General features: G+C 67.0%; 103 protein-coding genes, 1 tRNA gene and 2 pseudogenes (1 of these 106 cut by a window edge). 50 read left to right on the top strand and 56 right to left on the bottom strand.

All coding sequences use genetic code 11. The features are described 5' to 3' along the window. The first annotated feature begins 32 nt into the window (after positions 1–32). A complete protein-coding gene (locus JI745_RS17060) occupies positions 33–506 on the top strand; it encodes an acyl-CoA thioesterase (protein ID WP_201809587.1) in 474 nt (157 codons plus the stop codon). Between the two features lie 127 nt (positions 507–633). Beyond that, a complete protein-coding gene (locus tag JI745_RS17055) occupies positions 634–2205 on the top strand; it encodes a methyl-accepting chemotaxis protein (protein WP_201809584.1) in 1572 nt (523 codons plus the stop codon). A 40-nt stretch (positions 2206–2245) separates the two neighbouring features. On the opposite strand, the gene JI745_RS17050 is transcribed toward JI745_RS17055, so the two are convergent. From JI745_RS17050 to JI745_RS17030, 5 genes are all read right to left on the bottom strand, one after another. Beyond that, positions 2246–3232: a tripartite tricarboxylate transporter substrate binding protein gene (locus JI745_RS17050; RefSeq protein WP_201809581.1), complete on the bottom strand. Its 987-nt coding sequence runs from the start codon at positions 3230–3232 to the stop codon at positions 2246–2248. Between the two features lie 80 nt (positions 3233–3312). Continuing rightward, a complete protein-coding gene (locus JI745_RS17045; protein ID WP_236675025.1) occupies positions 3313–4323 on the bottom strand; it encodes a porin in 1011 nt (336 codons plus the stop codon). Between the two features lie 125 nt (positions 4324–4448). Further along, positions 4449–5864, bottom strand: coding sequence for a sensor histidine kinase (locus JI745_RS17040; protein ID WP_201809578.1), 1416 nt, complete (start codon positions 5862–5864; stop codon positions 4449–4451). Then, the gene (locus JI745_RS17035; protein WP_201809576.1) at positions 5857–6522 is read right to left on the bottom strand and encodes a response regulator; all 666 of its coding nucleotides are present in this window, start codon (positions 6520–6522) and stop codon (positions 5857–5859) included. Before JI745_RS17035 ends, JI745_RS17040 begins: the two co-directional genes overlap by 8 nt. Positions 6523–6524: 2 nt before the next feature. Next, complete coding sequence (locus tag JI745_RS17030) at positions 6525–7514, bottom strand: tripartite tricarboxylate transporter substrate binding protein (RefSeq protein WP_201809575.1); 990 nt, start codon at positions 7512–7514, stop codon at positions 6525–6527. A 188-nt stretch (positions 7515–7702) separates the two neighbouring features. Between JI745_RS17030 and JI745_RS17025 the strand changes: the two genes are divergently transcribed. Beyond that, the gene (locus JI745_RS17025; RefSeq protein ID WP_201809573.1) at positions 7703–8491 is read left to right on the top strand and encodes a sensor histidine kinase KdpD; all 789 of its coding nucleotides are present in this window, start codon (positions 7703–7705) and stop codon (positions 8489–8491) included. On the opposite strand, the gene JI745_RS17020 is transcribed toward JI745_RS17025, so the two are convergent. Next, a complete protein-coding gene (locus JI745_RS17020; RefSeq protein ID WP_201809571.1) occupies positions 8488–9522 on the bottom strand; it encodes an isocitrate/isopropylmalate dehydrogenase family protein in 1035 nt (344 codons plus the stop codon). The two genes, JI745_RS17025 and JI745_RS17020, sit on opposite strands and share 4 nt — an antisense overlap. Before the next feature lie 209 nt (positions 9523–9731). On the opposite strand from JI745_RS17020, the gene JI745_RS17015 reads away from it, so the two are divergent. Beyond that, on the top strand, positions 9732–10544 hold the full coding sequence (locus JI745_RS17015) for a hypothetical protein (RefSeq protein ID WP_201809561.1): 813 nt from the start codon (positions 9732–9734) through the stop codon (positions 10542–10544). Here JI745_RS17015 and JI745_RS17010 read toward each other — a convergent pair. The 11 genes and pseudogenes from JI745_RS17010 to JI745_RS16960 form a co-directional block, all read right to left on the bottom strand. Then, on the bottom strand, positions 10541–11965 hold the full coding sequence (locus tag JI745_RS17010; RefSeq protein ID WP_201809559.1) for a hypothetical protein: 1425 nt from the start codon (positions 11963–11965) through the stop codon (positions 10541–10543). The two genes, JI745_RS17015 and JI745_RS17010, sit on opposite strands and share 4 nt — an antisense overlap. Positions 11966–12093: 128 nt before the next feature. Next, the gene (locus JI745_RS17005) at positions 12094–12981 is read right to left on the bottom strand and encodes a LysR family transcriptional regulator (protein WP_201809557.1); all 888 of its coding nucleotides are present in this window, start codon (positions 12979–12981) and stop codon (positions 12094–12096) included. Between the two features lie 2 nt (positions 12982–12983). After that, positions 12984–13775, bottom strand: coding sequence for a pirin family protein (locus tag JI745_RS17000; protein ID WP_201809555.1), 792 nt, complete (start codon positions 13773–13775; stop codon positions 12984–12986). Positions 13776–14263: 488 nt separating this feature from the next. Beyond that, positions 14264–14671, bottom strand: a pseudogene (locus JI745_RS26915) (DMT family transporter); the annotation flags it as partial. A 12-nt stretch (positions 14672–14683) separates the two neighbouring features. Then, a complete protein-coding gene (locus JI745_RS16990) occupies positions 14684–15763 on the bottom strand; it encodes an alkene reductase (RefSeq protein ID WP_201809541.1) in 1080 nt (359 codons plus the stop codon). 751 nt (positions 15764–16514) lie between these two features. After that, positions 16515–16949: a DNA-binding transcriptional regulator gene (locus tag JI745_RS16985; RefSeq protein ID WP_201809537.1), complete on the bottom strand. Its 435-nt coding sequence runs from the start codon at positions 16947–16949 to the stop codon at positions 16515–16517. Between the two features lie 18 nt (positions 16950–16967). Beyond that, the gene (locus JI745_RS16980) at positions 16968–17207 is read right to left on the bottom strand and encodes a hypothetical protein (protein WP_201809536.1); all 240 of its coding nucleotides are present in this window, start codon (positions 17205–17207) and stop codon (positions 16968–16970) included. A gap of 105 nt (positions 17208–17312) precedes the next feature. After that, positions 17313–18302, bottom strand: a complete 990-nt coding sequence (locus JI745_RS16975) for an AAA family ATPase (RefSeq protein WP_201809533.1) — start codon at positions 18300–18302, stop codon at positions 17313–17315. A 424-nt stretch (positions 18303–18726) separates the two neighbouring features. After that, positions 18727–20772 carry a P-loop ATPase, Sll1717 family gene (locus JI745_RS16970; protein ID WP_201809531.1) on the bottom strand — a complete coding sequence of 682 codons (2046 nt, stop codon included), beginning with the start codon at positions 20770–20772 and terminating at the stop codon, positions 18727–18729. A 219-nt stretch (positions 20773–20991) separates the two neighbouring features. After that, positions 20992–21435: a hypothetical protein gene (locus tag JI745_RS16965; RefSeq protein WP_201809529.1), complete on the bottom strand. Its 444-nt coding sequence runs from the start codon at positions 21433–21435 to the stop codon at positions 20992–20994. 490 nt (positions 21436–21925) lie between these two features. After that, positions 21926–22786 (bottom strand): hypothetical protein, encoded by an 861-nt coding sequence (locus JI745_RS16960; RefSeq protein ID WP_201809528.1) that lies wholly within the window; start codon positions 22784–22786, stop codon positions 21926–21928. Between the two features lie 168 nt (positions 22787–22954). Between JI745_RS16960 and JI745_RS16955 the strand changes: the two genes are divergently transcribed. After that, a complete protein-coding gene (locus tag JI745_RS16955; RefSeq protein ID WP_201809524.1) occupies positions 22955–23203 on the top strand; it encodes a helix-turn-helix transcriptional regulator in 249 nt (82 codons plus the stop codon). A 61-nt stretch (positions 23204–23264) separates the two neighbouring features. On the opposite strand, the gene JI745_RS16950 is transcribed toward JI745_RS16955, so the two are convergent. The 5 genes and pseudogenes from JI745_RS16950 to JI745_RS16930 form a co-directional block, all read right to left on the bottom strand. Beyond that, positions 23265–23573, bottom strand: a complete 309-nt coding sequence (locus JI745_RS16950) for an exodeoxyribonuclease VII large subunit (RefSeq protein ID WP_236675023.1) — start codon at positions 23571–23573, stop codon at positions 23265–23267. A 210-nt stretch (positions 23574–23783) separates the two neighbouring features. Continuing rightward, a complete protein-coding gene (locus JI745_RS16945; protein WP_201809518.1) occupies positions 23784–24941 on the bottom strand; it encodes a hypothetical protein in 1158 nt (385 codons plus the stop codon). Between the two features lie 90 nt (positions 24942–25031). Continuing rightward, positions 25032–28256: a hypothetical protein gene (locus tag JI745_RS16940; protein ID WP_201809515.1), complete on the bottom strand. Its 3225-nt coding sequence runs from the start codon at positions 28254–28256 to the stop codon at positions 25032–25034. Beyond that, the gene (locus JI745_RS16935) at positions 28253–28798 is read right to left on the bottom strand and encodes a hypothetical protein (protein WP_201809512.1); all 546 of its coding nucleotides are present in this window, start codon (positions 28796–28798) and stop codon (positions 28253–28255) included. The genes JI745_RS16940 and JI745_RS16935 overlap by 4 nt, the downstream gene beginning before the upstream one ends. Positions 28799–29131: 333 nt before the next feature. After that, positions 29132–30028, bottom strand: a pseudogene (locus JI745_RS16930) (YifB family Mg chelatase-like AAA ATPase); the annotation flags it as partial. A 266-nt stretch (positions 30029–30294) separates the two neighbouring features. Between JI745_RS16930 and JI745_RS16925 the strand changes: the two are divergent. The 8 genes from JI745_RS16925 (at position 30295) to JI745_RS16890 (ending at position 40494) form a co-directional block, all read left to right on the top strand. Then, the gene (locus JI745_RS16925) at positions 30295–31059 is read left to right on the top strand and encodes a TorF family putative porin (protein ID WP_201809508.1); all 765 of its coding nucleotides are present in this window, start codon (positions 30295–30297) and stop codon (positions 31057–31059) included. 26 nt (positions 31060–31085) lie between these two features. Further along, the gene (glnK, locus tag JI745_RS16920; RefSeq protein ID WP_201809505.1) at positions 31086–31424 is read left to right on the top strand and encodes a P-II family nitrogen regulator; all 339 of its coding nucleotides are present in this window, start codon (positions 31086–31088) and stop codon (positions 31422–31424) included. 29 nt (positions 31425–31453) lie between these two features. Then, positions 31454–32953, top strand: coding sequence for an ammonium transporter (locus tag JI745_RS16915; RefSeq protein WP_201809488.1), 1500 nt, complete (start codon positions 31454–31456; stop codon positions 32951–32953). 159 nt (positions 32954–33112) lie between these two features. After that, positions 33113–34408 (top strand): glutamate--cysteine ligase, encoded by a 1296-nt coding sequence (gshA, locus tag JI745_RS16910; protein ID WP_201809486.1) that lies wholly within the window; start codon positions 33113–33115, stop codon positions 34406–34408. A 121-nt stretch (positions 34409–34529) separates the two neighbouring features. Further along, positions 34530–36404 carry a potassium transporter Kup gene (locus tag JI745_RS16905; protein WP_201809484.1) on the top strand — a complete coding sequence of 625 codons (1875 nt, stop codon included), beginning with the start codon at positions 34530–34532 and terminating at the stop codon, positions 36402–36404. Positions 36405–36425: 21 nt separating this feature from the next. After that, on the top strand, positions 36426–37610 hold the full coding sequence (locus JI745_RS16900) for a benzoate/H(+) symporter BenE family transporter (protein WP_201809482.1): 1185 nt from the start codon (positions 36426–36428) through the stop codon (positions 37608–37610). Positions 37611–37620: 10 nt separating this feature from the next. Beyond that, a complete protein-coding gene (gene gshB, locus JI745_RS16895; protein ID WP_201809471.1) occupies positions 37621–38565 on the top strand; it encodes a glutathione synthase in 945 nt (314 codons plus the stop codon). A gap of 51 nt (positions 38566–38616) precedes the next feature. Beyond that, positions 38617–40494 carry an ATP-binding cassette domain-containing protein gene (locus JI745_RS16890; RefSeq protein ID WP_201809451.1) on the top strand — a complete coding sequence of 626 codons (1878 nt, stop codon included), beginning with the start codon at positions 38617–38619 and terminating at the stop codon, positions 40492–40494. Between the two features lie 3 nt (positions 40495–40497). Here JI745_RS16890 and JI745_RS16885 read toward each other — a convergent pair whose 3' ends face one another. Both JI745_RS16885 and JI745_RS16880 read right to left on the bottom strand, forming a co-directional pair. Next, positions 40498–41259, bottom strand: a complete 762-nt coding sequence (locus JI745_RS16885; protein WP_236675022.1) for a hypothetical protein — start codon at positions 41257–41259, stop codon at positions 40498–40500. A gap of 40 nt (positions 41260–41299) precedes the next feature. Then, complete coding sequence (locus JI745_RS16880; protein WP_201809439.1) at positions 41300–42745, bottom strand: PLP-dependent aminotransferase family protein; 1446 nt, start codon at positions 42743–42745, stop codon at positions 41300–41302. Positions 42746–42844: 99 nt separating this feature from the next. Here JI745_RS16880 and JI745_RS16875 point away from each other — a divergent pair, with 99 nt between their 5' ends. The 3 genes from JI745_RS16875 to JI745_RS16865 are packed head-to-tail and all read left to right on the top strand — an operon-like array spanning position 42845 to position 45766. Next, the gene (locus JI745_RS16875; protein ID WP_201809437.1) at positions 42845–43738 is read left to right on the top strand and encodes a DMT family transporter; all 894 of its coding nucleotides are present in this window, start codon (positions 42845–42847) and stop codon (positions 43736–43738) included. 13 nt (positions 43739–43751) lie between these two features. Further along, positions 43752–44933 carry a PLP-dependent aminotransferase family protein gene (locus tag JI745_RS16870; protein WP_201809435.1) on the top strand — a complete coding sequence of 394 codons (1182 nt, stop codon included), beginning with the start codon at positions 43752–43754 and terminating at the stop codon, positions 44931–44933. Then, positions 44930–45766 carry a PhzF family phenazine biosynthesis protein gene (locus JI745_RS16865; RefSeq protein WP_201809433.1) on the top strand — a complete coding sequence of 279 codons (837 nt, stop codon included), beginning with the start codon at positions 44930–44932 and terminating at the stop codon, positions 45764–45766. The genes JI745_RS16870 and JI745_RS16865 overlap by 4 nt, the downstream gene beginning before the upstream one ends. Positions 45767–45773: 7 nt before the next feature. Here JI745_RS16865 and JI745_RS16860 read toward each other — a convergent pair whose 3' ends face one another. From JI745_RS16860 to JI745_RS16850, 3 genes are all read right to left on the bottom strand, one after another. Next, positions 45774–47024, bottom strand: coding sequence for a Wzz/FepE/Etk N-terminal domain-containing protein (locus JI745_RS16860; protein WP_201809431.1), 1251 nt, complete (start codon positions 47022–47024; stop codon positions 45774–45776). 4 nt (positions 47025–47028) lie between these two features. Further along, entirely contained in the window at positions 47029–49341 is a 2313-nt protein-coding gene (locus tag JI745_RS16855) for an SLBB domain-containing protein (RefSeq protein ID WP_236675021.1), read from the bottom strand. 359 nt (positions 49342–49700) lie between these two features. Continuing rightward, complete coding sequence (locus JI745_RS16850; RefSeq protein ID WP_201809427.1) at positions 49701–50156, bottom strand: cytochrome c; 456 nt, start codon at positions 50154–50156, stop codon at positions 49701–49703. Between the two features lie 181 nt (positions 50157–50337). Between JI745_RS16850 and JI745_RS16845 the strand changes: the two genes are divergently transcribed. The 13 genes from JI745_RS16845 (at position 50338) to JI745_RS16785 (ending at position 60587) form a co-directional block, all read left to right on the top strand. Next, positions 50338–51018 carry a cytochrome b/b6 domain-containing protein gene (locus tag JI745_RS16845; RefSeq protein WP_201809424.1) on the top strand — a complete coding sequence of 227 codons (681 nt, stop codon included), beginning with the start codon at positions 50338–50340 and terminating at the stop codon, positions 51016–51018. A gap of 9 nt (positions 51019–51027) precedes the next feature. Then, positions 51028–51549, top strand: a complete 522-nt coding sequence (locus JI745_RS16840; RefSeq protein WP_201809422.1) for a GNAT family N-acetyltransferase — start codon at positions 51028–51030, stop codon at positions 51547–51549. Between the two features lie 6 nt (positions 51550–51555). Continuing rightward, positions 51556–52416 carry an aldose 1-epimerase gene (locus JI745_RS16835; RefSeq protein WP_201809420.1) on the top strand — a complete coding sequence of 287 codons (861 nt, stop codon included), beginning with the start codon at positions 51556–51558 and terminating at the stop codon, positions 52414–52416. Further along, positions 52413–53321, top strand: coding sequence for an SMP-30/gluconolactonase/LRE family protein (locus JI745_RS16830; protein WP_201809418.1), 909 nt, complete (start codon positions 52413–52415; stop codon positions 53319–53321). The genes JI745_RS16835 and JI745_RS16830 overlap by 4 nt, the downstream gene beginning before the upstream one ends. A gap of 109 nt (positions 53322–53430) precedes the next feature. Beyond that, complete coding sequence (locus tag JI745_RS16825) at positions 53431–53889, top strand: ATP synthase subunit I (RefSeq protein ID WP_201809416.1); 459 nt, start codon at positions 53431–53433, stop codon at positions 53887–53889. Between the two features lie 23 nt (positions 53890–53912). After that, positions 53913–54755: a F0F1 ATP synthase subunit A gene (gene atpB, locus JI745_RS16820; protein ID WP_201809415.1), complete on the top strand. Its 843-nt coding sequence runs from the start codon at positions 53913–53915 to the stop codon at positions 54753–54755. Positions 54756–54820: 65 nt separating this feature from the next. Next, positions 54821–55084 carry a F0F1 ATP synthase subunit C gene (gene atpE, locus JI745_RS16815; RefSeq protein ID WP_047487532.1) on the top strand — a complete coding sequence of 88 codons (264 nt, stop codon included), beginning with the start codon at positions 54821–54823 and terminating at the stop codon, positions 55082–55084. Positions 55085–55153: 69 nt separating this feature from the next. Further along, on the top strand, positions 55154–55624 hold the full coding sequence (locus JI745_RS16810; protein ID WP_201809412.1) for a F0F1 ATP synthase subunit B: 471 nt from the start codon (positions 55154–55156) through the stop codon (positions 55622–55624). 2 nt (positions 55625–55626) lie between these two features. Next, the gene (locus JI745_RS16805) at positions 55627–56160 is read left to right on the top strand and encodes a F0F1 ATP synthase subunit delta (RefSeq protein ID WP_201809409.1); all 534 of its coding nucleotides are present in this window, start codon (positions 55627–55629) and stop codon (positions 56158–56160) included. A 77-nt stretch (positions 56161–56237) separates the two neighbouring features. Next, complete coding sequence (gene atpA, locus JI745_RS16800; RefSeq protein WP_201809406.1) at positions 56238–57791, top strand: F0F1 ATP synthase subunit alpha; 1554 nt, start codon at positions 56238–56240, stop codon at positions 57789–57791. Between the two features lie 17 nt (positions 57792–57808). Continuing rightward, positions 57809–58678, top strand: a complete 870-nt coding sequence (gene atpG / locus JI745_RS16795; protein ID WP_201809403.1) for a F0F1 ATP synthase subunit gamma — start codon at positions 57809–57811, stop codon at positions 58676–58678. Between the two features lie 36 nt (positions 58679–58714). Next, the gene (gene atpD, locus JI745_RS16790; RefSeq protein ID WP_201809399.1) at positions 58715–60127 is read left to right on the top strand and encodes a F0F1 ATP synthase subunit beta; all 1413 of its coding nucleotides are present in this window, start codon (positions 58715–58717) and stop codon (positions 60125–60127) included. A 43-nt stretch (positions 60128–60170) separates the two neighbouring features. Beyond that, the gene (locus JI745_RS16785) at positions 60171–60587 is read left to right on the top strand and encodes a F0F1 ATP synthase subunit epsilon (protein ID WP_201809397.1); all 417 of its coding nucleotides are present in this window, start codon (positions 60171–60173) and stop codon (positions 60585–60587) included. A gap of 83 nt (positions 60588–60670) precedes the next feature. Here JI745_RS16785 and JI745_RS16780 read toward each other — a convergent pair whose 3' ends face one another. After that, complete coding sequence (locus tag JI745_RS16780; RefSeq protein ID WP_201809394.1) at positions 60671–61273, bottom strand: Crp/Fnr family transcriptional regulator; 603 nt, start codon at positions 61271–61273, stop codon at positions 60671–60673. 62 nt (positions 61274–61335) lie between these two features. On the opposite strand from JI745_RS16780, the gene JI745_RS16775 reads away from it, so the two are divergent. Further along, a complete protein-coding gene (locus JI745_RS16775; protein ID WP_201809392.1) occupies positions 61336–62193 on the top strand; it encodes a sterol desaturase family protein in 858 nt (285 codons plus the stop codon). 14 nt (positions 62194–62207) lie between these two features. Here JI745_RS16775 and JI745_RS16770 read toward each other — a convergent pair whose 3' ends face one another. Genes JI745_RS16770 through JI745_RS16755 form a run of 4 tightly spaced genes read right to left on the bottom strand, consistent with a single transcriptional unit; the run spans position 62208 to position 64854 of the window. After that, positions 62208–62786 (bottom strand): DUF3617 domain-containing protein, encoded by a 579-nt coding sequence (locus JI745_RS16770; RefSeq protein ID WP_201809390.1) that lies wholly within the window; start codon positions 62784–62786, stop codon positions 62208–62210. 35 nt (positions 62787–62821) lie between these two features. Further along, complete coding sequence (locus JI745_RS16765) at positions 62822–63328, bottom strand: TPM domain-containing protein (protein WP_201809388.1); 507 nt, start codon at positions 63326–63328, stop codon at positions 62822–62824. Between the two features lies 1 nt (position 63329). Further along, positions 63330–64223 (bottom strand): YgcG family protein, encoded by an 894-nt coding sequence (locus tag JI745_RS16760; RefSeq protein WP_201812607.1) that lies wholly within the window; start codon positions 64221–64223, stop codon positions 63330–63332. A 13-nt stretch (positions 64224–64236) separates the two neighbouring features. Continuing rightward, positions 64237–64854 carry a LemA family protein gene (locus JI745_RS16755; RefSeq protein WP_201809379.1) on the bottom strand — a complete coding sequence of 206 codons (618 nt, stop codon included), beginning with the start codon at positions 64852–64854 and terminating at the stop codon, positions 64237–64239. A gap of 93 nt (positions 64855–64947) precedes the next feature. On the opposite strand from JI745_RS16755, the gene JI745_RS16750 reads away from it, so the two are divergent. Then, entirely contained in the window at positions 64948–65694 is a 747-nt protein-coding gene (locus JI745_RS16750) for a hypothetical protein (RefSeq protein ID WP_201809376.1), read from the top strand. Positions 65695–65700: 6 nt separating this feature from the next. On the opposite strand, the gene JI745_RS16745 is transcribed toward JI745_RS16750, so the two are convergent. From JI745_RS16745 to JI745_RS16730, 4 genes are read right to left on the bottom strand one after another with little or no spacing between them, the layout of a single operon-like run. Continuing rightward, entirely contained in the window at positions 65701–67008 is a 1308-nt protein-coding gene (locus JI745_RS16745; protein WP_201809373.1) for a biosynthetic peptidoglycan transglycosylase, read from the bottom strand. Further along, positions 67005–67532, bottom strand: coding sequence for a hypothetical protein (locus JI745_RS16740; RefSeq protein ID WP_201809370.1), 528 nt, complete (start codon positions 67530–67532; stop codon positions 67005–67007). Before JI745_RS16740 ends, JI745_RS16745 begins: the two co-directional genes overlap by 4 nt. Continuing rightward, positions 67519–68361, bottom strand: coding sequence for an exosortase Q (gene xrtQ / locus JI745_RS16735; RefSeq protein ID WP_201809367.1), 843 nt, complete (start codon positions 68359–68361; stop codon positions 67519–67521). The genes JI745_RS16740 and xrtQ overlap by 14 nt, the downstream gene beginning before the upstream one ends. Positions 68362–68364: 3 nt before the next feature. Then, the gene (locus JI745_RS16730; RefSeq protein ID WP_201809364.1) at positions 68365–70428 is read right to left on the bottom strand and encodes a VIT and VWA domain-containing protein; all 2064 of its coding nucleotides are present in this window, start codon (positions 70426–70428) and stop codon (positions 68365–68367) included. Between the two features lie 164 nt (positions 70429–70592). Here JI745_RS16730 and JI745_RS16725 point away from each other — a divergent pair, with 164 nt between their 5' ends. Then, positions 70593–70826: a DUF1161 domain-containing protein gene (locus tag JI745_RS16725; RefSeq protein ID WP_201809361.1), complete on the top strand. Its 234-nt coding sequence runs from the start codon at positions 70593–70595 to the stop codon at positions 70824–70826. A 3-nt stretch (positions 70827–70829) separates the two neighbouring features. On the opposite strand, the gene creC is transcribed toward JI745_RS16725, so the two are convergent. The 3 genes from creC to cysK are packed head-to-tail and all read right to left on the bottom strand — an operon-like array spanning position 70830 to position 73884. After that, entirely contained in the window at positions 70830–72269 is a 1440-nt protein-coding gene (gene creC, locus JI745_RS16720) for a two-component system sensor histidine kinase CreC (protein WP_201809358.1), read from the bottom strand. Continuing rightward, positions 72266–72967: a two-component system response regulator CreB gene (gene creB, locus JI745_RS16715; protein ID WP_201809355.1), complete on the bottom strand. Its 702-nt coding sequence runs from the start codon at positions 72965–72967 to the stop codon at positions 72266–72268. The genes creC and creB overlap by 4 nt, the downstream gene beginning before the upstream one ends. Further along, positions 72964–73884 carry a cysteine synthase A gene (gene cysK, locus JI745_RS16710; protein WP_201809352.1) on the bottom strand — a complete coding sequence of 307 codons (921 nt, stop codon included), beginning with the start codon at positions 73882–73884 and terminating at the stop codon, positions 72964–72966. The genes creB and cysK overlap by 4 nt, the downstream gene beginning before the upstream one ends. A 56-nt stretch (positions 73885–73940) precedes the next feature. Here cysK and hemE point away from each other — a divergent pair, with 56 nt between their 5' ends. Then, the gene (hemE, locus tag JI745_RS16705) at positions 73941–75023 is read left to right on the top strand and encodes a uroporphyrinogen decarboxylase (protein ID WP_201809350.1); all 1083 of its coding nucleotides are present in this window, start codon (positions 73941–73943) and stop codon (positions 75021–75023) included. 377 nt (positions 75024–75400) lie between these two features. Further along, positions 75401–77467 (top strand): primosomal protein N', encoded by a 2067-nt coding sequence (locus JI745_RS16700; protein ID WP_201809348.1) that lies wholly within the window; start codon positions 75401–75403, stop codon positions 77465–77467. Here JI745_RS16700 and JI745_RS16695 read toward each other — a convergent pair. Further along, positions 77441–78619, bottom strand: a complete 1179-nt coding sequence (locus JI745_RS16695; protein ID WP_201809346.1) for an NAD(P)/FAD-dependent oxidoreductase — start codon at positions 78617–78619, stop codon at positions 77441–77443. The two genes, JI745_RS16700 and JI745_RS16695, sit on opposite strands and share 27 nt — an antisense overlap. Before the next feature lie 37 nt (positions 78620–78656). Further along, positions 78657–79043 (bottom strand): DUF488 domain-containing protein, encoded by a 387-nt coding sequence (locus JI745_RS16690; protein WP_201809343.1) that lies wholly within the window; start codon positions 79041–79043, stop codon positions 78657–78659. Positions 79044–79338: 295 nt separating this feature from the next. Between JI745_RS16690 and sppA the strand changes: the two genes are divergently transcribed. Further along, entirely contained in the window at positions 79339–81186 is a 1848-nt protein-coding gene (gene sppA / locus JI745_RS16685; protein WP_201809340.1) for a signal peptide peptidase SppA, read from the top strand. A gap of 130 nt (positions 81187–81316) precedes the next feature. On the opposite strand, the gene JI745_RS16680 is transcribed toward sppA, so the two are convergent. Beyond that, positions 81317–82306, bottom strand: a complete 990-nt coding sequence (locus tag JI745_RS16680) for an AEC family transporter (protein ID WP_201809337.1) — start codon at positions 82304–82306, stop codon at positions 81317–81319. Positions 82307–82363: 57 nt separating this feature from the next. After that, the gene (locus JI745_RS16675) at positions 82364–83128 is read right to left on the bottom strand and encodes an SDR family NAD(P)-dependent oxidoreductase (RefSeq protein WP_201809334.1); all 765 of its coding nucleotides are present in this window, start codon (positions 83126–83128) and stop codon (positions 82364–82366) included. Positions 83129–83223: 95 nt separating this feature from the next. Between JI745_RS16675 and JI745_RS16670 the strand changes: the two genes are divergently transcribed. Further along, positions 83224–84129, top strand: a complete 906-nt coding sequence (locus JI745_RS16670) for a LysR family transcriptional regulator (protein ID WP_201809331.1) — start codon at positions 83224–83226, stop codon at positions 84127–84129. 205 nt (positions 84130–84334) lie between these two features. Here JI745_RS16670 and JI745_RS16665 read toward each other — a convergent pair whose 3' ends face one another. Continuing rightward, positions 84335–85846 (bottom strand): alkaline phosphatase, encoded by a 1512-nt coding sequence (locus tag JI745_RS16665; RefSeq protein ID WP_201809328.1) that lies wholly within the window; start codon positions 85844–85846, stop codon positions 84335–84337. 79 nt (positions 85847–85925) lie between these two features. Between JI745_RS16665 and JI745_RS16660 the strand changes: the two genes are divergently transcribed. From JI745_RS16660 to JI745_RS16650, 3 genes are all read left to right on the top strand, one after another. Next, positions 85926–87959, top strand: coding sequence for an ATP-dependent helicase (locus JI745_RS16660; protein WP_201809326.1), 2034 nt, complete (start codon positions 85926–85928; stop codon positions 87957–87959). A 73-nt stretch (positions 87960–88032) separates the two neighbouring features. Then, the gene (locus JI745_RS16655) at positions 88033–88437 is read left to right on the top strand and encodes a GFA family protein (RefSeq protein WP_201809324.1); all 405 of its coding nucleotides are present in this window, start codon (positions 88033–88035) and stop codon (positions 88435–88437) included. 56 nt (positions 88438–88493) lie between these two features. Beyond that, positions 88494–89147 carry a lysoplasmalogenase gene (locus tag JI745_RS16650; protein WP_201809322.1) on the top strand — a complete coding sequence of 218 codons (654 nt, stop codon included), beginning with the start codon at positions 88494–88496 and terminating at the stop codon, positions 89145–89147. Here JI745_RS16650 and JI745_RS16645 read toward each other — a convergent pair whose 3' ends face one another. From JI745_RS16645 to ybaL, 6 genes are all read right to left on the bottom strand, one after another. Continuing rightward, positions 89148–90701 (bottom strand): methyl-accepting chemotaxis protein, encoded by a 1554-nt coding sequence (locus JI745_RS16645; RefSeq protein ID WP_201809320.1) that lies wholly within the window; start codon positions 90699–90701, stop codon positions 89148–89150. Positions 90702–90862: 161 nt separating this feature from the next. Further along, entirely contained in the window at positions 90863–91504 is a 642-nt protein-coding gene (locus tag JI745_RS16640; protein WP_201809318.1) for a response regulator, read from the bottom strand. Positions 91505–91506: 2 nt separating this feature from the next. Next, complete coding sequence (locus JI745_RS16635) at positions 91507–94755, bottom strand: response regulator (RefSeq protein WP_201809316.1); 3249 nt, start codon at positions 94753–94755, stop codon at positions 91507–91509. Between the two features lie 137 nt (positions 94756–94892). After that, positions 94893–96356 carry a DUF1501 domain-containing protein gene (locus JI745_RS16630; RefSeq protein WP_236675019.1) on the bottom strand — a complete coding sequence of 488 codons (1464 nt, stop codon included), beginning with the start codon at positions 96354–96356 and terminating at the stop codon, positions 94893–94895. A gap of 14 nt (positions 96357–96370) precedes the next feature. Beyond that, positions 96371–98182, bottom strand: coding sequence for a DUF1800 family protein (locus JI745_RS16625; RefSeq protein WP_201809313.1), 1812 nt, complete (start codon positions 98180–98182; stop codon positions 96371–96373). A gap of 149 nt (positions 98183–98331) precedes the next feature. After that, a complete protein-coding gene (gene ybaL / locus JI745_RS16620) occupies positions 98332–100038 on the bottom strand; it encodes a YbaL family putative K(+) efflux transporter (RefSeq protein ID WP_201809305.1) in 1707 nt (568 codons plus the stop codon). Between the two features lie 141 nt (positions 100039–100179). Between ybaL and JI745_RS16615 the strand changes: the two genes are divergently transcribed. Next, positions 100180–100686 carry a pyridoxamine 5'-phosphate oxidase family protein gene (locus tag JI745_RS16615; RefSeq protein ID WP_201809301.1) on the top strand — a complete coding sequence of 169 codons (507 nt, stop codon included), beginning with the start codon at positions 100180–100182 and terminating at the stop codon, positions 100684–100686. 13 nt (positions 100687–100699) lie between these two features. Next, complete coding sequence (locus JI745_RS16610) at positions 100700–101176, top strand: response regulator transcription factor (protein WP_201809298.1); 477 nt, start codon at positions 100700–100702, stop codon at positions 101174–101176. A gap of 42 nt (positions 101177–101218) precedes the next feature. Here JI745_RS16610 and JI745_RS16605 read toward each other — a convergent pair. From JI745_RS16605 to JI745_RS16580, 6 genes are all read right to left on the bottom strand, one after another. Beyond that, positions 101219–101294: transfer RNA gene (locus JI745_RS16605), tRNA-Phe, on the bottom strand. 37 nt (positions 101295–101331) lie between these two features. Next, entirely contained in the window at positions 101332–102045 is a 714-nt protein-coding gene (locus JI745_RS16600; protein WP_201809295.1) for a response regulator, read from the bottom strand. Positions 102046–102051: 6 nt separating this feature from the next. Continuing rightward, positions 102052–104343 (bottom strand): ATP-binding protein, encoded by a 2292-nt coding sequence (locus tag JI745_RS16595; protein WP_201809292.1) that lies wholly within the window; start codon positions 104341–104343, stop codon positions 102052–102054. Positions 104344–104362: 19 nt separating this feature from the next. Beyond that, complete coding sequence (locus JI745_RS16590) at positions 104363–104947, bottom strand: DUF4390 domain-containing protein (protein WP_201809278.1); 585 nt, start codon at positions 104945–104947, stop codon at positions 104363–104365. A 36-nt stretch (positions 104948–104983) separates the two neighbouring features. After that, positions 104984–106300: a 16S rRNA (cytosine(967)-C(5))-methyltransferase RsmB gene (gene rsmB / locus JI745_RS16585; protein ID WP_201809277.1), complete on the bottom strand. Its 1317-nt coding sequence runs from the start codon at positions 106298–106300 to the stop codon at positions 104984–104986. 31 nt (positions 106301–106331) lie between these two features. Further along, complete coding sequence (locus JI745_RS16580; protein WP_201809268.1) at positions 106332–107750, bottom strand: FAD-binding oxidoreductase; 1419 nt, start codon at positions 107748–107750, stop codon at positions 106332–106334. A gap of 112 nt (positions 107751–107862) precedes the next feature. Here JI745_RS16580 and JI745_RS16575 point away from each other — a divergent pair, with 112 nt between their 5' ends. The 9 genes from JI745_RS16575 to JI745_RS16535 form a co-directional block, all read left to right on the top strand. Then, on the top strand, positions 107863–108597 hold the full coding sequence (locus JI745_RS16575) for an RDD family protein (protein WP_310738664.1): 735 nt from the start codon (positions 107863–107865) through the stop codon (positions 108595–108597). After that, entirely contained in the window at positions 108594–109652 is a 1059-nt protein-coding gene (locus JI745_RS16570) for a stage II sporulation protein M (protein ID WP_201809257.1), read from the top strand. Before JI745_RS16575 ends, JI745_RS16570 begins: the two co-directional genes overlap by 4 nt. Then, on the top strand, positions 109642–110379 hold the full coding sequence (locus tag JI745_RS16565) for a hypothetical protein (RefSeq protein WP_201809254.1): 738 nt from the start codon (positions 109642–109644) through the stop codon (positions 110377–110379). Before JI745_RS16570 ends, JI745_RS16565 begins: the two co-directional genes overlap by 11 nt. Further along, a complete protein-coding gene (locus JI745_RS16560; RefSeq protein ID WP_201809251.1) occupies positions 110369–111115 on the top strand; it encodes a DUF4129 domain-containing protein in 747 nt (248 codons plus the stop codon). Before JI745_RS16565 ends, JI745_RS16560 begins: the two co-directional genes overlap by 11 nt. After that, complete coding sequence (locus JI745_RS16555) at positions 111112–112404, top strand: DUF4350 domain-containing protein (RefSeq protein WP_201809248.1); 1293 nt, start codon at positions 111112–111114, stop codon at positions 112402–112404. Before JI745_RS16560 ends, JI745_RS16555 begins: the two co-directional genes overlap by 4 nt. A 9-nt stretch (positions 112405–112413) precedes the next feature. Beyond that, positions 112414–113406 (top strand): MoxR family ATPase, encoded by a 993-nt coding sequence (locus tag JI745_RS16550; RefSeq protein ID WP_201809245.1) that lies wholly within the window; start codon positions 112414–112416, stop codon positions 113404–113406. A 4-nt stretch (positions 113407–113410) separates the two neighbouring features. Beyond that, positions 113411–114772, top strand: a complete 1362-nt coding sequence (locus JI745_RS16545; protein ID WP_201809242.1) for a DUF58 domain-containing protein — start codon at positions 113411–113413, stop codon at positions 114770–114772. A gap of 71 nt (positions 114773–114843) precedes the next feature. Beyond that, the gene (locus tag JI745_RS16540) at positions 114844–115197 is read left to right on the top strand and encodes a hypothetical protein (protein ID WP_201809239.1); all 354 of its coding nucleotides are present in this window, start codon (positions 114844–114846) and stop codon (positions 115195–115197) included. A 7-nt stretch (positions 115198–115204) separates the two neighbouring features. Then, positions 115205–115343, top strand: the 5' end (the start) of a protein-coding gene (locus JI745_RS16535) for a cob(I)yrinic acid a,c-diamide adenosyltransferase (RefSeq protein ID WP_201809236.1). Its footprint extends 437 nt past the window's final position; only the first 139 of its 576 coding nucleotides appear in the window; its start codon is at positions 115205–115207; the stop codon falls past the right edge of the window.

The following is a 115343-nucleotide window of genomic DNA, read 5'->3' as shown; positions in this document are numbered from 1 at the left end:
GGTGCATCCATCAACTCTTTCCTGAGCCCACCGTGAACGGTCCATCCCATCAACTGTCCATGACGGTGCTGATGACGCCAGACACCGCGAACTTCGCAGGCAACGTCCACGGGGGCACCATCCTCAAACTGCTGGACCAGGTGGCCTACGCCTGCGCCAGCCGCTATGCTGGAAGCTACGTGGTCACGCTGAGCGTCGACCAGGTGATGTTCCGGCATCCCATACAGGTCGGGCAGTTGGTCACATTCCTCGCCAGCATCAACTACACAGGCACCTCGTCCATGGAAGTCGGCATCAAGGTGCTGGCCGAGACCATCCGCACCCGCGAAGTGAAGCACGTGAACAGCTGCTTCTTCACGATGGTGGCGGTTGACGACGACCGGCGTCCACTCCAGGTTCGCCCGCTGCAACCGTCCAACCCAGACGAGGCACGCCGCCAGGCTGCCGCCGTCGCCCGCCGCGACATGAGGCGGTTCCTCGAGCAGAGCACCGGCCAGCAGTCCTGATCGAGTACTCCTCCGCGGCCCGGCCGCTTGTGGCGCCTTCCATCTCCAAACGGAATTGAAGGGGTTTGTTCATACGTCGATGACCACTCCTAACGCGGTTGCAGTTGCCGCGCCATGAGGAACGACGATGAAAGCTCTCTGGATCCAACGTTTCACGATCAAGGCACGGATGACGGTGCTGATCATGGTTGTGATGATCATGCTGGCGCTGGTGGGCGGCGCAGGCGTCTTCGGTATGTTCAAGCTGAGGGACCTGAGCCAGGAGTACCTTGACCGCTCTGTCGCTGCCTCCGAGGACGTGTTCGAGTTGCGCAACAACATGACGAGCCTGCGCCGACTCGAGAAGGACATGATCATCAACTACGAGAAGGCGGCCAACGTGGCCAAGGACAAGGCCGCCTGGCTCAAGCACCGTGACCTGCTTCTCAAAGATCTGGATGCAATGAAGAAGAGGGCCAGCGGTGAACGTGCCAAGGCCTTTGACGAGATCCAGGTGCACATGTCGGCCTACTCCGCGGCCTTGCTGCCGGTGATCGGTCAGCTGGAAGCTTCAGCCTACGACAGCCCATCGATCGTCGTGCGCGTCATGCGGCAGGCGCACGATGCCGCGGACGCGGCAGAAGCCAAGGTGGCAATGGTGGCGGCGCTGCAGAAGACGGACGCGAAGGCCGGCAAGGGCGAGATGAACGATGCGATGCAGCTGGCCCTGATGTCCTTCGCCGTCGCCGTCGGACTTGCGGTCGCCATCGTGGTTCCGCTCACCCTGATCAACATGCGCAGCATCTGCGTTCCGATGGGAAACGCTCGCTCCTTCGCCAACCGCATCGCCGCGGGCGACCTCTCTGGGTCCATTGACGTTGTTGGCCAGGATGAAACCGCCGCCATGATGCGCGCCTTGTCCAACATGCAGGACAGCCTGCGCACCATCGTGAGCCAGGTTCGCCTGGCGGTGAGCGACATCACGCATGCCAGCGCCGAGATCGCGCACGGCAACCAGGACTTGAGCGTGCGAACCGAACAGGCCGCGGCCAACCTCCAGTCTGCCGCCAGCACCATCGTGCAGTTGAGCGAGGCCGTGCGCACGAGCGCTGAGTCGGCCCATCACGCCAACGTGCACGTTGCGGAGACTGCCAATGTGGCCGCTCGCAGCGGTGAGATGGTGTCCAACGTCGTTGCCACCATGGGCGAGATCAACTCGTCTTCAATGAAGGTTCGCGACATCATCGGCGTGATCGATGGCATTGCCTTCCAGACCAACATCCTTGCCCTGAACGCTGCGGTGGAGGCGGCCCGCGCCGGTGACAAAGGTCGCGGGTTCGCGGTCGTCGCCGACGAGGTCCGAACGCTTGCACAACGTTCAGCCAAAGCGGCCGACGAGATCAAGGCCTTGATCGGCACTTCGGTCGACCGAGTCATGGCCGGCAGCACGCTCGTGGACAAGGCTGGGGGCACGATGAAGGATGTGCTGGCCTCCGTCGAAAGCACCACCCGCCTGATCGCCGACATCAGCAAGTCGTCTCATGAGCAAGCCGGAAGCGTCGAACAGGTGAGTGGCTCCATCAACAAGCTGGAGCAGGCGACACAGCAGAACGCGGCATTGGTGGAGCAATCTGCTGCCGCTGCAGAAAGCCTGAAGCAACAAGCCCGGCGGCTCTCAGAGCTGGTGGAAACATTCCAGCTGGACGAGGCGACAGCGTGACGATTCCGTCGGATCGTCACGCTGCCCGTCTAGCGATCGATCAGTCGGGCTTGATCTTGGCGCGGGTGATCACTGCTTTCCAGCGCTGCTGCTCGACTGCGATGAACTTCTCGAACTCGGCAGCAGTGCCGCCTACCGAGAGCGCAGCATCGGCAGCGAACTTCTCGAGCAGGCCTGGATCCTTGAGCGACTTCATCGTCGCCGCCATCAGCTTCGCGTCGTGGGCAGGGTTCAGCTTGGCGGGTGCCATGAGCCCATACCACTGGGTCATCTCAAAGCCAGAGAGTCCCTGTTCTGCAACCGTCGGCACGTCGGGCAGCTGCGGAATGCGCTGAGCAGTGCCGGTCGCGATGCAACGAACCTTGCCCGTCTTGATGAACTGGAGGATGGCAGGCGCACCGATGGCAGCTGCATCGACGCGCCCTGCCAGCAAGTCGGTCAGTTGCGGACCGGTGCCGCGGTACGGCACGTGAACGATGAAGGTGTTGGACGCCGATTTCAGGTACTCGAACGCGAGATGGCCGGCGCTGCCGTTGCCGGCGGAGCTGTAGTTGAGCTGTCCGGGCTTCTGCTTCGCCAGGGCAAGGAACTCTTTCAGGTTCTTGACCGGCAGGTCGGGCTTGACGACGTAGAGGCTGGGGACCTTCGCCAGCAAGGAGATCGGCCTGAAATCACGGCTGACGTCGTAGGGCAGCTTGTCGAAGATGTACGGGTTCACGGCCAGCGTGCCGATGTGCCCCAGGATGAGCGTGTGCTGGTCGTCGGCGTTGGCCACTTCGGCCATCGCGATGTTTCCGCCGCCACCCGGCTTGTTGTCCACGAAGACCGACCCGCCAAGGTTCTTGCCGAGCTCCACTGCTGTCGCTCTGGCGATGATCTCCGAGCTGCCGCCCGGAGCGAATGGAACCACCAGGCGGATGGGCTTCGAGGGCCAGGCTTGAGCGCGTGAGATCAGCGGAGTGATGCCAGCTGCGGTCAAGGCACCTGCGGCCACTGCTTGTCGACGACTGAGAGAGAACGTGGGCATTGCGGTACCTCCAGAAATGCAAGGTTCGCACCAGTGACTGGCACGATGAAAAAGGCTGCGCGTGTGGGCAGCCCGGGATCTCAGAATGAGTGACGGATACCCGCTTCGATGGCGGTGGACGGACGACCGGCAGGTTGCGTCGGGCCGCCGTACGAGAACGTTGCGCCGCCCTCGTTCTTGATGCGGCCGGCCTGTCCGTACAGCGCCGTGCGCTTGGACAGGTTATGCACGTAGCCGAGGGCCATCAGGGTGCCGTCGTTGCCGGAGTTCTTGCGATCGGCGTCCATGTAGACCGCACGGATCTCGCCGGACCCCACCGGCGCGGTCACGCCGAGGAGCCAGGTCACCTGTTCGGTCGTGGTCTGCTTGCTGGTCGAGTACAGCGCCATGAGCTTCAGGAAGCCGAAGTTGTACGAGGTACCGGCGTTGAACGACTTGAACTTGTCGCCGGCCGCGTTGTTCGTCACCTCGGACGCGGCGACAGCTGCATCGAACGGACCGGTGGCAAAGCCAACTCGGGCACCGACGTACTTGCCCGTGGCCGCGCCTTCAGCTGCGGCAACCATCGCTTGGCCGTACACGCCGCCCAGGTCTCGTGGGAGGAAGTAGCCGATGGAGTTGTTGGAACGCACGATCGTCGGCGCCGTGGAAGAGCTGCCGCCGAAGCCGTAGAACAGAAGCCCTGAAGCGCCGACTCCGTTGGTGCCGAAGGGGCTGAAGGCACTCAGGTTCCAGAAGGTGGGGACGTAGTCGCGGCCAAGACGTAGCTCACCGACGCTCTTGTGCATCAGGCTCACCGTCGAGCGACGCTGGAAGTTGTAGCCGGAAGGATTGCCGGTGTCCGGCACGAGTGCACCTTCCAGGTGGAAGCCAGCGCTCAGGCCTCCGCCGAGGTCCTCGATGCCGCGGAACCCGAGGCGGCTGGACGACAGGCCGTCGACGCTTTGCAACTTGCGCGACTCACTGCCGTTCTTGATTTGCGAGACGCCGGCATCGACGATGCCAAAGAGCGTCACAGTGGACTGGGCGAATGCGTTGCCAGCGAAGCCGGCGAGTGTGGCTGCTGCTGCAGCAAGGGTTTGAATCTTCAAGGCAAGGTCTCCTCGTTGGTGGAAATGCCCAGAGATTCTTTGTTTCACCACCTGTCAATCGCCTGTCGCCGAAAGGGTTTCATCTCGTTCATGGGTGGCTGCGCAACAACAACTTGCCAAAAGAGTCATACATGTGGACTGACCGGCAGCTCCACTCGTACACGCAAACCCTTGCCGGTGCTCGCGTCGAGCAGTTCGAGTCGCCCGTTGTGACGCGAGACGATTTCCTGAACGATGGCTAGCCCCAGCCCTGAACCTGCCACTGTCTGCCCTGCAACCCGGTAGAAGCGCTTGCACACGTGCTCACGTTCGTGCGGCGGAATGCCGGGTCCGTTGTCTTCCACCTCCAGCACCGCGCGACCTGGCGGCTCGAGTAATGCGCGAATCGTGACGCGGGAGCCGGGCCCTGCGTACTTGATCGCGTTGTCAACTAGATTGATCAGCAACTCCTGCAGCAACACTGCGTCGCCATAGATCCAAACCGGTTTGTCGGACGTCTCGTCGAGCCCGATGTCGACTTCGGATTCCATGGCCCGAGGGACGGCCTCCAGGCCCACATGGCGTGCCATCGCGAGTAGATCGATGCTCGCCACGCTCGCACCCGTGTCAAGACCGTGCTCTGCACGCGTGAGCGACAGCAACTGATTCGCGAGCCGCGCGGCCGACTGGGTGGTGTCATCGATCGCGGCCAGCACGTCACCCAGCGCGCCAGGATCCTTCTCTCGCTTCGCCACGCCAATCTGCGTCTTCAGAACCGCGATAGGCGTGCGCAACTGATGCGCAGCGTTCGCGATGAAGCTTTTGCGAAGCTCGACCATCTTCGACAGTCGCACCACATACCGATTCAGAGCCGCGACGAATGCTCGCGTCTCGGACGGCACCGCAGCTTCGTCCAGCGGTGTCAGGTCCTGTACGTCGCGTCGCTCGAGATCGACGCGCACGCGCTCGAGCGGACGCAAGCCGCGCCCCACTGCGAACAGAATGACCAAGACCGAAAGGGCCAGCAGTAGACCTTGCTGGACCAGCGTCTCGATGAGCAGTCGATGTGTCAATGCCGAGCGTGATTCGAGCGTCTCCGCCACTTGGATGAGCGCGACCCCGGTGATCGCGTCACCACTCACCGGCTGATGCAGCGCGGCCACTCGCACGGGACGCCCGCGGTACTCGGCGTCGTAGAAGTGAACGAGTGCGGGATAGGCCTTCGACAGTGGGACGTTGGGAGGCAGGCTGGGGAAGTCATCAAACCCGGCGACGTGCTCGCGCTTCAGACCGGTCACGCGGAAGTAGAAGTCCCCGCCCAGATCGTTGTCGCTCATGTCGAGCGCGGCATAGGGCAGCTCCAGGCTCAGTTTCTTTTCATCGAGCTGGATACGCTCTGCAATCGTTCGCGCGGACACGAGCAAGGATCTGTCGTAGGCGGTGTTGGCGACCGTGATCCCGCCGAAGTAAGTCCAGAACGCATTCAGTGGCAGAAGCACCACGGTGGGAACCAGCAGCCACAGGAGAAGGGTCCCTCGCAGCGAGTTCTGGCCCTTAGGCATGCTGCCTTTCGAGCATGTACCCCAACCCCCGAAGCGTGTTGATCTGCAATCCGCAGTTCTCCAGGCGTTTGCGCAGCCGGTACACCACCACTTCTACGGCGTCCGCGTTGGTTTCACCGGCGAAGACCGCCTCAAGCAAGAACTCCTTGCTCACGGCACGTCCTTCGCGTTCAAAGAGAACGCGCAGGAGGGCATGCTCGCGTTTGGAGAGCAGCACTGGCTCGCCGTCCAGGTAGAAGGCGTTCTGCTTGTAGTCCAGCAGCAGCCGTCCAACGCGTCGCTCTTCGGGCCGAAGATCCTTCGGTCGTCTCAACAGGGCCTGCACGCGTGCCTCGAACTCGTTGACATCGAACGGCTTGGGCAGGTAGTCGTCTGCACCGGCTTTCAGCCCTCGAACACGGTCGGAGACGTCCGCCAGCGCTGTCAGCACGAGCACCGGTGTCGTGTCGCCGCGAGCGCGCATGCCCGACAGCAGATCGAGGCCAGGACGCAGTGGAAGGTTCAGATCAAGTACGACCAGGTCGAAGCCGCCTTGGCGCAACTTATTCTCGCCGTCTTCACCATCCAGCGCGAAGGTGATGTCGTGGCCCGATTGTTTGAGCGCGCGGCCGAGCCAGAGCGACAGCTCCGGATGGTCTTCGATGAGGAGGAGATTCATCGTCAGGGAGAGCCAAGCCCGAAATCGCTGGCAAGCTTCTTCAGGCGCTGCGCGTCCTTCTTGACGTACGTTGTCAGCGCTTCACCTCGCAGATTGAAGGGGGTCATCCCAAGGTCATCGCGCGCCTTGACGAAGCTTTCCGAACGGGAGATCCGCTCGAAGATGCGAGTCAGCCGTTCCACATCGGCAGGAGGCACGTCTGGTCCGGCATAGACCCCTCGGACAGTCGTCCATTCCTCGATGCTGACCCCCAATTCACGTGGTGTTGGAACATTGCTCAGAACGCCTGGCAGTCGAGCAGCCGCCAGGACGGTCAACAGTCGCACCTCACCGCTCTTCACAAAGGGGGCGATTTCCGAGGCGTCGCCGGCGTAGACGTGGATGTGGCCGCTGATCAGCGCCGTCAGCGACTCCCCGCCGCCTTCAAAGGCGACATAGCGCATCGCCTTGTGAGGAACCCCTGCAGCGCGCGCCACCAAAGCCGACTTCATCCAGTCCTGGCTTCCCAGACGCCCGCCGCCGCCGAAGATCACGCTGGAGGGCTTAGCCTTCAGGTGTGCCAGCAAGGACGGAAGGTCGGCGTACGGTGCATCGGCCCGCACCGCCACGGCGCCGTGGTCCGCCCCGACGGTTGCAATCCAGCGAACGTCGTTGACGGTGCCCTTGCCGAACCGGCCCAGCACGATGTTGAGCACGGAACCAGTCGAAAAGGCCACGAGCGTGTTGGGCTCGGCCCGCCGCTGGGAGGTGACGGTATGCCAGGCGACCGCTCCGATGCCCCCAGGCATGTGTCGGATACGGAAGTGGCGGTTCAGTGACGGGTCGTCGGCGAAGGCCGTGCGCAGGAGTTTGCAGGTCCGGTCGAATCCGCCACCGGGCTGAGCGCCGGCGATGCACTCGAATTCCGGCGAGGGTGTTGCGCACGCCGCGCTGGCCAGAACGACGCTCGCCGCTGCAAACACGCGTCGCAGTGAGATGGCGAACAGTTGCATCGGGCCGTCCGGTAGTTTCGTTGCACCAACATAAGCGTTGAGCCTGTCGAAGTGCTGTCAGCTTCTAGGGAAATGCAATCGACTTTCGACAGCGCATCGAAAGGCGGACTGCCAAAGATTGCTCTACTCGGCGGCGTTGTCAACAGTACTAACCAAGCAGTTGTCGCTCGCTGTGAGGAGTAATTGCCATGGTGAACCAAGGAACTACAACTGCCCCGGTGACGCACAGTCTGGGCGCGCTGCGCCGGCTGTCTCACGAGATCAGGACGCCCCTCAATGCCGTGATGGGCTTTGCGCAGCTGCTTCGCTCGCCAGATGGCACATCGCATGAGGTGCGTGAGCGATACCTGAACCAGCTCTACCTCGCCGCACGCCATCTGTGCGGTGTGGTCGAGTCCGTCGAGTTGCTCAGCGGCGTGGCCTTCGATGCGCCGTGTCTGGAACCGACCAACATCCGTGACGTCGTCAACGAAGCGCATGACATTCTCGTCCCGCTGCTCTACAACTCTGGAACCACGCTGCACTTCGGCGTCTGCGAGGACGGATGTCGGGTTGAGGCGGACCGCCTTTGGCTACGCCAGATCTTGCTCAACCTGATTACCAATGCCATCAAGTACGGCAAGGGTCGTGTGACATTGTCCTGGTCAGTCGACGCAGGGGCTGATGGCGACAGGTGGGTGCGCCTCAGCGTCAATGACGTTGGCGCGGGGCTCGAAAGCAGTCAGGTCGCACGTCTCTTCGAGCCCTTCAATCGACTGGGCGCTGCCGCCACCGCCGTCGAAGGCACAGGCATCGGCCTCGTGATCACCCGAGAGCTCGCCAAAGGTATGGGGGGCAGCATCGAGGTGAGCAGTGTCGTGGGCTCTGGCAGCTCGTTCACGGTCCTGCTGCGGGCGATGCCCATTCACAGCAGCTGGGACGAAGATGCGTCCAATCGCAGCGCCACGATGCCGGGCGGCTTTGGACTAGGAGACTAGACGCGCAAGGAGACAGCCCGCGCGAATTCGGCCGTGGAGGCCCTCCCACCGAGATCTCGTGTGCGCACCTTGTCGACGTTCAGCGTGTCGTTGATCGCCAAGCGCAGCCGCAGCGCGAGATCCGGAAGGCCGACGTGCTCCAGCATCATCGCGGCGGCGAGCATGAGCGCCACTGGGTTGGCTCGGCCCTGACCGGCGATGTCTGGTGCGGTGCCGTGCACCGCCTCGAAGATGGCGGCCTTCTTGCCAAGGTTAGCCCCCGGCGCCATGCCAAGCCCTCCTACGAGTCCCGCGACAAGATCGGACAGCACATCGCCGAAGAGATTGGTCGTGACGACGACGTCGAATTGCCAGGGGTTCAGGACCAGCTTCATCGCGCATGCGTCGACGATCAACGTCTCGAGTTCGACCTGCCCTTTGTATTTCCTTTCGTGCAGTTCGCTTCCGGTCTCCAGGAACAGGCCGGTGAGCGCTTTGAGGATGTTGGCCTTGTGGACGATCGTGACCTTCTTTCGTCCATTGGCGACGGCATAGTCAAAGGCATATTCCAAAACGCGCCGGCATCCATGGCGGGTGTTGATCCCGGTTGCCATCGCCACTGCGTGGGGATCGTCGTCAATTGCGACATAGTGCTCATGGCCGATGTAGAGACCTTCGAGGTTCTCGCGCACCACCACCAGGTCCACGTCGTCATAACGGCCGCCCAGAACAATCGTGCGAGCAGGTCTCACGTTCGCGAACAGCTCGAACTCTTCTCGCAACCGTACGTTCGACGAACGGAAGCCGCCGCCTGAAGGCGTTTCCAGCGGACCCTTCAGCGCCAGTTGAGTCCGACGGATGCTTTCCAGCGCGGGCGGAGGCAGCGGATCTCCATGGTCGCGAACGCCGGCCAATCCTGCGGTCTGGTGGTCCCATTCGAAAGGTGCGCGCAGTGCCTCCAGAACGAACAATGTGGCATCGACGATCTCGGGGCCAACACCGTCACCTGGAATCAAGGTTGCCGGGATAAGGGCGCATCTCTGCTGTGACATAGGTGAACTGGACGTGTGCAAGTGAACACGCCCTCAGGCGTTCGATGCGGAAAAGAGAAGATCGACCGACTCGATCGCGGCGAGGGCGTCGCGTTGGCGAACAGTACGCCGCCAAGGCTTTCAAGTGGCTTTCGGTCCCGGCGTGGCAGGGGTCACTTTGATAACCGCTAGTCGACAGGGATACAGTCCAGCAAAAGGGGGATGGAACCATGTCGCTGAAGAACGCCTACGAGCAAGTCGTCGAGCAACAGGTCCAGGCGAACACAGTTGCGGCAACGACGCGACTGAGGCGCTTGGCCGCGTGGAATCATCTTGCCGATCTTGCTGTGCGGCACTTCAACCAGGCGGAGAAGGCCGCGGCGGCCGGCAAATGGTTCGACAACCTGTACGTCCTGCGAAACAACGATCTAAGAATCGTTCAGATGCACATGGGCACGCATCCGGTGAAGCGAGAGTCGGACGGATCGCTGACAGCCGAACATGGCGCAACAGTAGCAATATCGCAGAACCACATGGGCAGCGTCATCATCCTGCTGTACCCGTACGAGTCATCCCTCCAGCGCAGAAATGTCCCGCACTTGGTTTGGGAGCTGACCGACGAGCCGATGACCATCAAGGCGTCGACGGTCGTGGACCTGGTTCGCGACTTCATGACTTACGCACGCGTATCAAGCGCGTTGTTGGCACCGTCCGAATCTGACAGGAAGAGGATCGAGGTGCTCGAGCGCAGAAGTCTCGTCCTACAGGGAAAGCTGCCGGCCTTCTACCTCGGCAGTCGTGCTCGGATCGCGCTGGGCTTTGGCAGCTTCTTCCTGCTTTGCATCTTCGCCAATTGGCTTCGACAAGCGTGTACAGACACTACTCCAAGCCAAGTGCATGAACCTTTGGCCGGCCTCATTGCGCTAGTCACCGGCTGGCTGGCGGCCTTCCTTAAGGAGGAGTCGGACGCCAGATGGCAGCTCGAAGTGACTGAGCGCATGGACCATGCCCTCGCGGATGCTGGGAAAGCCCGCAGCGCCTAGCCGCCCTTCGTGGTGGTCACCTGAATCGCAGTCGAGTCGGAGACCGTGTGCTCGACACTGGCCCTTTTCAACTGCCCATCGAAATTGATCTCTGGCCAGCGAGGTTGTGAGTGCGCAAACATGGGCCCGCGGTAGTCCAAGTGCGCGAAGATCAGACGATAGAAGAGTTCCAGACAACCGTGCAGCTCGTCGAGATAGGTTTGGAGTTCCCCTTCGGAGAGCCCCAATTCGTCGGCATGCGCCGACTTGTTGCGCAGTCGGCTCCATAACGCCGCATGCTGGTCAGAGATGATGCTGCGGTCTCTCAATGCGTACAGGGCCGTCTTGGCTGCCGGCCCCTTCGCGCTTTGCAGGGATGCCATGGCCCGACTCTTCGCCCGCTCCCCAACGCTCAACGCCCGAAGGACCGGTATCGCTTCTTCCACCTCCTTGATGAAGGCTGCCTCCGGCTTTCCAAGCTCGGAGAAGTATGTCTTAAGGAGGCCTTCGATCGAGGTCGTCAGCACCAGGGCGTGGTTCTCAACGCCGGACGATGACGCCGTCAACACGCGATGCCAGAAGCCGAACAGCGCTGAATAGGGCAACGGATTCGCAGCCATGTAGCGGTCGAGGAAGTGCTGTATCGAACTGGCGCCATCGGCACGCTTGGTCGGGATCGGCGCGATCAGGGACAGAGTTCCGTGCTCCTTGTCGGACGAATCTGAATGGACGCGCTGAACATGGCTCTCGGGTTTGATGATCTTCACGACCTTCGGACGCAGACGCTTTCCGAGACAGATGCTGAGCCCTTCGAGTATTCGTTCAATGTCGTTCTCAGCCGATTCGGCTTCTGCCAGGTCGATTCGAACTTCCGTGTGGCCTTCTCTCTTGAACAAGCTACAGCGCCTCCCGGCGACCGTCAGTTCACATACGGAGCGGCTCGTCGTGCCATCGTGTGTCTCGAGCGCGTTCCAGGGTATGGCAAAGTCACCACGCACGATCACCAGGGCCCTGGGCGCGGCCCCGACGGGTCCGATGCCGTACGACAAATCGCTTTCGATCGACCGAAGCTTGGCCTGGACCACCCTGCCGCTGGCAGGAAGGCTGACGTCGCCGGTGACCCAGATCTTCGACGAGGTCCACACCGTCCCGTGCATGTCCGTGCCTGTGAAGTCGAAGTAGTGCTCGTCGCCGATCAATCGGCCCGCCTCGTGCCCAGGCCCAAATGCGGACTCGATCTCGCGTTTGAACTCGTCGGCGTCTTGGAACCGGTGGTACAGCTTCAGCATGAGGACGCCGTCATCGCCGACCACCAGACCGGCGGGTCCTGTGTAGACGACTGGAGCTATCGCCGCCTTCTGGGTCAACTTGGCCTCCAGAAACTCAAGGCTGAAGTCGTTTGCCAAGATGCGTTCGTTGTCTTTGGACACTAGCATGGTCATCGCGTTCGAGCTCCCGCTTCACAGTGCGTCCACTGGATTCTCCAATCTGTTCACGCACGTGGCGATGCCTTGACGAACGAAACGAAGCCGGCTGTGCCAGAGAATATTGCGCAAGGTCCTGCGTGGGATCAGATCGCCATTCGTACTTTCATGAAATCCACGAACGCACGGACGCGCTGCGGCAGGAAGTCCCGGGTCGCGTAGACGGCATGCAACTGACGCGGCTCGAGCCGCCAGTCCGCGAGAGCGGAGACGAGTCGGCCTTCGCGCAAGTCGGCTTCAGCCAGAGGCCGCGGCACGACACCCACCCCGCGGCCGACTCGAAGGGCGTCGAGCAGCAGCAAGGAGTTGTCGCTGCGCATCGAGCCGGCGACCTCCACCTCCTGAACGTCGCCTTCGCGCTCGAACCGCCATCGCGTGGCGTCAGTGCCTAGCAGGTAGGCGAGGCAGTCGTGGGCCGACAGGTCCTGTGGTTCCGACGGCATGCCCTTGCGAGCCCAGTAAGCGGGTGACGCACACAGCACCCGCTCAAAATGCATGAGCGGCACGGCCACCAAGGTCGAGTCCTCAAGCACGGCGCGGCCGCGCAGCGCGACATCGACACCTTCGCGCACCAGATCGGCCGGCCGATCGTTGAGGCGCACTTCGAGCTCGACGGCAGGGTAACGTTCCTGGAAGGCATGGAAGTGAGGCGCGAGGACACCGAGCGTCATCGACACAGGCGCGCTGATCACCAGGCGGCCGCTGGGGCCACGGTCCGACGCTCGCAACTCCTCGAGCACGCGATCCGTCTCAGCCACCATGGCCACGCAGTGTTCATAGAAGCGGCGCCCGGCCTCGGTAAGCGTCATGCTCCGCGTGGTGCGCGACAACAGTCGGCAGCCGGTCCATGTCTCGAGTGACTGCACGACCTTCGTCATGGCCGACGGTGAGGTGTCGAGCAGTCTGGCGGCGGCCGCGAAGCTTCCAGCCTCGACCACCCGGCAGTAGCTTCGCATTGCGTCAAGTTGATCCATGCCTACCCTCCCTGTTGGCCGGATTTTGCGGCCGACGCGGGGCGTGTGGCGAGCACATCGGCCAGCGCAGCATCGAAGGCGATCAGCCGCCCGGGCGCGTTGCCTTCGACGAGCAGCCGTGCGTCGAGCGCATCGTCGAGCAGCACGAGTGCGTCGCCCGGCAAGAGGGAAATGGTCTCGCTGGCCGGGCCGAGTTCTGCGCGCCAGGTGCCGTCGATGACGTGCAGATAGTGCGCTCGGCCGGGACTCGCGCTGCGCAGCAGCTCATCGCCGATGTCCGCGTCACCGAGAGCCACTTCGACGTCCGCCGCCACGATGACCGGCGCTGCCGAGACGGCGGCAAGTCTCGTCCAGCCGCGTGATCGCGCAGGCAGGCGCACATGCGCCACCTCGGGTGCCAGGCCACTCTCGCGCGGCGCGATCCAGACTTGCAGGTGCCGATCGACCGTGTCGTGCAGCGGGTTGTGCTGGCTGTGTCGGATGCCGCGTCCGGCGTGCATGAACTGAAGCTCGCCCGGTCTCACGATCGCACGACCTCCGCGGTCATCCCGGTGCTCGACGGCGCCCTCGAGCGGCAGCATCAGGATCTCGAGGTCGCGGTGCGGGTGCATATTGAAGCCGGTACGTGGCTGTACTTGGTCTTCGTTGAGGGCGATCAGCGGACCGAAGCGCGGCCAGTCGGCATCGCGCCACTCACCGAACGAGAAGCTGAAACGCGCGTCGAGCCAATGGAGAGCCAGATGCCCGCGCTCAGCGGCGCGGCGAACTTGCCAGCTTCGACGTGCCGCGCTCACCGTGCCGCTCCAGCAGAGGCCGGACGCCCCTGCGCGCTCACCAAGAGCTTGAGCGAAAGCACGATCAGCGCGAGCGCTGGCAGCGTCGTCCAGTGCAGCACCTCGCTGAAGACGAGCACGCCCGCCAGAACTCCGGTCAGCATCGACACGTAGCCCATGAAGCTGAAGGTCACCGGTTCCGCCCGGCGCTGCAATGCAAAGTAAAGCAGGTAGCCCGTGACGAGAACCACCGCCTGGCCCGCCAGCACGCCGAAGGCCTCGACCGTCCAGGGGATCTCCAGCGCCCCGGTCGCAGCTCCGTAAAGCGTGAGCAGCGCGGCCGAGCCCAGCAAGGTGGCCGCCGAGAGCCATTCGCCGCCTGCGTCGCGAGGAAGGTGCAACGATCGGTAGACATTGGCACCGCCCATCGAGGCAGGAATGGCGATTACCGCGAGCAGGGGCAGCCAGCCGCCGCCGCCGTGCGCCCCACGGCCGACCACGAGCAGCAGCGCACCGGCGAGCCCCGTCGCCACCGCCATCAGACGGATCGCGGTCAGCGTCTGCAAGCGAAGAGCCAGCGCGAAGGCCAGCGTGAACACAGGCGGCAGTGTGAACGCGAGCGCTGCGAAGCCGGCGCCGGTCTCGCGGGTGAGCCAGTAGAGCGCTGTCATGGGTGCGGCATGCCCGAAGAGTCCGGCCACGATGCCGAAGCGCGCGAGCTGCCGCATACGCGGTGGCCGACCCTGCCGCCCAGCGCCCAGAGCCGTGAGCACGAGCCCTGCGATCCAGGTGGGCCAGGTGGCGAAGGGGAGCGGCTGCACGTCGTGCAACGCGGCAAGCTTGGCAAGCGGGATGCCCAACCCGAGCGCCACACCGGTGGCGACGAGCAGTGGCAGCACATTGCGTGCGGATGCCATGGCACGTCCTCCTCAGGCCAGGGCCAACGCGTCGGCGTTGGCCCAAACCGGGTAGTCCACATATCCCTGCGGGCCGGGGCTGTAGAAGGTGTCGCGGTCGGCGCTTGCGAGCGGTGCGCCGGCGAGCAAACGCAGCGGCAGATCAGGGTTGGCGATGAAGGCCTGACCGAAGACCGCCGCATCGGCGCGGCCGGCCTGCACGTGCTCCAAGGCGCTATCCCCGGTCTGGCCACCCCCGAGGAAGTAGGCGCCCTTGAACAGCGGCCTCAGCAGCGAATGCCAGTCGACTGGCCCTGTCGACACGACCTCGACGAAAGCGATGTCACGCTTTGCCACCTCTCGCATCAGCGTGGTGTAGGTGTGTTCGGGCGTGTCGTCCGCGATGTCGTTGAAGGGCAGCTCGGGTGTGAGCTTCAGGCCCACCCGTCCAGCATCGGCGATGGCCACCATCGCGTCGAGCACCTCGAGAAGGAAGCGCGATCGGGCCAGCGCGTCGCCGCCGTATTCGTCGAGCCGGTGGTTGGTGCGGCTGCTCAGGAACTGCATGGGCAGGTAGCCAGAGCCGGCGTGCAGCTCGACGGCATCGAAACCGGCCTCCAGCGCACGCTCCGTGGCGGCCGCGAAGGCGTTCACGATGCGCTTGATCTCGGCGCGTTCCAGTGCACGCGGCGTGATGTGCGGGCGCGGCCCGACGTCGGTGTACGAGCTGCCGTGAGGCCGCACTGCCGAAGGAGCGACAGGCGTCGAGCCGTGCGGCAGGAAGAGTGGGTCGCTGATACGGCCCACGTGCATGAGCTGCGCCGCGATGCGCCCGCCTGCAGCATGCACGGCACGCGTCACGCGGGCCCAAGAGGCGGCCTGCTCGTCGTTCGCGAGGCCGGGCGTGCGCACGTAGCCTTTGCCCATCGCCTCGGGGAAAAGGCCCTCGGTGAGGATGAGCCCGGCCGATGCTCGCTGGGCGTAGTAGTCGGCTGTCATCGAAGGCACGGTGCCGTCATCCAGTGCACGCGACCGCGTCATGGGGGCCATCACGACGCGGTTTGGCAACGAAAGCGCGCCGGCCTGCAAGGGGGTGAAGAGAAGGTCTCGCATGAGTGCTCCTGTGGTGGGGTGGAGTCACTCTAGGAAAGCGGGTCATTCTCAGAAAGCCGTCCGCTGGAAGATGACTGTTGCCGGCGCGGAACGAATCGGATGGCGTTGGGGCATGCCACCGCTACATCAAACGGGGCGAGCCGGCCCCCGTGCCCAAGGGAGAAGAAATCTCCTTCTACGAAGTTGTGAAGATTGCCTGCAGCTTGTCCGTAGCATCTCTGAGGTGTTCGAACGAACTTCCTGCAGTGGGCTGATCGCGCTTGCCAGTGCGGATTTCTCCGAGCTGCACGAATCGATCCGATCCTCAAGTACCGCGGAGCCAGGGAGCCTCATCGAGAGCTGATCCAGAGAATCGGGGCCAACGACTGCTTGTCGCAGACAAGCTGCCTACGCTTTGGGGCTCGTTCACAAGGGACGCGGTAAACGCGGATGTCGCAAAGCGCGCAGGCATCCCAACACCTACAGGACTCATGAGTCTGTAGCCAGAACGAACGACTAAGGTTTAGCCATCAGCTGCCAACGATCGTTGGCCTGCAACGTACGCACGTAGTCTCGAAGGGAGAGGCCCCACAGCGTGCGTTTATCCGATGCGAAGTGGTCGTGCTCAAGGCCGGTTAGGTATTCAGTGAAATCCAGTACCCGTTCCATGCGGAAGGAAGAGAACATTCCACCCTTCGACGCAGCGTTGTAGCTTTCGTCGATGCGCTTTGCTGAGGTGATCTTGACCTGACACCACAGAAGCGGTGCACCTCTATGCGCCCTTGAGTTCAGCAAGCCGCCGATCTGCCTCCCGTTTGCCGATGGTGCGGACCCGGGCAATCCTGGCCAGCGCGCTAGTTCGAGGTTTGACCTTGCCGTCCTCCCATTTGTAGACGGAGAGCATGGACGCACCAATCAGCAAACCATAGTCTTTCGCAGAAAGCTTCAGCTTCTTGCGATGCGCCTTCATCCCCGCCGTACTGAAGCGGACCTGGGTTTCGTCGCGAGCCCCCTCGGCGGCTGGAGGCTTTGCCCCCTTCGATGCGCGCTTGAGCTGATTCTGCAGAGAGCGCACTTCTTTCTTCAGTGCCCCGATCTCCGATCGGTGCCCCGCCAGCCCCTTTTTGAGCGACTGGATTTCTGCACGGACTTCTTTGCGCGCGAGTCGGATGATCTCGCTCTTGAGGAGGGATGCGATGTTGGTCATCCCTGATTCTGTCGCAGCCTAGTGTGCCGAAGTGTCTTTCACCAACTTGGCACCTGTAATCGCAGCAGCCAAGGATTCCATGGCAGCTGCCTTGACGAAGACTGCCAGCAGCTCTGGCTTCTCCAGCACTGCACCGGGGCCGAATTCTTCGTCGAAGTGCTCTATGGCAGCCGCAAAGTGCTTCTTCACGTTGTCATGCGCCAACGCCAGTCTGTACTGGTCGTCGAGTGAGATCTCTTGAACATCAACCCCTGTCATTGATTCCTCCCTTGTTGTTGAGAGCGATCATGGAGGAGAAGATGTCGCGTCGACAACCCTCCAGAGCGTGAGCCCCCAATGGAGGGAGTGCAAGCTCGAAATGTCCTACCGGTCGACGCGCAGCACTGCCCTGCGCTGCTGCAGGAGGCTGCAAACCGCGTCGACCGCGACGGTGTCCTGGTCGCGCATCACGGCTTCCTTGATCGCGTCGCTGACCGCCCTGGCGACCTCCGCATGGCTGAGCCCGGTGGCCACCTCGGCGAGCTCAGCAAGCGCCTTGGGCGACTTGAGGTAGTTGGCCAGGCGCATGCGAAGCAAGGCCTTGACCTCGTCCGCCGACGGCACGTGGTACTGCACCACATCGTCGAAGCGCCGGAAGAGCGCCTCATCGAGGATGTCGGGGTGGTTGGTGGCGGCGACGATCACGCTGCTGGACTCGTCCTGCTCGATCATCAGCAGGAAGCTGTTCAAGATGCGGCGGATCTCGCCCACGTCATTGGCCATGCCGCGCTGGCTGCCGATGGCATCGAACTCGTCGAACAGGTACACGCCGCGCGTCGAAGCGACAGCGTCGAAGACCTGGCGCAGCTTGGCCGCGGTCTCACCCATGAACTTGGTGATCAGCGAGTCCAGGCGGACCACGAATAACGGGATGCCCAGCTCGCCGGCAAGCGCGGCCGCCGTCATCGTCTTCCCCGTGCCGGACGGGCCGACCAGTAGCAGCTTGCGGCGGGGCTGCAGGCCGTGGCTGCGCAGCTTGCTCAAGTGCCGCTGTTCCTTGAGGACCTGCTGCAGGCTCTCGAGCACCGGTGGCGCCAGCACCATGTCCGACAGCCGCCGCGAAGGGTATGTGACGCTTAGAAGGGAGGCGAGCTCGCCCTTGGGCCGGGTGATGGGGATCGCCGCGCCTTCGAGCGGCGCACCGTGCCGGCGCGACTTGGCGGCATCGATTAGCTCGCGCAGCTCTTCGGCGAGCTTGCCGTGCCCCTGCTTGGCCTCATGCGCGGCCATCTGCATGGCGACGGAATAGAAATGGCGATCGTCGCCCTCTGCGTGGGAGCGCAGCAGTGCTTTAAGTTGGGCGCCAGTCACCATCTTGGCCATTTTGAACTCACTCCCCTTTCACCGTACTTGATCAAAACACCCCAAACGTCAACCGGCTGAATTTGACCTACAACCAAAGCGACCTGAGACGCATCTTCGATGCGTCGGACAACTTCGAGGGAGTCCGTCGTTAAGTTGGCTCCTTTGGCCTTCGTCGAAAGCGTCGCAGGGGCTGCTCGTGGCCGCCTTGATGACAGGCCCGTCTGCGAAATCACTAGAGCGGCAACCTCATGGCGGCACATTAAATTGACGACGCGACGCTGCTCGTACGTTTGGCGACTTTTTGGCGAGATTAAAGATCAAGTGCTATTGGCGGCTTGCACTGGGGACAGTCCACTTCAGACTGGTAGCGGACCTAACTGTTGCCCATGACATTGGTTAACAGAGGCAGGCATTCCAACGGATTTGCAATGAGCTAAGAAATCGCTCTGACGAAGAAGTCATATCGATCTTGGATGTGCGCCTCACGAAATACACCATTAATCGCCTGCCGAAGGAACACTTCTAAATCTCGCTGAGTCAGCAGAACGATCTGCCCGGCCTGGTTCTTGTTCGCAACGTTCGCGATGTGCCGCAGATAACTTTCCTTTATTTCTCCGCCCCTGAAGACAATGAGTCCGAAGCGTCCAAATGAGTTGCTGAAGTAGTACTGGACTTGATGGAAGTCGTCCGCTGCCAGATCCTCGTAGTTCTTGCACTCCCACACTACTTGCGTCGCGCCATGCTTATTGCGAACGACCTCCCAGAATCCACCAGTAGCTCGATTTGACGCCACCCAATCTCTGATAGTCGTGTTGTCAGACGTGCGGGCCTTGGCTTGAACGTTAGTGAGGGATCGATAGAAGCAAAGTTTGATGATGTCACCCACGAGATCTTCAAACTTTGCGGCTCCCTCATGGCCTAGAGGTGTCGTGCGAAGGTCGGCTAGTGCTTGTTCGAGCGCGGCCTTATAGGCATCAAAGGCATAGTTTTCCGGCAAGTCCTCAAGCAGGCCCTCGTTTCTAAGCTGGGTGGCCTCCGTGAGGCGCTGCATCAAAATCGGGCGCGTATTTAGCGCAGCGCGGTAGGTCGGATGAATCACGATCTCAGAAATCGAATCAATCGCGAGCTTTGCGTTGGCGTCTTTTCCAGGTTCCTTGTACTGAACACGCCCCTTGTTCTGGAGCCCAAAGAAACCAATCCCGAACAGGAGCTCGACAAACCTAAAAGGCACCGTGTAGTCGAAGAACCATGAGCCGCAGTACTTTGAGATTTTTTCGTTGACTAGTAGCTTACCGATGAAGTCCTCGATCGCAAGAATCGAAAACTCGCTCCCAAGGCCATAGAAGTGCTCGAGGATGACGCTGATGTTTGGGTAGTTCTCCGAGAACTCGTCACCCAGGTCCTTGAGGCGGCTCGTGCTGTAGCGTCGTCCGGCGTCCTCCAGATCGGCTTTGGTCACTTTGACATTGCCGTTTGCAAGAGCAGAACTGATAGCGTAAGTTGTCAGCATCAGGACATCTCTCGGGCGCCTCTGACAAAGCTCCATTACAAGCCCTGCACTCGAACGTCCGTCGACCTCATCGAAGAAACAGTTCCATGCCTCTCCGCCGAGCTTCGGCTTTGTGTTGAAGGGTCTAACCAGGCGTCGCTCTACGAGTTCCTGCAGCTTTCTTTCTGTCCATTCGAGGAAGATCACCGACGTTTCAAGACGAGAGAATTCGTTGTCCATCGCACGAATGCGGTCATAAATGTTCTCTCTAATGAATATGTACGGCCGGATGCACGGAGTAGAAGCGCGTAGGCGAACCGCCGCGTGCATCAAAGCCATCAGGCAAATGAGTGCTGAAGGGGAGCCATCCCATGACTCATCAAGCCTGTCGATAAGAATGGTGAACCGGAACTGGCCGTCAACGGCAAGCGCATTCACTTCATCAACAAGTTCCTTGCTGCGATTAATCTGTCGAAGCCAGAGCTTGTCCTGATTGAGCGCGTATGCATCAAAGATTTCCTTGGTGAGATTGATGATGCGGTGATCAAACTCACAGTCTTCGATGAGGTTGCGCTCCTTAGCTATCGTCGCCGGCGCGTTCTTGAACTGAAAGAGCTTTGCATACCCCCAAGCGCGGACCACCTCGTCCAGGAGCGCCCGCTCCATTGTGTGCATTAAAGATTTGAACGGTCTTTGACGGGTATCGTGAAACTCCTCGCACTCCAGCGGAAGTACAAGCAGGTCGAATATGTGCGGCGTAATCGAAATCGATCGTTTGAGCTTCCGCTGAATCTCATAAACGATTGCGGTCTTGCCGGCGCCTCGACGTCCGACAAAGAAGCAGTAGTTGCCGTCCTCCGCCAGAGCGGCTAAGGCCGAAGGGGTCGACACAAATAACTGTGGGTCGTGACGGATGAGATCGTATTCTGCGAATGCTTGACCCAATTGCACGCGTTCAAGCGCATTCTTTGGCAGAGAAATCGCTGACATGTGCGTCCTCCCTCTTCTATTGACGTAGGCAATCTTCCGCAATGCACCTTTTTTGTCCATAAGAGGCAGCCCTCGCTTTGCTCGAGGCGACAGCAGTATCTTGGCCAGATGGCACGTTAGGACTCAGCGGAGCGCCAGGCAGGCGTCATGGCCGCTTTCGCTGCTGAGCAGACACTGAACAAAGGCTTCTCGCGCACCGTTTGCCCTGCTGGAGGGCCCTTAACAAGCTTGGCAGTGGTTACGCTCACGCTCCAAGGCGGCCAAGGCGGCGTCGAGTCGCCTTGCGAAGGGGAGAGAGAGCAGCCACTCTCCGACGCTGTCCAGCTCGAAACTCTCGTGCGGCCGCCCCGCCAGAAGCTCGCGCACACTGAGACGTCCTAGGTCTGGGTCTCGTCGGGTGAAGAAGTAGTGCACCTGCACCAGATCCGGATCGAACGCAGCCCTCGTTCGTTGAATCAAGCTGGGATAGACCTCTGGGGCGAGCTGATAAAAGGGATAGAGACGCTCACTGCCACGGCGCTCCCGGAAAAAGGAGAAGAGCTCACCTGCTTGCTCTCTGCGCTGCACTTCTGCAGTGCTGACGCCCAAGTAAGCGGCCATCTCTTCAAGCGTGAGCTGCTCCGACGCGAGCAGGTCGACGGCCACACCTTCACCGCCGGTCACAGTCAGCCCCTCGCGTTCGGTTCAACCACGTCTCGAAAGAGAAAGGCTGCACCTGATCGAAACGCTCAACGGCAGCAGGTTTCTCTACAGCAGCACGCCGGAGCACCTCTTCATCTAACGCGCCACTGTCGAGGACAGCGACTACCCCCTCAGGTCGTAGTCGGGCCAAGTTCACGACCGCGGACAGATTCTTGAGCCAAGCAAAGCGCATGTCGACTCCTCACTTTTAGCGAATGGCCCGAAAACTCTCTCGCGTCATTCGGCCAACCGTCTTGGTTCCATCGGCCGATACGCGCGATCCTCGTCACGTCGCTGCGTTATAGCCAGTAGGCGACCACGTTTGTGTTCGGTTTTCGACCGAACACCGCCTCTCGGGAGATGCCAGGTTCGCGAATCGCGTTACCGATCCTCTGGATCAGTTCGCGGGCAATTTGATCTACGCCATGGCGTCGCTTCATGTGCACCTCGCAACTCTACTTCGGTGGCCGGCTCACCGATCCGGCTGAACCAGCTGCTCCAGCTGAAACCACAGCGTTTCGGTCTTGGGGTCAGGGTTCAGGATGCTTGGCGCGGCCCTGAACTGAACCTGTGCCAATCCGGGCTTCACATCGATGACCAAGCCAATTGCAGACACGGATCGGAATTGAGGATGCAGGACGCGGACGCGGTCACCCGGCTTGAGTCGCGCCCTGAAAGCCGGGAGCTCTGCTCTTCGCTGTTCGGCTGCGGCTCGCTCCCTTTCCGCCAGCGCTTCTCTTGAGGCTTGCCGCTCCCGTTCGCGCTGAGCGGCCTCCTCCGCATATCGCTTCTCAGCGGCCGCGGCCGCTTCGGCACGCCGGCGCTTGCTCTCCTCGTCCTGTGGCGGATTGAGTGTTTCACCTGCCACAAACGAAGTTCGCAAGGTGAGTTGGATGCGATCGCGGTTCTGGATGTCCTGGTAGAACCGGTGATCGTTGTAGTTGATCCTGGCAATCCAGAGATAGAGCTCGCCTTTCGTACACCGGATTTCAGTGGTGACCGTGCGAACGAACTCTGGCCGGTGATCCCGCATCACGGACGGCCCCGCAAAACGCACAGCGTTCCGCACCGGAAATAAGTTGCCCTGCTGTTGGCGGCACTTCTCGTAGATCGGTTCGAGCTGGCGCTCGATGACAGGAAAGCCGAACAACTCGTTCTCGCTTTCGGGGCCAAGCCAGGTGATTCGCAAGTCACTGTTCTTGGCAACGCCGGCGACCACCTCTTCCGGAGTTCGTGAAGCGACGTTCGCGCATCCCATGAGCACAGCGACTACGAGGCCGACGAGCGCACTCAGGAGAGCTCGACGAGGCGAGCTCTCTCTCATCTTCACCATGTCTGCTCCCTTGCATGAGGCTGCCCGACCCTTGTGCCTTGTTTGGCGGTCCAAAAGACCATCAAAGTCGTCGCAACTTGCCTTTCAGTGTCTTAAAGATACTCAAAGTTAGCAAGACGTACAGCAAAGGCTGTAGCAAAACACAGACATCGGCTTGATCCTTCCCGCATGGGAAAGGCAACGAAGGAGCTGTCCGCGCGAGAGGTCTTTGCGAGAAACCTACGCCGGGCGCGGCGCTTGAAGGACCTGTCCCAGGAGCAGCTAGGGCTCGAGGCGGGCCTAAGTCGAGCCTATGTGAGCAGCATTGAGCTCGGCGAGCGCAACGTCTCCGTCGACAACATGGGGCTCTTGGCCAACGCGCTCAACGTACCCCTTCGAGATCTCGTCGATCCGGACAAATTCAGAGGCCTGGACTGATCCCCCAGGCGAGGTAACGCCGGGGTCCGCGGCGTTTGACTGAGGCGCGCAGCTTTCCGTTTCAATGGCAAATCCCGGAAATACGCCGGAAGGAACACACGGACCGGGCCAGAGCAATGACTTCGGCAGCCTCGCTGCGCTCGGAAAGCTCCAGGTAGTAATGGCCGCGGCTTACCGAGGCGCGCACCACTTCGCCTGACACCCATTCGCTTTCGGCGAATGTCCGCGCGATGCGCGTGGCAACGCCGTTCAGCAGGCGTGACAAAGGTACTCCTTTGCCGGTCTCGCCAATCTCTTTAGGCGACGTCGTTGCGGGCAGTGCATCGGCAAACCACGCTGCAAACGGTTCAAATGGTTTGCCCTCGGGCACGTACCAGTTGGACGCGGCCGGATCCCCGCGCGCCCCAGGGCTTTGACCTGGTTCTTTTCCTTGAAGTTGGTGGTGAGATAAATACGTTCGCCAGCGCCGCAACGTACCGGGGCTCGCGGCTAAGGCCGAGACTTCGTCTGCGCCCTTGGGCGACAGCAGTGTTCTGTCACTTCGACAAAGCAGACACAACACCAATCCACGGCATGTCGCCTAGTAGGCACCTTTCCCGCTGTACTTCTCGTGGGGCTGGTCAAGTCTGTAGACCGGATCCAGCGCTTGCATCGCCTTCTTCCAATTCGACTGACCAGTCGGGCGCTTCGCCGCCGCACAGGAGACTACTTCGGCGCCGACCGAAACCGGGTGTAGCGCGGCCTTGTCTTTTGGCGCATCGCTCATGTCCGGCGGCCTAGCGTCGGCTGTCGGATGCAGCAGGACCTTGTTATGCAGCTTGTAGTCCAGAAACTGTTGGACCAGCCCTGGGTTGGTCACAGGCGCGGGAGCCTTCGGCCGACCCCGACGCTTCACATGTGAATCGGAGAACGCATCCTGCATTGTGTGAAGGGTAGACCCGAGCGCGAGCTGCTGAACGTATCGTGCGTCCGCGTTGTAGATCCCCGTGAAGAAAAAATCGACTGTCCAGTCCTTGGAACCGACATATCCAGGAAAAACCGTCCTGAACTGCTCCTGAGCCTCCTTTGAATCGAGGTAGCCTGGGACTTCTGAGAATCGCGCGGTGCTCGGAATGACACCTTCCGCCACCTTGAACGCGAATTCAAGCCAGACCAGGATTCTCAGTCGGGTCGTCACCGTCCTTTCGCCTGACATGCTGGCCTTCTGACCGGATGAAGCCATCGAGTGCATGAAGGCAAAGTAGTGCAGGTGGGATGAGTAGGCCAGGTTGTTGCCCCAGCTCGACCGGCCTACGACGATCCACTGGGGCATGATGAAGTAGGTGTCTCCACGAGCGAGCATGTGGCACGGATCGTCGGGCCAGCGGGAGCCGGTTTTTACGGGATCTTCATCTGCGAAAGCCGCCTTGCGAATGTCATTGTTTAAACAGCGGCAGAACCTTGAGCCTTTGGTGTACCGGCAGCAAGCCAAGATGGTTCGCTGCGGCTTTTCCGGCTTCTTCCAGAAGGCTTCGATGCTCTTGTCATCTGCCGAACAGCTGGTCGAATGCTCCTTAGCGCGCTGAATCGACAGCGCGGTCATGGTTTCATGGACAGGATCCCCAAAGCTGGCCTGTGCATAGGCGTTGCCCTGTTCCTCGTTATCGAACGAGCAACTCGATGGCCGCGAGCTCGTTGGCGGCACCGTCGCATCAACCTTGAACGCAAGTGCCGAGTGCTGAAGTAGCAGGGCGATCATGAAGCCGACAACCGTTGCACATGTCTTCACTGTACGCATCGCCTCCCCCCGTGGACCCGACACACCGTGCGCTTGAGTAGCAGGCGCACCTCACTGCTGCGATTGCTGCCCCAGAACCTTGGTCGCAGTTTCCAGCTCTTCGACTGCCCTGAGACGTCTTTCGACCCATTGTTTGACGGCGGTTGTGATCACAGCATCAACATCGCTGGCAGCCTTTTCGCGCAGCGCAGTGGCATCGCGCAGCGACGTCTCCTTCGCAGCGACGCTCGCTCTCGCTATGACCAAGTTGGCTTGCTCCACGCCGAGGCGCTGCACGTGCTCCTGGTGACCGAGGACGGCTTGCTCGGCGTCTTTGCGTAGACCGTCGATCTTCTCGGCCGACTCTTCAGCCGCAATCGCCCTTTTGACGGCTTCCGCACTCGAGATCACCTTGGCTGCGCTCGACTCCTGTGCAGTTTGTGCGTCCTGAACCTTCGGAAGCAACGCCTGAACCTTCTGCTGTTCCTGCTTCAGTTCCTGCTCTTGCGCGACGACCAACGCAATGTCCTGGAGCACGGCACCCCGCAGTGCCTTGCGGTACTGCTCAAGGCACCTCAGAGCATCGATCAGAACATCGGACTGCGCTTTGTCAGCTGGAGCGGTTTGTGTTGCGTCAACGACCTTCGTCCAAGCCTTCTCCTGCGCTGTCATCACCGCGATGAGCGCCTCTGGCGTACGAGGAGCCAGCGTCGCCGTCCACCTCTCAATGATCGACTGCTTGTAGTGACCCACCTTCAGCGCTGAAGACAGGTCTTGCAAGTGTTCCTTGGTGCGTTTGCTGTAACGGGTCTGATAGGAACCGAGTGCACCGCTTCGGACCGTGATGCCGGCGCCCCCTTCGTTCTTGACCGTTTTATCAAGTTCGGCTTGCCAAGTGGTCCGTTGTGTCGCTGTCGCGTCCTTGTCGTTGTCCAGCTTGTTGCGAAGTTCATCGGCACGCAGGAGATTAGTGTTCATCCGCCCGCCCATGTTGTACAGCGCGAGGTTCTTCGCTGCATTGATCATTGCGCTGGGATCGGCCCCCATTCCTTTTACGTACCAGTTGCCGATGTCGTCTTTGGCGACGACGTAGTTAGTCAGGCCACCAGCATTCAGACGCACACGATTGATGTTCTGCCAAAAGACCTTGTCCAGGTCTTCTCTTGTCTTCGAGAGCGGCTTTTCCCTGTTCGAGCGGATCAGCGACTGAATGGTGTCGTTCAGCATGTTCGACCACTGTACGGAGGGGTTCTCCTGTGCAAACGTAGCTGCCAAGGAAGAGCGCAGATACGCGCTGCTCGGCCGCACGTACACCATGTCTGATCGTTGCTTTCGCGCTTGGACGAGAGCCTCAGCGTAGTTCCTTGCATCTGGATTCGACTCACCTCCAGAGGCGACTGCATCCAAGTAGCTGTACCGGAGATACGCAATGTAGTTTTCGAGCACATCTAGCGCGTCAGCCGGCGGTCCACCAGCACCGGTGAACGTTGTATTGGGCGGAAGCGCCACCACTACGCTCAAGGCAGCGTCGAGTTCTGGTAGCCGCCTGCCCGCTGACTTTTCCGCCTCCTGTTTCCTCTTAAGCGCAACGACGAACTCTTCTCTCACGATCTTCGGATCCGGCTCGCCGCGCTTGGCGACCGCCTTGATCACCTCTTCGCGAAGCGATTTCAGCAACGTCCTCAGTTCCGCAAATGCGACCGACGTCAACCGCTCGACCTGGACATCTCCTTGCGCTCTGGATGCACCGACCGCGGTCTTGGCAATGGCTTGGAGCTGGTCGTAGCTTGCTGCGACGTCCTCGCTACGCGCCTCGGCGACCATTCGCAGCTTCTTCCAAGCCTCATCCCGGGCGACATCAGCTGGGTCGTCGAGCGCTGGCAGTGCAGTGACACCTCGTTGAAGAGAGGCGGCCAGCACATAGTCGAGCTTGGCGGCCAGCACGGCAGCATCGAGGTCCGCGTCAACCTTGAGGCGGTCCGCAGCCCATTTGTCGATCGCAGCACGCGCCTGTGCAACGGTTGACTTGCCCGAAGGTGTCCCTCGACGCACTAAGGCATGGAATGCCTCAAGCTCCCTTGGTTGGCAGTTCAAGAGCGAGGCAAGCTTGGTGACGGCATCTCGATCGGCAGCGGGGGATGGCGCGAGTACAAGCCGGGTCAAGAGGGCGTCGATCATCGCGCGGCGTCGAATCGCCAGACCTTCATCGAGAGACTTGCGCTGATTGGCATCGAGCTTCGGTGCGGACAAGGTCGTCGCCGACCCAAGTTGGCTGAGTGGCTGCAACCAGGACTCGGTCATCCGGCGAAGATCGTCGACCATCAACTCGACGGTGGGCCTGCGCACCATCATGGCCGCCTCGTGCTCAGCAGCCCGAAGCTTCAGTTGATTCGCTCGGTGCCGGTCCTCCCGCCGGAGTTCGTCCGCCTGAACCATGATGGTGTTGCTCACAGTTTCAAGCAGCGTCTTGAGACGCTCAGCCTCTGGAGTGCTCTCGCTCTCTTCAGGATCCGAGAGCACCCACTGGTTGTTGGTAAAGAACTGAACACGACCGGCAAAGTCAACCAGCAGAAGTTCGAGTGCCACTCGGGGCTCGATGGATCGCCTTTCTTCGTCCTGATCCCGGCTCCAGAACCGTCTTAGAGAGTTGCTGAGCAACAAGGAGGTGCTCGGGTCCAACTTTGGTGCTGAGGCCGGATTCACCGCCGCCACCGATGCTGCCTTCGCAAGACTCTCGATCCCCTCACGCGGTCGGCCGCCGAAACCAGCAGCTTGTGAATCTGCCGGAAGCAGACAGTCTCCTTCTTCGACTGAGAGAGCTACCGTCGAAGGAGCAACAGGAGCAATTGTTGCGGGAGGGGATCCCGTTGTTGTGGCAGAGGCCCCTGCGGCAGGAGCGGAGGCGCCCACGGCTGGGAGAGCTGGTGCCGCGGGTCGACAGATGTCCAGGTAGAACGTCAGGATCCCATTGAGATGCCGTGCGCGACGAAGTCTTGCGTCGGTGTGCTTGACCCCTTGCATGCTGGCGATCGCGCTCCATGCCGATGCAGGGATGTACTTGGCGCGGTCGAGGTACGTCTGGGTCCAAGACTTTTGATCGGTGAGATCATCGAGCAGTCTATTTCGGTACTCGATGATCAGAGGCTTTGCGCCGAGCGCCATAGAGGCGAGCTGTTGCGCCTGTGTTGATTGCAGGTTCGCCAGCGGGCCCTTGTACACGTCGACATCGACCTGCAGGCCAGCGCACCCCCAAAGAGCGCAGGCCGCTCCAAGAGCAAGAGCTTTTGTGATCCTCATGGCTCGCTCTCCCTCACCAAAGCACGCAGGCGAAGCTTCTCGTCTCCGAGGGACGCGAGCAGGTCAACTATCCCTTTGTCAAAGCCAACCGTTGATTCGCCGGCACGCACCTTGGCGACGGTTCCCAGCGCACTGCTGAAAGCTTGGTCGACAGTTTCTGGGCTGCTGCCCATCACGATCACCAGACGGTGATTGCGGGGAGCCTCCCGAAAGCCTTCAGGGCCAAACATGACCAAACCGCGGCCGTTTGCGATACCCGTGACGCCTCCACCGTCATTCTTGACGTCGAGGCGCCCATCCTTCGGATTGATTTCAATCGCGCCGGTCAGTGCGTCCACCACTTCCGCGGGCACCCAGCTTGACGCAAACCGAACATTGCTCAATAGGCTGGACTGCCCGCGTACGCGGATTCTGTATACGGCTGGTGGAACCTGGCCCTGTGGATCAAAGCTACCAAGGTAATAGGTCTGCTCGAGGTCGGCGTTGGGCGTCATCGATGCGGCCACCAGGCCGACCGCCCCTGCGACTTGGTTGCGTTGCATCACTGTGAGAGCGCCGCAGCCAGTCAGCCCGCTGGATACCAGTGCAGCTATAACGGCGCAAAACGATTGTCTTGCTCGCCCAGCTGGGACATAAGGCATTGCGTCCTCCCTAGCGCTGTTTTAGGTATACCGCGCACATAACGAGGTATAGCAGCGCTACCGCAGCTGAGCTTCGTTCAAGTTAGGGATGAAGCGCTGGTCTCACGTGGAGACGCGGAGCTGTCAGGTGCCAGCCACTTAGCTTCCAGGGATCCAATGCGGACCATTTCTAGACGTTCGGCAGCGCATATTCCGAACTAGTGCCAATCATTCTGAAATAAATAGGTTTCAATCAATCTCGCCCGGCCGAGGCGGCGACCCACCACCGACCAGCGCCGCCGCCGTGGCCGAGTGGTGCGGGCTCTGGAATCGACGGACCCGCCACCGCTCGGGTGAGAACCCGTGGTACAGGCTCAGCACTGCGGCCGACTCCAGCGCCTCGTCCTGTGTGAGGGGCGGCAGCAGGCCAGCGAAGCGCTGGGCCAGCATCGACTTGCCCGTGCCGGGCGGCCCCATCATCAGCAGGCTATGGCCGCCGGCCGCGGCCACTTCGAGCGCACGCTTGGCGCCGGACTGCCCCTTGACGTCGCGCAGGTCGGGCACCGCCGCACCCACGGGCACCGCGTTCGCCTGCGCCCGCTTCAGCTCGGCGCGTTCAGAAGGCTCGCCGGGGCGCAGCGCCTGTACCACCTCGAGCAGGTGCGCCGCGCCATAGATCGGCAGGCCCTCCACCAGTGCCGCCTCCTGCGCGCTGCCTTGTGGCAACACCAGCGCGCGGGCCGCCGCCCCGACGCTGCGCTTGAGCGCGAGCCCCATCGCCAGCGCGCCCCGCACCGGGCGCAACTCGCCCGACAAGGACAACTCGCCCGCGAACTCGTAGCGCCCCAGCAGCGCCGCATCGACCTGGCCGCTGGCGGCCAGGATGCCGAGCGCAATGGGAAGGTCGAAGCGGCCAGTTTCCTTCGGCAGGTCGGCGGGGGCTAGATTGACGGTGATGCGCTTGTTGAACGGAAACTCGAGTCCGCTGTTCTGCAGCGCGGCGCGCACCCGCTCCCGCGCCTCCTTCACTTCGGTGTCCGCGAGGCCCACCAAGGTGAAGCTCGGCAGCCCGTTGGCCAGATGGACCTCGACCGTGACCTCGGGCGCCGCCAGTCCGTCGAGCGCGCGGCTGTGAATCACCGCCAGTGACATGCATTTCTCCCTGCGTGGCGGCTGCGCCGCCTTGTTTTGATGCGGACGCATTGTCCGCAGGCACCAAGCGCCGGCCATCCCGCAAAGGTCGGATCTGCACCGCCATCGTGCCAAACCGACCCGCAGAACCGCTTTTGGCACCGAACTGGAGCGAAACAGAGAGGGCCAATCCGCTTTTGGGGCGAGACGCCCCAAAACGACCATGGCACAAAAGCTGCAAACCGTGGCTCCGCCCCCAAACCCACTCTGAACGCGGAGAACACTACATGCTCAAAAAGTCGTTGCTGGTTCTGGCCACCCTGGGCTCGGCTCTGCCTGCCGTTTCCTTTGCCCAAGACGCCAGCCCGCTCAGCTTCAACCTCGGCGCGGTCACCGACTACCGCTACCGCGGCATCTCCCAGACGCGTTTCGAGCCGGCCCTGCAGTTCGGCGCCGACCTGGCGCTGCCCGCCGGCTTCTACATCGGCACCTGGGGCTCGACCATCAAGTGGATCCGCGACTCGGGCGGTGACTCCACCGTCGAGATCGACGTCTACGCCGGCTGGAAGAAGGAAGTGGTGTCGGGCCTGACGCTCGACGTCGGCGTGCTGCAGTACATCTACCCGGACGCCGAGACCCCGGCCTGGAGCAGCGTCTACGACGATCCCAACACCACCGAGGTGTATGGCGCCGTCACCTACGGCCCGGCCACGCTGAAGTACTCGCACTCGACGAGCAACCTCTTCGGCAACCGCGACAGCAAGGGCAGCGGCTACCTCGACCTCAGCGCCACCTTCAGCCTGCCCGAGGGCTTCAGCCTGACCCCGCACGTCGGCTACCAGAAGGTCAAGGGCTACACCAGCACGCTCTCGTACACCGACTACTCGCTGACGCTCAGCAAGGACATCTCGGGCACCGTGGTGAGCCTCTCCTTCGTCGGCACCAACACCAAGACCGTCCCGGCCAACATCAACGGCCATGCCTACTACGACCCGAGTGGCGCCAACCTCGGCAAGGACGGCGTGTTCTTCGGCATCAAGCGAACCTTCTAACCCACCCGTAACCACTGGAGAGAACCATGAAGATGGTGACTGCCATCGTCAAGCCCTTCAAGCTTGACGAAGTGCGTGAAGCCCTCAGCGCCATCGGCGTGCAAGGCATCACGGTGACCGAAGTCAAGGGCTTCGGCCGTCAGAAAGGCCACACCGAGCTGTACCGCGGCGCGGAGTACGTGGTGGACTTTCTGCCCAAGGTGAAGATCGAGGCGGCCGTCGACGACGCGCTGATCGACCGCGTGATCGAAGCCATCGAGAACGCTGCACGCACCGGCAAGATCGGCGACGGGAAGATCTTTGTCTCGCCGCTGGAGCAAGTGGTGCGCATCCGCACCGGCGAGACGGGCAAGGACGCCCTCTGACGCACAAGACGAACGAGAGACAACCCACCATGAAGAAACTCATTGCAACCCTCGCCCTGGGCCTCGCGGTCCTGGGCTTCAGCGGGGCCGTGATGGCCCAGGCGGCTTCGGCCCCTGAGGCGGCTGCCTCGGCGGCAGCCGTCGCTGCACCTGCTGCGGCTTCGGCCGCCGAAGCCGCTTCGGCACCCGCCGCGGCGGCCCCCGTCGCCAACAAGGGCGACGTGGCCTGGATGATCGTCGCCACCCTGCTCGTCATCATGATGACGGTGCCCGGCCTCGCGCTGTTCTACGGCGGCCTGGTGCGCAGCAAGAACATGCTGTCGGTGCTGATGCAGGTGCTCGTCACCTTCTCGCTGATCGTCGTGCTGTGGTGCATCTACGGCTACAGCCTGGCGTTCACCGAAGGCAACGCGTACATCGGCGGCTTCGACCGGCTGTTCATGAAGGGGCTGTTCGACTCGAGCGCCGGCACCTTCGCGATGGCGGCCACCTTCAGCAAGGGCGTCTACATCCCCGAGCTGCTGTTCGCGGCCTTCCAGGCCACCTTCGCCGGCATCACCTGCTGCCTGATCATCGGCGCCTTCGCCGAGCGCATCAAGTTCAGCGCCGTGCTGCTGTTCATGGTGCTCTGGTTCACCTTCAGCTACGCACCGATCGCCCACATGGTCTGGTTCTGGATGGGCCCGGACGCCTACGCCAGCAAGGAAGTGGCTGACGCGATGACCGCCAAGGCCGGCCTGATCTGGCAGTGGGGCGCGCTCGACTTCGCCGGCGGCACCGTGGTGCACATCAACGCCGCCGTCGCCGGTCTGGTGGGTGCCTTCATGATCGGCAAGCGCGTGGGCTACGGCAAGGAAGCCTTCACCCCGCACTCGCTGACGCTGACCATGGTCGGTGCCTCGCTGCTGTGGGTGGGCTGGTTCGGCTTCAACGCCGGCTCCGCGCTCGAAGCAGGCAACAGCGCCGTGCTGGCCTTCATGAACACCTTCTCGGCCACGGCCGCGGCGGTGCTCGCCTGGTCGATCGGTGAAGCGCTGATGCGCGGCAAGGCCTCGATGCTGGGTGCCGCTTCCGGCGCCGTGGCTGGCCTGGTGGCCATCACCCCGGCTGCCGGCAACGTCGGCCTGATGGGCGCGATCGTGATCGGCTTCGTCGCCGGCTTCGCCTGCCTGTGGGGCGTCAACGGCCTGAAGAAGCTGCTCGGCGCGGATGACTCGCTCGACGTGTTCGGCGTGCACGGTGTCGGCGGCATCGTCGGCGCCATCCTGACCGGCGTGTTCAACACGCAGGCCCTGGGTGGCCCCGGCCTGGTCGGCGACTGGGTCACGGCCTCGGTCATCTCCAACCCGATCGGCACCCAGGTCTGGATCCAGCTGAAGGCTGTGCTCCTGACCATCGTGTGGTCGGGCGTGGTCTCGGTGATCGCCTTCAAGATCGTCGACCTGGTGATCGGTCTGCGCGTGCCGGAAGAAGAGGAACGCGAAGGCCTGGACATCACGTCGCACGGCGAAACCGCATACCACCAGTAAGCAGGCACTTGCTGCCAACTGAAAGGCCACCGCATGGTGGCCTTTTTTCATGGTGCGCCGTTTGCTCGTGCTTCCGGTGCGGTGCTTGTGGACGCCGCATCGCACCCCATCTGCCTAGAATTCCAAGCACTCCACCCTGTCTTTCTTCGGGCCCCTGCCATGGTTCCTCACCTCATCACCGCACTCACCGGCCCGATCAACGAACTCGAGCAGCGCATCCTCGAATCGCTGCCGGCCATCGAGCGCTGGTTCCGGCTGGAGTGGATGGAGCACACGCCGCCCTTCTACACCTCGGTCGACGTGCGCAATGCGGGCTTCAAGCTCGCGCCGGTCGACACCAACCTCTTCCCCGGCGGCTTCAACAACCTCACGCAGGAAATGCTGCCGCTGGCCGTGCAGGCCGCGATGGCCGCCATCGAGAAGATCTGCCCCGAGGCGAAGAACCTGCTGCTGATCCCCGAGCGTCACACGCGCAACACCTTCTATCTCTCGAACGTCGCGCGCCTGAAGCAGATCTTTCACCAGGCCGGACTCAACGTGCGCCTGGGCACGCTCGACGAGACCATCAAGTCGCCCACCCAGCTCGACCTGCCCGACGGCAGCTCGCTGATGCTCGAGCCCTTGATCCGCACCCGCGGCCGCCTGGGGCTGAAGGACTTCGACCCCTGCACCATCCTGCTCAACAACGACCTGTCGGCCGGCATCCCGAAGGTGCTGGAAGGCCTGCACGAGCAGTACCTGCTGCCGCCGCTGCACGCCGGCTGGGCAGTGCGCCGCAAGACCAACCACTTCCAGGCCTATGAAGAGGTGGCCAAGAAGTTCGCCAAGCTGCTGGGCATGGACCCGTGGCTCATCAACCCGATGTTCGCCAAGTGCGGCGAGGTCAATTTCACCGACGGCACCGGCCAGGACTGCCTGATGAGCAATGCCGAGGCGCTGCTCGGCAAGGTGCGCCGCAAGTACAAGGAATACGGCATCCAGGAGAAGCCCTTCATCATCGTGAAGGCCGACGCCGGCACCTACGGCATGGGCATCATGACCGTGCGGGACCCCAAGGACCTGATCGACCTCAACCGCAAGACGCGCAACAAGATGAGCGTCATCAAGGACGGCCAGGAGGTGAGCGAGGTCATCCTGCAGGAAGGCGTGCCCACCTACGAGCGTGTGCACGATGCCGTGGCCGAGCCGGTGGTCTACATGATCGACCGCTACGTGGTCGGCGGCTTCTACCGCGTGAACGCCGAGCGCGGCATCGACGAGAACCTCAACTCCCCAGGGGCGAGCTTCGTGCCGCTGGCCTTTGCCGAGTCGAACCAGCTGCCCAAGCCCGGCGTCAAGCCCGGAGCGAGCGCCCCGAACCGCTTCTACATGTATGGCGTGATCGCCCGGCTGGCCATGCTCGCGGCCTCGTACGAACTCGAGGCCACCGACCCGGACGCGGAAGTCTACGAGTAAGTTGCTGCATTGCAACATCGTTCACGCCGGGCGAAACCGGCCGGCGTGACGGCCCCGGGCCGCGGAGCACAATATGCCCCCTTCGTGACTCCACCACGCCCAGCCCGCGGCCTGGTCGAACGTGAACCCTCAGCGCCCTACCTCCGGCCTCGCCGCCCTCACGCTCGCCGCCATCGGTGTCGTCTACGGCGACATCGGCACCAGCCCGCTCTACGCGATCAAGGAAGTGTTCGCCCATGGGCGGGTGCCTCTGACACCGGACAACATCTACGGCGTGTTGTCGATGATGTTCTGGACGATCACCGTCGTGGTGTCGCTCAAGTACGTGGGCCTCATCCTGCGGGCCGACAACAACGGCGAAGGCGGCCTGATCGCGATGCTCGCGCTGGCCTCGCGGGCGGTGCACGGCCGGCGGCGCCTGCACCGGGTGCTGATGATCATCGGCATCTTCGGCACCTCGGTCTTCTTTGGCGACGGGGTCATCACCCCGGCCATCACCGTGCTCAGCGCGATGGAGGGCCTGGAAGTCGCGGCCCCGGGCCTGCACAGCTTCATCGTGCCGGCATCGCTCGCGGTGCTGACGGTGCTGTTCTTCGTGCAACGCCATGGCACCGGCCTCATGGGCAAGCTCTTCGGCCCGGTGATGGTGACCTGGTTCCTCGTCCTGGGACTGATGGGCCTGCCGCACATCGTCGCCAATCCGACGATCCTCACCGCGCTCAGCCCGACCTTCGCCCTGAGCTTCGCGCTCAACCACCCGGGCGTCACCTTCGTCGCGCTCGGCGCGGTGGTGCTCTGCGTGACCGGCGTCGAAGCGCTGTATGCCGACATGGGCCACTTCGGGAAGAAGCCCATCCGCCTGGCATGGTTCGGCCTGGCGATGCCCACGCTGCTGCTGAACTATTTCGGCCAGGGCGCGATGCTCCTCGCCCAACCGCAGAACGTGAAGAACCCGTTCTACGAAATGGCGCCCACCTGGGCGGTGTACCCATTGATCGGGCTGGCCACCTGCGCCGCGGTGATCGCCTCGCAGGCCCTCATCACCGCCGCCTTCTCCATCACCAAGCAGGCCATCCAGCTCGGCTACCTGCCCCGCCTGCGCGTGCTGCACACCTCGGTGAAGGAAACGGGCCAGGTCTACGTGCCCTTCATCAACTGGAGCCTGTACGTCGCCATCGTGCTGGCGGTGGTGATGTTCGGCAGCAGCAGCCGGCTCGCCGGAGCCTACGGCATCGCCGTCACCATCGACATGCTCATCACCACGCTGATGACCTTCTTCGTCATCCGCTACGCCTGGAACTACCCCTGGGCGGTGTGCGTCGCCGCGACCGGGTTCTTCTTCCTGGTCGACCTGCTGCTCTTTGCAGCCACCTCCCGCAAGCTGCTCGATGGCGGCTGGTTCCCGGTGGTCATCGGCGCCGCGATGTTCACCCTGATGACGACCTGGAAGCAGGGCCGTGCGCTGATGCGTGAGCGCCTGCGTGACGACGCGATCGACCTCAAGAGCTTCCTCGAGGCCGTGTTCGTGAGCCCGCCGACGCGGGTGGCCGGCACGGCCGTGTTCCTGGTGCCGGAAGCCGGCGTGACGCCGAACGCACTGCTGCACAACCTGAAGCACAACAAGGTGCTGCACGAGACCAACCTCTTCGTGACGGTGACGCACCACGAGATCCCGTGGATCGGCTTTGACAAGCGTTGCGAGATCATGCCGCTGGGCCGAGACTGCTGGCAGGTCACGCTCAACTTCGGCTTCAAGAACGACCCCGACGTGCCGGAGGCGCTGGCCTTGCTGCGCCACCGCGGCGTGCAGCTGGACGACATGGAGACCTCGTACTTCCTGTCGCGCGACATCGTGATCCCGACCTTCGGCCAGGGCATGACGATGTGGCGCGAGAAGCTCTTCGCGAGCATGCACCACAACGCGAGTGGTGCCTCTGAATACCTGAGCCTGCCCACCAACCGAGTCGTCGAGCTCGGCTCGAAGGTGGAAATCTAGCGTCGCGGCTATCCTGCCGCGATGCGCTCCCTGCTTCGCGACAGCTCCGTCTCCACGCTCGCCGCCGGCTTCATCGCCGTGCTCGTCGGCTACACCAGCTCGGTGGCCATCGTCTTCCAGGCGGCACGCTCGCTGGGGGCCGATGCCGCGCAGATCAGCTCCTGGATGTGGGCGCTCGGCATCGGCATGGGCCTGTGCACCCTGGTGCCGGCGCTGTGGCTTCGAAAGCCCGTGCTGGTGGCCTGGTCGACACCGGGTGCCGCGGTGCTTGCGACGGCGGGTGCGGCGGGTGGCTTCACGATGCCCGAGGCGATCGGCGCCTTCATGGTGTCGGCGGCCCTGATCGTTCTCTTCGGCGCAACGGGCTGGTTCGAGAAGCTGATGGACCGCATTCCGATGCCGATCGCCAACGCGCTGCTGGCCGGCGTGCTGGCCCGCTTCGGGCTCGATGCGTTCATCGCCGCAAAGTCGATGTTCGGCCTCGTGATGGCGATGCTGCTGGCCTACCTCATCGGCCGACGGGCATGGCCGCGCTATGCGGTGCCGGTCGTGCTGGCGGTCGGCACGCTGTGGGCCGCGATGCACGGGCTGCTGCATCCGGAAGGCATCCACGTCGGGTTGACCATGCCGGTGTTCACTGCGCCAGTCTTCCACTGGCAGGCCATGGTGAGCCTCGCCTTGCCGCTCTTCGTCGTGACCATGGCCTCGCAGAACCTGCCGGGCGTGGCGGCCATCCGCGCGGCCGGCTACTCGATGCGGATCTCGCGACTCATCACGATGACCGGTGCGGCGACGCTCGTGCTCGCGCCCTTCGGTGCCTTTGCGATCAACCTCGCGGCCATCACGGCCGCCATCTGCATGGGCCGCGAAGCGCATGAAGACCCGGACCGCCGTTATGCGGCTGCCGCGACCGCCGGTGTGCTGTACATCCTCGTGGGCTTGTTCGGCGCCGCCGTGGCGGGTGTGCTGCTCGCGTTTCCGAAGGAGCTGGTGGCTGCGATCGCCGGGCTCGCGCTGCTGGGCAGCATCGGCGGCGGCCTGGCCGGCGCGATGAAGGACGACACGCACCGCGAAGCCGCGCTCATCACCTTCCTCGTCACCTTGAGCGGCCTCTCGCTGTGGGGCATCGGCTCCGCCTTCTGGGGCGTGGTCGCCGGCGCGCTCGCGCTTTTTGTGCAACAGTGGCGGCCCCGATCCACTGCCTGAGATTCACCCCATGAAGCTGTTGTTCGTGGCCGACCCGCTGGAGAGCTTCAAGACCTACAAGGACTCGACCTTCGCGATGATGCGCGAAGCCGCCTCGCGCGGCCACGAGCTCTGGGCCTGCGAAGCGAAAGACCTGGTGTGGCAACGGGGCGGCAAGGTCAGCGCACAGGCCCGCCGCTTCACGCTGACGGGCGAGGTCGATGCGTGGTTCAACCCCGACGCGCGTACCGGCATCACGCTCGCCGACATGGGCGCGGTGCTGATGCGCAGCGACCCGCCGTTCGATAGCGAATACTTCTATGCCACGCACCTGCTCGAACAGGCCGAACGCGAAGGCGCCAAGGTGTTCAACAAGCCTGCCGCGCTGCGCAACCACCCCGAGAAGCTCGCGATCCTCGAGTTCCCGCAGTTCATCGGCCCGACGCTCGTCACGCGCCACGCCGCCGAGATCCGTGCCTTTCACGCCGCGCACCAGGACATCATCCTGAAGCCGCTCGACGGCATGGGCGGCATGGGCATCTTCCGCGTGGGCCCCGATGGCCTGAACCTCGGCAGCATCATCGAGACGCTCAACAAGCACGGTGCGCAGACGGTGATGGTGCAGCGCTACCTGCCCGAAATCGTGCAGGGCGACAAGCGCATCCTCATCATCGACGGCGAGCCGATCCCGCATGCGCTGGCACGCATCCCGCAGGGCAGCGAAATCCGCGGCAACATGGCCGTGGGTGGCAAGGGCGTGGCGCAGCCACTCTCGGCGCGCGACCGCGAGATCGCCACCACCATCGGCCGCATCCTCGCGGCGCGGGGGTTGCTGCTCGTGGGGCTCGACGTGATCGGCGACTGCGTCACCGAGATCAACGTGACCAGCCCCACCGGCTTCCAGGAAGTGACGCAGCAGACCGGCTTCGACGTCGCCAGGACGTTCATCGATGCGCTGGAGCGCCACATCGACTGACAGGCCGGGCCTTTCGGGCGGGGCGACAATGCGGGTTTTGCTCCGCATGCCATGGCCGTCCTCTCCCTTTCCAACGCCGACCTCGCCTATGGCCACGTGGCCCTGCTCGACAAGGCCGCGTTCTCGCTCGAAGCCGGCGAGCGCCTCGGCCTGATCGGCCGCAACGGCGCGGGCAAGTCCTCGCTGCTCAAGATCATCGCGGGGCTGGAGAAGCCCGACGACGGCCTGCTCCAGATGACGCAGGGCCTGCGCATCTGCTACGTGCCGCAGGAGCCGGTGTTCGACGCGCAGGCGAGCGTGTTCGACACGGTCAGCGTTGGCGTGGCCGAAGCGAAGGCCGTGCGCCAGCAGTACGAGGAACACGCCGAAGGCGTGGACCTCGACGCGCTGCAGACGCGCATCGAAGCGCTCGACGCGTGGAACTGGGAGCAGCGTGTCGACACCACGCTCGCGCAGCTGCACCTCGACGGCACGCGGGTCGTCGGCGAACTCTCGGGGGGCATGAAGAAACGCGTGGCGCTCGCGCAGGCGCTCGTGGCCGTGCCCGACGTGCTGCTGCTCGACGAGCCCACCAACCACCTCGACCTCGACTCCATCGCCTGGCTGGAAGAGCTGCTCACCGGCTTCAAGGGCAGCGTGATGCTGATCACCCACGACCGCGCGTTCCTCGACAACGTCTCCACGCGCATCCTCGAGCTCGACCGGGGTGTCATCCGCAGCTACCCCGGCAACTTCAGCGCCTACGAGCGCACGAAGGAAGAGCAGCTCACGGCCGAGGCGCTCGCCAATGCACGCGCCGACAAGCTGCTGGCGCAGGAAGAGGTGTGGATCCGCAAGGGCGTGGAAGCGCGCCGCACGCGCAGCGTGGCGCGCATCGAGCGTCTGAAGGTGCTGCGCGACCAGCGCCAGAAGCGCCGCGATTCGCTGGGCCAGGTGAAGCTGGAGATCGACTCCGGCGTGCCGAGCGGCAAGATCGTGGCGGAGCTGAAGGACGTGTCGGTGCGCTTCGGCGAGAAGGTGATCGTCAAGGACTTCAGCGCGACGATCCTGCGCGGCGACAAGGTCGGCCTCATCGGCCCCAATGGCGCCGGCAAGACCACGCTGCTCAAGCTCATCCTCGGCGAGCTGAAGCCCGACAGCGGCCACGTGCGCCAGGGCTCGCGCATCGAGGTCGCCTACTTCGACCAGATGCGCAGCACGCTCAAGCTCGACGCGACGCTCGCCGACACCATCAGCCCCGGCAGCGAGTGGGTCGAGGTGAACGGCCAGCGCAAGCACGTGATGAGCTACCTCACCGATTTCCTCTTCTCGCCCGAGCGCGCGAACTCGCCGGTGCGCACGCTCTCGGGCGGCGAGCGCAACCGCCTGCTCCTGGCACGCCTCTTCGCGCTGCCGGCCAACGTGCTGGTGCTCGACGAGCCCACCAACGACCTCGACATCGACACGCTGGAGCTGCTCGAAGAGCTGCTGCAAAGCTACAACGGCACCGTCTTCCTGGTGAGCCACGACCGGCGTTTCCTCGACAACGTGGTGACCAGCACCATCGCCTGGGAAGGCGACGAGTCGCCGGGCCTGTGGCGCGAGTACGAGGGCGGCTACGAAGACTGGAAGACGCAGCAGGGCCGCGCCCGCAGCTTGCGTGACGACAAGCCGGCAAAGCCCGCAGCGCCCGTCGCTGCCACGCCAGCACCTGCACCGGCGCCGAAGAAGGCCAAGCTCAGCTACAAGGAACAGCGCGAGCTCGACGGCCTGCCTGCTCGCATCGAGGCGCTCGAAGTCGAGCAGAAGATGCTCGGCGAGCAGCTGAGCGGCACCGCCATCTACAGCGGCGACCCGCAGGTGCTCGCGCAGACCCAGGCCCGCTTCGCGCAGATAGAAACAGAACTGATGGAAGCCCTCGAGCGCTGGGAAGCGCTCGGCTCGCGATAGGCCTCAGCGGCCGAGGGCGCCGAAGAAGGATTCACCGAAGCCTGTGGGGCGCGTGCGGCTGACGATCAGGCCCGACTGCAGGTAGAGCGCGTTCAGCAGCCGCGAGGCGCGCTCGCTGTCGAAGCCAGGCCAGTCGGCCATCTCGCGCAGGGTGTAGCGGTCGCCCTGCAGCTTCTGGATGGCAGCAGGCAACGCGCCCGCGACACGAAGCCCCGACAGATCGACACCCGGCGCCACTCGGTAGGCGACCTGGCCGGCGATCTCGGGCAGCAAGGCACCCCGCGCACCGCGCAGCGCCAGCTCCCACAGGAGCGGGCGCAGCGGGTGGTAGTGCTGCCCTTCGCCGACGAGCGAGGCCTCGGCATCGCCGGGTGCGCGCAGCACGGCGGGCTCGACGTGCAGCACGCGCAGCTCGGTGGGCCGCTGGAGCAGCAGCGCATCGATCGAGACCGGGCAATGCACCAGCCGGTCGACCGCGAAGACGGTGAGCGGCACCACCGACTCGCCCATCTGCAGGTGCACCACCACATGCTGCGCATGGCGCACGCAGGCGGCCAGCACCTCCAGCACCTCGGAGGCCTGGCCCGAGTGCTCGAAGCGCATCAGGTCGGCCAGCAGCGATTGGCTGAGGCTGGGCTGGCCCGGCGTCAGCTCGGTGACGACACGCGCGCGCGGGCCACCCGGCGCGTGCAGGTAGCGCAGGAAGTCGCTCGCCCGCATCAACTCGGGCTCGCCAAAAGGAATGGTCGGTTCGAACAGGCTCATGAACAGTACGAATGTAGGCGACGGCCCTGCACGGAGGCAATCATGGCGGGCCGCGCAGCGCATCGCGTGTGCGCTCGAGCGCCTGCCAGAAACGGGCGTCCTGGGTGGTCGCGAAGTTGATGCGCATCAGGGTGGTCGGGCGAGGGGTGGCGTGGAAAAGGGACCCAGGCGCCAGCAGCCATCCCTGGTCGACCATCGCGTGCGACAGACGCTCAGTGTCCACCCCCACGTCGACCCAGCCGAAAAGACCCCTCGGCGGGCTGGCAAACCGGCAGCTGGCCGATTCCGCCAGCCGCACCGAGCGGGCACGGGCGGCGTCGAGCCGCTGTGCCACACGCTCGGCATGCCGGCGCAGCAGGCCTTGCTCGAGGCAATGGGCGAGCGCCTGCTCGGTGACCCCGGGGCTCGTGAGGCTGGTGAGCAGCTTGGTGTCGACCAGCCGGTCGACGAGGGCTGGCGGAGCGGCAAGAAAGCCCACGCGCCAGTTGGGGACGAGGATCTTGGAGAAGCCGGAGATGTAGACCGTGCGCTCCAGGCCGTCGAGCGCCGACAGGCGCGGCAGGTGGGGGGGCGCGAGGTGGGCGTAGGTGTCGTCCTCCACGATGTGCAGATCGTGGGCCTGGGCGAGCCGCAGCAGGCGGTGGGCGGTGCCGAGGGAGAGCGACGCGCCGGTCGGGTTGTGCAGCACCGAGACGGTGATGTACAGGCGTGGCCGTTCCTGCGGGGGCTGGGCCTCGATCAGCCGCTCCATCACGGCGAGATCGGGGCCGTCTTCACCGCGAGGCACCGGCAGCATGCGCAGGCCGAGGGCCGCGAGCCGGGCGTATTCGACCGACCAGCCGGGCTCGTCGACCAGCACCGTGTCGCCGGCCCGCAGCAGGCTGCGGGTGACGATGTCGAGCGCCTGCGTGGCGCCGATGGTGGTGACGATCTGCTCGGGGCGCGCCTTGACGCCGAAGTCCTCCAGCCGCATCGACAGCGCGCGGCGCAGGCGCAGGTCACCCGCCGGCTCGCCGTATTGCAGCGACAGCGGCCCGAGCTGCGCCGGCGCGCTGACGCGACGCAGGGCGGCGCTGAGCATCGGGAGGTCCAGCCACTCGACCGGGAGCGTGCCCAAACCCGGCATCGGCTGGCTGCCGGGCGGCTGGAACATGCTGCGCACGAGCGTGGTCGCGCTGACCGGCGCGGCCAGGCGCGGCGCGGGGCTCGGCGGGCGGGCCTGCGCGGGCTCGGGCTCGCGGCGCTGGTCGCGCACGAAGAAGCCCCGCTGCTTGCGCGCCTCGACCAGGCCCTGCGCCAGCAGCTGGTCATAGGCGGCCACCACCGTGTAGGCGCTGACGCCGTGGCGCCGGGCGCACTCGCGCACCGAGGGCAGGCGCGCGCCAGGCGCCATCAGCCGCTGGCGGATCTGCTCGGCGAAGCGGCTCGACAGCTGGTCGGTGAGCGTGGCGTCGGACTGGCGTGACAGCGGCTGGAGCGGGGTCATGGCGGCGCGCGTGTGCTGGAAAAGCAACCGGTACAGAGGATGAAATGTGCCGGCCAAGTGTATTGGCGCTGTGCTGGTCGTCAACCCTAGACTGGCCGAATGAACCCACAAACCAAGGGCCTCTGGCTGGGGCTGGCCGGCGTCACCCTCTTCGCGATGACCACGCCGATGACGCGGCTGGCCGTCGGCCCGGCCGAGGACCCGCAGCTGCCGCCGCTCTTCGTGACCGCCGGGCGTGCGGCACTCGCCGGGCTGCTGAGCCTGGTCTATCTGCTGTTCACGCGCGCACCGGTGCCGCAGGCCCGGCACCTGCCCGCGCTGCTGGTGAGCGCGGCCGGCACGGTGATCGGTTTTCCGCTCTTTCTCGGCCTCGCCCTGCGCGAGGTGGATGCGATGCACGCCGCCGTGGTCACCGGCCTGCTGCCGCTCGGCACCGCGGTCGTGGCCTCGGTCGTGCTGCGGCAGCGGCCGTCCAACGGCTTCTGGGCCTGCGCGGTGCTGGGCTTCGTGCTGGTGGCCGCGTTTGCGATGCTCGCAGGCGGAGCGCTCACGGCGGCCGATGGGCTCCTGATGCTGGCAGTGCTCAGCGCCGCGGTGGGGTATGTGAGCGGCGCGCATCTCGCCCGCGAATGGTCGGCCGAACACGTGATCTGCTGGGTGCTCGTGCTGAGCATGCCGCTCACCTGGCCGCTCGCGTGGCACTCCTGGCCGAGCCAGCCGGCGAACGTGTCGGCCTGGGTCGGCTTCGGCTACGTCACCCTGTTCTCCATGTGGATCGGCTTCTTCGCCTGGTACCGCGCGCTGGCGCTCGGCGGCACCGTGCGGGTCAGCCAGGTGCAGCTGGTGCAGCCCTTCCTCTCGCTGCTCTTCGCCGTGCCGATCCTCGGCGAGCGGCTCGACGCGATGACCCTCTTCTTTTCACTTGCGGTGATCGCCACCGTCTTCGTCGGCAAGAAAATGCCGGTGAACCTGCCGGCCGCCGAAGCCCGCTGAAGGACCCGAGACCATGACGACAGAAACCCCCTGGACCCTCGCGCGCCGCGCCGAGCGCATGAACCCGTCGGTGATCCGCGAGATCCTCAAGGTGACCGAGCAGCCCGGCATCATCTCGCTGGCCGGCGGCCTGCCCTCGCCCGACACCTTCCCCATCGAGGCGATGCGCGAGGCCACGCAGCGCGTGCTGCGCGATCACCCGCGCGAGGCCCTGCAATACGCGGCGAGCGAAGGTTTTGCGCCATTGCGTGAGTGGGTGGCGATCGAAATGACCGAGCAGGGCCTGCGCGTCGACCCGTCGCAGGTGCTCATCACCACCGGCTCGCAGCAGGGACTCGACCTCGTGGGCAAGGTGCTGATCGACCCGGGTTGCACGGTGGCGGTGGAGTCGCCCACGTACCTCGGCGCGCTGCAGGCCTTCAACCCCTTCGAGCCGGACTACGTGGCGCTCGATTGCGACGACGACGGACCGCGTGTGGAGGGGCTCGCGGCGGCGCGCGGTGCACGCTTCCTCTACGCCTTGCCGAACTTCCAGAACCCGAGCGGCCGCTGCATCGGCGCTGCGCGACGCGACCAGCTCATGCACACCGCGCGCACCATGGGCCTGCCGGTGGTGGAAGACAACCCCTACGGTGACCTCTGGTACGACGGTGCACCGCCTGCGCCGCTCGCGTCGCGCTGGGCCGAGGGCACGGTCTACCTGGGATCGTTCTCCAAGGTGCTGGCGCCGGGCTTGCGCCTGGGCTATGTGATCGCGCCCGCGCCGCTCTTCCCCAAACTGCTGCAGGCCAAGCAGGCCGCCGACCTCCACACGCCGGGCTTCAACCAGCGCGTGGTGCACGAGGTGATCCGCGGCGGCTTCCTGCACCAGCACGTGCCGACGATCCGCACGCGCTACAAGGTGCAGCGCGACGCGATGGCCGCGTCGCTCAAGGCGCACCTGCCAGCAGCCTGCCGCTGGAACACGCCGCAGGGCGGCATGTTCTTCTGGGTCGAGCTGCCCGAGGGCGTGGATGCGACGGCGCTGCTGCCGAAGGCGGTGGCCCTCGGCATGGCCTATGTGCCCGGCGCCGCCTTCTTCGCCGACCACGCGCGCGCCAACACGCTGCGCCTGTCGTTCGTCACCGTGTCGCCGGAGCAGATCGACCGCGGCATCCGCCTGCTGGCGCAAGCCCTGGAAACCCATTCACGATGAGCAGCTTCAAGTTCACCCAGGTCGACGTCTTCACCGACCAGCCCCTCAAGGGCAATCCGCTTGCGGTGGTGCAGGATGCCGATGCGCTGAGCGATGCGCAGATGCAGGCCTTTGCGCACTGGACCAACCTGTCGGAGACGACCTTCCTGTTGCAGCCCACCGACCCGGCTGCCGACTACCGCGTGCGCATCTTCACACCCAACGGCGAGCTGCCGTTTGCGGGCCATCCGACACTCGGCAGCTGCCATGCGTGGCTGCAGGCGGGCGGTGTGCCGCGTGTGCGCGGCATGGTGGTGCAGCAGTGCGGTGTGGGGCTGGTGCGCATCCGCCAGAGCGAGACCGGCGCCGCCTTTGCAGCGCCCGCACTGAAGATGGAGCCGGTGGACGACGAGACCCTCGACAAGGTGCTCAGCGCCCTCGGCCTGGCCCGCGAGCGGGTGCAGGCCTCCCAATGGCTGCAGAACGGACCCCGCTGGCTCACGCTGCAGGTGGACAGCGCCGAGACGGTGCTGTCGCTGGAGCCCGACCACAACGCCCTCAAGGACCTGGCCGAGGTCGGTGTGGTGGGGCCGTACCCGGAGGGCAGCCCGTGCCAGTTCGAGCTGCGTGCTTTCGCCTCGGTGATCGGCGTGCCGGAAGACCCGGTGACGGGCAGCCTGAACGCCGGCGTGGCGCAGTGGCTGATCGAGCGCGGCGTGGCGCCTAGGCGCTACACCGCGTCACAGGGCCAGTGCCTCGGCCGCGCCGGCCGGGTGCAGATCGAGCACGATGGCCGCACCCTGTGGGTGGGTGGTCAGAGCGTGAGCTGCATCCGCGGCGAGCTGACGCTCTGATCGCCGCTCAGGCCTTGCGGCGACGCAGGCGCCAGGCGGCGGCCATGCGCTCCCAGGCCTCGGCGGCCTCTGGGTCCTGCTCGCGCACCAGGGCGCGGTAGCGGCGCCAGACCACGAACAGGCTCGACAGCAGCAGCGCCGCAGCCGTGGCCGCCAGCACGATGAGCGCCCGCGACGGCTTGGACTTGCGGTCCGGCGGCTGCGCCACGTCGACCTGCTGCAGCACCGGGCCTTCCTTGGCCTCGTCGAGCTTGGCCGCTTCGTACTGGCGCAGCATGCTCGCCAGCATGGTCTCCTGGAACTTCACCTCGCGGGCGGCGCGCACGTAGTCGATGGCCGCGGCCGGCAGCTTGCCGATGGGGATGTCGATGCCACCGGCTCCGGACGCGGCCTTCGCGCTCGGCGGCACCGACGACTCCATGCGAGCCAGTTCGCTGCGCAAGGCGGCCAGCTCCGAACTCAGCAGCTGCACATCGGGGTTCTGCGCCGTGGTGCTGGTGCGCATCACCTTCAGGCGCACCTCGCGCTCGATGATCTTGGTCTTGAGCTCGGCCACCGCCTTGATGATGGCCTCGGCCTGCTGGTCGAGCACGATCATCCCGGACTTCTCCTGCACGCCGCGCAAGGCCTGTTCGGCTTTGACGAGGTTTTCCTTGGTGTCCTTCAGCTGTTGGTCGAAGAAGACACGGCGCTGCTGGGCCTCGGAGACGGCCAGGCGACTGAGGAGCTTGGTCAGCTCGGCGGCATAGGCATTGGCCAACTCAGCTGCGAACTTCGGGTCCTCGTCATCGACTTCGAGGGTGATGACGCCGGACTTCTTGTCCGAAGACACGCGCACGTACTTGGGGAGCGTGCGACGCATCACTTCATAGGTCTCGACCTCGTAACGCTTGTAGAGATCGAAACGCGTGGCGAGCACCCGCTGGACGCTGTCGCTCTTGAGCAGATTCACGTACAGCTCATCAGGCGTCTTCGCCGCGATGCCACCGGCGAGCCCACCGAGTGAGCCCAATGCCGCCAGCGCGGCAGCCGAGGTACTTTGCTGTTGCGATGACGGGGGCAGCAAGGTGGTGCGCGCGGTGAAGATGGGCGCCTTCAAAAGGGCGAACACCAGCGCGCCGGCAATGGCCGCCCCTGTGACCACACCGATGGTCCGCTTTCCCTCGCCCAGCCAGGTCAGCAGATCCAGCAGACTCACGGCGGGCCCGTCATCGAGCTCATCTTCCTGTTGCAACACGTGCGGATCGACTTGGTTCATCACATCAGTTCTTCCGCAAGGTCTGGATCGCCGCAGCACCCAGCCCGAACTGGTAGAAGATCTGGCTGAAGTCCTTCAGGTTGCGGACCAGCGCACGACCCCAGGTCTCGAAGTCCAGCTGCGAGGGGACCACGATGGCATCACCCGGCTGGATGGGCTGTGACTCGATGCCGCCGAAGCCGAGGAAGCCACGGCGGTCGCCCGCATGCAGGACCGTGCCATCGGCCCGCAGCACGAACATGTTGGAGCGCTCGGCGGCCTCGTCGAGGCCGGCCTGGTTCAAGTAGTCCCCCACGGTGCGACCCGACTTCCACAGCAAGGCGTTGTTGTTGACCACGGCCCCGGCCACCGTGATGAAGCCCGGCCGAGCCGGCACCGAAATGCGGTCGGCATGCTCCAGCGGCACTTCGGGCAAGGCCCCCACACTGTTGTCGTCGGGGCGCAGCTCGAGCGCGATGCGCCCATTGGGCTCGACACGGCGCAACCGTGCCATCTGGGCCTGCGTGGCGGCCGCGTTGACGGAGGCACTGCGGTCGCCGGAGTCGTCACGCCGGTTGGCCGCGTCGCGTGCCCCTTGCGTGGCGGCGAGGGCTTCGAGCCGCGAAATGGCTTCCGTCAGGTTCTCCCTCTGCTTGCGGCGGGTGTCTTCGCGTGTGAACTCCAGCCCGTAGACATACGCTTGGGGCGTGAAACCACCCGCGCGGGCAATCAGTTGCGGCAGCGTCTCGCCGGGCAGCAACTGGTAGACCCCCGGCGCGCCCACCTCGCCTTCAAGCGACACCAGCCGGGTCTGCTTGGCCACCGGCACCCGGATGTCCTTCTGGCTGTAGACCGTGACCACGTCTCCCGCCAGCAGCTCGATGTTGCTCGCCGCGTCGCCTTGCAGCACCGCCTTGCCGAGGTTGAAGGGGATGACCTGGGTGCTGAGGTCGGGGTTCAGGCGCTCGACGACGGCGTAGTCCCAGTTCAGCTCCTCAAAGAGCGCTGCGGGCGCCTTCCTGGCACGCTCTGCCACCGTCCGATCTTCTGCGCGTCGCGCGCGGTCGGCAGCACTGCGCCCTGTCCGGCCCCCTGTCGTGCCGTTGCCAGCACGAGCGCCGGCGACACCGTCGGCCACGGGTCGACCATCAGCATCGGCCTCAACGACGTCCTCGTCTTCATCCAGCGCCTGCACCAGCAAGTTTTTGCGACGGTAGAAGTCGGGTGTTATCAGGGCTTCCTTGCTCGGGATGAGGTCGCGAATCCGCATGCCGGGATGGTGGGCATAGCGCAGCGGCTGGGCCACGGGGCCCTTCAGCGTCACGGCATTCGCAAACTGCGGCGAGATCGGCAGCAGCGTCAGCACATCGCCGTCGCGCATCGGCCGTTGCAGGCCGGCTTCGTCGAGCTTGAATTCTTCGACGAAGCGCGCCGCGGGCGTGCGCGCCGGCTCGATGCGCTCGACCAGCACCTTGTTGGGGTTGGTCAGCACCGGCGTGCCGCCCGCATAGCGCAGCACATCGCGCAGCGACTCCTGGGCCGACTTGAGCTCGTAGATGGCCGGCGTGTCGAGCGCGCCCGTCAAGGCGACCCGCGGGCCGGCGGGCTGGAACACGACCACGTCGCCGGCAATGAGCTGCACGTCCTTCGACTTGTCGCCATGCACGAGGAATTCGTAGATGTCGAGCTCGGAGACCACGGCGCCATTGCGGCGCAGGAGCACCTTGCGCATCGACCCATTGGGGCCGGGTCCGCCCGCGGCCACCACGGCCGACAGCACCGTGCCTTGGCTCGAAACGGTGTAGACGCCCGGCAGGCGCGCCGGCCCCACCACGAAGACCTTCACGCCGCGCAGCTGGCCCAGCGACACGTTGAGGTTGAAGTTGGTGTACAGCCGCCCGATCTGCGCGCGCAGGTGACGCTCGAGCTCGGAAGCCCGCACGCCAGCCACGGTGAAGCTGCCCACCTTGGGCAGATTGACCTGGCCATTGCGGTCGACGATGGCACGGTAGTCGACGTCGATCGCCCCCCAGGCGCGGATCAGGACCTCGTCACCGGGCCCGACGGTGTAGTCGCTCGACACCGGCAGGCTGTCCAGACTCGCCAGGCGGTTGCCGGCATCGAGGAAGAAGCTGGCGCCGAACACCGGCAGCTGGCGCCCGGTGGCGGCCTCGACGAAGCGCTGGAATTCGCTGGGCCGCGCCGGCGTCAACTCCACGCGTCGCTGCGTCGGGTCGTCCTGACGTTGCAGCCCATCGCGCGCACGGCCTTGCCCCGCCTCGGGCTGACCGGCTGCCGCGCCGCGCCCCGGTTGCCGTTGGCCGACGCCCCCGGGCATCTGAGGCATCTGCGAGCCCGTGGGCGCCGACGCACCGGCCGCTGCGCCAGGCGCGTAGGTCGGTGTGTTGAAGGTCCCGCTGCCGGTGTCTTCGGCGGCGTGACCCGCCCCTGAGCACAACGCCAAGCCAAGGGACAGAGCCCGAACGAATGAAGAGGAAAGACCAAGCCTAAACAATGTCATGCGGAGCGGGCTCGTGGCGGCGGCGGTGCGAAACGCATCACCTGAACAGGGGCAAGAGGGCCGCAAAAACGGCAGCGGGCAATGGTAGCGGAAGGCCTTTTGCCATCCGCCCCCGGCAAGCCCCAATGAAAAGGCCCGCGCAAGGCGGGCCTTCCAGGCACACAAGCGGAGGACGCTCAGTCGCGCCGGTAGGTGTCATGGCAGCTCTTGCACGCCTGCCCCACCGCCCCGGCTGCCGTGCGCATGGCGGCCTGGTCACCCGACTTGGCCGCAGCGTTGAGCTTGGCCATCTCTTCCTGCATCTTGGTGGCCCCGGCGTTGAACTTGTCGCGCTCCGACCAGATCTCGGCCTTGGCTCGGGTGTCGCCGCCCTTGTCGGTGCCATCGCCGAACCCGGCGAAAGGCAGGCCCGCCACCATCGTGGCGATCTCGGCATTGGTGGCGGCCACCTTGGCATCGAAGGGGATGCGCCCGTTCGCCATGGCCGCGACGCGACCGAAGTGCGCGGCCATGACGGTGAAGGCGGCCTTGCGGTACTTGATGGCATCTTCGGGCTTGGCGAACTGGGCAGCCGCGGGGAGCGCGGTCGCGAGGCCGGCAAGGGCTGCCACGGCAAGGAACAGACGTTTCATGCAGGTTCTCCTGGCAAAGGGTGAGGGGCTGGGGACCAGGGCACGCCGCTTGCTCACGGCAGCCCCGCTGCAGTGTACGCAGCAGCGGGCGACAGCGGTCCACGTGGGGCATCGCGTCGGCCTGCTCGCCACCCGCGCCTCAACCGGGTATCTTTCAGCTCCCGCTTTCGCCCGCTCCACCATGCCCCCTGCCCTTCAACGCGTCCGCATCTGGGACCTGCCGACCCGGCTCTTCCACTGGCTGCTCGCCGCCAGCGTCATCGGGTCCATCGTCAGCGCCAAGATCGGTGGCAACGCGATGGTCTGGCACTTCCGCCTCGGCTACGCCATCCTGGCGCTGCTGGCATTCCGCATCCTCTGGGGCCTGGTTGGCGGGCACTGGTCGCGCTTCGTGCGCTTCGTGTATTCACCGGCGACGCTGCTGCGCTACCTCTCCGGCAAGCAGCGCGAGGGCGAGTACCTGGAGGTGGGGCACACCCCCACCGGCGCACTGTCGGTGTTTGCACTGCTGGGCATCATCGCGCTGCAGGTGGCGACCGGGCTGGTGGCGGACGACGAGATCGCGAACACGGGCCCCTTGATCAAGTTCGTGAGCGGCTCCACCAGCAGCCTTGCCACCGGCTGGCACAAGGGCTGGGGCCAGTGGCTGATCATCGGGCTCGTCGTGCTACACATCGCCGCCATCGTGTTCTATCTGCTCAAGAAGCGGCAGAACCTGGTCGGCCCCATGTTGAGCGGCGACAAGGTAGTGCCCGAAGGCGTGCCCGCCTCGACCGATGGCGCCGGCACACGCGCCCTCGCCGCGGCCCTGCTGGCCGGCTGTGCGGGAGGCGTGGCCTGGCTCGTCAGCCTGGGCGGCTGACGGCTCCGCATGGACGCTCCGACCATCCAGCTCATCACGCCGGACACGGCCGAGTTGATCGCGGACACGCGCGCGATCTTTCGCGAGTACGCCGCCAGCCTGGAGGTCGATCTGTGCTTCCAGGGCTTCGAGGCCGAACTGGCCAGCTTGCCCGGCGACTACGCACCACCTTCCGGGCAGCTGCTGTTGGCCCTGGTCGACGGCGACGTCGCCGGCTGCGGTGCCCTGCGCCCGCTGCACGATGCGGACTACCCCAATGCCTGCGAGATGAAGCGCCTCTACGTGCGCCCGGCGTTTCGCCGCTTCGGGCTCGGCCGCCTGCTGGCGCAGCACCTGCTCGACGACGCACGCCGCGCGGGCTACTCCAACATGCTGCTCGACACGCTGGACGACATGGAGTCGGCCCGCGAGCTGTACGCCACCCTGGGCTTCGAGGAAGTTCCGCCGTATTACTACAACCCCATCCCCGGCGCCCACTACCTGCGCGCCCGGCTGGACCAGGCGGCAGAGTTCAAGGTGTCGAGGCGGTAGACCGGCATGACTGAATCATCGGAGGCCGGCTGCGAGCTGCGCGCCGGCGATCTGCGACTCGCTGTGCGGCCCGACCTCGGCGGCTGCATCGCCGGCCTGTGGCACCGCGGCGTGCCCGTGCTGCTGTCGGCCGAACCGCACGCCTTGCGGGCGTCGCGCCCCTCCGGCAGCTTTCCGCTGGTGCCATACTCCAATCGCCTCGGACACCGCCGCTTCCAGTGGCAGGGCCACGCGTACACCACCGAACCAAACTTTGGCGACAGCCCGCACTCGTTGCATGGCGTGGCGTGGCTGCGCGCATGGCAGGTGGCGTCGTACAGCTCGACGGACGTCGTGTTGCGTTATGAGCATCGGCCTGACGCACATTGGCCATTTGCGTTTGCCGTGCAGCAGCACTTCGCGCTGACGCCAGAGCGGCTTGCGGTACGGCTCGTGATGACCAACACCGCGCCACACGCCCAGCCGGCGGGGCTTGGCTGGCATCCCTATTTCCCCAGGCGCGCGAGCAGCCATCTGCAGGCGCAGGTCGCGCGTCGCTGGGAGTTCGATGGCGTGCAGTTGCCCACCCGTCCGGTCGAGCAGGGCAGCATCGACGCCGACATCGCCGAACTGCGCCTCGACCATTGCTTCGACGGCTGGGACGGATCGGCGCAACTCCGCGACGAGCAGTTCTCGCTGAGCCTTCGCTCATCGCTGCGGCACCTGGTCGTCTACACCCCACAGGACAAGGGCTATTTCTGTGTCGAGCCGGTGAGCCACGTGAACAATGCGATCCAGATGGCCGACCCCCTCCAGCATGGCCTCGTGGCCTTGAACCCGGGCGACACCACCGATGCGTGGATGACCCTTGACGTGACCCTTCCGTGACCCAAACCTCTCTCGACATCACCGCGCTCGATGCGCCTGTCTCGCTGCTCGGCGAGTCCCCCTTGTGGCATCCGGTCGAGCAACAGCTCTACTGGACCGACATCCCCGGCAAGTCACTGCATCGGCACGACCCGCGCACCGGCCAGCACCAGGCATGGCCGATGGAGACCGAAGTGGGCAGCCTTGCCCCCATGCGAAATGGCGGCCTGCTGCTCGCGCGGCGCGATGGCCTCTGGCACTTCGATCCCGACACCGCGCGTCAGCATGCCCTGGCCGCCGCGCCCTACGACCCCAGCCGCGAGCGCTTCAACGACGGCAAGTGCGATCCACAGGGGCGCTTCTGGACCGGCACTCTCTACGAACCCCGCGACGCCGCCCTCGCCGCCCTCTACTGCTATGACCGCGAACACGGCCTGAGGCGCATGGCCGGCGACATCACCGCGGGCAACGGCCTGGGCTGGAGCCCCGATGGCCGCACGCTCTATTACAGCGACACCAAGGCCCACACCATCTACGCGCAGGACTTCGATGCTGCCACCGGTCAACCGGGCGCACGACGTGTGCTGGCCCAGTTCCCGCTGAAGCAGCCGGACCAGGACCTCGATTCCTACGGCGGCCGCCCTGATGGCGCGGCCGTCGACGCAGAGGGCACCTACTGGTGTGCGATGTTCGAAGGCCAGCGCCTCCTGCGCCTGTCACCGCAGGGCCAGGTGCTGCGCGAGATCCAACTGCCGGTGCGCTGCGCCACCATGCCCTGCTTCGGCGGCGCGGACCTGAAGACGCTCTACATCACCACCTCGCGCGAGAAACGGCCCGCCGCCGAATTGGCCACTCAGCCCCTCGCGGGCCGTGTCCTCAGCCTGCGCGTGGACACGCCAGGGCTCGCGGCCAACAGCTTCGGCTGAACCCTCGACAACCGGCCCGCAAGAAGTAACGCCTCCAGGCGGTTCTGGAACCGCACGGGTTACCACGTATAATCCCGAGGCTTTGCTGCAACCGCCTGTAACCCGAGCCATGACCAACCCTGTGGGCCGTGACTCGTGGCCAGATGAGGCAGATCAGCCGCCGTTCAAGCCGCTGACCGCCGAAGAAGCCAAAGCCCTGAAATCAAAGCTCCCCATGGTCTCGCCATGGCGCGTGCTCGGTGCTCAGGCGCTGGTCGGTTTGCTGTGCACCGCTGTGGTCTGGGCGGTCACACAACGCAGCTCGGCAGCTTGGTCAGCGCTCTATGGCGTGCTGGCCGTGGTGCTTCCGGGGGCCTTGCTGGCCCGCGGAATGACCAGAGGGACAAGAAGCCCGGTGGCTGCGGCCGTGGGATTCATGTTCTGGGAAATGCTGAAGATTGCGGCGGCGATCGCCATGTTGGTGATCGCGGCCAGAGTGGTGCCCCAACTGAGCTGGCCAGCGTTGCTGATCACGATGGTGGTGTGCATGAAGGTGAACTGGCTGGCGCTCGCGTGGCGCCGGTCTTGATGGACAAGATTCAGGACTGACCAATGGCAAGCGCAGGCGCAAACGCCCCGTCCGCGGGTGAATACATCAGCCACCACCTGCATCACCTGCAGAACCACCACCAGACCGGCCCCGTCGATTTCTCGGTCATCAACCTCGATTCCATCTTCTTCAGCGTCGTGCTGGGGGTGCTTGGCTGCTGGCTGCTGTGGCTGGCCGCACGCAAGGCCACCTCGGGCCGCCCGGGCCGTTTCCAGGCCGCCGTCGAGATCCTCGTCGAGATGGTCGACAGCCAGGCCAAGGGCATCGTGCACAACGCCCAGAGCCGCAAGCTCGTCGCGCCGCTGGCGCTCACCGTGTTCGTCTGGATCTTCCTGATGAACTTCATGGACATGCTGCCGGTCGACATCCTGCCCTGGATCAACGACAAGACCATCGGCCTGCCCTATCTGCGCGTCGTGCCCACCGCCGACCTGTCGATCACCATGGGCCTGTCGGTCGGCGTGCTGATCCTCTGCCTGTTCTACAACGTCAAGATCAAGGGCCTGGGCGGCTGGGTCCATGAACTTTTCGCCGCCCCGTTCGGCGACAAGTGGTTCCTCTATCCCTTCAACTTCGCGATGCAGATCATCGAGTTCGTCGCGAAGACCGTGTCGCACGGCATGCGGTTGTTCGGCAACATGTACGCCGGCGAACTGATCTTCATGCTGATCGCGCTGATGGGCGGCGCCTTCGCGCTCAACGCCACCGGCATCGCCCTCTTCCTCGGCCACATCGTGGCCGGCACGGTGTGGACCATCTTCCACATCCTGATCATCACCCTGCAGGCCTTCGTGTTCATGATGCTCACGCTGGTCTACATCGGCCAGGCGCACGACGCCCACTGATCACCGCAGTTTTTGTCCCTTCGTTTTCATTCCCCCTTTCTTTCCTAAAACCCTAAGGAGTCATCATGGAAGTCATTAGCTTTGTTGCCCTCGCCGCCGGCCTGATCATCGGTCTGGGTGCTGTCGGTGCCTGTATCGGCATCGGCATCATGGGCAGCAAGTACCTCGAGTCGGCCGCCCGCCAGCCCGAGCTGATGAACGAACTGCAAACCAAGATGTTCCTGCTGGCCGGTCTGATCGACGCCGCGTTCATCATCGGTACCGGTATTGCTCTCTGGTTCGCCACTGCCAACCCGTTCCTGGCCCAGATCGCCAACCTGCCGAAGTAATGCTCGTATCGGGCTCGGCCCGAACGTCGCACTACTTTTTGATCTGTCCAATTCTGTAGAGGCAACACCGTGAGCATCAACGCTACGCTGATCGCGCAGCTGATCGTGTTCCTGATCCTCGTGTGGTTCACGATGAAGTTCATCTGGCCACCGATCGTGAAGGCACTCGACGAGCGTGCGCAGAAGATCGCCGACGGCCTGTCGGCTGCCGACAAGGCCAAGAGCGAACTCTCCGCCGCGAACAAGCGCGTGGAAGAGCAGTTGTCGGCCGCCCGCAACGACTCGGCACAGCGCCTGGCCGATGCCGAGCGCCTGGCCCAGTCGATGGTCGAAGAAGCCAAGACCCGCGCAGCCGAAGAAGGCGCCAAGATCGTCGCCGCTGCGAAGGCCGAAGCCGAGCAGGAGTCGATCAAGGCCCGCGAAGCCCTGCGCGAGCAGGTGGCTGCGCTGGCCGTGAAGGGCGCTGAAGCGATCCTGCGCAAGGAAGTCAACGCAGGCGTGCACGCCGACCTCTTGAACCGCCTCAAGGCCGAGCTCTGACCATGGCCGAGCTTGCAACCATCGCCCGCCCGTACGCCGAAGCGCTGTACAAGGCCGCCGGCAATGCCGACGTGAAGCCCCTGGTCGAGCAGCTCGACGCGGTGGCCGCCGTGGCCGCCGACGCGCAGCTGCGCTCCTTCGCCGACAACCCGAAGGTCACCGCCCAGCAGGTCTTCGACGTGATCACCGGCGTCGCCAAGGTCACGCTGTCGAATCACGTCAGCAACCTGCTGCGCACGGTCATCGAGAACGGCCGCCTGGCCGCGTTGCCCGAAGTCGCCAAGCAGTTCCACACCCTGGCCAGCGCCAAGTCCGGCGTGTCCGAAGCCACGGTGTACAGCGCCTTCCCGATCGACGACGCCCAGCTGTCGGGCGTGGTGGCCTCGCTGGAGAAACGCTTCGGCCGCAAGCTCAACGCGACGGTGCAGCTCGATCCCGAACTGATCGGCGGCATCAAGGTGGTGGTCGGCGATGAGGTGCTCGACACCTCGGTCAAGGCCCGTCTTGAACAAATGAAGGTGGCGCTGACGGCCTGACGCTGCTGAGCGACGGCACCCACATCGTCTGACACTGCAGGCTATTTCATCGACTAGCCCGCGGACCGGAGAAAGCAATGCAACTGAACCCCGCTGAAATTTCCGAGTTGATCAAGAGCCGCATCGAAGGCTTGGCCGGCTCGACCGACATCCGCAACCAGGGCACCGTGGTCTCGGTGACCGACGGCATCACCCGCATCCACGGCCTGTCCGACGTGATGCAGGGCGAAATGCTGGAATTCCCCGCCGGCTCCGACGGCCAGCCGACCTACGGCCTCGCCCTGAACCTCGAGCGCGACTCCGTCGGCGCCGTGATCCTGGGCGAGTACGAGCACATCTCGGAAGGCGACACGGTCAAGTGCACCGGCCGCATCCTGGAAGTGCCGATCGGCCCCGAACTCAAGGGCCGCGTGGTCAACGCGCTCGGCCAGCCGATCGACGGCAAGGGCCCGATCAACGCCAAGCTGTCGGCGCCGATCGAGAAGATCGCTCCGGGCGTGATCGCGCGCAAGTCGGTCGACCAGCCGATGCAGACCGGCCTCAAGTCCATCGACTCCATGGTGCCGATCGGCCGTGGCCAGCGCGAGCTGATCATCGGCGACCGCCAGACCGGCAAGACCGCCGTGGCGATCGACACGATCATCAACCAGAAGGGTCAGAACATGACCTGCATCTACGTCGCGATCGGCCAGAAGGCCTCGTCGATCAAGAACGTGGTGCGCGCACTGGAAGCCAACGGCGCGATGGAATACACCATCGTCGTGGCCGCCTCGGCCGCCGAATCGGCCGCCATGCAGTACGTGTCGGCCTACTCGGGCTGCACGATGGGCGAGTACTTCCGTGACCGCGGCGAAGACGCGCTGATCGTGTACGACGACCTGTCCAAGCAGGCCGTGGCCTACCGCCAGGTGTCGCTGCTGCTGCGCCGCCCGCCGGGCCGCGAAGCCTACCCCGGCGACGTGTTCTATCTCCACAGCCGCCTGCTCGAGCGTGCCGCCCGCGTGAACGCCGACTACGTCGAAGCCTTCACCAAGGGTGAAGTCAAGGGCAAGACCGGTTCGCTGACCGCGCTGCCCATCATCGAGACGCAAGCCGGTGACGTGTCGGCCTTCGTGCCCACCAACGTGATCTCGATCACCGACGGCCAGATCTTCCTGGAGACCTCGCTGTTCAACGCCGGCATCCGCCCCGCCATCAACGCCGGTATCTCGGTGTCGCGCGTGGGTTCGGCGGCACAGACCGACGTGGTCAAGCGCCAGTCGGGCGGCATCCGTACCAACCTCGCCCAGTACCGTGAGCTGGCGGCGTTCGCGCAGTTCGCCTCCGACCTGGACGAAGCCACCCGCAAGCAGCTCGACCGCGGTGCCCGCGTGACCGAACTGCTGAAGCAGGCCCAGTACTCGCCGCTGCCCATCAGCCTGATGTCGGCCACGCTGTTCGCCGTGAACGAGAACTTCATGGACGACATCGACGTCAAGAAGGTGCTCGCCTTCGAAGCCGGCCTGCACCAGTTCCTGAAGACCAGCCACGCCGGCCTGCTGAAGAAGATCGAGGACACCAAGAAGCTCGACGACGAGTCGAAGGCCGAACTGAAGAACGCCATCGGCGCCTTCAAGAAGTCCTTCGCCTAATCTGACAGGAGCCAGACATGGCAGCAGGCAAGGAAATACGCGGCAAGATCAAATCGGTGGAGAACACCAAGAAGATCACCAAGGCCATGGAGATGGTTGCCGCCTCCAAGATGCGCAAGGCGCAGGACCGCATGCGCCATGCGCGTCCGTACGCCGAGAAGGTGCGCAGTCTGGCGGCCAACCTGTCGCAGGCCACGCCCGAGTACAAGCACCCGTTCATGGTGAAGAACGAAACGGCGAAGACTGCCGGTTTCATCGTCGTCACCACCGACAAGGGTTTGTGTGGCGGCCTCAACACCAACGTGTTGCGTGCCCTCACCGGCAAGCTGCGCGAGCTGGAAGCGGCTGGCCAGAAGACGGAAGCGGTCGCGATCGGCAACAAGGGCCTCGGCTTTCTCAACCGCATCGGCGCCAAGGTGGTGTCGCAGGCCACGCAGCTGGGTGACCAGCCGCATCTCGACAAGCTGATCGGCCCGGTGAAGGTGCTGCTCGACGCGTATGCCGAAGGCAAGCTCTCCGCCGTCTACCTCTGCTACACCCGCTTCATCAACACGATGAAGCAGGAGCCGGTGGTGCAGCAGCTGCTGCCGCTGTCGGCCGAGAGCATGGCCGTCGACAAGAGCAGCCACGGCTGGGACTACCTCTACGAGCCCGACGCCGCCACGGTGATCGACGAGCTGCTGGTGCGCTACACCGAAGCCCTGGTCTACCAGGCCGTGGCCGAGAACATGGCCTCGGAGCAGTCGGCGCGCATGGTCGCGATGAAGTCCGCCACCGAGAACGCCGGCAACGTGATTGCCGAACTCAAGCTGGTCTACAACAAGACCCGCCAGGCCGGCATCACCAAAGAACTGTCGGAAATCGTGGCCGGTGCGGCCGCGGTTTGATGACGCAAAGAATTTTCTAGATCCAAAGGAAAGAACATGGCTTCGGTTGCAGCAGAAGGCAAGATTGTTCAGTGCATCGGCGCGGTGGTGGACGTGGAGTTCCCCCGCAACGCAATGCCCAAGGTGTACGACGCACTCAAGCTGGCAGGCTCGGCCCTGACGCTCGAAGTCCAGCAGCAGCTGGGCGACGGCGTGGTGCGCACGATTGCACTGGGTTCGTCCGACGGCCTGCGCCGCGGCCTGACCGTCTCCAACACCGGCGCGCCGATCTCGGTGCCGGTCGGCCCGGCCACCCTCGGCCGCATCATGGACGTGCTGGGCACGCCCATCGACGAGCGTGGCCCCGTGAGCCAGGAGCTCACCGCGTCCATTCACCGCAAGCCGCCGGCATATGACGAGCTGAGCCCCTCGCAGGACCTGCTCGAAACCGGCATCAAGGTGATCGACCTAGTGTGCCCGTTCGCCAAGGGCGGCAAGGTGGGCCTGTTCGGCGGCGCCGGTGTGGGCAAGACCGTGAACATGATGGAGCTCATCAACAACATCGCCAAGGCCCACTCGGGCCTGTCGGTGTTCGCTGGTGTGGGCGAGCGTACCCGTGAAGGCAACGACTTCTATCACGAGATGTCCGACTCCAAGGTCGTGGACCAGGAGAACCTCGCAAACTCCAAGGTCGCGATGGTGTACGGCCAGATGAACGAACCCCCGGGCAACCGTCTGCGCGTGGCCCTGACCGGCCTGACCATCGCCGAGTCGTTCCGCGACGAAGGCCGTGACGTGCTCTTCTTCGTCGACAACATCTACCGCTACACCCTGGCCGGTACCGAAGTGTCGGCACTGCTGGGCCGCATGCCTTCCGCCGTGGGTTACCAGCCGACGCTGGCCGAAGAAATGGGCCGCCTGCAGGAGCGCATCACCTCGACCAAGGTCGGCTCGATCACCTCGATCCAGGCCGTGTACGTGCCGGCGGACGACCTGACCGACCCGTCGCCTGCCACCACCTTCGCCCACCTGGACTCGACCGTGGTGCTGTCGCGTGACATCGCCTCGCTGGGCATCTACCCCGCCGTGGACCCGCTCGACTCGACCTCGCGCCAGCTGGACCCGAATGTGGTCGGCGAAGAGCACTACACCGTGGCCCGCGCCGTGCAAGGCACGCTGCAGCGCTACAAGGAACTGCGCGACATCATCGCGATTCTGGGCATGGACGAACTGGCACCGGAAGACAAGCTGGCCGTGGCCCGCGCGCGCAAGATCCAGCGCTTCCTGTCGCAGCCCTTCCACGTGGCCGAAGTGTTCACCGGTTCGCCCGGCAAGTACGTGCCGCTGAAGGAAACCATCCGCGGCTTCAAGATGATCGTCAACGGCGAGTGCGACTCGCTGCCCGAGCAGGCCTTCTACATGGTCGGCACCATCGACGAAGCCATCGAGAAGGCGAAGAAGGTTCAGTAAGCCGCGCGCTTGCCGGACTTCTCCCCACCTCTAAGGACACCACATGGCAACCCTGCACGTAGACGTCGTCTCCGCCGAAGAGAGCATCTTCTCCGGCGAAGCGAAGTTCGTCGCCCTGCCTGGTGAACTGGGCGAGCTCGGGATCTACCCGCGCCACACGCCTTTGATCACCCGCATCAAGCCGGGCGCGGTGCGCATCGAGCGCGCCGACAACGGCCAGGAAGAGTTCGTGTTCGTGGCCGGCGGCATCCTCGAAGTCCAGCCGGGCACGGTCACCGTGCTGGCCGACACCGCCATCCGCGGCAAGGACCTCGACGAAGCCAAGGCCAGCGAAGCGAAGAAGCTCGCCGAAGAAGCGTTGAAGAACGCCAAGAGCGACCTCGACCTCGCCAAGGCCCAGAACGAACTGGTGGCGCTCGCCGCCCAGATCGCCGCACTGCGCAAGTTCCGCAAGAAATAACCAGAACGTTTTCCAGGCGGTCCGTATCGCCTGCGACATCAGCCCGCACGGCTTGGCCGCTGCGGGCTTTTTTCTTAGAGTCGTCAGGCCCGCGTGAGGCCGAGCCGCCGGCGGATGCGCGACAACGCCACGTTCGTGATGCCCAGGTGGCTGGCGATGTGGTGCAAGGGCAACCGCGCCGCCAGTTCCGGGCGCTCGCGCAGGAAACGGGCGTAGCGGCTGGCCGCGTCCTCCGAGAGGAGTTCGGCTTCGCGCGCGATCTGTTCCGAGAAGGCCCAGCCCAACGCGTCGGCATGGACCGTCTCGACGGCCGGAAAACGCGCGATGACGTCTCGCAGCGACTCGTACGACAGCTCCAGCACCTCGGTCGCTTCCAGCGCCTCGATCGCATAGGCACTGAGCGTGCTGCGCGGTGGCATGCCGCTGCCCACCCAGGCGCCTTCGGCGTGGAAGGATTTGTTGCGCTCCAGGCCCTCCGGGCTCAGGAAGTAGAAGCGCAGCAGCCCTTGGCGGATCCACCAGACATGACGGGCGGGCTCGCCGATCCGCAACAGGGTCTCGCCAGCCTTGAGCGACCGCTGCGGCAGTGACTGCCAGTGGCGGGTCAGTGCGGGGTCGGCCGCGATCACACGCGCGAGCGCTTCGGGGAGGCAGGCGGCGCAATCGGCGGGACGGGAATGAACCATGGTTAATGCGCCGACACGGCCGCACGACGAGCATGCCGGCATCAACTGCAATGGAGCTTTGGATGCCCGCGGATCATATCGAGTGGAACCACGCCCACCTGCTCGCCCTGGCGTGGACGCCGGCGTACACGGCAGCGGTGATTGCGGCCGGCTGGAGCGGCACCGCCATCCTGGCCGTGCACCTCTTCGCCACCCTCGGGTGGTTTGCCGCGTTCGAGCGCTGGCGCCCTCACCGCCCGCGCTGGCAGGCCACGCCCGCGGACTGGCGGCGCGACGCGTCCTTCCTCGGCATGAATGCCGTCGCCGATGGCCTGGCCGGTGTCGCACTGGCCGCCGCCACGCTGCAATTCACAGGCAGCGGGCCGGCGTCGATGCTGCCGCTGTGGGCCTCCGCCCCGCTCGCCGTGCTCGTGGCCGAGTTCGGCGCCTATTGGCTGCACCGTGCGCTGCATCGCGGGGGCTGGGGATGGCGCGTGCACATGGTCCACCATCGGCCCGAAGCGCTGAACGTCACCAACAACCTGACCACGCATCCGGTGAACGTCGTCCTGCTCAAGGCCGTGAAGCTGCTCCCGCTGGCGCTGCTGGGCTTCAGCGCCGACGCGGTGCTCCTCGCTGCGGTCTTCATGCAGCTTCAATCGTTCGCCACCCACGCCAACACACGCGGGCGCATGGGCTGGCTGAACCACGTCATGGGCACCGCAGAACTGCACCGCTGGCACCACAGCGCACGGGTCGGCGAGGCGCTCAACTTCTCCACGTCGGTGCCGCTGTGGGACCAGGTCTTCGGCACGTTTCGCCACGTTCCGGGTGCGGAGCCGGCCGAGGTGGGTGTCGAAGGGCCGGGCGGCTATCCCGCCGCGACCGCCACCTGGGCCCTGGCGACGTACCCGTTCACACGCAGATGCTGCTCGGCCTAGGGCGGCCGCCCCGTTCAGGGCTTCGCCGGCCGGTTGGTCTTCGGTGGCGGCGACAGCGGCTTCACGTCGCCGCAGTCTGCGCCGAGCCACTTCGCGTTCATCGTCATCTGCATGCTGCGTGGCTCGCCCTTGCGGTTGCTGGTGGTGTTGATCTTCACCGTATAGCGCTCGGGGCTTGCGATGCTGGCCTCGCCTTCGCTCTCGCTGGTCGGCTGGGTGCACACCGAGCGCCATTTCCACAGCGTCGAGGTGCGGGTGGTGAAGTCAGTCTTGCAGCTACCTTCGTCACTGCGCCAGCGGCCTTCGTCGAGCTGCTCGCGCGTCATGCAGATCTTGGTGTTGCCCGCGCCACCGCTCATGTCGATGCCACGCTGCTTCATCATGGCTTCCATCTGCTTGCGCGCCTCGGGCGGCATGTTGGCCATCTGGGCGGACATGTCGGGCATCTGCACCTTCTGGCCATCCACCAGCCGCTCGCTCGTCACCTGCCACAGCCCCGGCTTCAGCGGCGGCGCCGTCTGTGCATGCGCCACGGCGGCGCACGCCGCGATCAGACCGACCACCCGCCAACGGATGAGGCTGCTGGATTTCATGGACGCGCGCTCCAGGGCTGAGTGAGGAACAACAGCTACTGGACCACAGGCGCGTCGGGCAGTTCATTGGGATTTGCCTCAGGGCCGACCGAGGGGAAGTGACGGTCGAGCATCTGGCCGACCGCATCGACCGCCGCAGTGAGACCGCCTTCGTAGTCGCCACGGCGGAACGCGTCGGCCATGCCGGCGGTCAGCTCGCGCCACTGCTCGGTGCTCACATGGCGGTTGAGCCCACGGTCGGCCACGATCTCGATCGCATGCTCGGCCAGCAGCAGGTAGATGAGCACGCCGTTGTTGTACTCGGTGTCCCACACACGCAGCTTGCCAAACATCGTGACGGCACGTTCGCGCGGTGTGGCGTTGCGCCACAGGTACGACAGCGGCAGGCCCGCCTCGACGCAGATGCGGATCTCACCGCTGTGGCCACGTTCGCTCTGCGCCACACGTGCCTGCAGTCGCTTCAGGGTCTCGGGGCCCAGGGCGCGGCGTGCATCGGCCTCGTCGAGCCAGCGGTGCTTGAGGATGCGCAGCCAACGGTTCATGTCACCAGTCTCCTGAGGCACCACCGCCGCCGAAATCACCACCGCCGCCTGAGCTGAAGCCGCCGCCGGAGCCCCCGCCCCAACCGCCACCACCGCCGCCGCCCCAGATGATGGGCATGCCACCGCCACGCCGAGAGCCCACCCCCATCACGCCGACGAGCACCAGCGCCACCAGCGCAGCACCGCCCGCCAGCAGGAGACTCGTCGTCAGCCACCACCCGAGCCCGCCCGCCGCACCCGCCGTGGCCAGCGAGCCGAGCTTGCGCCCGAAGACCGAGGTGAGAATGGCACCGGCGATCGGCACGCCGATGAAGAAGAAGATCGCGATGCCTTCGAGGTCGAAGCCGCCTGCATCGCCACGCCACTCCGACGACTTCGCGCTCGGTTCCGGCAAGCCTTCGCTGCCGATGCGCTCGGCCAGGCGATCCACCGCCGAATTGAGCCCGCCCGCGAAGTCGCCCGCGCGAAAGGCCGGTGTGATGCGGTCGTTGATGATCTGCTTGGCCGCCAAGTCGGGCACCGCGCCTTCGAGCGCCTTTGCCACCTCGATGCGCACCTTGCGGTCGTTCTTCGCGACGACGATGAGCAGGCCGTCGCCCACGTCGCGGCGGCCGATCTTCCAGGTGTCGCCGACACGTTGCGCATACGAGGCGATGTCTTCCGGCTGCGTCGTCGCGACCATCAGCACCACGAGCTGCGAGCCGCGCTGCCGCTCGATGCCTTCGAGCTTGGCCGTCAGCGCCTGCACCTGCGTGGGCGTCAGCGTGCCGGTCTGGTCGATCACCCGGCCCGACAAGGGCGGCACCGGCTGCACGTCCTGCGCGCGCACCGGCGAGGCCAGTGCCAGCAGCAGGACGACGAGCCACGCCAGAAGGCCCGCCAGAGACAGGCGCATCACGCGTCGCTTCTTACTTGGCGGCCGAGGCCGGCTTGTCGAAGTTCACCGTCGGCGTGGTGGAGATCTGTGCCTCGTTCTGCACGGTGAAGTTCGGCTTCGGCTCGTAGTTGAAGACCATGGCCGTCAGGTTGCTCGGGAAGCTGCGCGCGAGCACGTTGTAGTCCTGCACCGCCTTGATGTAGCGGTTCCGGGCGACGGTGACGCGGTTCTCCGCACCTTCGAGCTGCACGCGCAGGTCCTGGAAACCCTGGTTGGACTTGAGGTTCGGGTAGTTCTCGCTGACGACGAGCAGGCGGCTCAGCGCGCCGCTCAGCTCGCCCTGCGCCTGCTGGAACTTGTTGAACGCTTCGGGGTTGTTGAGCGTCTCGGGCGTGACCTGGATGCTCGTCGCCTTCGCGCGGGCCTCCACCACCTTGGTCAGCGTCTCCTGCTCGAAGTTCGCCTCGCCCTTCACCGTCGCCACGAGATTGGGGATGAGGTCGGCGCGGCGCTGGTACTGGTTCAGCACCTCGGACCAGGCGGCCTTTGTCTGCTCGTCCAGGCGCTGGAAGTCGTTGTAGCCACAGCCGGTGAGGCCGAGGGAGGCCGCAAGTGCAAGCGCGGCAAGCCAGAGTCTCTTCGTCGTCATCGTGTGTCCCTTGATAGCCGAGGCGGGGCGATGCTACCCCGGCCACCAGATGCGGCGTGCGCTCGGCAATTCAAGGGCATGGATACTCGCCGCATGTCCCTGCTCCGAGAAGCCCTGCGTGCCGGCCACGCGCCGGCGCCGCGCGCCTCCGCTGGCCCGCGCGTGCTGGTGTGCGGCGGTGCCGGCGCGCTCGGCTCGGCTTTGCTCGAAGGGCTGCTCGCGGCGCGGCACCATGCGCAGGTCAGCGTGTTCGTCACCCAGCCCCTGCAGACCGGGCTGCGCGGCCTGCACACGCTGGCCTGGGACGAGCGCGGCACCACGCCGCTGGCACCGACCGCCGTGGTCGTGTTCGACCGCGAACGCGGCGTCAACGGCCGGGAGCTTGCGTTCTACCGGCCGCAGCCGGAGCAGCTCACGGCGCTCGCCACCCAGCTGCACGCGCGCGGGGTGCGGCACCTGGTCGTGGTGATGCCGCACACCCAGGCCATGCTGCCCGAGGCCTTGAAGCGCGGCCTCGCAAGCCTCGACGAACAGGCCGTCGCCGCGCTCGGCTTCGAGCACCTGGTCTTCGTCCGCTCGGCGCAACCGCCCGAGCAGGTGCGACATCAGCACCCTGCGCAGCGCCTCGCGCACTGGATGCTCTCGCAGCTGCAGATGATGGTGCCCGAGCGGCAACGGCCGGTGCGCGCCGCCAAGGTGGCCGAGTTCGCCGCGCGACTGGCGACGCGGCTGCCGCAGTCGGCACCGGGCACCCGCGTGGTGCCGCCCGAGCGCATGTGGGACGCGAGCCAGGCACGCGACGCGGCCGCCGTCGCCGACGACTGGCTTGCCGGCGGCTGAGGCGCGTCAGCGCCCCTGCGCGGCCTGCGACGCCGCCACCGCCATCGCGACCCGCAGTGCCGGAGCCGGTGGGCGCCAGCGTTCCGCCGCCTTCACCAGCGCCTCGCGCTCGCCCCGCGTCACCGGCCGCAGCTGGTCGGCGACCCAGGCCACCCGCGCACGGTTCGCATCGCCGTGGCGGCCCATCTGGGCCAGCTCGCGGTCGGGGTTGTGCAGCAGCGTGGCGAGCCACACCGCTTCCACCGGCGTGAGGTGTGCAGCGTCCTTGCGGAAGAAGTGGCGCGCCGCAGCCTGGGCGCCGCATTGGCCATCGCCCCACGGTGCGAGCGCCAGGTAGAGGTTGAGCAGCCGCGGCTTGCCGAGCGTGCGATCGAGCTCCACCGCATACAGCAGCTCGCGGAGCTTGCGGCCGTGGTGTCGGCTGTCGCCGGTGTAGAGCAGCTTCGCGAGCTGCTGCGCCAGGGTGCTGCCACCGGCCACCGCACGCTCGTCGCGCTGGTTGCCGAACCACGCCGCCACGATCTCCTGCAGGTCGTAGCCCGGGTGCTCGTAGTAGCGCTGGTCTTCGGCAGCGACCACCGCGCGCGGCAGCCAGGGGCCGAAGTCCGGCCGCTCGGCGTCGCCCTCATCGCGGCCACAGGCGGGTTGCGCATTCAGCAGCACTTCGGTGCCCAGGCCTGACACCCGCAGGCCATCGAGCCGCGGCTTGAACTCCCACTCGCGCGCAGGCCAGCGCCATTGCGCCTTCACGCTCACCCGCCCGTCGATGCGGGCGCGAGCGAACTCGGGAATGTCGCGCTGGAAGAGCGCAAACGCGCGCACGGCCGGCTCGTCGGCGATGCGGAACTGCAGCACCAGCTGCTGCCGCTCGATGCGCGACGACCAGCGGCCCTGCAGCGGCTCGGCGCCCTCCCCAAGGGCGAAGTGCCCCTGCAGGTTCATCTGCATGTCGGGCACGACGGTGAACTCCACGCGCGACAGACGCAGCGGCTCGCGGCCGAGCCCACCCACCGGCAGCGTGCAGGGCGCACACACCGCGCGCCAGGTGTTGGGTGCGTTGACCGCCTGCCAGTGCACCGTGCCGTAGGGCGTGCGAAAGCTGCGCCCTGCCATGAGGTGAAGCGTGAACGGATGGCTCGCGATGCGCAGCACCGCGGGCATGCTGATCTCTCGCTGGAAGGGGCCGAGCTGCACCAGGCGCGTCCACTCGCCGGGTGCCGGTTGCAGCGCACGCAGCACGAAGAACAGGGCGAGCGCCAGGCCCGCGAGCAGGCCGCACAGCAGCCCCAGCAGCCATTTCAGTATGCGTTTCACAACACCCTCGCTGTGGTGACGGCGCGCCAGGGGCCGGTGGACTGGCCCAGCGCCGCGGCCCAGAACCAGCTCGACGCATCGGTGAAGGCCTCGCCCTTCGCATCGACGATGCGCTCGCAGACGCGCAGCCGTTGCCCATCGCGCTCGGCGACGAAGCAGCGCCACAGCTGCTGTTGCGCGTCACGCTCCAGGCGGGCGTCGGCGATCGCGTAGCCAATGCCGCGGTAGCAGTCGGCCGCCGGGTGCAGCATGCGCGTGGGCTCGCGCACCTCGCGCAGCACCAGCACCTGCTCGCCATCGGTGAGCCTCGCGATGTGGCCGGGGAAACGTGACGCGAAGCGCGCCTCCACCGGGCTCAGCGCCAGCGGGCGCAGCGCGCGGCCCTCCCAGGCGGTGGGCCACTCGGGCGCCGCGCGCGAGTCGCGCGGCGATGCACCAGCCTGCAACGCGAGCGGCGCGAGCGCACACGCCGCCAGGCCCAGGGCCAGCAGCACGCGCGCGAACCAGGGGTCAAGCCTGCGCATCACGGCCTCCGCGCATCACCGCCACGACGGCGCCACACACCGCCAGCAGCACCACGAGCCCCACGCCCTGGTGCACCGCTTCGGAGACGCTGGCCTGCTGCGCCTCGAGCGTCACCAGCACGCTGTTGCGGAGCACGTTGCCGGCCAGCACCAGCAGGCCAACAAGCGGCAGGCGAGCCAGCATCGCGCGGTCACGCAGGCCGCTGAACGCCGCCACCGCACAGGCGCAGAAGTACGCCATCCACACCATCTGCACGCCGGAGCACGGCGCATCGACGATCACGAGCTCGCCCTCCACCAGCATCGCGGTGCCACTGCGCTCGGCCGCCAGGCCGGCGAGCTGCAACACCCAGGTGCTGATCTCCGCCGTGACCACCCGCAGCGGATAGCCGGCATAGAACTGCAGCGACGAGACCACCGGCAGCGCCAGCACCGCGAGGCCGGCGACGGGCAGCCACGGCTGGCCGGAGGGCATCACGCTGCGCAATCCGGCGGCAAGGGCCAGCACGGCCAGCACGGCGCCGAGCAAGGGCGGCAGGAAGAAGAGCGCGAGCGTGGCCATGATCGTCACGGCCGCGGAAGCGAACGCCCAGGCCCGCCGCGGCGAGCCGCGCAGCAGCGGCTCACGCTGCGCCACCCACAGGCCCAGCGCGGCGAGCGCGGCCAGCCCGAGCGGGTCGTCCGAGCCATCGGCGAGGCGCGCCCCGGCCCAGCGCCAGTGCGGCCAGAGGGCGGCTGCCTGCAGGCCCAGCCAGGCCAGCGGCGACAGCGCTTCGCAACGGGCCTGCCAACGCCCGAGCGGATGGGTGGCGATGAAGGCAGTGGCCATGGGTCACTCCTTGCGACGGCGGCGACGCGACGGCCACACGCCGGCGATCACGATGCCGAGCACCACCAGCAGCGCCGCGATGGCGCCCGGCTCCGGCGTGCTCGGCACTTCGGCGCCGATCGCGTGGTTGCTCACGCCTTCGGGCAGCGGCGAGGGCTGGTCGACCGGCTGCGTCTGCGACGGGTTGGAATTGCGCACACGCTGGTCGACGGCGATGAAGCTCGTGTAGGGCGTGAGCAGGCTGTAGCGCAGGCCCAGCTCGGTGATCTGCGCCTTCTGCGTGCTGCCCCCTTCGAGTGCCTCCTGGTCGCTCAAGGCGGCGATGCGCTGGCGCGCCCACAGCTGGCGCAGCGCCGACGGGCCCTGGCCGTCCGGCAAGGCGGTCAGCACCTGGCGGTAGGGGCCATCGGCCGCACGCCCTTCGAGCACGAACTTGCCGGCCCACTCACCGCGCCACTTGCCGAACACCACCACCGGCCGACCGCCCAGCACGTCGGGCAGTTGCAGCGGCTCCACGTCGTAGGCGTCGATGCCTTCGAAGCTCGCCTTCACCTGGGTGAGCACCGGCGTCTCGATGATGCGGCGCAGCCGCTCGGCCTGCGCGGCCGCCTGCTCCGGCTTGGTGACGATGAAGGCCTCGCCCTGGCCGGCGCGCGCCATGCCTTCGATGAGGTGGCGGTTGACGCTCGTGCCGATGCCGAACGAGAACACGTTGAACTGGTTGAGGTTCTGGCGGATGAGGCGGAACACCTCGGCCTCGACGCTCACGTAGCCGTCGGTCACGAAGATCACGCTGCGCGACACCTCCTCGGCCTTGGGCAGGGCGGCCACACGCTTCAAGGCGGGCACGATCTCGGTGCTGCCACCACCGCCCATCTCGTTGATCGTGCGGATGGCCTGCTCGATGTTGGCGCGGGTGGCCGGCACCGAGGCGGGCGCGAGCATGCGGTTGCTGCCCGAGAAGAGCATCACGTTGAAGGTGTCGCTCGGGCGCAGGCCGCCGATCAGGTTGCGCAGCAGCACCTTGGCCGTCTCCAGGGGGTAGCCGTGCATCGAGCCCGAGATGTCGACCACGAAGATGTAGTCGCGCGGGTTGATCTCGCGCGGCGCCACCGCCTTGGGCGGCTCGACCATCGCGAGGAAGAAGTTCTCTGCGCCGCCCTCATCGCCGTCATCGGGCGTGCCGCGGTAGAGCACCAGGCCGGCCTCGATGCGGTCGCCGGCCAGGCGGTAGTTGAGGATGAAGTCACGGTTGTTGGCGGGTTGCTCGCTGGGCTTGAGCGACACCGCGGCATGCGTGCTGCCGATGCCGTCGATCATCACCTCGTGCGAGGGCGAGGCGACGGCGCGCACCGGGAGCGGCGTGTCGAGCACCACGCGCAGCGTGAGCGGCGCGTTCGAGGCGGTGCCTTGCTTCAGGTAGGCACCGCCGATCGCACCGCCGTTGTGTGCGGCGGCGCTCGGGCTGTTGTAGCGCGGGCCGACGACGGTCGGGAAGACGAAGCCGTATTGCGCATCGGTCGGGCGCAGCAGCTCGGTGTAGCGCAGCTCCACCGCCACGTCGTCGCCGGGCAGGATGTTGGCCACGTTCATCTCGAAGACGTTGGGCCGGCGCTGCTCGAGCAGCGCACTGGTCTTGCCCTCGCGCTTGGCGGCCTGGTACTCGATGCGGGCCTGTTCCTTTTCCTTGATGCGCGCGGTGAGCACCCGGCCGCCGAGCTTGACCGTCATCGCATGGACGGCGGCCTGCGTCGAGCCCGGGAAGACGTAGCGTGCTTCGATCGGGCGCTGGCCTTCGTTGCGGTAGTGCTGCGTCACCGTCACGTCGGCGATCACGCCGGCGATCTTCACGTTGACGTCGGTCGACTTGAGCGGCAGCCGGTCGGTGCCGGGCTCGCTGCTGTTGACGGCGAAGTACGGGCTCTCGGCGCGCAGGGCTTCGGAGTCGTCGGCATGCGCGGGCGACCAGAACAGCATCAGCACCGCGGAGAAGGCCGCGAGCGCCATGCACCACAGCACGCGGCCGGTGCGGGTGAGCGGGTTGTAGGGAATGCGGGGGCGGGACATGGCTCCTCTCCTGGGCGATGCCACCACGGCGGTGGCGTGCGAGAGAGGATCGGCGCGGCGCTCGAAGCCGATTTGAAGCCTGAGAGCGGCTCTGTGAAGACTGCGTGAACTCAAGCGAAGCCGCGATACTGGCGGCTCATCGTTCAACCCGGAGGAGACCCTTGATGAAGAACCTGATCCTGTCGGCAGTGCTGCTCGCCCTTGCCTCGCCGGCCTTTGCCGCCGGTAAGCCCTGCGAAGAGCTGAAGTCGGAGATCGCCGCCAAGCTCGACGAGAAGAAGGTGGCGGGCTACAAGCTCGAGGTCGTCGACACCGACAAGGTCGGCGACGGCAAGGTGGTGGGCAGCTGCGACGGAGGCAAGAAGAAGATCGTCTACAGCAAGGCCGCCGCCAAGTAAGGCTCAGCCGTTGCCGTCGCTCACCGGGAGGGTGAGCGTGGCCAGCGCGCCGCCGCCCGGTGCGTTGGCCAATGTCACGCGGCCCTCGTGCAACTCGGCGATCTCCTTCACGAAGGTCAGGCCGAGGCCGGTGCTCTTCTTGCGCGACTGCGGGCGCGCGAGCGAATAGAACTTCTCGAACACCTTGTCTTCGGCGTAGTCGGGGATGCCGGGCCCATGGTCGCGGACGGTGAGCTCGGCGTGCCGGCGCTGCCGCTTCAGCGCGAGCGTGACCGTGCCGCCGGCGGGCGAGAAATCAAGCGCGTTGTCGACGAGGTTCGACACGGCGCGCTGCAGCAGGAAGGCGTCGCCCTGCACGCTGGCGTCGTCCCCGTCGTCGAGCACCACGTTCAAGCCGCGCATCGCGGCCGCCGGTTGCACCGAAACCACCAGCTCCTGCAACAGGGAGCGCAACGCGACCGGCACCGGCGCGTCGAGTGCACGGCGCGACTCGAGCGCGGTGAGCTCCATCATGCGGTCGACCAGCTCCTGGATGCGCTGCGTCTCGCGCGCGATGTTGGCGATGAAACGCGCCCGGTCGGCGTCGGGCATCGGCTCCTGCAGCAGCTCGGCCGCGCCGCGGATGGCGGAGAGCGGGCTCTTCACTTCGTGCGTGAGCGTCTGCACGTAGTCGGCCACGTAGTTGCGGCCGGCGAGCGCGTCGCGCATCTCGTCGTAGGCCGCGCCGATCGCCTTCAGCGCCCGCCGGGTGAGCCGCGGCAGGCTGAAGCTGCGCTGCGCCTTCACGTAGCGCACGTAGTCGGCCACCACGCCGAAGGGCCGCACCAGCCACACCGAGAGGATCACCACCAGCAGCAGCACCGCCACCACCGAGGTCGTGCCGACGAGCAAGGTCTTGCGACGCGCCGCCTGCACGAACTGGCCGAAGCTCTGCACCGGCTTGCCCACGCTGACCGCGCCGATGATCGCGCCGCCCACGCGGATGGGCGCGGCCACGTACATCACCGAGCTGCTCGGGTCGCCCTCCACGTCGGGCGTGGTGCGAGCACCGTATTCACCTTGCAGCGCCCGGCGGATGTCGCGCCACAGCGAGTGGTCGGCGCCGAGCGAGCGGTTGGTCGAATCGAACACCACCGTGCCGCCGCGGTCGACCACCGTCATGCGCAGCTCGACGCGGGTCTTCTCGAAACCGTAGATGTCGGCCTTGAAGCGGCGCGCGTAGAGCGCCTGGAACACCGGGCCGAGCGCGTCGACCTGCAGCGTGCCGTCGCGCGAAGCGCCTTCGAGCAGCGTGGCCATCAGCTGCGAGGTCTCGACCAGGTTTTCCTCGGCCGACTCGCGGTAGCGTGGGTCGATGTCCTCCAGCTGGCGGTACATCAGGAGGCCCACGCCGATCACGTAGGCCAGGAGGATGCCGAGGAAGATGCGTGTCCGCTTGCTCACGCAGGCAAGGTCGGCGGGAGGTCTTCGCCCAGCGCGTAACCCGAGCCGCGGTGCGTGCGGATCGGCTCCAGCGTCGGCGCCACGGTCTTCATCTTCGCGCGCAGCGTCTTCACGTGGGCGTCGACGGTCCGGTCGAGGCTTTCGGTGTCGTCACCCCACACGCGGGCGAGCAGCGTGTCGCGGCTGAACACATGGCCGGGGCGCGAGGCCAGCGTCTGCAGCAGGCCGAACTCGTAGCGCGAGAGTTCGAGCAGCTTGCCGTAGAAGCGGATCTGGCGTTTGCCTTCGTCGATGGTCAGCGGCAACGCAGGCTCGGCCGGAGCCGCGGCCGCCTTCGCACTGCGCCGCAGGATGGAGCGCACCCGCGCCACCAGTTCGCGCGGCGAAAACGGCTTGGCCACGTAGTCGTCGGCGCCGAGTTCGAGGCCGACCACGCGGTCGATCTCGTCGCTGCGGGCGGTGAGAAACACCACCGGCACGTCGGCCACTTCACGCAGGCGCTTGAACACCTCGAAGCCGCTGGTGTCGGGCAGGCCGACATCGAGGATCACCAGAGAGGGCCGCTGCACCTTGAACTGCGACAGCGCTTCTTCACCGGTCGCCGCCCAGGCCGGCTCGAACCCGTCGGTCCGCAACGCGTACTGCAGCGTGTCGGCGATGCCGGGCTCGTCCTCGACGATGAGGACGCGCGGTTTCATTCGTTGGGCAAGAAGCCTTCGATGGACAGGTAGCGCTCGCCCGTGTCGTAGTTGAAGCCCAGCACCGTGGCGCCCTTGGCGATGTCCGGCAGCTTCTGTGCAATGGCGGCCAGCGCGGCGCCCGACGAGATGCCGACCAGCAGCCCCTCTTCACGCGCGGCACGGCGGGCGTATTCCTTCGCCGCTTCGGCTTCGACCTGGATCACGCCATCGAGCAGGTCGGTGTGCAGGTTCTTCGGGATGAACCCGGCCCCGATGCCCTGGATCGGGTGCGGGCTCGGCTTGCCGCCGCTGATGACCGGCGACGCGCTGGGCTCCACCGCGAACACCTTGAGCGTCGGCCACAGGCTCTTCAGCACTTTGGCGCAGCCGGTGATGTGGCCGCCGGTGCCCACGCCGGTGATCAGCACGTCGACCCCGCCGGGGAAGTCGGCCGCAATCTCCTGCGCGGTGGTGCGCACGTGCACGTCGATGTTGGCCGGGTTGTCGAACTGCTGCGGCATCCAGGCGCCGGGGGTGGAGGCCACGATCTCGGTCGCCTTGGCGATCGAGCCGTTCATGCCCTTCTCGCGTGGCGTCAGCACGAAGCTCGCGCCGTAGGCCAGCATCAGGCGGCGGCGCTCGACGCTCATGCTCTCGGGCATCACGAGGATCAGCTTGTAGCCCTTGACGGCCGCGACCATCGCCAGGCCCACGCCGGTGTTGCCCGAGGTCGGCTCGACGATGGTGCCGCCGGGCTTCAAGGTGCCATTCGCCTCGGCCGCCTCGATCATCGACAGCGCGATGCGATCCTTGATCGAGCCGCCCGGGTTGGAACGCTCGCTCTTCACGTACACGCTGTGCGAGTTGCCGAACAGGCGGTTGATGCGGATGTGCGGCGTGTTGCCGATGGTCTGCAGGACGTTCTGGGCGAGCATGGCGGTCTCCGTGGGAAAGGTGCGGCCGATTATGGGACGGCAGGGATAATCCGTTGATGTTCGCGCCCCTACAAAACGACAGCTTCCTGCGCGCCTGCCTGCGCCAGCCCACCGACCACACGCCCGTCTGGCTGATGCGCCAGGCCGGCCGCTACCTGCCCGAGTACCGCGCCACGCGCGCCAAGGCGGGCAGCTTCATGGGCCTGGCCACCAACACCGACTTCGCCACCGAGGTGACGCTGCAGCCGCTGGAGCGCTACAAGCTCGACGCCGCCATCCTCTTCAGCGACATCCTCACCATCCCGGATGCCATGGGCCTGGGCCTGAGCTTCGCAATGGGCGAGGGCCCGAAGTTCGCCCACCCGGTGCGCGACGAGGCCGCAGTCGCGAAGCTCGCCGTGCCCGACCTCGACAAGCTGCGCTACGTCTTCGACGCCGTCACCTCCATCCGCAAGGCGCTCAACGGCCGCGTGCCGCTGATCGGCTTCTCGGGCAGCCCCTGGACGCTCGCCTGCTACATGGTCGAAGGCGCCGGCTCCGACGACTACCGCTTGGTCAAGACCATGCTCTACAGCCGGCCCGACCTGCTGCACAAGATGCTCACGGTCAACGCCGATGCGGTCGCCGCCTACCTCAACGCCCAGATCGAGGCCGGCGCGCAAGCGGTGATGGTGTTCGACAGCTGGGGCGGCGTGCTGGCCGACGGCGCCTTCCAGTCCTTCAGCCTCGACTACACCCGCCGCGCGCTCGCGCAGGTGAAGCGCGAGCACGAAGGCAAACGCATCCCGCACATCGTGTTCACCAAGGGTGGCGGGTTGTGGCTTGAAGAAATCGCCGCGCTGGGCTGCGACGTGGTCGGGCTCGACTGGACGGTGAGCCTCGCCGCCGCCCGCCAGCGCATCGGCCAGTTCAGCGCGCTGCAGGGCAACCTCGACCCGTCGGTGCTCTTCGCCTCGCCCGAGCAGGTGCGCGCAGAAGTGATCAAGACGCTCGACAGCTTCGGGGCCTGGAATGCCGACGGCCGACCAGCCGGCCACATCTTCAACCTCGGCCATGGCATCAGCCAGCACACGCCGCCGGAGAGCGTGGCGGCACTGGTCGACGCCGTGCATGAGCATTCGCCCAGCCTTCACCAGTGACTTCCGGTCTGGTTGCACTTGGTTGCAAGTTTCTGGAACGGCCTGCAGTGCTTTCCCGGTGAGCGAGCACTCAGGCCTTGACTTATCCCCAAAACCGCGAATCTGACGCGTGTAGGACAAGGCTGACGCATTGCACCATCAGTATTTCTGATTAGGTAGCTAAGTCCTTGATTTCATTGAGTGCCGGATCTGCTTCGAAAGTGAGCAACGCAGCGCGAAGGCCCGAAAATCAAGGATCTAGCGTCACTTTTTGCAGGTTCCCCACAAAGTTATCCACAAGAGTCGTGGAAACATTCAAAAGCGCTGAAAAATCAGCGACTTAAGACTCATTCCTAATACGGTGCCCCGGCCCGTTCGAGCCCTTTCCGACCTTGCCGATGGATGACCGCCTGCCCGTTCGTGTGGCCGTCGACGCCCCGCAGCACAGCGGCCTGGGCGGTGCACTCGACTATCTGAGCGAGCGCACGCTCTCACCTGGAACGTTGGTCCGCGCGCCCTTGGGGCGGCGCGAGGTCACCGGCATCGTGTGGCCGGGCGACGCCCAGCCCGAGCCTTCGATTTCGCTGAAGCCGATTGCCTCGGTGCTCGACGCGGTGCCGCCGCTGTCGGCCCGCTGGTGCGAGCTGGTGGACTTTGCCGCGTCGTACTACCAGCGGGGGCTGGGCGAAGTCGCGCTGTCGGTGCTGCCGCCGGAGCTGCGCAAGCTCGATGACACCCAGCTCGCCCAGCGCGTGGCGCGCCTGCGCAAGGCGTGGGCGCTGCCGCCGTCCGGCCCCGCTCCCACCCGGCCGGAGCTCACGCCCGACCAGGCCGCGGCGCTCGCCCGCCTCGGCGAGCTCAGCTCGCCGGGCAACGCGCCGGTCGTGCTGTTGCACGGCCTCACCGGCAGCGGCAAGACCGAGGTCTACCTGCGCGCCGCCGAAGACGCACTGGCCGCCGGTCGCCAGGTGCTGGTGCTGGTGCCCGAGATCAACCTCACGCCGCAGCTCGAGGCGCGCTTCGCCGAGCGCTTCGGCAGCGGCCCGTCGCCGAAGCGCATCGTCTCGCTGCACAGCGGCCTGACGCCGGCGCAGCGCCTGAAGAACTGGCTGGCCGCCCACCTGGGCCTGGCCGACCTGGTGCTGGGCACCCGCATGGCGGTGTTTGCCCCGCTGCCGCGGCTGGGGCTGATCGTGGTCGACGAGGAACACGACCCGTCCTACAAGCAGCAGGAAGGTGCCCGGTATTCGGCACGCGACCTCGCCGTCTACCGCGGCAAGCTGGAAGGCGCCTGCGTGGTGCTCGGCTCGGCCACGCCCTCGCTGGAAAGCTGGCAACGCGCCGAACAAGGCCGCTACGAGCGGCTGACGCTTGCGCACCGCGTGGGCAACGGCGCCCTGCCGGCGGTGCGGCTGGTCGACATGAACCTGCTGCCCAAGGCACCGGGCGTGACCACGCTCTTGTCGCCGCAGCTCGTGGGCGCCCTGGCGCGCCGCCTGGAGCGTGGCGAGCAGAGCCTCGTCTTCCTCAACCGCCGCGGCTACGCGCCGGTGCTGCACTGCGGGGCCTGCGGCTGGAAGAGCGACTGCCCGCACTGCAGCGCCTGGCGCGTGTTTCACAAGGTCGACCGCACGCTGCGCTGCCACCACTGCGGCTTCACGCAGAGCGTGCCGCGCGCCTGCCCCGACTGCGGCAACCTCGACATCGCCCCGCTCGGCCGCGGCACCGAGCGCCTGGAAGAACAGCTCGCCGAGGCCCTGCCCGGCGCCCGCGTGGCCCGCATCGATGCCGACAGCACCAGGCAGAAAGGCGCGCTCGAAGCGCAGCTCTCGGCCGTGCACGCGGGCGACGTCGACGTGCTCGTCGGCACGCAGATGGTGGCCAAGGGCCACGACTTCCGCCGCATCACGCTGGTGGCGGCGGTGAGCCCGGACAACGCGCTCTTCAGCAGCGACTTCCGCGCGCCCGAGCGGCTCTTCGCGCTCCTAATGCAGGCGGCCGGCCGCGCCGGGCGCGATGCCGCGCAGGCCGACCGCAGCGAGATGGTGGTGCAGACCTGGCACCCCACGCACCCGCTCTACGCGGCGCTGCTGCGCCACGATTTCAAGGCCTTCGCCGAGAGCCAGCTGAAGGAGCGCAGCATGGCCGGCCTGCCGCCGTTCAGCCACCTGGCACTGCTGCGCGCCGAGGCGCGCACGGCTTCAGCCGCGAAGGAGTTCCTGCAGGCCGCGGCAGCGCTTGCGGAAACGATCCCCGGCGCCAACGAGCTGCTGATCTACCCGCCGGTGCCGCACCACATCGCACGGGTGGCGAACGTGGAGCGCATGCAGATGCTGGTGGAGTCGTCGGCGCGCGGCAACCTGCAGCGCGTGCTACGTCCGTGGGTGGATGCGCTCACCCGATTGAAGTCGGAGCACAAGGGCGTGCTGCGCTGGGCGCTAGACGTCGACCCTCTGGCGATCTGAGCCGTCCAGCCAGGCCGGCACCTGCGCGGCCAGGGCCTGGCGCTGCGAGACCGCCGTGCCGAGCAGGGCAAAGCCCAGCAGCCGGCCCGTCGCGTCGGTGAACCGGGCCGTGCAGGCGTCGTCGCTCAGCTCCACCGTCCAGCTGCCGGCACCACCTGGCAGCGGCGGGCACACGACGGTCGGGCAGGCCGGGGTCTTCACCGTGACCGGCATCGCGGGGTAGACCACCGGCGTCGGCGTGCCCGCGAGCGTGGCAGCGAGTGCGCGGGTCTGCGCCATCAGCGGCAGCACGAAGGGCAGCGACAGGCCGGCGACCTCGGCGCAGTCGCCGAGCGCGTAGACATGCGGCGCGCTGGTGGCGAGCAGCCGGTCGGTGGTGACGCCGCGCTGCGTGGCGATGCCGGCCGCAGAGGCCAGGCCGGTGCGCGGCCGCAGGCCGATGGCCGAGAGCACACGGTCGGCGTAGAGCCGGCTGCCGTCGCTCAGCGTCAGTTGATAGCCGTTGACGTCGCGGTCGACGCGTGTGACCGACACGCCCAGGCGAAACGCCACCCCGGCGGCGCCAAGCTTCTCCTGCAGCCGGTCGCTCGCCTGCGGCGGCAGCAGGCGCGAGAGCAGCTTGTCGGCGACGTCGATCACCGTCGGTGCCACGCCGCGGTGCAGCAGGTCGTTGGCGAACTCACAGCCGATCAGGCCGCCACCGAGGATGGCGACGGTGTCGGCCCCTTCGAGCCGCTCGGCGAACCGTGCGTAGTCGTCGAGGTCGTTGACCGAGAGCACGTCCGGCTCGGCGTCGCCTGGCAACGGCAGGCGGATCGGGTCGGCGCCGAGGGCGAGCGCAAGGTCGCGGTAGGCGATGGTCTCGCCGCTCGTGAGCTCGAGGGTCTGCGCGGCGGTGTCGAGCCGCTTCAGCTCGGTCTTGGCGAGCAGCGTCGCGTTGAGCTCCTCGCGCATCTTCTCGGCAGCCTTCATCACCAGCATGGCCGCCGTCTTCTTGCCGGCCAGGGCGTTGGAGAGCATGGGCTTGGAATAGAAGCCGGCGTGGTCGCGGCTCACAACGACGAGCGGCGTCTCCTTGTCGAGCTTGCGGAATTCGCGGGCGAGGTTGTAGCCGGCGAGGCCGGAGCCGACGATGACGAGGGGCTGGGACATGGGAGCGGCGGTCGGGTTCAGAGAGCGGGCAAGGCTATCACTTCAAGACCGCGCCTCGCTCGGCCAGCAAGTCGCGCAGCAGCGAGCGGTGGCAGCGGTTCTCGTCCTCGCAGTAGCAGCCGAGGGCGAATGCCGCGGTGTGCGAGAGCGCGGCCAGCGTGTCGAGCAGGTGCGCGCGCTCCGGCTCCTTCATCTCGGCCCGGTAGCGGCGGGCGAAGGCCTTCCATTGCGCGTCAGTCTCCGCGGCCAACGCTTCCTTCCGCAAGGCCTCGCTGGGCGCAAGATTGGGCAACCACACGTCGTAGTAGTCGCGCTTCGCGAACTCGGCCTTGGGCACGCCGCGCGGCGGGCGGCGCACGGTGCCGATGCGCAGGCCCTCGCCCGCGGCACGGGGCTCACCGAGTCGAACGATGCGGATGGGCATGGGGCCACTCCTCGAACGCGAAGCCTGCATTGTGGGCAACGCCAAAAGAAAAGCGGGCCGTGCTCGCGCACTGGCCCGCTGAATGAGCCACAGCATTCAGGGAGGGAGGGAGGAGGGAACCGTGGCCCGAGACAAATGCTATGACGCGGTGCAGGATGCGCCTGTAGGACAACACCGCGTCTTGGCGCCGGCCAAGGTTCGGCTCACCTTTGGTTACGTCGGCGGGGCTTGACAGGCTCCTTATGGCGCTATTCACCCTCACTTAAAGTGACATGGTTCACACATTGGAGATCTCATGACCGCTCCCCGTTCTGCCCTGCGCCGCTGGTTGGGGCGTGCCTGGTGGTTGATCGACGGCACCCGCCGGCTGGTGCTCAACCTGATCTTCCTGTTGATCCTGACGATCGTGATCGTGGCCATCGCCACCAGTGGACCGCCCAAGCTGGAGGACCAGACCGCGCTGGTGCTCAACCTGCGTGGCCCGCTGGTCGAGCAGCATGCGCAGGGCATGCGCGACGCCGCCCTGTCGCAGCTCTCGGGCGAGGCACCCAAGAGCACGCAGCTGCGCGACGTGCTGACGGTGCTCGACGCGGCCGCCCGCGACCCGCAGATCACGAGCGCCGTGCTGCTGCTCGATGAATTCCAGGGCGGCGGCATGGCCAGCCTGCGGGAGGTGGCCGCGGCGCTGCAGCGCTTCCGCGCGAGCGGCAAGAAGGTCACCGCCTGGAGCGGCCACTACGAGCAGGCCCAGTACTTCCTGGCGGCGCATGCCGACGAGGTGCTGCTGCACCCGATGGGCCTGGTGTTCATCAAGGGCTTCGGCCGCTACCAGAACTATTACCGCGATGCGCTCGACAAGCTGGGCATCAGCGTCAACCTCGTGCGCGCCGGCACCTACAAGAACTTCGGCGAGCCCTTCACGCTGAACGGCCCGTCGCAAGAGACGATCGAGGCCATGGGCTATGCCTACGGAGGCTTGTGGGGCAGCTATGTCGACGGCGTGGAAAAGGCCCGCAAGCTGCCGGCCGGCACCCTGATGGCGCTCATCAACGAGCTGCCGCAGCGCCTGGCGGCCGAGGGCGGCGACGCGGCCAAGCTCGCCCTCTCGGCCAAGCTCGTCGACGGCCTGAAGACCCGCGACGAGCTGCGCACGCTGATGATCGAGCGCGGGGCGAAGGATGCCGAGGGCAAGACCTTCCGCCAGGTGTCGTTCGAGGGCTACCTGGCGCGCCACTCACCGGCCTCGGTGGGCGACGCGGTCGGCGTGGTGATCGCCGAAGGCGAGATCGTCGACGGCCGCGCCCCGGCCGGCCAGGTGGGCGGGCTGTCGACCGCCGACCTGATCCGCAAGGCGCGTGAAGACAAGTCGGTGAAGGCGGTGGTGCTGCGCGTCAACTCACCGGGCGGCTCGGCCTTCGCCTCGGAGCTGATCCGCCGCGAGCTGGAGCTCACCCGCGCGGCCGGCAAGCCGGTGGTGGTGTCGATGGGCGACGTGGCCGCCTCAGGCGGCTACTGGATCTCGCTCGCCACCGACGAGCTGATGGCCGATGCGGGCACCGTCACCGGCTCGATCGGTGTGTTCACCTTGCTGCCCTCGGCCGACAAAGCGCTGGAGAAGATCGGCGTGCACACCGGCGGCGTGACGACCACCTGGCTCGCCGGCGCCGGCGACCCGCGCCGCCCGCTCGACCCGCGTTTCGCGGAGCTGCTGCAGTCCACGATCAACCGTGTCTACACCGACTTCACCACCCGCGCCGCGCAGGCCCGCAAGACCACGCCCGACAAGATCGACGCGGTGGCGCAGGGCCGCGTGTGGACGGGGGCGCAGGCAAAGGAGCGCGGGCTGGTCGACACGCTGGGCGGTTACGCCGATGCGCTGAAGTCGGCGGCCAAGCGGGCGGAGCTGGGCGAGAACCCGCGCGTGCTCGTGATCCAGCCGGAAGCCGGGCGGGCGGAGAAGCTCCTGGCCTGGCTGAGCGGCGGCGTGCGGGAGAGCGTGGCCGGCTGGCTCGATGCACAGGTGGCACCGGGGATGGGGCCGGTGCTGCGCGAGGCGCGGCGCGAGCTGGGGTGGGTCACCGAGCTGACCGAGGGGCGCAAGCCGTTTGCGGCGGTGGCGCATTGTTTGTGTGGGCAGCCCTGAGAAGCGCGCTTGGTGAACTGACTTCGGGCAGCTGTCTGAACGAGCGAGCGAAGCTCGCTGGGCAAGCAAAGCAAAGGGACTGCGCCGCCGGGCGCACATCCCGGCGCGGCGTCACGCCGTGAACAAGCCTTCAACCACGCCCAACCCCCACCCCCCAAGCCAACAACGAAAACGTCAGAAACGCCAACACCGTGCTCGCCATGATGATCCGCGCCACCCGCCCGTTGTCGGCCCCATAGCGCTCGGCGAGCAACGACACATTGCTCGCACTCGGCAACGCGGCGGCGAGCATCAGGACCATCAAGCCGAACTCCGGCACCGGCAGTCCGCCGGCGCGCAGCAGCAGCCCGATGCCCAGCACCAGCAGCGGGTGCACGAAGAGCTTGATCAACGCCACCGGCAGGTACTGCCCGAGCGGCGTTCGCGTGTGCGCATGCTGCCCCGCCCGCCACAGCACCGCGCCGATGGTGAAGAGCGCCACCGGCGAGGCCGCATCGGCCAGCATCTTGATGACCTGGGACACCGGCTCCGGCAGCGCGAGCCCGCTCGCCGCCAGCGCCGCCCCCAGCCCGATCGACCAGGGAAGCGGGTTGCTCAAGGCGCCCCGCAGCGAGCGCAACACCGTCGCCCACACGCTGTCATGGGGCTGGCCGTCGTCGGCCGGCCCGGCCTGGGCCAGCGCGATGCACAACGAGCTCGTGAGAAAGAGGTCGGTCAGGATGGTGCCGATTACCGGCCCCGCCGCCCGATCGCCGAGCAGCGCCACCAAGAGCGGCACGCCCATGAAGCCGGTGTTGGGGAACGCCGCCACCAGCGCACCGAAGGCCGCGTTCTTCGTGTCGACGCCCTTCCCGTCCACACGGCGCAGCGTGACGGCCACGGTGAAGAACACGATCACCAGCGCCGCCAGCGCATAGATCGCGATCAGCGACGGGTTGATCAGCTGCGCAAACGGCTGGCTCGCGCCGAAGCGGAACAGCATGCACGGCAGCGCGAAGAAAAGCACGAAGGCATTGAGCCCGGGGATCGCCGCTTCGGGCAGCACGCGCTGCCGCGCGGCGAGGTAGCCGCACAGCACGAGCGCGAAGAAGGGAACGGTGACGGCCAGGATCGCCTGCATGGGAGCGGCGAGTATCGCAAGCGCCCTGGCCGCCGTTGCGCCGGAGGCGGCGCGCGCTCAGATCATCTGGCCGCCCGAGACCTCGATGCGCTGCGCGTTGACCCAGGCGCTGCCGGGCGAAAGCAGCGCGGCCACGGCGCCACCGATGTCGTCGGGCAAGCCCACGCGGCCGAGTGCCGTCTGCGCCGCGATGGCAGCGTTGAACTGCGGGTTGTCGCGCACCAGGCCGCCGCCGAAGTCGGTCTCGATGGCGCCGGGTGCGAGCGTGTTGACGGTGATGCGGCGCGGGCCCAGCTCCTTGGCGAGCGATCGCGTGAGCACCTCCACGCCGCCCTTCATCACCGAGTAGGCCGCATAGCCGGGCAGTGCGAAACGCGTCAGGCCCGAGGACACGTTGACGATGCGCCCGCCGTCGTGGAGCAGCGGCAGCAGCGCCTGGGTCAGGAAGTACGGGCCCTTGAGGTGCACGTTCATCAACTCGTCGAACTGCGCCTCGGTGGTCTCGGCAAAGCTCGCGTGGTGGCCGAGACCGGCGTTGTTGACGAGGAAGTCGAAGCGCTCGCGCTGCCACTGCTCGGCCAGCACCCGCTTCACCTCGGCGGCGAAGGCGCGGAAGCTGCGGCTGTCGCCGACATCGAGCGCCAGTGCCACCGCACGCCGGCCGAGCCGCGCGACCTCGGCGACCACCCCGTCGGCTTCGGCCGCATTGCGCCGGTAGGTGAGGATCACGTCTTGGCCTTGCTCGGCCAGCTTGAGCGCCATGCTCTTGCCGAGACCGCGGCTGCCGCCGGTGATGAGGGCGATGGAAGACGGTGTGTTCATGGGGTCTGCCTTTCAGGAGCGGGTTGTGGTGCAGGCACTTTATTGATCCAATCCGCTGCGATAAACGCTCTTAGAACGATCGGTTTGTTCAACCCATGAAAACAATCGAAGGGCTGCAGATCTTCGTGCGCGTGGCCGAGCTCAGCAGCTTCACCCAGGCGGCCGAGCAGCTGGCCTTGCCGAAGGCGCGTGTCTCCACCGTCGTGCAGCAGCTCGAAGGCCAGCTCGGCACCCGCCTGCTGCACCGGACCACCCGCAAGGTGCAGCTCACGCAGGACGGCCAGGCCTTCTACGAGCGCTGCAAGGACCTGCTGGCCGACGTGGACGAACTGCAGGGCATGTTCCAGCAGGGCGTGCAGTCGCTGCGCGGGCGCCTGCGGGTGGACATGCCGACCCTGATCGCCCGCGACCAGGTCATCCCGCGCCTGCCGGAGTTCCTGGCCGCGCACCCGCAGCTGAGCATCGAACTCAGCAGCACCGATCGGCGGGTCGACCTGGTGCGCGAGGGCTTCGACTGCGTGCTGCGCGTGGGCACGCTGGCCGACTCGGGCCTGATCGCGCGGCCGGTGGGCCAGCTGCGGCAGATCAACTGCGCAAGCCCGGCCTACCTCGCGCAGCACGGCACGCCGGAGACGCTCGAGGACCTGGCCACGCACCGGCTGGTCCACTACGTGCCGACCCTGGGCGCGAAACCCTCGGGCTGGGAGTACGTGCAAGACGGCCACGTGCTCAGCCACGCGATGGCCGGCATGCTCACGGTCAACGGCACCGAGGCTTACCAGGCGGCGTGTGTGGCAGGGCTGGGGCTGATCCAGGCGCCGGCGGCAGGGCTGGCTTCCTGGGTCGCGCGGGGGATGCTGGTGGAGGTGATGCCGCAGTACCGGGCACCGTCGCTGCCGGTCTCGCTGCTGTACGCCAACCGGCGCAACTTGCCGCAGCGGGTGCAGGTGTTCATGGCGTGGTTGGCACAGGCGCTGGCGCCCTACCTCGACCCGCTGTGAAGCCTCGGAGGGCCCATGGGCCCCCCGCGTGTGGCGGGGGGTGTGTACTTCACTGGGGCCGGCGTGGTGGTGCCGGCGAGCGCCGGAGTATGCGAGGGTTTGCAGCCCTCGGCGCGAGAGACAGCTCTCTATTTGCGCGACTTACGCGACAGCACCTACGCGGGACTACGCAAGGGTTGCCCGCCTCGTTCCGCCTTTCGAGACGTCAGGCGGGCTGCGCGCCGGGCCGGCCCAGCTCGACGGCAAAGCGCGCCGTCACGTCGACCTCCGACGCCGGGTTCTTCGGGTCGCGCACGGCCAGTACCTGCGCCTGCAGTTGCTTCGCGTCGAGCGTGAAGCTCATGTAGCCGCGCTGGTCGCTGCGCGCGTGGTGCAGGTGCGGGTTGAACGGCCGGGCCGCATCCACACGCGACTGCGCCATGCCGTTGCTCGAGATCGAGCTGCCGCAGAACTCGCTCGCGACCACCGGCGACTTGGCGTCGTCGAAGTCGACCTTGAGGTCGGCCACGTAGTGCGCATGCACGTCGCCACCGAGCACCACGGTGCCCGGCAGCTTGCGCGCGGCCACGCCGGCGAGCAGGCGCTGGCGCGAGGCGGCGTAGCCGTCCCAGCCGTCGGTCCAGTAGGTGCCGCCCTGCGCCGGGTCGGTCCAGTTGAAGCGGGCCATCAGCGTCTGCTGGGCGACGAGGTTCCACGGGCGCTGTGTGTCCCAGCCTTCGCCGAGCCAGCGCTCTTGCTTCTCGCCGAGCAGCGAGCGCTTCGGGTCGACGAGCTCGGGGCAGTCCTTGAGCGGCACGGTGTTGGAGCCGGCGCGGCCGCGCCGGGCGCAGGCCTGCACGTCGCGGTACTGGCGATCGTCGAGCGTGTGGATGCGGGCCAGCGTGCCCCAGTCGTAGCGGTCGTGGATTCGCAGGTCGATGCCGCGAGGGCGCCACGATGTCGGAAACGGCATGTGCTCCCAGTAGGCCTGCGTCGCAAACGCGCGGCGACTTGCAAAGAGCGGATCGGGGCCACCCTGCGGCGTGCCGGCGGCGTAGTCGTTCTCGATCTCGTGGTCGTCCCACACCGTGACCCACGGGGCCAGCGCATGGGCGGCCTGCAGCGCCGGGTCGCTCTTGTACTGGGCGTAGCGCGCACGGTAGTCGTCGAGCGTGAGCGTGGCGGTGCCGTGGTGCAGCCGCAGGGCGTTCGGCGGCGAGGCGTACTCGTAGATGTAGTCGCCGAGGAAGAGCACGAGGTCAAGCTCCTGCGTGGCCATGTGGCGCCAGGCGGCGTAGTGGTTGTGGTCGAAGCGCTGACAGCTCGCGATCGAAAAACGCAGCGTCGCCGCGGCATCCGCGGCGGGCGCGGTGCGCGTGCGGCCGACCATGCTGCGCTGGCCGAGTGCGGTGAAGCGGTACCAGTACCAGCGCCCCGGCGCGAGACCCTGCGGCTCGGCATGCACGCTGTGGCCCCAGGCCGCTTCGGCCACCTCGCTGCCGCGGGCGGCGATCTTCGTGAAGGCTTCGTCGTCGGCCAGCTCCCATTGCACCTCGGCCTTGGGCGGCAGGTCGGCGCCGGACAGGCGCGTCCACAGCACCAGGCGGTCGGCTCTCGGGTGGCCCGAGGCGATGCCGAGCGCGAAACGCGGCACGTCGGCGGCCAGCGCGTGGCGGATGAAGAGCGGGGCAGCGGCCAGGCTGCCAACAACTTGGCGACGCGTGATCAACGAGGTCATGGCGCCGCGGTTTACCACAGTCGCAATGCAGCTTGGCGAAGGGGCCTTGGCTATGATCCGCGCGCTTTCAGAAGTACTCATGGCCGACACCCTCAACACTGCCCAGATGGACGCCGTTCACCACCTGGGCGGCCCCTGCCTGGTGCTGGCCGGCGCCGGCTCCGGCAAGACCCGCGTCATCACGCACAAGATCGCCCGCCTGCTGCAGGCCGACTACGCGCCCTCGCAGATCGCTGCCATCACCTTCACCAACAAGGCCGCGCAGGAAATGCGCGAGCGCGCCAAGGCGCTGATCGGCCCGCGCGCCGCGAAGGATCTCGTGATCAGCACCTTCCATTCGCTGGGCGTGCGCATCCTGCGCACCGAAGGCGAGCGCCTCGGCCTCAAGCCGCAGTTCAGCATCCTCGACAGCGACGACGTGCTCGGCGTGCTGAAGGACGCCGGCGGCAGCAGCGACAACAACCTCGCGCGCCGCTGGCAATGGACCATCAGCCTGTGGAAGAACCAGGGGCTCAACAGCGACACGGTGCAGCCGCAGGACGACGACGAGCGCATCGCCCAGCAGGTGATGAAGCGTTATGAAGAGCGCCTGGCCGCCTATCAGGCGGTCGACTTCGACGACCTGATCGGCCTGCCGCACCAGCTCTTCCAGCGCGACGCCGACGCGCGCGCCAAGTGGCAGAACACGCTGCGCTACCTGCTGGTCGACGAGTACCAGGACACCAACGCCATCCAGTACGAGCTGCTCAAGTCGCTGGCCGGCGAGCGTGCGATGTTCACCGCGGTGGGCGACGACGACCAGTCGATCTACGGCTGGCGCGGCGCCACCATTGACAACCTGCGCCGCCTGCCCAACGAGTTCCCCAACCTCAAGGTCATCCCGCTGGAGCAGAACTACCGCTCGACGGGGCACATCCTGCGTGCGGCGAATGCGGTGATCGGCCACAACCCGAAGCTCTTCGAGAAGAAGCTGTGGAGCGACCTGGGCGAAGGCGACCCGGTGCAGGTGGTGGAGTGCGACAACGAGGAGCACGAGGCCGACCGCGCCGTGGCGCGCATCCAGTCGCTGCGGGGCCAGGGCGGTGAAGTCGCCTTCAAGGACTTCGCCATCCTCTACCGCGCCAACCACCAGGCGCGCATCTTCGAGCAGGCGCTGCGCAAGCAGAACATCCCGTACAAGGTGTCGGGCGGCCAGAGCTTCTTCGACCGCGCCGAGATCAAGGACCTGTGCGCCTGGCTGCGCCTGCTCGTCAACAATGACGACGACCCCGCGTTCCTGCGCGCGGTGACCACACCCAAGCGCGGCATCGGCCACCAGACGCTCGCGGCGCTCGGCGAGTTCTCCAAGCGCTACCGGACGAGCCTGTACGAAGCGCTCTTCGCCGAGTCGCTCGGCACCGTGCTCAATGCGCGCGCCATCGGCTCGTTGCACGAGTTCGGCCGCTACGTGAACGACCTCGAGTACCGCGCCCGCCACACCTCGGGCAGCGAGGATGCCAAGGCGCTCTTGCTCGGCTGGCTGAAGGACATCGAGTACGAGAAACACCTCTACGACGGCGAAGACAGCGAGAAGCTCGCCGCCAGCCGCTGGACCAACGTGCTCGACTTCGTCGACTGGATCGCCAAGCGCTGCGGCGGCGAGATCGAGAACGACGGCGGCGCCACCTTCGAGACCGAGAAGAAGACGGTGCTCGACGTGGCCCAGACCATCTCCGTCATCATCAGCCTCGCCGAGCGCGGCGACGAGCAGGACGTGGTGACGCTCTCCACCCTGCACGCGAGCAAGGGCCTCGAATGGCCGCACGTGGTGCTGGCCGGCGTGAACGAAGGGCTGTTGCCCTTCAAGAGCGACGACGACGAGATGACGCCGGAGCGCCTGGAAGAAGAGCGCCGCCTGATGTACGTGGGCATCACCCGCGCGCGCCGCACGCTGGCGGTGAACGTGCTGCGCCGTCGCAAGAAGGGGCGCGACACGGTGCAGGCCATCCCGAGCCGCTTCATCGCCGAGATGAAGCTGCACGAGGCGAAGGCGCAGGAAGACCCGCGCGCGAAGCTCAAGGCCTTGCGCGAAGCGGCCGCCAAACGCGCGGCACAGGCCGACGTGAAACCCTGACGCCCTTGCTGCTGACAAAACGCTGTCAGCAGCCCGGCCGCATCATCTCGGCCTCGTCACCCCCGGAGACACCATGCTGAAGACCTACACCGGCAGCTGCCACTGCGGCGCCGTCCGCTTCGAAGCCGACCTCGACCTCGCCAGCGGCACCGGCAAGTGCAATTGCTCGATCTGCACCAAGACGCGCAACTGGGGTATCACGGTCAAGCCCGAGGCCTTCCGCCTGCTCACCGACGAGTCGGCCCTCAGCGACTACCAGTTCGGCTCGCTGAGCGTGCACCACCTCTTCTGCAAGACCTGCGGCGTGCGCCCGTTCGGCCGCGGCTACCTCGAGCAGATCGGCGGCGCCTTCGTGTCGGTGAAGCTGGCGTGCCTCGACAACGCGGAGCCAGCCGAGCTGATCGAGGCACCGGTCCATGTGTCGGACGGCCGGAACAACGCCTGGTGGAACTCGCCGGCCGAGACGCGTCACCTCTGAACCGCCCGGGTTAGCCCGGCCCTCTCCGGGCCAGGGCGGCTCGCAGAATGGGGTGCATGCATCCCTTCACCCTGCCGCTCGCCACGGCTGCGAGTGCGGCGCTCTGCATCGCCGCGGCCAGCGGCGCCTTGCCGGCCTCGTGGGCCTTCGTCCTCAAGCCGCTGACGACACTGCTGGTGATCGCGTGGGCGTTCCTGCGCGGCGCCGAGGTGCCGGCGCAGCGGCGGCGCATCCTCACCGGGCTGTGGCTGTCGCTGGCCGGCGACGTGTTCCTGCTGTGGCCGAAGGAAGGTTTCCTGCCCGGGCTGGTGTCGTTCCTGCTCGCGCACCTGGCCTTCATCGCCGCCTTCAGCGTGCCGGTGCGCTTCGGCGCACGGCCGGCGGTGTTCGCGGCCTATGGCGTGGTCGCGGTGCTGATCCTGAGCCAGCTGTGGGGCGGCGTGCCGACGGCCTTGCGGGCGCCGGTAGTCGCGTATGTGGTGTGCCTCGCCGGCATGGCCGCGCAGGCCGCGGCATGGTGGCGCAGCGCACCAGGCTCGCCGTTCGCACGCCGCGCGGCGATCGGCGGCCTGCTCTTCATGGCCTCCGACAGCCTGCTCGCGATCAACAAGTTCGCAAGCCCGTTGCCGATGTCGGCCCTGTGGATCCTCTCGACCTACTGGCTCGCGCAGCTGTGCATCGCGGGCGCCCTGCCCGCGCGCCGCAGCTGATCAGAGCTTGAAGATGGCCACCGCCTCGGCCAGGCGGTGTGCCTGGTTCTTGAGGCTCTCGGCGGCGGCGGCGCTCTCTTCGACCAGGGCCGCGTTCTGCTGGGTCACCTGATCGAGCTGCGTGACCGCGTCGTTGATCTGTCCGATGCCCGAGGTCTGCTCGCCACTGGCACTGCTGATCTCGCCGATCAGGTCGTTGACCTTGCGCACCTGGGCGACGATGTCGTCCATCGTGCGGCCGGCATCACCCACGAGCTGCGTGCCGGTCTCGACCTTGCCGACGCTTTCGCCGATCAGGCCCTTGATCTCTTTCGCGGCCTGCGCCGAGCGCTGCGCGAGGCTGCGCACTTCGCCGGCCACGACCGCGAAGCCGCGGCCCTGTTCGCCGGCGCGCGCCGCTTCCACCGCCGCATTGAGCGCCAGGATGTTGGTCTGGAAGGCGATGCCGTCGATCACGCCGATGATGTCGGCGATCTTCTTCGAGCTCTCGCTGATGCCCTGCATGGTCTCGACCACCTGGCCGACCACGCTGCCGCCCTGCGCGGCCACGGCCGCCGCGCCCGAGGCGAGCTGCGTCGCCTGGCGTGCGGTGTCGGCGTTGTTCTTCACGGTGACGGTGAGCTGCTCCATCGAGGCCGCCGTCTGCTGCAGGTTGCTCGCCTGCTCTTCGGTGCGCTGGCTGAGGTCGGCATTGCCGGTGGCGATCTGCGAGGACCCGGTGGCGATGGAGTCGGAAGCCTGGCGCACGTCGCCCACGATCTTCACCAGGCTGTCGTTCATGCGGCCGAGCGCGCCCAGCAGCTGGCCGACTTCGTCTTTCGACGTGGCGCCGATGCGTGTGCTGAGGTCGCCGCGCGCCACGGTCTCGGCAATGCCGACGGCATGGCCGATCGGCACGGTGATCGAGCGCGTGACGATCCAGCACAGGCCGATGGCGAGCACCAGGGCCAGCGCCGAGAAGCCGAGCTGCATGGCCTGGCCGCGCGCCTGCGTGGCGGCGATCTGCGGTGCCACGGCCTGGGCGCGCTGCGCGGCCCGTTCGTTGAGGTGGTCGCTGGTCGACTCCATGCCGTGCACGGCTTCCTTGTACTTGCCGAGCTCGGTGTTGGCGGCCTGCGTGCTCGCGAGCTCGCCCTTGCGGGCCATGGCCATGGTGGCCTCGAAACCGGCGGCGTAGCGCTCGAAGAACTTGCCCATCGCCTCGACGTCCTTCGCGTCTTCGGCATCGAGCTCGAGCTTGCGCACCTTGGCCAGCGCCTCGAGCATGCGTGCGCGGGTCGCGTTCCACTTCTTCACGTACTCCTCGCGCCGGCCTTCATCGGCGAGCGTGATGAAGCTGTCTTTCTCGTAGCGCCGCTCCAGCAGCACCAGCGTCTGGATCTCCAGCGCCTGCTGCGCGAGCTGCACGTCCTGCGCGAGCGCCCGTTGGCTCGCGTTCGACACCGCGTGCAGGCCCCACAGGCCCGCCCCCACGACGGCGGCCAGCGCCACCAGCACACTCGCCAGCACCAGGCTCAGCCGGGTTCCGATCTTCAGGTTCTTGAATCCGTTCATGCAACCACCCACCATCCATGCGCCATGACGAGGCGCCATCACCCCCATATCGGAGGTCCTGGGGAAGACTTTAATTTGAACGAATTGAACGAATGCCGCGAGATGCGGCGGCATTCCCCCTCAGTTCCCGCGCGGGCCCCGGGGTGGTGCAGAAATGGGCCCTACGCCCCCGTCTGCGCACCGCGCAGCAGCGCGATAAAGGGCTCGGGCTCCACCGGCTTGGCCACGAAATGCACCTGCGGCGGCAGCTCGCCCAGCTCGGCCAGGCGCTTCTCGCCGAAGCTGGACACGGCCACGATGAGGCGTGGCCTCACCACGCACTGGGAGGACAGCTGGCGCAGCATCTCCACGCCGTTCATGTGGGGCATGACGATGTCGGTGACGACGACGTCCGGCGCGTCCTGGCCCATGGCCACCAGGGCCTGGATCGCGCTGTCGAACACCCGCACCTGCGCCTCGGGCAAGGCCGTGCCGACGAGCAGGCGCAGGATCTCGCAGTCTTCGGCGTTGTCTTCGACGATCACCACCGACAGGGCGTCGGCGCCCTGGGCGGGCAACTCGCCTTCCTCGTCGCCGGTGGCCACGTGGGTCTCGAACAGGCGGTCGGCGCTGGCCGCGTCGATGCGGCGGTGGCCGCCGGGGGTCTTCCAGGCCTTCAGCCGGCCGGCATCGACCCAGCGTTGCACGGTGGGAATCGAGATGCCGAGCCGCCGGGCCACGAAGGCGGTGGAGTAGGTCCGGGGCGGCTGGCTGGCGGCGCGGGAGCTTGTCTTGGTGGCAGCTGGAGGGTTGGAACGGGGCACGGTCAGGAAGCGGTTTCTGTAGGTGTGGTCGGGAAACGTGCGCTCAATTGGGCCATCACGCGGGCGTGCTGGCGCGAAAACTCCGCCGCCAGCGCGGGCCATGCGGCGCGCTCGTCGGCATCGAGCGCGAGTTGCAGGCTCTTGGCGGCCTCGGACAGCGCCGCCGCCCCGATGGTTCCGGCGTTCGAGACCACCGCGTGCGCGATCATCGCGGCATCGACGCTGCGACCGTCGGCCAGGGCCTTTTGCAGCGCGGCCGCATCGCCGGCACGCGTGTCGAGGAAGCGGCGCAGGATCTTCTCGTAGAGCTCGCGGCGGCCCAGGCAGTTCTTGAGGCCGAGCTCGGTGGAGATCGCCTCGGGCTCCGCGGCCCGCGCCGGCAGCCAGCGCGCGATGATGGCGAAGAGCTCCTCGGGCACGAAGGGCTTGACCACGTGGTCGTTCATGCCGGCGGCCAGGCAGTTGTCGCGGTCGCGCTGCATCGCATGCGCGGTCATCGCAATGATGGGCAGCCCGGCATGCGCCGGGTCGCGACGGATCTGGCGCGTGGCCTCGCAGCCGTCCATCACCGGCATCTGCACGTCCATCAGCACGAGCTCCGGCGCCTCGCGCGTGACCGCCTCGACGGCGGCCTGCCCGTTGGGGGCGAGCAGCACCTCCATGCCGGCCACGTCGCGCAGCAGCTCGACCGCCACCACCTGGTTGAACTCGTTGTCCTCGACCAGCAGCACGCGCCGGCCGGCGAGCACGGCCGGTGCCGCGGCCGGCACGGCGGGTGCCGGTGCGGCCGCCTGGTAGCCGAATGCGTCGACGATGCTGTCGTGCAGGGTGGAGCTGCTCACCGGCTTGCCGAGGCAGCCGTTCAGGCCTTCGCGTGCCGCGCGCTTGGGCAGCTCTTCGTCGCCGTAGGCGGTGACGAGGATGACCTTGGGGCACGGGTCGAGCGACACGTCCTGCCGCATGCGGTGCACGACCTCGAAGCCGTCGAGGCCAGGCATCTTCCAGTCGAGCAGCACCAGCGCATAGGGCTCGCGGCTGCCCTGCGCGCGCTTCAGCTCGGCCAGCGCCTCCTCGCCGGAGCTGACGAGCGTGGCGCGGTGGCCGAGGCCCCGCAAAAGGCCCTGGAAGATCTCGCGCGAGTTGGCACTGTCGTCGACCACCAGCACCTTGAGGCCGCCGCCCTCTGCCCGCGGGGCCGCCACATCGCCGCCGTCCGCGGGCACGCCGAACAACGCGGTGAAGAAGAAATCGCTGCCGCGGCCGAGCTGGCTCTTCACGCCGATCTCGCCGCCCATCAGCGTGACGAGCTGCCTGCAGATCGCAAGGCCCAGCCCGGTGCCGCCGTACTGCCGCGTGGTCGACGCATCGACCTGCGCGAAAGGCTGGAACAGGCCCGCCAGCTGCGCCTCGCTGATGCCGATGCCGGTGTCGCGCACCGAGAAGCGCAGCGTCACGCCGTCGTCGCGGCTCACCAGCATGCGCACGGTCACCACCACGATCTCGCCGCTGTCGGTGAACTTGACGGCGTTGGTGCACAGGTTGATGAGCACCTGCTCGAGCCGCAGCGGGTCGCCCACCAGCCGGGCCGGCACCTCGGGCGCCGTGTTCATCAGCAGCTCGAGACCCTTTTCCTGGGCCTTGAGGCCGACGATGGCGGTGACGCGGTCGAACACGCCCTGGAGGGCGAACTCGCGCCGCTCCAGCTCGAGCTTGCCGGCCTCGACCTTGGAGAAGTCGAGGATGTCGTTGAGGATGGCCAGCAGCGAGTCGGCCGCGGCACGCGCCTTCTGCAGGTAGCCCTTCTGGCGCACGGTGAGCTCGGTGCGCAGCGCGAGGTCGGTCATGCCGAGGATGGCGTTCATCGGCGTGCGGATCTCGTGGCTCATGTTGGCGAGGAACTCGGCCTTCGCCCCGGCGGCCGCATCGGCCTGGTCTTTCGCGATGGCCAGCTCGCGCGTGCGCTCGGTGACCTTGGCCTCCAGCGTGTCGTTGGCCTGCTGCAGCCGCGAGCGCATGGTCTCGAGCGATTGCGCGAGTGCATCGAGCTCCAGCCACGGCGCGTGCACCTGCACCGGCTCGCCGAGGTCGAGCTGGCCGATGCGTTCGCTGCGCCGCGCGAGCTCGCCCAAGGGCCGGGTGAAGCGGCGCGAGAGCCATGCGGCCACGGCCCAGGCCAGCAGCAGGCTCACCGCCGCCAGGCCGGCGACGATCAGGGCCGGCTGCGAGAACGCCGGCGCGAAATCGTCGTACGGCGCCATCGTCGTCACCCAGAAGGTGCGGGTCCCGAACTGGCTGCGGGTGAAGGTGGCGAGCCACTCGCGGCCATCGGCGCTGAAGCGCATCAGCTGGTGGTCTTGCGCGCCTTCGCTGCGCCAGCGCCGGTAGCCTTCGCGCAGCGCCGGCACGTCGAGGGCGTCCACCTGCAGCAGCACGGCGCGCTTCATCGCGTCGTCGTCGGCGAAGCGGGCCGCCTTGGGCATGCCGATCACCCGGCCGTCGTGCGTGAAGATGGCGGCAAAGCCGTTGCGGCCGGCGGTGATGTCGCGGCTGAAGCGCGACAGGTCGGCGAGCTTGAGGTCGCTCGTCATCACGTGGCGCATGCCGCGGCGGTCGGTCCAGCGCACCACCACCGAAAGGCCGGGCTCGTTGGACGAGCGGAAGGTGTAGGGCTCGCTCCAGAACACCTCGTCGTCGCGCGCGAGCTCCATGCCGCCGCGAAACCACGGCCGCGTGCGGGCGTCGTAGTCGAGGGCGCGGGTCTCTTCGCTTTCCAGCCGGCCATCGGCCTGCCAGTTCATGAAGTGCGCACGGCCGGGTCGCTTGACCGGGTCGGTCATGCGGTTGAGCCAACGGCCTTCGGGCAGGCGCAGCAGGAGCAGCTCGCGCCCGGTCGCATTGGCCACCACCATCGACGAGAGCTCCGGCCCGCGCTCGAGCAGCGGCTGGAAGAGCGTGTTGAACTGGCGGGGCTCGTCGAGGTCGACCAGGCCTCCGAGCCCCCAGTCGCGGTTGAGCAGCGCGATGGCTTCGACGCGGCTGACGAGCGTGCGCAGGCGCGCTTCGACCTGGTCGGACGCCCCGCGCAGCTGCGCGAGGGCAAGGTCGTCGCTGGCGGGCCGCACGACGAACGCATACAGGAGCGCGATGAAGCCGAGCAGCGCCCCGAACACCAGCGTGAAGGCAGCGATCAGCAGGCTGCGTCTCAGCGGCGTGCGTGCACGTCGGCCCGAGGGTGGGCCCAGTTCCGGCATGACGTGTTGGTCTTCTGATGAGTGCCCGATGCGGGGCATGATGCCACGCACCCCCTCACGGCGCACGTCAGCGCAAACACCAGTCGGACACGCCCGCGCAGCGCCGCCGAAGCGGCACACTCACGCCCGCGGAAAGGTCAGATGAACGCGAGCCGACGGTTGCTGCCAAAGGCCGCGAGGCCGGGCAGTGCGGTGTCGATCTGCGCCTCGCTCGCCCCGAACCACGCGAGCAGCGTGGCCGCGTATTGCGAGACAGCGGTGGTCGGGATCCAGCGTCCCTGCAGCTCCCAGCTGTCGACGCCAACGTCGTCGCTGCCGCCCAGCACCAGCTGCGGGAAGGTGCCGTAGCTCGCGCCACCATTGACCGCGCCGCCGATCACCAGCTGCGTGTTGCCCCAGGCGTGGTCGGTGCCCAGGCTGTTGTTGGGCACGAAGGTGCGGCCGAAGTCGCTCTGCGTGAAGGCGGTGACGTCGCTGCCGAGGCCGAGGGCATTCATCGCGGAATAGAAGGCCCCGAGCGCATCGCCCAGCTCGCGCAGCAGGTCGGCATGCGTGCCGGTGGTGGGCGAGCCGCTGGCGATCTGGTTGCCGTGGGTGTCGAAGCCATCGAGCGCGGCGAAGAACATCTGCTTGTTGCCGCCCACCGTGGCGCTGCCCGCGATGAGCTTGGCGATCTGGTAGAGCTGGCCGGCCAGGCCGGTCGTGAATTCGCCGTCGGTGCCGACGAGCGAGGCGAAGGCTGCATCGATGGCGGCCACCGCGCCCGTGCCGCCGGGCTCGACGGCAACCAGCCCGCCCAGCCGCTCGGAGACCGCAAACGCATTGCGCTGCGCCGTGGCATAGGCTTCGGCGAGGTCGTTGTCCTGGCCGCTCGCGTAAAGCGCGTTGAGCGCGTCCTTGCGCGCGACGAAGGGTGCGTACTGCTGCGCCTCGGGCGTCAGCACATAGGCGCCGAACACATCGCCGGGCGTGTCGGGCAGCACCAGCGGCGACACGGTCTCGGTGAGGCCGAAGCGCGTGCTGCCGGCCACCGAGATCACCGGGTTGACGGTGGCGAGCGCCGCCGAGGCACGGCCACCCCAGCCGCTGCGGGTGAGCGGGCTGGTGCTGCCGGTCTCCCACTCGATCTGCTGGTCGGAGTGGGAGAAAAGGTTGGCGGGCTTGTCGGGCGAGCTGTCGGGCAGCGCGCGGAACTGCGACTTGGTGAGCGGGCGCGCGAGCGTGCCCACGTTGAACACCGGCGCCAGGTCGCCCGCGGCCCACGCGGGCGCAAGGCGGGCGAGCGCGGGGTGCAGGCCGTAGTTGATGCCGCTCATCGGCAAGAGGCTGGCCTGCGGAATGGCGAGGCCACGGCGCACACCGGCGTACTGCGCGTAGCGCGTGCCGTCATTGGGCACGACCATGTTGAGGCCGTCGTTGCCGCCGTAGAGGAAGACGCAGACGAGTGCCTTGTAGTCGCCGGCCCAGGCGCGGCGGGTGCCGAGCGTGAGGTTGGCGAGCGTGCCCACGCCGAGTGCGCCGGCGAGGGCCGCGCTGTTGCGCAGCAGCCATTGGCGGCGGTTCATCATCGGCAGCGCTTGGGAAGAGGCTTTGCGGTTCATGTTCGTCATCGTCCTCAGCGTTGCACGTGGTAGTGCGGGGAACCGTAGATCAGGAAGGCGGCGGTCTTCACGCGGTTGACGCGCCAGTTGGCCGGGTCGCGCGAGGACGTCCACCATTCGGTCGCACGCACCACCTCGCTGCGTGCCGTGCCGGTGAGCGTGCGGCCGAGCGCCAGGTTGGAGAGGCGGTCGACCAGCACGCCGGCGTCGGTGGCATCGGCGGTGTAGGCCGACAGGTTGACGAGCGTGCCGAGCGGGTTGGCCGCGCCGCTGTTGGCCGCCGGCGTGCCGCCCCAGTCGAGCAGGTAGGTGAGGTAGTTGAGCCGCGCGAGCGCGGTGCTCGCGTTGTGGATGCCGAAGGCCGGGCCCACCAACGAGGTGCCGGCCACCGGGTAGTCGGGCGGGTAGAAGTTGAAGACCGAGGGCGCACGGAACATGTGCTGGCGCAGCTGCTGGCCCCACCACCAGCTGAGGGCGTCGCCGTCGGTGGTGCCGGCCAGGCCACGTAGCACGCCGGTGAACATCAGCACCGGCTCGCGCAGGCGGCCAGCGCTGCGGCCGGGGCTGTCGCCGCGCGCTTCCGCGTCGAGCAGCACGGCGGCGACGGTGGCGGCGAGGTCGCCACGCTGGCCGCCGCCGAAACTTCCGTAGCGTCCGGTCACGAATGCGTTGGCGACGCGGCCCACGTAGGCCGGCGAGGGGTTGCTGCTGACCAGGTGCTGGATCAGCTGCTTGCCGATGAAGGGCGCGGTGTTGGGGTGCGTCATCACGCTGTCGAGCACGGTCTCGAGCGCCTGCGCGGCCGTGTGTCCGGCAGCGAGCGAGTAGCCGTTGAGCAGCGTGCGGGCGGCGGTGTCGTGGTAGCGGGCGACGGGCACCATGTCGCCGTCGTTGGCGCCGCCGTAGTAGCGGCAGTTGGCGCCGGTCGGGTAGCAGCCGTAGGAAGTGGCACCGCCCGAAGGGTATGTCCAGCCGGTGAGCGCATAGGCGTAGGCCCGCACCTGCTCGTTGGTGTAGGTCGGCGTGCAGGCGCCGTTGCGCAGCGTGCCGTCGGCGTTGAGCTCGCAGGTGCCGATGGAGAAGAGCTGCAGCAACTCGCGCGCGAAGTTCTCGTTCGGCGCGTCCTTGTCGTTGTTGGCGTTGTTGAGGAAGTCGCCCATCACCGGCGACAGCGACACCTTCTTCAGCACCTGCCGGTAGTTGCCGAAGGCCTCGCGGATCAGCACGTTGTGGTAGTTGCGAAAGCCATAGGTGCCCGAGACGTCGAGGTTGTTCACGACGACGATCTGCTGCAGCGCGTAGGCCACGCGCTGGCGCAGCTGGTCCTGCTGGCCGAGGGCGTTGCGGTAGAAGTCGGACAGCAGCGGCTCGGTGGAGTACCAGTCGCGCCAGCAGTTGGTGCCGCGGCCGTTGCAGAACTCGCCGGCGCCGGTGTACTGGTGTACCTCGCCCCCACCACCGCTGGTGTAGCGCGAGGTGTTGAGCTGCATCTGCGCCGCGACCCACGCCGACGCGCCCTGCGCGCGGATGGCGGTGACGAGCGACTCGGTGGGGCCGAAGCTGGCCTGGTCGGCGAGGCGCACCGCATCGCGCTGCGACATGGTGGCCGGGGCCGGCGCGGGCGGGGGCGGAGGCGGCGAAGACGGAGGTGGGGGAGGCGTCGGCGAACCCGGGGCCGGCGCGGGCGCGCTGCCGCCGCCACCGCCCCCTCCGCCGCCACCGCATCCGGCGAGCACGGCCGCGAAGAGAGCGCCCACCACCGCACGCTGCCAGCGCGGTGCGCCGGGCGGGGTCGGCTTCGGTGAGGTGGTGCAACGGTCCGGCATGGGCCTCCCTGTTTGATCAAGTGTCAATTCGCGTCAGCGCGAGCGCGGCGGAGCGACGGCTTGCGTCAGCCCCGCGCCGCCCCGGCAGGCGAAAGCCGATTGCAGCAGGAAGAGTGCCGGTGCTGGTTACCGGTTGTCAGCGGCCTGTTTCAATGACCGGGCGGGCGCATGCGCGACAGCACGTGCGAGCCCATGGTGGCGGCGAGCGCGTGCTCGCCGATGAAGACGGTGCCCAGCTGCTCCTGCGTGATGAGCGCGGCTTCGTCGTCGCTGTGCGCGCGCACCACGACTTCGATGGTGGGGTTGAGTGTCTTCGCCGTCTGGATCATCTGGCGCGCACCGAAGGTGTCGGGCGTGGCAACGACCAGCATGCCGGCCTGCGCGATGTGGGCCTGGATCAGCACGCCGGGGTCGGTGGCATCGCCGCTGACCGCCGGCACGTTGCGCGAGCGAAGCTCTTCCACCCGCTCGCGGTTCTGCTCGGCCACCACGTAGCGCACATGGTGCTCGTCGAGTTGCTGCGCGATGCGGCGGCCCACACGGCCATAGCCCACCAGCACCACCTGACCGCTCAGGAACGCCGGGTGCACCGAGGTCGGCAGCTCGGCCAGCGGGTCGTCGCGCATCTCCAGGCGGCGTGCGAGCGGCGAGCGTTCGCGCAGCCAGTTCTGGACCGGCTCGATGGCGCGAAAGAGCAGCGCGTTGAGCGCAATCGAGATCAGCGCGCCGGCGAGGATCAGGCTGTGCCCGGCCTGTGGCAGCAGCCCGAGCGCCATGCCGAGCCCGGCGAGGATGAACGAGAACTCGCCGATCTGCGCGAGGCTCGCCCCGACGGTGAGCGCGCTGTTCATCGGGTAGCGGAAGGCCAGCACGAGTGCGACCGCCGCGAGCGTCTTGCCGACCATGATGATGGCCACGACCACCAGCACGCGCAGCGGCTCCTGCAGCAGCACCATCGGGTCGAAGAGCATGCCGACCGAGACGAAGAAGAGCACGGAGAACGCGTCGCGCAGCGGCAGCGACTCGTCGGCCGCGCGGTGGCTGAACTCCGACTCGCGCATCATCATCCCGGCGAAGAAGGCGCCGAGCGCGAACGACACGTCGAAGAGCTTGGCCGACGCAAACGCCACGCCCACCGCCGCGGCCACCACGCACAGCGTGAAAAGCTCGCGCGAGCCGGTCTTGGCCACCCACCACAGCAGCTTGGGAAAGACGCGCCGGCCGACGATCAGCATCAGCGCGATGAAGGCCGCCACCTTGGCGAAGGTGATGCCGAGCGTGGCCCAGAGGCCCTGGCCGCCCGCCTCATGCCCCGCGGCCGCCTGGCCGCCGAGCAGCGGCGCGAGCGGTGGCAGCAGCACCAGCACGAGCACCATCACCAGGTCTTCGACGACCAGCCAGCCGACGGCGATGCGGCCGTTCATCGACTCGAGCACGCCCCGCGCTTCCAGCGCCTTCAGCAGCACCACCGTGCTCGCAACCGACAGGCACAGGCCGAAGACCAGCGAGCCGCCCAGGCCGAAGCCCCATGCGTAGCCCACGCCGAGGCCCATCACCGTGGCCACCGCGATCTGCAGCACCGCGCCCGGGATCGCGATGCGCCGCACCGCCATCAGGTCGTCCACCGAGAAGTGCAGCCCCACGCCCAGCATCAGCAGCATCACGCCGATCTCGGCCAGCTGGCCGGCCAGGCCCACGTCGGCGACGAAGCCCGGTGTGGCGGGCCCGATCAGGATGCCCGCCAGCAGATAGCCCACCAGCGGCGGCACCTTCAGCCGCGCGGCGATGAACCCGAAGACGAGCGCGAGACCGAAGCCGGCGGCGATGGTGGAAATCAGACTGACGTCGTGGGGCATTGGTGTTTTCGGTGTTGGAAGACCGGACAGCTCCTACACGCGGAGGCGCCCGTGGCTGATCGCTTCGAAGAAGGGTGGCTGGTTCAATCGTCGCATGGGCCATCGACGAGTGGTCACCCCCCAACGAACCAGGAGCACCCCATGGACGATCGAGACACCTCCTCCCGCGAGAAGCTCTGGGACCTGATCAAGGACATCAAGTTCGCGATGTTCACCACCCACCATCGCAACGGACACCTGCATTCGCGCCCGATGACCACGCAGAACACGCGCCTCGACGAGGACAGCAGCCTGTGGTTCTTCATGTCGGCGAGCGGCGAGCCGGTGGCCGACCTGCGCGCCGACCCTGAGGTCAACGTGGCCTATTCCGACCCCGACAAGGACGCCTACGTTTCGGTCTCGGGCCTGGCCCGCGTGGTCGACAACCCGGCCAAGAAGGAGCAGCTCTGGAACAAGATGAACGAGGCGTGGTTCCCGCAGGGCCCCAACGACCCGGACCTCGCGCTCGTGCAGATCCAGATCACCCACGCCGACTACTGGGACGTGAAGTCCAGCAAGCTCGTGCAGCTGATCACGATGGCCAAGGCGGCTGTCACCGGCCGCCCGCCGCGCGACATGACGCAGCACGGCGAAATCCGCATGCGATGACAGGGAGCGACCGATGCACGCGCTCAAGACCTACATCGTCGAAGACAGCCCCGTCATCCGAGAAAGCCTCGTCGCGTTGCTGGAAGAGTCCGTGCCGGTCGAAGTGGTGGGCACGGCAGAAGACGAGCTCACCGCCCTCAACTGGATGGGCGACCACCAGCGGCCCGACGACTGTGACCTCGTGATCGTCGACATCTACCTCAAGGGCGGCTCGGGCCTTGGCGTGCTGAAGGCCGGCGCCGGCGTCTACAAGCCGGCGAAGTGGGTGGTCTTCAGCAACCACGCGACCCCGGAGATGCGCAACCGCTGCCTGGAGCTGGGCGCCGATTGCGTGTTCGACAAGTCAAACGAGATCGACGAGCTCCTGCTCTACTGCAACCGGCTGGCGAGCAATGACGAGGCGGCGGACGAGAAGCCCGTCCCGCCGCCGGTCGAGCCGACCGAGACAGCGCCCGGCGCCACCGCCAGCCCGACCGCGGGCCTCGCGTGACGGCCAACAAAAAAGGCTCCCCGAACGGGGAGCCTTTTCATTTGGTGGCCAAGGGCGGAATCGAACCACCGACACGCGGATTTTCAATCCGCTGCTCTACCAACTGAGCTACTTGGCCGTCATTCTGGAAAGCGAGCCCGCGATTATAGCCACTCTCAGTTCCCGCCTGCGCCACGTTTGTTGCGGCTGAGGTCGACACCCAATTGTTTGAGCTTGCGGTACAGGTGGGTGCGCTCGAGGCCTGTCTTTTCGGCGACCCGCGTCATGCTGCCGTTCTCCTTGGCCAGGTGGAACTCGAAGTAGCTCTTCTCGAAGGCATCACGCGCTTCACGGAGCGGGCGGTCGAGCTCGAAGAGCTGCTCCGGCTGCGGCCCGAGCACCAGCGGGGCGACGGGCATCATCGGTGAGCCCGCGATGGCGCCCTCGAGGGTGAGGCCCCCGTCCAGGCGTGATGGCAGCGCCGACCCGTGGTTGTTGTTGGCGCCGCTCGCCGCCGCACGGGCTGCCGGCTTGGCGAGCGCCTGCTCGACCGCACGCAGCAGCTTCTGCAGCGTGATCGGCTTTTCGAGGAAGGCCATCGCGCCGACCTTGGTGGCCTCGACCGCGGTATCGATGGTGCCGTGGCCGGACATCATGATCACCGGCATGGTCAGCATGGCCGATGCGCCCCATTCCTTGAGCAGGGTGATGCCGTCGACGTCGGGCATCCAGATGTCGAGCAGCACGAGGTCGGGGCGCACGCGTTCGCGGATGGCGCGCGCCTGAGCTGCGTTCTCGGCCAGCTCGACGCTGTGGCCTTCATCGCTCAGGATTTCGGACAGCAGGGCGCGGATGCCCAGTTCGTCGTCGACAACAAGAATGGTGGCCATGAATCCTCAGTGCGCACTGGCCTCGGGAGGTGCTGGAGAAACAGCTGCAGGGCTGTCGGCCGGCGCAAATTTCGAAAATGATAGCGAAACTTGTGCCCCCGCCACCTCGGCCCCACCCGGGCCCGTGTAGGTGAGGTTGGACAGGCGGATGCGGGCGCCGTGCTCGTCGGCGATCTTCTTCACGACTGCAAGCCCGAGGCCGGTGCCGCGTGTCTTGGTCGTGACGTAGGGCTCAAAGGCGCGCTTGAGCACCTTTTCCGAAAAGCCCGGGCCGTTGTCGATGACCTGCAGCCGCACGGCGCGCAGCTCGCCCTGCTCGGTGCGGGCGATCTCGGTGCGCAGGCGCATGCAGCCGTCGGGCCGATCGGCGATGGCGTCGAGCGCGTTCTGCACGAGGTTGTGGATGACCTGTCGCAGCTGCGACGCGTCACCCATGATCTGCGGCAGCCCGGTTGCGAGCTCGGCCTTGAGGCGGCCCGCCTCCTGTGCGGTGGCGTAGAGCGCGAGCACCTCGGTGGCCAGGGCATTGAGCTCGAGCGCCTGTGGCTTGGCGGCCGGCAGGCGCGCGTAGTCGCGGAACTCGTTGACCAGCTGCTTCATCGCCTGCACCTGGTTCACGATGGTGCCCACCGAGCGCGCGAGCATGGCCTGGTCCAACCCTTCGAGCTTGGACTCGAGCTTGTGCTGCAGGCGCTCGGCTGAGAGCTGGATGGGCGTGAGCGGGTTCTTGATCTCGTGCGCAAGGCGGCGCGCCACTTCGCTCCACGCCTCGGCACGCTGGGCCGACACCACCTCGGTGATGTCGTCGAACACCATCAGCCGGCCGGCATGGGGCATGGCGGCGCCGCGCACGAGCAACGTGATCTTGTCGCCGTCCTTCTCGCCATTGACCCGGTCGGCCGTCTGCAGGTCGAAGGCGTCTTGCCAGTGGTCGCGCTCGCCGGCCTCGGGGCTGTCCTGGTGCTGGTCGAAGCGTTGCTTCACGGCGGCGGCAAACTCCTGCAGGCCCGGCACCTCGTCGAGCGTGCGGCCCCGGTAGGCCGAGACCGGCAGCCGCAAGATGCGCGTGGCACCGGGGTTCACGGTGTCGATGTGGCCATCGCGGTCGAACACGATGACGCCGGCGGTGAGGTTGTCGAGGATGGTCTGCAGGTTGGTGCGTGCGGCCTCCAGCTGCGCGAGGCTGCGCTGCACCAGCGAGCGCGCTTCGGAAAGCTGCTCGGTCATGTCGGCAAACGATCGGGTGAGGCCGCTCAGTTCGTCTTTCGACGCGAACACCGGCTTGCGCGTGAGGTCGCCGCGCGCCACCTGCCGCACGCCCTCGGCCAGCACGAGCAGCGGGCGCGCGAGCTGGTTGCCAAGCGTCACCGCGAGCAGCAGCGCGCCGAACACCGCGAGGATCAGCGTGAGTGTCAGCGTGCCGATGTACATGCGGCGCAAACCATCACGTGCCAAGGCCCGCTGCTGGTACTCGCGGTAGGCCGCCTGCACGGCCAGCGCCTGCGTGACCATCGCGCTCGGCAGCAGCTGCGTCACCATCAGGAAGCGGTCTTGCGAGCCGAGCGCGATGCTGTCGCTCGGCATGTGCGCGAGCGCCCGGATGCGCGCGCTGCCGGATTGCGCGGCGGTGTCTTCGTCCAGCCCTTCGAGCTGACCGACGATGCGCGCGCTGCGGGCCTGGCGCAGCAGCAGCGGGCTGGGCCGCTCGGGTGCTCCGGCGCCGGTCAGCCCACCGGCGGTGACGAGCACCTGCCCGCTCGGCCCGAGCAGCGTCACCTCCTGGGCGAAGAGCTGCTCGCGCAGCCGCTCGAGCGCGAGCGGCGGCACCGGGTTGGGTGTGTCGCTCAGGCGCTCGGCCGCGAGGCGCGTCTTGGTGACGAGGTCGTTGACCTGCGCATCGAGCGTTCCGCGGCCGAGGCTCAGGCCCGCGTCGAGGGCGCCCTCGACCTTCACGTCGAACCAGCTCTCGATGCTGCGCGAGACGAACTGGTACGACACCACGTAGATCAGCAGGCCCGGCACCACGCCCACCATCGCAAACACCGCGGCCAGGCGCAGCAGCAGGCGGCTGCCGAACTTGCCCCGCCGCACGCGCAAGAAGAGCCGCACGCCGGCGATGCCGATCACCAGCACGAGCAGCGAAGCCACCACCACGTTGACCCAGAACAGCCACACGTAGTGGCGCTCGTAGAGGCCGCGGCTGTTGGTGGCGAGCGAGAGCAGGAAGACGAGCACCAGGCCGGCGCCCGTCACCGCGACGAGGGAGATGATCCATGCCCAGCGGGTGGCCTTGGTCATCGTCGACTGCCTTCGGGGCTCAATTCAACCGGCGGACGCGCTCAGCCTTGAGCGACCAGTCGGACTGGCCACCGATGCCGATCTGCATCGGGCGCGGCATCTGCGCGGTGTCGAGCTGGTAGCTGAACTCGACGTAGACCTTGCCGTCATCGAGCTGCGAGGCGTCGACGAGCTTCCAGTTGACGCTGCGGCTCACCGCCACCAGCGCATCCGACAGGTTGTCGTAGTGCTGGCTCAGGCCGCCATAGGTGACGCGGTACTTGCGGGTCAGCGGCTGGAAGGCCAGGCGCCAGGTGCGGGTGGCGTTGGCCAGGCGCTTGTCGGTCCAGTACCAGCGGTCGCGAAAGACCTCGGCCTGCGCCACGAAGAAGAGCGGCACGCCCTTCTGCAAGGCCTCCTCGATGGGCTTGGACAGCTCGAAACGGGCCGCGAAGCTGAGCACCAGGCCGTCATCGGTGCGCGCCAGCTCGAAGCTGTCGAGGGTGACCGGCTCGGCCTGCGCCGCGCCCCCCGCCCCCAGCGTGAGGACCAGCGCGGCCAGCACTGCCCCGGCCGCACCGCGCACCCAGCCGACAAGCAACCGGATCCAGGCAGGCAGCAGCAAAGAAACGGTGCGGGTGGGTCGGGCGCAGCGCAAAAGTCAGGGAGCCTTGGCCAGCAGAGCGTAGAAAAAGCCGTCTGGCGATGCACCTGAAGCGGGCGCCGCGCCGTTGTCCGAATTGTCGGGCAGCGGCAGCAGGTGGCCGGGCGCAGTCGGCTGCAGCGCGGCATCTGCCGCCCCCCGGCGTTGCAAAAAAGCGTCGATCACCTGCTGGCCTTCTGCCTTGAAGACCGAGCACGTGCAGTAAAGCAAGCGCCCACCCGGCTTGAGCAGGGGCCACAGCGCGTCGAGCAGTTCGCCCTGGGTGCGGGCCAGGGCGGGGATGTCGCTGTCGCGGCGAAGCCAGCGCACGTCGGGATGGCGGCGCACGATGCCGGACGCGCTGCACGGTGCGTCGAGCAGGATGGCGTCGAAGGGCTGGCCGTCCCACCAGCTGTCCGGCCGGCGGGCATCGGCGGCCACGCTGCGAGCCGCCAGGCCCAGCCGCCGCAGGGTGTCGTGCACCCGTTCGAGGCGCACCGGGTCGGCGTCGAGGGCCAGCACGTCAAGCTCGGCCAGCTCGAGCAGGTGCGCCGTCTTGCCCCCCGGGGCGGCGCAGGCGTCGAGCACGCGGGCACCGGGCGGGAGGCCCGGGCCGATCAGCAAGGGCGCGGCCAGCTGGGCGGCGCTGTCCTGGACCGACACGTCGCCGTCGGCGAAGCCGGGCAGCTGCTGCACCGGCACCGGCGAGCCGAGCAGCAGCCCCTGCGCGCCCGCCGGCCGCGCGGCGATGCCGGCCTGCCGCAAGCGCTCACGGTAGGCCTCGACCGATCCGCGGCGGGTGTTCACCCGCAAGGCCATCGGCGGGTGGTGGTTGTTCGCCGCCAGCACCGACTCCCATTGCGCAGGCCAGTCGGCGCGAAGCCGGTCGATCCACCAGCGCGGGTGGTTGTGGTGGGCGACCGGGTCGGCCTCGGCGGCCTTCACCAGCGCCTCGCGCTCGCGCAAAAAACGGCGAAGCACCGCATTGATGAAGGGGGCGCTCGACTGCGAGCGGCGCTTGGCGGCATCGACCGCCTGGTCGACCACCGTGTGCGGCTCGTAGCGGGCGCCGTCCTGGGCACCGGGCCACAGCAGCGCCAGTGCGGTCAGCAGCAGCGCATCGACGGGTGGCGAGGGCGTCTTGGGCGCGAGGCGGGCACGAACGGCCTGTGCGGCCCCGAGGCGCCGCAGCACCTCGAACGACAAGGCCTGCACCCCGGGCCGCGCGTCGGAGGGGCAACGCGCGAGGGCCTCGTTGAGCGACCGGCCGGCGCGCACGGCCTGCACGGCGTCGGCGGTGTGGGAGATCAGTTGGGACAGCGGGAGGGACTTCACCCGCCGAGTCTACGAGGGCGGTTTGACCGGGCTAACTGAAGATCTTTCCAGGGTTCATGATGTTCTTCGGGTCCAGCGCCTGCTTCAGTGTCCGCATCATCGAGACGGCGCCCTCCCCGGTTTCTTCGACGAGGAATCCCTGCTTGTGCAGCCCCACGCCATGCTCGCCGGTGCAGGTGCCGCCCACCTTGAGCGCACGCTGCACCAGCTGGTGGTTGAGCTGCTCGGCCAGGTCGCGCTCGGCCGGGATGGTCGGGTCGACCAGGTAGCCCATGTGGAAGTTGCCGTCGCCCACATGGCCGACCAGGAAATACGACAGCCCGCTCGCCTCGACCTCGGCCACGCTGTCGTTGATGCAGTCGGCCAGGCGCGAGATGGGCACGCAGGTGTCGGTGGTCACCGCGCGGCAGCCCGGCTTGGTCTGCAGGGCCGAGAGGTAGGCATGGTGACGCGCCGCCCACAGGCGCGTGCGCGCTTCGGGCGTGGTGGCCCATTCGAAGCCCTGGCCGCCCAGCTCGTCGGCAATCGCCTGCACGGTGGCCGACTGTTCGGCCACGGCCGCGTCGCTGCCGTGGAATTCCATCAGCAGCATCGGCGCCTCGGTCAGGCCCAGCTTGTCGCGCTTGTTGACGGCGCGCACGGTGTTCGCATCGAGCAGCTCGCAGCGCGCGATGGGCACGCCGAGCTGGATGACCTGGATCGTGGTGCGCACCGCCGCGTCCACGGTCGGGAAGGTGCACACCGCCGCCAGCACGGCCTCGGGCAAGGGGTACAGGCGCAGCGTGATCTCGGTCATCACGCCCAGCGTGCCTTCGCTGCCCACCATCAGCCGCGTGAGGTCGTAGCCGGCGCTCGACTTGCGCGCCCGCGTGCCGGTGCGGATCACCTCGCCCTGCGGCGTGACGACGGTCAGGCCCAGCACGTTTTCGCGCATCGTGCCGTAGCGCACGGCATTGGTGCCGCTGGCGCGGGTGGCGGTCATGCCGCCGAGGCTCGCGTCGGCACCGGGGTCGATGGGGAAGAAGAGGCCGCTGTGGCGGATCTCGTTGTTGAGCTGGGTACGCGTCACGCCGGGCTGCACCGTCACCGTGAGGTCGTCGGGCTGCAGCGACACGATCTTCTGCATGCGCGAGAGGTCGATGCTCACCCCACCCTGCACCGCGAGCAGGTGGCCTTCGAGCGAGGAGCCCACGCCGAAGGGAATGACCGGCACCGCGTGCGCATCGGCCTGCTTCACGACGAAGGCCACGTCCTCCGTGCTCTCGCAGTAGACGACGAGGTCGGGCGGCGGCACGTCGAACGGCGACTCGTCGCGGCCATGCTGCTCGCGCACCGCGAGCGCGGCCGAGCAGCGCTCGCCGAAGCGCGCGCGCAAGGCCTCGTGCATCTCGGGCGGCACCGGGCGGCGCTCCATTGGCGGCAGCACATGGGAAGGAAGCGGGGCATTCACGGGCAGGCTCCAACGACAGATCGAATGCACCGATTCTGCGCTTCCCGGGGAAAGGCGCCCCCTAGAATCCGCCCGCAAACCAATGCCATGCGCGGGGAGGCGCACACCACACGTGCAACACGTGTCTGCCGAGCACCAGGCCGTCGTGTCCCTCGACACGCTGTACACCGCCGAGACGCCGGAGGGCATCGCCCTGTCGCTGCGCCCCGCCGGCGCCGCACCCCGTGCGCTCGCCTACCTGGTCGACCTGGGCGTGCGCTTCGGGGTCTTCATGGTGCTGTCGATCGCCGCGATCCCGCTCGGCGGCATGGGCCAGGGCCTGCTGCTGGTGAGCTACTTCCTGCTGGAGTGGTTCTACCCGGTGTTCTTCGAGCTGACGGGCTCGGGCGCGACACCCGGCAAGCGCATCTTCGGCCTGCAGGTGGTGATGGACTCGGGCCTGCCCGTCACGCCTGCCGCCGCCATCACGCGCAACCTGCTGCGGGCGGCCGATTTCTTCCCCTTCCTCTATGCCAGCGGCCTCCTGACCATGCTGCTGCGGCGCGACTTCAAGCGCCTGGGCGACCTCGCCGCCGGCACGCTGGTGGTCTATGACGACACCGTGGCCCTGCACGGCCAGCTGCCCGATGCCCCCGCCACCGCGCCGGTGCGCCCGCTGGCCCCGCGCGAGCAGGCGGCCATCGTCGCCTGGGCCGGGCGCGCGAAGCGGCTCACGCCGGCACGGCTCGACGAGCTGGCGCAGCTCGCGCGCTCGGTCACGCCGGGCCAGGGCGGCGACGCCACCGGCCGTCTGCTCGGCGTGGCGCAGTGGCTGGTGGGCAACCGCGATACCGGAGGCCGCCGATGACACCTCGCCTCTTCGAAGCCCAGAACGCACCGCTGTGGGATGAGCTCGAGCAGACGCTCGACCGTGCCGAAAAGCGGGGGCGAGACAAAGCGAAAGGCGGCAACGAGAAGGGCAAGCCACCCAAGTCCGCCGGCAAGCCCCGGCCGCTGGACGGCGCGCGCCTCACCGAGCTCTACCGCCGCGCCTGCGAGCACCTCGCCTTGTCGCAGGCCCGCGCCTACCCCATCCACCTGACGCAGCGCCTGGAGCTGCTGACGCAACGCGCGCACCGCCTGATCTACCGCCGCCACGACTACGGCATCGCCCGGCTGCGCCAGCTGGTGCTGATCGACTTCCCGCAGGCGGTGCGGCACCAGCGCTGGCACCTGCTGGCGGCCACGCTGCTGTTCCTCGTGCCGGCCGTCGCGGCGGGCCTGGCCTGCTGGGCCGACCCGGGGTTCATCCTGCACATCACCAGCGCCGAGCAGGCCCAGCAGTTCGACCAGATGTACAGCAGCAGCGAGCATGCGATCGGCCGCACGCGCAGCGCCGAGACCGACTGGGCCATGTTCGGCCACTATGTGATGCACAACATCGGCATCGGCTTCCAGTGCTTCGCGGGGGGCATCTTCTTCGGGCTCGGGGCGATCTTCTTCATGGTCTTCAATGGCGTGATGCTCGGCGGCATCGCCGGCTACCTGACCGGGCGCGGCCACGTCGAGAACTTCTGGTCCTTCGTCGTCACGCACGGCGCCTTCGAGCTCACGGCCATCGTGCTGGCCGGTGCGGCCGGCCTGCAGCTCGGGCACGCACTGCTCGCGCCGGGCCGCTACAAGCGGCTGGAAGCGCTGCGCCGGGCGGCGGCCGAGGCCATCGTGGTCGTCTACGGCGTGATCGGCATGCTCGTCATCGCCGCCGCGATCGAGGCCTTCTGGTCGTCGGCCCGCTGGGTGCCTGCGGAGGTGAAGTACGGCGTGGGGGCGGCGTGCTGGGCGCTGGTCTTCGCCTACCTCGGCCTGCAGGGCCGGCCGGCCCGCGCGCCGGCACCGGCCGCCGGGAGCACGCATGCAGGTTGATGCGATCGCGGTGGAGCTGCGGCCGCGGCCCATGTGGGAGGCGTCGGACCTGGGAGTGCGCCTGGTGCAGGCCCATGCCCGCTCGCTCTGGCGCACCTGGCTGCCGCTGTACCTCGTGTTCGCGTTGCTGGCGCTGGCGACGGTGGAGGTCTCGCCCTGGCTTCCGCCCGTGCTGATCTTCTGGCTCAAGCCCTGGCTGGACCGCAGCATCCTCTTCGTGCTGTCGCGGGCGGTGTTCGGGCAGGCGACCGGCTTTGCCGACCTGTGGGCGGCCAAGGGCAGCGTGTGGGGTGGGCAGCTCATCACCACGCTGCTCTGGCGGCGGTTCTCGCCCTGGCGGGCCTTCACGCAGCCGATCTACCAGCTCGAAGGCCAGCGGGGCACGGCGCGCCGGCAACGCCGCAAGCAGCTGCTGCGCCAGCAGCGGGGCGCAGCGCTCGGCATGCAGATCGCCTTTTCCTGCATCACCACCTCGCTCACCTTCGGCACGCTGGCATTGGCGCTGTGGTTCGCGCCCGAGGAGCTGCGCGGCGACGTCCTCAACTGGATGGCGGGCCGCGGTCAAGACGACAGCGTCCTTGCCTCGCTGTGCACCGCCGGCGTCTACGCGGCGGTCGTCGCGCTGCTCGAGCCCTTCTACGTGGCCGCGGGTTTTGCGATGTACCTCAACCGCCGCGTGCAGCTCGAGGCCTGGGACATCGAGCAGGAGTTCCGCCGTGCGTTCTGAGGCGATCGCAGCGGTGCTCCTGAGCGCTGCCCTGCTGGCCGGCCCGGCCCATGCGGCAGACGCCGCCTCCGCGCCCACGCGCGAGCAGGTGCGCCGCGAGGTCGCCGAGCTGCAGCAGGACCCGAGCCTCTCGGGCAAGCGCCTGCAGAAGACGCTGCGCTTCAAGGACCGCAACACGGCCGACAAGAAGAAGGAGACGCCCAAGGACGACAGCGCCTGGGCGTGGCTGCGCAACTTCTCGCGCTGGCTCACCGAGGCGGGCCGCGTGGCGGTGTGGGTGGTCGGGCTCGTGATGGTGGCCCTGCTCCTGGTCGGCCTGCGCCACTGGATCCGCGTGCGCGCCGGGGCGGTGAAGGGCACGGCCGCCGGTGCCCTGCCCAGCCATGTGCGCGACCTCGACATCCGGCCCGAGAGCCTGCCCGATCGCATCGGCGAAGCGGCGGCTGCGCTGTGGCAGAAGGGCGAGCACCGTGCTGCGCTGTCGCTGCTGTACCGCGGCGCCCTGTCGCGGCTGGTGCACCAGCACCAGGTGCCGATCCGCGCCGCCAGCACCGAAGGCGAATGCCTGGCGCTGGCCGCACGCCGCCTCGCCCCGGAGCGCAGCGCCTATTTCGGACGCCTGGTGCAGGCCTGGCAGGTGGCCGTCTACGGCGCGCGCCTGCCCGAGAACGACACCGTCGTCTCGCTGTGCCGTGACTTCGACCTGCACCTGCGCAGCAGCGGAGCCGGCGCATGACGCTCACCGAGAACCAGCGCACCTGGGGCCTGCGCGCGCTGCTCGCGCTGCTGCTCGCGGGCGTGGTCGCCTGGCTCGCGGCCAACACCGAATGGGTGGAGGTCGAGCTGCCCCTGCCGCCGCGCGGCGAGGCGGCCCGCAACCGCCACCACGCCACGCAGGAGCTGCTGCGACGGCTCGGCACCACGGTCGCCAAGCCGGAGAACCTGGCACAACTGCCGCCACAGGGCGCCACGCTGCTGTTGACCTCGTGGCACTGGGACTTCGTGCCCCAACGCTCGCAACGGCTGCAGCAGTGGGTGGAGGCCGGTGGGCACCTCGTCCTCTTCAGCCACGACCTCAACCACCAGCAGCTCAAGCGCTGGCTGCCGGTGACGCTGCTCGATCCGGAGCGCGACGAGGACGACGAAGACGAGGACCCCGAGGCGCCCGACGATGACTCGGTCGATGACAGCAAGGAAGCCTCGCCACCAGGGAATGCGCGGCGCCCCTTCCGCCCCGGCGATCTGTTCAAGCTGCGGTGTTACGACGCGGCCGAGCCGGACGGCGTGGCCCCGTACTACCCGGGCGGAGCGCGCCAGTACAAGCTGTGCGGCATCCTGGTGTCGGGCCGCAAGCTGCAGGCCAGCGCACCGGTGCTGTGGTCCATCGACGGGCCCCACGGCCCCTTCGTGCTGCGCGTGGCCAAGGGCCGCGGCTCGGTCACCGTCATCCAGCCCTCGAACCTGCTCGACAACAACCGCGTGCTCGAGTTCGACAACGGCCTGGCCACCGTGGCGGCCCTGCAGGCACGCCGCGGCGCAGTGGTGTGGTTCGTGGCCGAGGAGGCGCGGCCGTCGTTGCTGACCTGGCTGTGGCAGGAGGCCGCGGCGGCGGTGCTGCTGGGCGCTGCCGCGCTGCTGCTGGCGCTGTGGCGCGCCGCCCGCCGCTTCGGCCCCTTGGCCGCCAGTGCCCCGAATGCACGACGCTCGATGACCGAGCAGATCGCCGGCACCGCGCAGTTCCTGCGCCAGCAGGGGCCCGAGGCGCTGCTGGCCGCGCAGATCCGCGCACTGGAAACTGCGGCCCGCAACCACATCCGCCTCTACGACACGCTCGATCGCGGCCAGCGCGCCGCGGCCATCGCCAGGCACACCGGGCAAGACGCCGCCGCGCTCAACTCCGCGCTCGACAAGAGCCTCGCCCGCAAGCGCACCGACCTGCCGGCCACGCTCGAGCTGCTCGAAACCGCGCGCCGGCTGCTGGTGCAGAAGGCATCCCCCGTTTCCCGTCCATCGAAGAAAGACTGAGGACCTCCCATGCAACTCAAACCCACGGACATCGAGCGCGCAGCCGGCCTGCTCAACGAACTGCGCAACGAGGTGGGCAAGGCCGTGGTCGGCCAATCGCAGGCGGTGGGCCAGATCCTGGTCGCACTCGTGGCGTCGGGCCACGTGCTGATCGAAGGCGTGCCCGGGCTCGGCAAGACGCTGCTCGTGCGCTCGCTCGCGAAGGCGATGTCGCTGCAATACGCGCGGGTGCAGTTCACACCCGACCTGATGCCGTCCGACATCACCGGCCATGCGGTGCTCGACGCGCGCGGCGGCGATGCCAACTCGCTCGGCACGCTGCGTGTGCACCGCGGGCCGGTGTTCACCCACCTGCTGCTGGCCGATGAAATCAACCGCGCACCGGCCAAGACGCAGGCCTCGCTGCTCGAGGTGATGCAGGAGTACCAGGTCACGCTCGAAGGCCAGACGCATGCACTGCCGCGGCCCTTCATGGTGCTCGCGACGCAGAACCCGATCGACACCGAGGGCACCTACCCGCTGCCCGAGGCGCAGCTCGACCGCTTCCTGTTCAAGATCGACATCGGCTACCCGCCGCACGACGAGGAAACGGCGATCGTGAAGCGCACGACCGAGCAGCAGACGGGCGACCAGTTCCCGCTCGAGGGCGTGGCCCCGCGCGTCGACGAGCGTTCGGTGCTCACGCTTCAGCGCATGGTCGCCTTCATCCGCACCGACGACAAGGTGCTCGACTACGCCGTGCGCCTCGTGCGCGCCACGCGCAACTGGCCGGGCCTCGCCACCGGCGCGGGCCCGCGCGCGGCCATCGCCCTGGTGCGTGCGGCGCGCGCCACCGCGCTGATGCAGAACCGCGATTTCGTGACGCCCGACGACATCAAGCTGCACGCCCTGCCCGCGCTGCGCCACCGCGTGCTGCTGGCACCCGATGCGCAGCTCGAAGGGCGCAGCGTGGGCGAGCTGCTCGACGGCGTGCTCGACAGCGTCGAGGCCCCCCGGCTCTGAGACGATGCCGGCGCTGATCCCCAGCCGCAACGCGGTGCTGGCGCTGGCCGGTGCGGCCACTGCCTGCGCGGCGGCGTTGCTGCTCGGCGCACCGCTGGCCCTCGTGAGCCTGGTCGCCAGCGGTGCGGCGACCGCCGCGGGGCTGTGGGCCGTGCTCGACCTCGCGCTCACCTGGCGCGCCTGGCGCCGGGCCCCGCTGCGCACCGTGCGCACCCTGCCCGACGCGCTCGCGCTCGGCGTGCCGCGCGTGCTCAAGCTCACGCTGGTCAACGACAGCCCGTGGCGGTGGCGCGTGGCCGTCTTCGACGAGGTCGACCCGCAGCTGGCCTTCGACGGCCTGCCCCAGCAAGTGCAGCTGCCCGCGGGCAAGAAACTCGAACTGCAGTACACGGTGACACCCCAACGGCGCGGCCCCGTGCACCTGGGCGCCACGCAGCTGCGGCTGCGCTCGCGCGGCGGTTGCTTCGAGCTGCTGCGCACCGTGGGCGAGCCGCAGCGCCTGCACGTCTACCCCAACTTCGCCGCCGTGGCGCGCTACGCCTGGCTGGCCGGTGACCGGCGCCTGGCCAGCATCGGCATCAAGACCTACCCGAAGCGCGGCATGGGCACCGACTTCAAGCAACTTGCCGAATACCGCCCCGGCGACCCGATCCGCCACATCGACTGGAAGGCGACGATGCGCCACGGCAAGCCCATCGTGCGCGAGTTCCAGGACGAGCGCGACCAGCGCGTGATCTTCCTGCTCGACTGCGGTCGCCGCATGCGCGCCGACGAAGGGGCCGGCAGCGATCGACGCGACGGCAGCCACTTCGACCAAGCACTCAACGCGCTGATGCTCCTGAGCTACGTGGCCCTGAAGGAAGGCGACGAGGTCGGCGCGGTGACCTTCGGCCATGCGCCGGGCCAGGGCCGCCGCTTCGCGCCGCGCAAGGGCAGCGCCACGCTCAACGCGCTGATGGCCCGCCTCTACGACATCGAGCCGAGCGCCACCCATTCCGACTACCTGGCGGCGGCCGAGGAGTTGCTGAAGGTGCAGCCCAAGCGGGCACTCGTCATCATGCTCACCAACTTCCGCGACGAAGATGCCGCCGAGCTGAAGCCTGCGCTCAAGCTCTTGCGCAGCCGCCATCTCGTGCTGGTCGCGAGCCTGCGCGAACGGGTGCTGCGCGAGCTCGCCACGCAGCCCATCACCGAAGACCGGCACGCGGTCGAAGTGGCCACCGCTCACCTCTTCACACAAGCCCGCACTGATGCTTTCGCCCGCACGACGGGCCACGATGCGCTGTCGGTCGACGTGGAGCCGGATGCACTGGCCGTGACGCTCGTGAACCGCTATCACGCGGTCAAGCGCAGCGGGTTGCTGTAGCACCCCCTCGCCGATACCATGCGTCGGGCACCGCCGCGTGCCCCATTCACACCCAACAAGGAGAGGGAACCATGGCCAACGAGAACCCGTACAACCCGCCCGGCGCCGAAGTCGCCGACATCGCAGGCGGCACCTTCGTGAAGCACCAGGTGCGTCGCCTGTCGCCGCACCAGAACGCGAAGGTGTCCGCCGTCATGTTCGCGGTCACCTCGCTGATCTTCCTGGTGCCGTTCGGCCTCTTCGCCGCGGCCTTCGCGCCCGACGGCGCCACCGGTGCCGGCATGGGCGTCGGCTTCCTGATCTTCGCCCCGCTGATCTACCTGGTGGTGGGCTATGTGATGACGGTCATCGCCTGCGCAATCTACAACCTCATCGTCAAGTTCACCGGCGGCATCGAGTACGAGTCGCAGGTCGGCGACACCTGAAAAAACGATGTCCAACCGCCTCACCCAGATCGCCACCCGCACCGGCGACGACGGCACCACCGGCCTCGGCGATGGCACGCGGGTGCCCAAGAGCCACCTTCGCATCGCGGCACTGGGTGACGTGGACGAGCTCAACTCGCACATCG

Origin of the sequence: Piscinibacter sp. HJYY11 (genome assembly GCF_016735515.1) — a bacterium.
Taxonomy (GTDB): Bacteria; Pseudomonadota; Gammaproteobacteria; order Burkholderiales; family Burkholderiaceae_C; genus Rhizobacter.
The sequence above is the reverse complement of the archived record's forward strand: the minus strand, read 5'-3'. Positions and strand labels throughout refer to the sequence as shown.

Coding starts and splice junctions, on each gene's coding strand:
- JI745_RS16885 (WP_236675022.1), bottom strand. CDS start 41,259: ATGAGCCTGTTCGAACCGACCATTCCTTTTGGCGAGCCCGAGTTGATG.
- JI745_RS16610 (WP_201809298.1), top strand. CDS start 100,700: ATGCACGCGCTCAAGACCTACATCGTCGAAGACAGCCCCGTCATCCGA.
- JI745_RS16550 (WP_201809245.1), top strand. CDS start 112,414: ATGCAACTCAAACCCACGGACATCGAGCGCGCAGCCGGCCTGCTCAAC.
- JI745_RS16630 (WP_236675019.1), bottom strand. CDS start 96,356: ATGAACCGCAAAGCCTCTTCCCAAGCGCTGCCGATGATGAACCGCCGC.
- JI745_RS16985 (WP_201809537.1), bottom strand. CDS start 16,949: ATGACCAACATCGCATCCCTCCTCAAGAGCGAGATCATCCGACTCGCG.
- hemE (WP_201809350.1), top strand. CDS start 73,941: ATGTTCGCGCCCCTACAAAACGACAGCTTCCTGCGCGCCTGCCTGCGC.
- atpA (WP_201809406.1), top strand. CDS start 56,238: ATGCAACTGAACCCCGCTGAAATTTCCGAGTTGATCAAGAGCCGCATC.
- JI745_RS16875 (WP_201809437.1), top strand. CDS start 42,845: ATGAACCCACAAACCAAGGGCCTCTGGCTGGGGCTGGCCGGCGTCACC.
- JI745_RS16650 (WP_201809322.1), top strand. CDS start 88,494: ATGCATCCCTTCACCCTGCCGCTCGCCACGGCTGCGAGTGCGGCGCTC.
- JI745_RS16675 (WP_201809334.1), bottom strand. CDS start 83,128: ATGAACACACCGTCTTCCATCGCCCTCATCACCGGCGGCAGCCGCGGT.
- JI745_RS16760 (WP_201812607.1), bottom strand. CDS start 64,223: ATGCGCCTGTCTCTGGCGGGCCTTCTGGCGTGGCTCGTCGTCCTGCTG.
- JI745_RS16840 (WP_201809422.1), top strand. CDS start 51,028: ATGGACGCTCCGACCATCCAGCTCATCACGCCGGACACGGCCGAGTTG.
- JI745_RS16865 (WP_201809433.1), top strand. CDS start 44,930: ATGAGCAGCTTCAAGTTCACCCAGGTCGACGTCTTCACCGACCAGCCC.
- JI745_RS16980 (WP_201809536.1), bottom strand. CDS start 17,207: ATGACAGGGGTTGATGTTCAAGAGATCTCACTCGACGACCAGTACAGA.
- JI745_RS16955 (WP_201809524.1), top strand. CDS start 22,955: ATGGGAAAGGCAACGAAGGAGCTGTCCGCGCGAGAGGTCTTTGCGAGA.
- JI745_RS16825 (WP_201809416.1), top strand. CDS start 53,431: ATGACCAACCCTGTGGGCCGTGACTCGTGGCCAGATGAGGCAGATCAG.
- atpB (WP_201809415.1), top strand. CDS start 53,913: ATGGCAAGCGCAGGCGCAAACGCCCCGTCCGCGGGTGAATACATCAGC.
- JI745_RS17005 (WP_201809557.1), bottom strand. CDS start 12,981: ATGGATCAACTTGACGCAATGCGAAGCTACTGCCGGGTGGTCGAGGCT.
- JI745_RS16845 (WP_201809424.1), top strand. CDS start 50,338: ATGCCCCCTGCCCTTCAACGCGTCCGCATCTGGGACCTGCCGACCCGG.
- JI745_RS16880 (WP_201809439.1), bottom strand. CDS start 42,745: ATGACCCCGCTCCAGCCGCTGTCACGCCAGTCCGACGCCACGCTCACC.
- atpG (WP_201809403.1), top strand. CDS start 57,809: ATGGCAGCAGGCAAGGAAATACGCGGCAAGATCAAATCGGTGGAGAAC.
- JI745_RS16785 (WP_201809397.1), top strand. CDS start 60,171: ATGGCAACCCTGCACGTAGACGTCGTCTCCGCCGAAGAGAGCATCTTC.
- JI745_RS17050 (WP_201809581.1), bottom strand. CDS start 3,232: ATGCCCACGTTCTCTCTCAGTCGTCGACAAGCAGTGGCCGCAGGTGCC.
- JI745_RS16725 (WP_201809361.1), top strand. CDS start 70,593: ATGAAGAACCTGATCCTGTCGGCAGTGCTGCTCGCCCTTGCCTCGCCG.
- JI745_RS16945 (WP_201809518.1), bottom strand. CDS start 24,941: ATGATCGCCCTGCTACTTCAGCACTCGGCACTTGCGTTCAAGGTTGAT.
- JI745_RS16700 (WP_201809348.1), top strand. CDS start 75,401: ATGGATGACCGCCTGCCCGTTCGTGTGGCCGTCGACGCCCCGCAGCAC.
- JI745_RS16805 (WP_201809409.1), top strand. CDS start 55,627: ATGGCCGAGCTTGCAACCATCGCCCGCCCGTACGCCGAAGCGCTGTAC.
- JI745_RS16890 (WP_201809451.1), top strand. CDS start 38,617: ATGGCCGTCCTCTCCCTTTCCAACGCCGACCTCGCCTATGGCCACGTG.
- JI745_RS16860 (WP_201809431.1), bottom strand. CDS start 47,024: ATGAACCAAGTCGATCCGCACGTGTTGCAACAGGAAGATGAGCTCGAT.
- JI745_RS16925 (WP_201809508.1), top strand. CDS start 30,295: ATGCTCAAAAAGTCGTTGCTGGTTCTGGCCACCCTGGGCTCGGCTCTG.
- JI745_RS17035 (WP_201809576.1), bottom strand. CDS start 6,522: ATGAATCTCCTCCTCATCGAAGACCATCCGGAGCTGTCGCTCTGGCTC.
- glnK (WP_201809505.1), top strand. CDS start 31,086: ATGAAGATGGTGACTGCCATCGTCAAGCCCTTCAAGCTTGACGAAGTG.
- creB (WP_201809355.1), bottom strand. CDS start 72,967: ATGAAACCGCGCGTCCTCATCGTCGAGGACGAGCCCGGCATCGCCGAC.
- xrtQ (WP_201809367.1), bottom strand. CDS start 68,361: ATGGCCACTGCCTTCATCGCCACCCATCCGCTCGGGCGTTGGCAGGCC.
- JI745_RS16660 (WP_201809326.1), top strand. CDS start 85,926: ATGGCCGACACCCTCAACACTGCCCAGATGGACGCCGTTCACCACCTG.
- JI745_RS17055 (WP_201809584.1), top strand. CDS start 634: ATGAAAGCTCTCTGGATCCAACGTTTCACGATCAAGGCACGGATGACG.
- JI745_RS16850 (WP_201809427.1), bottom strand. CDS start 50,156: ATGAAACGTCTGTTCCTTGCCGTGGCAGCCCTTGCCGGCCTCGCGACC.
- JI745_RS16595 (WP_201809292.1), bottom strand. CDS start 104,343: ATGACCAAGGCCACCCGCTGGGCATGGATCATCTCCCTCGTCGCGGTG.
- JI745_RS16680 (WP_201809337.1), bottom strand. CDS start 82,306: ATGCAGGCGATCCTGGCCGTCACCGTTCCCTTCTTCGCGCTCGTGCTG.
- JI745_RS17030 (WP_201809575.1), bottom strand. CDS start 7,514: ATGCAACTGTTCGCCATCTCACTGCGACGCGTGTTTGCAGCGGCGAGC.
- JI745_RS16670 (WP_201809331.1), top strand. CDS start 83,224: ATGAAAACAATCGAAGGGCTGCAGATCTTCGTGCGCGTGGCCGAGCTC.
- JI745_RS16900 (WP_201809482.1), top strand. CDS start 36,426: ATGCGCTCCCTGCTTCGCGACAGCTCCGTCTCCACGCTCGCCGCCGGC.
- gshB (WP_201809471.1), top strand. CDS start 37,621: ATGAAGCTGTTGTTCGTGGCCGACCCGCTGGAGAGCTTCAAGACCTAC.
- JI745_RS17040 (WP_201809578.1), bottom strand. CDS start 5,864: ATGCCTAAGGGCCAGAACTCGCTGCGAGGGACCCTTCTCCTGTGGCTG.
- JI745_RS16915 (WP_201809488.1), top strand. CDS start 31,454: ATGAAGAAACTCATTGCAACCCTCGCCCTGGGCCTCGCGGTCCTGGGC.
- JI745_RS17015 (WP_201809561.1), top strand. CDS start 9,732: ATGTCGCTGAAGAACGCCTACGAGCAAGTCGTCGAGCAACAGGTCCAG.
- JI745_RS16600 (WP_201809295.1), bottom strand. CDS start 102,045: ATGGCCACCATTCTTGTTGTCGACGACGAACTGGGCATCCGCGCCCTG.
- JI745_RS16765 (WP_201809388.1), bottom strand. CDS start 63,328: ATGAACCGTTGGCTGCGCATCCTCAAGCACCGCTGGCTCGACGAGGCC.
- JI745_RS16870 (WP_201809435.1), top strand. CDS start 43,752: ATGACGACAGAAACCCCCTGGACCCTCGCGCGCCGCGCCGAGCGCATG.
- JI745_RS16695 (WP_201809346.1), bottom strand. CDS start 78,619: ATGTCCCAGCCCCTCGTCATCGTCGGCTCCGGCCTCGCCGGCTACAAC.
- cysK (WP_201809352.1), bottom strand. CDS start 73,884: ATGCTCGCCCAGAACGTCCTGCAGACCATCGGCAACACGCCGCACATC.
- JI745_RS16755 (WP_201809379.1), bottom strand. CDS start 64,854: ATGACGACGAAGAGACTCTGGCTTGCCGCGCTTGCACTTGCGGCCTCC.
- JI745_RS16635 (WP_201809316.1), bottom strand. CDS start 94,755: ATGCCGGAACTGGGCCCACCCTCGGGCCGACGTGCACGCACGCCGCTG.
- JI745_RS16665 (WP_201809328.1), bottom strand. CDS start 85,846: ATGACCTCGTTGATCACGCGTCGCCAAGTTGTTGGCAGCCTGGCCGCT.
- JI745_RS16565 (WP_201809254.1), top strand. CDS start 109,642: ATGCAGGTTGATGCGATCGCGGTGGAGCTGCGGCCGCGGCCCATGTGG.
- JI745_RS16835 (WP_201809420.1), top strand. CDS start 51,556: ATGACTGAATCATCGGAGGCCGGCTGCGAGCTGCGCGCCGGCGATCTG.
- JI745_RS16975 (WP_201809533.1), bottom strand. CDS start 18,302: ATGGTGACTGGCGCCCAACTTAAAGCACTGCTGCGCTCCCACGCAGAG.
- JI745_RS16690 (WP_201809343.1), bottom strand. CDS start 79,043: ATGCCCATCCGCATCGTTCGACTCGGTGAGCCCCGTGCCGCGGGCGAG.
- JI745_RS16655 (WP_201809324.1), top strand. CDS start 88,033: ATGCTGAAGACCTACACCGGCAGCTGCCACTGCGGCGCCGTCCGCTTC.
- JI745_RS17010 (WP_201809559.1), bottom strand. CDS start 11,965: ATGACCATGCTAGTGTCCAAAGACAACGAACGCATCTTGGCAAACGAC.
- gshA (WP_201809486.1), top strand. CDS start 33,113: ATGGTTCCTCACCTCATCACCGCACTCACCGGCCCGATCAACGAACTC.
- ybaL (WP_201809305.1), bottom strand. CDS start 100,038: ATGCCCCACGACGTCAGTCTGATTTCCACCATCGCCGCCGGCTTCGGT.
- JI745_RS16855 (WP_236675021.1), bottom strand. CDS start 49,341: ATGCCCGGGGGCGTCGGCCAACGGCAACCGGGGCGCGGCGCGGCAGCC.
- JI745_RS16960 (WP_201809528.1), bottom strand. CDS start 22,786: ATGGTGAAGATGAGAGAGAGCTCGCCTCGTCGAGCTCTCCTGAGTGCG.
- JI745_RS16775 (WP_201809392.1), top strand. CDS start 61,336: ATGCCCGCGGATCATATCGAGTGGAACCACGCCCACCTGCTCGCCCTG.
- atpE (WP_047487532.1), top strand. CDS start 54,821: ATGGAAGTCATTAGCTTTGTTGCCCTCGCCGCCGGCCTGATCATCGGT.
- JI745_RS16545 (WP_201809242.1), top strand. CDS start 113,411: ATGCCGGCGCTGATCCCCAGCCGCAACGCGGTGCTGGCGCTGGCCGGT.
- JI745_RS16970 (WP_201809531.1), bottom strand. CDS start 20,772: ATGTCAGCGATTTCTCTGCCAAAGAATGCGCTTGAACGCGTGCAATTG.
- JI745_RS16645 (WP_201809320.1), bottom strand. CDS start 90,701: ATGAACGGATTCAAGAACCTGAAGATCGGAACCCGGCTGAGCCTGGTG.
- JI745_RS17025 (WP_201809573.1), top strand. CDS start 7,703: ATGGTGAACCAAGGAACTACAACTGCCCCGGTGACGCACAGTCTGGGC.
- JI745_RS16940 (WP_201809515.1), bottom strand. CDS start 28,256: ATGAGGATCACAAAAGCTCTTGCTCTTGGAGCGGCCTGCGCTCTTTGG.
- JI745_RS16780 (WP_201809394.1), bottom strand. CDS start 61,273: ATGGTTCATTCCCGTCCCGCCGATTGCGCCGCCTGCCTCCCCGAAGCG.
- JI745_RS16750 (WP_201809376.1), top strand. CDS start 64,948: ATGTCCCTGCTCCGAGAAGCCCTGCGTGCCGGCCACGCGCCGGCGCCG.
- atpD (WP_201809399.1), top strand. CDS start 58,715: ATGGCTTCGGTTGCAGCAGAAGGCAAGATTGTTCAGTGCATCGGCGCG.
- sppA (WP_201809340.1), top strand. CDS start 79,339: ATGACCGCTCCCCGTTCTGCCCTGCGCCGCTGGTTGGGGCGTGCCTGG.
- JI745_RS16625 (WP_201809313.1), bottom strand. CDS start 98,182: ATGCCGGACCGTTGCACCACCTCACCGAAGCCGACCCCGCCCGGCGCA.
- JI745_RS16770 (WP_201809390.1), bottom strand. CDS start 62,786: ATGAAATCCAGCAGCCTCATCCGTTGGCGGGTGGTCGGTCTGATCGCG.
- JI745_RS16615 (WP_201809301.1), top strand. CDS start 100,180: ATGGACGATCGAGACACCTCCTCCCGCGAGAAGCTCTGGGACCTGATC.
- JI745_RS16740 (WP_201809370.1), bottom strand. CDS start 67,532: ATGCGCAGGCTTGACCCCTGGTTCGCGCGCGTGCTGCTGGCCCTGGGC.
- JI745_RS17020 (WP_201809571.1), bottom strand. CDS start 9,522: ATGTCACAGCAGAGATGCGCCCTTATCCCGGCAACCTTGATTCCAGGT.
- JI745_RS16935 (WP_201809512.1), bottom strand. CDS start 28,798: ATGCAACGCAACCAAGTCGCAGGGGCGGTCGGCCTGGTGGCCGCATCG.
- JI745_RS16730 (WP_201809364.1), bottom strand. CDS start 70,428: ATGTCCCGCCCCCGCATTCCCTACAACCCGCTCACCCGCACCGGCCGC.
- JI745_RS16555 (WP_201809248.1), top strand. CDS start 111,112: ATGACGCTCACCGAGAACCAGCGCACCTGGGGCCTGCGCGCGCTGCTC.
- JI745_RS16570 (WP_201809257.1), top strand. CDS start 108,594: ATGACACCTCGCCTCTTCGAAGCCCAGAACGCACCGCTGTGGGATGAG.
- JI745_RS16990 (WP_201809541.1), bottom strand. CDS start 15,763: ATGCGAGACCTTCTCTTCACCCCCTTGCAGGCCGGCGCGCTTTCGTTG.
- JI745_RS16540 (WP_201809239.1), top strand. CDS start 114,844: ATGGCCAACGAGAACCCGTACAACCCGCCCGGCGCCGAAGTCGCCGAC.